This window comes from Gordonia aurantiaca, assembly GCF_039939235.1.
Classification (GTDB): Bacteria; Actinomycetota; Actinomycetes; order Mycobacteriales; family Mycobacteriaceae; genus Gordonia.
Genome location: NZ_JBDUUF010000001.1, coordinates 1 through 115,343 on the forward strand (window position 1 = coordinate 1; position 115,343 = coordinate 115,343).

Annotated in this window: 96 protein-coding genes, 4 pseudogenes and 1 other annotated feature (1 of these 101 running past the window's edge); of the genes and pseudogenes, 59 read left to right on the plus strand and 41 right to left on the minus strand. The window is 69.0% G+C overall.

The window, feature by feature from the left end:
• Window positions 1-121: 121 nt before the first annotated feature.
• Window positions 122-769, minus strand: a complete 648-nt coding sequence (locus tag ABFT43_RS00005; RefSeq protein ID WP_347958362.1) for an IS3 family transposase — start codon at window positions 767-769, stop codon at window positions 122-124.
• Window positions 680-811: a sequence feature (AL1L pseudoknot), on the minus strand. It overlaps the preceding gene by 90 nt.
• Window positions 772-1,089: a transposase gene (locus ABFT43_RS00010; protein ID WP_004022138.1), complete on the minus strand. Its 318-nt coding sequence runs from the start codon at window positions 1,087-1,089 to the stop codon at window positions 772-774. It overlaps the preceding feature by 40 nt.
• Before the next feature lie 144 nt (window positions 1,090-1,233).
• On the opposite strand from ABFT43_RS00010, the gene ABFT43_RS00015 reads away from it, so the two are divergent.
• Window positions 1,234-1,713 carry an SGNH/GDSL hydrolase family protein gene (locus tag ABFT43_RS00015; protein ID WP_347958363.1) on the plus strand — a complete coding sequence of 160 codons (480 nt, stop codon included), beginning with the start codon at window positions 1,234-1,236 and terminating at the stop codon, window positions 1,711-1,713.
• Between the two features lie 170 nt (window positions 1,714-1,883).
• On the opposite strand, the gene ABFT43_RS00020 is transcribed toward ABFT43_RS00015, so the two are convergent.
• Genes ABFT43_RS00020 through ABFT43_RS00035 form a run of 4 tightly spaced genes read right to left on the minus strand, consistent with a single transcriptional unit; the run spans window position 1,884 to window position 3,679 of the window.
• Complete coding sequence (locus ABFT43_RS00020) at window positions 1,884-2,153, minus strand: hypothetical protein (protein WP_347958364.1); 270 nt, start codon at window positions 2,151-2,153, stop codon at window positions 1,884-1,886.
• 11 nt (window positions 2,154-2,164) lie between these two features.
• Window positions 2,165-2,650, minus strand: coding sequence for a hypothetical protein (locus ABFT43_RS00025; protein WP_347958365.1), 486 nt, complete (start codon window positions 2,648-2,650; stop codon window positions 2,165-2,167).
• Window positions 2,647-2,964: a hypothetical protein gene (locus ABFT43_RS00030; RefSeq protein ID WP_222114211.1), complete on the minus strand. Its 318-nt coding sequence runs from the start codon at window positions 2,962-2,964 to the stop codon at window positions 2,647-2,649. The genes ABFT43_RS00025 and ABFT43_RS00030 overlap by 4 nt, the downstream gene beginning before the upstream one ends.
• Before the next feature lie 37 nt (window positions 2,965-3,001).
• On the minus strand, window positions 3,002-3,679 hold the full coding sequence (locus ABFT43_RS00035; protein ID WP_347958366.1) for a DJ-1/PfpI family protein: 678 nt from the start codon (window positions 3,677-3,679) through the stop codon (window positions 3,002-3,004).
• Window positions 3,680-3,841: 162 nt separating this feature from the next.
• On the opposite strand from ABFT43_RS00035, the gene ABFT43_RS00040 reads away from it, so the two are divergent.
• Complete coding sequence (locus tag ABFT43_RS00040; protein WP_347958367.1) at window positions 3,842-4,813, plus strand: GlxA family transcriptional regulator; 972 nt, start codon at window positions 3,842-3,844, stop codon at window positions 4,811-4,813.
• Between the two features lie 34 nt (window positions 4,814-4,847).
• Here ABFT43_RS00040 and ABFT43_RS00045 read toward each other — a convergent pair whose 3' ends face one another.
• Complete coding sequence (locus ABFT43_RS00045) at window positions 4,848-5,144, minus strand: helix-turn-helix transcriptional regulator (RefSeq protein ID WP_006902578.1); 297 nt, start codon at window positions 5,142-5,144, stop codon at window positions 4,848-4,850.
• A 68-nt stretch (window positions 5,145-5,212) separates the two neighbouring features.
• On the opposite strand from ABFT43_RS00045, the gene map reads away from it, so the two are divergent.
• Window positions 5,213-5,989 carry a type I methionyl aminopeptidase gene (gene map, locus ABFT43_RS00050; RefSeq protein ID WP_109239680.1) on the plus strand — a complete coding sequence of 259 codons (777 nt, stop codon included), beginning with the start codon at window positions 5,213-5,215 and terminating at the stop codon, window positions 5,987-5,989.
• Window positions 5,990-6,035: 46 nt separating this feature from the next.
• On the opposite strand, the gene ABFT43_RS00055 is transcribed toward map, so the two are convergent.
• Complete coding sequence (locus tag ABFT43_RS00055; protein WP_347958368.1) at window positions 6,036-6,980, minus strand: NAD(P)/FAD-dependent oxidoreductase; 945 nt, start codon at window positions 6,978-6,980, stop codon at window positions 6,036-6,038.
• A 73-nt stretch (window positions 6,981-7,053) separates the two neighbouring features.
• Between ABFT43_RS00055 and ABFT43_RS00060 the strand changes: the two genes are divergently transcribed.
• Complete coding sequence (locus tag ABFT43_RS00060) at window positions 7,054-7,608, plus strand: helix-turn-helix domain-containing protein (protein ID WP_006902582.1); 555 nt, start codon at window positions 7,054-7,056, stop codon at window positions 7,606-7,608.
• 138 nt (window positions 7,609-7,746) lie between these two features.
• Window positions 7,747-8,328: pseudogene (locus ABFT43_RS00065) on the plus strand (integrase core domain-containing protein); the annotation flags it as partial.
• 40 nt (window positions 8,329-8,368) lie between these two features.
• Here the strand turns inward: ABFT43_RS00065 and ABFT43_RS00070 are convergent.
• The 4 genes and pseudogenes from ABFT43_RS00070 to ABFT43_RS00085 form a co-directional block, all read right to left on the minus strand.
• Window positions 8,369-8,623: pseudogene (locus ABFT43_RS00070) on the minus strand (helix-turn-helix domain-containing protein); the annotation flags it as partial.
• Window positions 8,624-8,823: 200 nt separating this feature from the next.
• Entirely contained in the window at window positions 8,824-9,498 is a 675-nt protein-coding gene (locus ABFT43_RS00075) for a slipin family protein (protein WP_347958369.1), read from the minus strand.
• A gap of 488 nt (window positions 9,499-9,986) precedes the next feature.
• Window positions 9,987-10,844 (minus strand): alpha/beta fold hydrolase, encoded by an 858-nt coding sequence (locus ABFT43_RS00080; protein ID WP_347958370.1) that lies wholly within the window; start codon window positions 10,842-10,844, stop codon window positions 9,987-9,989.
• Between the two features lie 32 nt (window positions 10,845-10,876).
• Complete coding sequence (locus ABFT43_RS00085; protein WP_347958371.1) at window positions 10,877-11,221, minus strand: ArsR/SmtB family transcription factor; 345 nt, start codon at window positions 11,219-11,221, stop codon at window positions 10,877-10,879.
• Between the two features lie 77 nt (window positions 11,222-11,298).
• Between ABFT43_RS00085 and ABFT43_RS00090 the strand changes: the two genes are divergently transcribed.
• From ABFT43_RS00090 to ABFT43_RS00110, 5 genes are read left to right on the plus strand one after another with little or no spacing between them, the layout of a single operon-like run.
• The gene (locus ABFT43_RS00090) at window positions 11,299-12,930 is read left to right on the plus strand and encodes an ABC transporter substrate-binding protein (protein WP_347958372.1); all 1,632 of its coding nucleotides are present in this window, start codon (window positions 11,299-11,301) and stop codon (window positions 12,928-12,930) included.
• Between the two features lies 1 nt (window position 12,931).
• Window positions 12,932-14,002 carry an ABC transporter permease gene (locus tag ABFT43_RS00095; protein WP_347958373.1) on the plus strand — a complete coding sequence of 357 codons (1,071 nt, stop codon included), beginning with the start codon at window positions 12,932-12,934 and terminating at the stop codon, window positions 14,000-14,002.
• Window positions 13,999-14,853 carry an ABC transporter permease gene (locus ABFT43_RS00100; RefSeq protein ID WP_457590079.1) on the plus strand — a complete coding sequence of 285 codons (855 nt, stop codon included), beginning with the start codon at window positions 13,999-14,001 and terminating at the stop codon, window positions 14,851-14,853. Before ABFT43_RS00095 ends, ABFT43_RS00100 begins: the two co-directional genes overlap by 4 nt.
• Window positions 14,850-15,614 (plus strand): ATP-binding cassette domain-containing protein, encoded by a 765-nt coding sequence (locus ABFT43_RS00105; protein WP_347958374.1) that lies wholly within the window; start codon window positions 14,850-14,852, stop codon window positions 15,612-15,614. The genes ABFT43_RS00100 and ABFT43_RS00105 overlap by 4 nt, the downstream gene beginning before the upstream one ends.
• The gene (locus ABFT43_RS00110) at window positions 15,611-16,222 is read left to right on the plus strand and encodes an ATP-binding cassette domain-containing protein (RefSeq protein WP_347958375.1); all 612 of its coding nucleotides are present in this window, start codon (window positions 15,611-15,613) and stop codon (window positions 16,220-16,222) included. Before ABFT43_RS00105 ends, ABFT43_RS00110 begins: the two co-directional genes overlap by 4 nt.
• A 28-nt stretch (window positions 16,223-16,250) precedes the next feature.
• Here ABFT43_RS00110 and ABFT43_RS00115 read toward each other — a convergent pair whose 3' ends face one another.
• Both ABFT43_RS00115 and ABFT43_RS00120 read right to left on the minus strand, forming a co-directional pair.
• A complete protein-coding gene (locus ABFT43_RS00115) occupies window positions 16,251-17,207 on the minus strand; it encodes a R2-like ligand-binding oxidase (RefSeq protein ID WP_347958376.1) in 957 nt (318 codons plus the stop codon).
• 130 nt (window positions 17,208-17,337) lie between these two features.
• The gene (locus ABFT43_RS00120) at window positions 17,338-19,455 is read right to left on the minus strand and encodes an MMPL family transporter (protein WP_347958377.1); all 2,118 of its coding nucleotides are present in this window, start codon (window positions 19,453-19,455) and stop codon (window positions 17,338-17,340) included.
• Between the two features lie 232 nt (window positions 19,456-19,687).
• On the opposite strand from ABFT43_RS00120, the gene ABFT43_RS00125 reads away from it, so the two are divergent.
• A complete protein-coding gene (locus ABFT43_RS00125; protein WP_347958378.1) occupies window positions 19,688-20,815 on the plus strand; it encodes an NDMA-dependent alcohol dehydrogenase in 1,128 nt (375 codons plus the stop codon).
• Window positions 20,816-20,912: 97 nt separating this feature from the next.
• Here the strand turns inward: ABFT43_RS00125 and ABFT43_RS00130 are convergent, their stop codons facing one another.
• Both ABFT43_RS00130 and ABFT43_RS00135 read right to left on the minus strand, forming a co-directional pair.
• Window positions 20,913-21,599 (minus strand): potassium channel family protein, encoded by a 687-nt coding sequence (locus tag ABFT43_RS00130; protein WP_347958379.1) that lies wholly within the window; start codon window positions 21,597-21,599, stop codon window positions 20,913-20,915.
• Window positions 21,596-23,695: a M13 family metallopeptidase gene (locus ABFT43_RS00135; RefSeq protein ID WP_347958380.1), complete on the minus strand. Its 2,100-nt coding sequence runs from the start codon at window positions 23,693-23,695 to the stop codon at window positions 21,596-21,598. The genes ABFT43_RS00130 and ABFT43_RS00135 overlap by 4 nt, the downstream gene beginning before the upstream one ends.
• A 112-nt stretch (window positions 23,696-23,807) precedes the next feature.
• Between ABFT43_RS00135 and ABFT43_RS00140 the strand changes: the two genes are divergently transcribed.
• The 4 genes from ABFT43_RS00140 (at window position 23,808) to ABFT43_RS00155 (ending at window position 28,594) form a co-directional block, all read left to right on the plus strand.
• Window positions 23,808-25,313 (plus strand): dihydrolipoyl dehydrogenase family protein, encoded by a 1,506-nt coding sequence (locus tag ABFT43_RS00140; RefSeq protein ID WP_347958381.1) that lies wholly within the window; start codon window positions 23,808-23,810, stop codon window positions 25,311-25,313.
• Window positions 25,314-25,443: 130 nt separating this feature from the next.
• Window positions 25,444-26,298 (plus strand): FadR/GntR family transcriptional regulator, encoded by an 855-nt coding sequence (locus tag ABFT43_RS00145; RefSeq protein WP_347958382.1) that lies wholly within the window; start codon window positions 25,444-25,446, stop codon window positions 26,296-26,298.
• 5 nt (window positions 26,299-26,303) lie between these two features.
• Window positions 26,304-27,026, plus strand: coding sequence for a sterol desaturase family protein (locus tag ABFT43_RS00150; RefSeq protein ID WP_347958383.1), 723 nt, complete (start codon window positions 26,304-26,306; stop codon window positions 27,024-27,026).
• A 170-nt stretch (window positions 27,027-27,196) separates the two neighbouring features.
• Window positions 27,197-28,594 carry a hypothetical protein gene (locus tag ABFT43_RS00155; RefSeq protein ID WP_347958384.1) on the plus strand — a complete coding sequence of 466 codons (1,398 nt, stop codon included), beginning with the start codon at window positions 27,197-27,199 and terminating at the stop codon, window positions 28,592-28,594.
• Between the two features lie 42 nt (window positions 28,595-28,636).
• Here ABFT43_RS00155 and ABFT43_RS00160 read toward each other — a convergent pair whose 3' ends face one another.
• Window positions 28,637-29,389: a pirin family protein gene (locus ABFT43_RS00160; RefSeq protein WP_347958386.1), complete on the minus strand. Its 753-nt coding sequence runs from the start codon at window positions 29,387-29,389 to the stop codon at window positions 28,637-28,639.
• Window positions 29,390-29,625: 236 nt separating this feature from the next.
• On the opposite strand from ABFT43_RS00160, the gene ABFT43_RS00165 reads away from it, so the two are divergent.
• Window positions 29,626-31,263: an NTF2-like N-terminal transpeptidase domain-containing protein gene (locus ABFT43_RS00165; RefSeq protein ID WP_347958388.1), complete on the plus strand. Its 1,638-nt coding sequence runs from the start codon at window positions 29,626-29,628 to the stop codon at window positions 31,261-31,263.
• A 57-nt stretch (window positions 31,264-31,320) separates the two neighbouring features.
• Here the strand turns inward: ABFT43_RS00165 and ABFT43_RS00170 are convergent, their stop codons facing one another.
• On the minus strand, window positions 31,321-31,767 hold the full coding sequence (locus ABFT43_RS00170; RefSeq protein WP_347958389.1) for a DUF3054 domain-containing protein: 447 nt from the start codon (window positions 31,765-31,767) through the stop codon (window positions 31,321-31,323).
• Between the two features lie 6 nt (window positions 31,768-31,773).
• A complete protein-coding gene (locus tag ABFT43_RS00175) occupies window positions 31,774-32,943 on the minus strand; it encodes a lysylphosphatidylglycerol synthase transmembrane domain-containing protein (RefSeq protein ID WP_347958390.1) in 1,170 nt (389 codons plus the stop codon).
• Window positions 32,944-33,079: 136 nt separating this feature from the next.
• Here ABFT43_RS00175 and ABFT43_RS00180 point away from each other — a divergent pair, with 136 nt between their 5' ends.
• The 3 genes from ABFT43_RS00180 (at window position 33,080) to ABFT43_RS00190 (ending at window position 36,437) form a co-directional block, all read left to right on the plus strand.
• Window positions 33,080-34,435 carry an AI-2E family transporter gene (locus ABFT43_RS00180; RefSeq protein WP_347958391.1) on the plus strand — a complete coding sequence of 452 codons (1,356 nt, stop codon included), beginning with the start codon at window positions 33,080-33,082 and terminating at the stop codon, window positions 34,433-34,435.
• A 122-nt stretch (window positions 34,436-34,557) separates the two neighbouring features.
• The gene (gene macS, locus ABFT43_RS00185) at window positions 34,558-35,778 is read left to right on the plus strand and encodes a MacS family sensor histidine kinase (RefSeq protein WP_347959228.1); all 1,221 of its coding nucleotides are present in this window, start codon (window positions 34,558-34,560) and stop codon (window positions 35,776-35,778) included.
• A complete protein-coding gene (locus ABFT43_RS00190) occupies window positions 35,775-36,437 on the plus strand; it encodes a response regulator transcription factor (protein WP_347958392.1) in 663 nt (220 codons plus the stop codon). The genes macS and ABFT43_RS00190 overlap by 4 nt, the downstream gene beginning before the upstream one ends.
• Here the strand turns inward: ABFT43_RS00190 and ABFT43_RS00195 are convergent.
• The 4 genes from ABFT43_RS00195 to trmB all read right to left on the minus strand — a co-directional run bounded on the left by ABFT43_RS00195 (window position 36,325) and on the right by trmB (window position 42,957).
• Window positions 36,325-37,743, minus strand: coding sequence for an MFS transporter (locus tag ABFT43_RS00195; protein WP_347958393.1), 1,419 nt, complete (start codon window positions 37,741-37,743; stop codon window positions 36,325-36,327). The genes ABFT43_RS00190 and ABFT43_RS00195 overlap by 113 nt on opposite strands.
• Window positions 37,744-37,968: 225 nt before the next feature.
• A complete protein-coding gene (locus ABFT43_RS00200) occupies window positions 37,969-41,268 on the minus strand; it encodes an MMPL family transporter (protein WP_347958394.1) in 3,300 nt (1,099 codons plus the stop codon).
• 235 nt (window positions 41,269-41,503) lie between these two features.
• The gene (locus ABFT43_RS00205; protein WP_347958395.1) at window positions 41,504-42,172 is read right to left on the minus strand and encodes an NYN domain-containing protein; all 669 of its coding nucleotides are present in this window, start codon (window positions 42,170-42,172) and stop codon (window positions 41,504-41,506) included.
• On the minus strand, window positions 42,169-42,957 hold the full coding sequence (trmB, locus tag ABFT43_RS00210; protein ID WP_347958396.1) for a tRNA (guanosine(46)-N7)-methyltransferase TrmB: 789 nt from the start codon (window positions 42,955-42,957) through the stop codon (window positions 42,169-42,171). The genes ABFT43_RS00205 and trmB overlap by 4 nt, the downstream gene beginning before the upstream one ends.
• Window positions 42,958-43,209: 252 nt before the next feature.
• Between trmB and ABFT43_RS00215 the strand changes: the two genes are divergently transcribed.
• From ABFT43_RS00215 to ABFT43_RS00250, 8 genes are all read left to right on the plus strand, one after another.
• Window positions 43,210-44,082, plus strand: a complete 873-nt coding sequence (locus ABFT43_RS00215) for a hypothetical protein (protein WP_347958397.1) — start codon at window positions 43,210-43,212, stop codon at window positions 44,080-44,082.
• Window positions 44,079-45,542, plus strand: coding sequence for a hypothetical protein (locus ABFT43_RS00220; protein WP_347958398.1), 1,464 nt, complete (start codon window positions 44,079-44,081; stop codon window positions 45,540-45,542). Before ABFT43_RS00215 ends, ABFT43_RS00220 begins: the two co-directional genes overlap by 4 nt.
• Window positions 45,543-45,547: 5 nt before the next feature.
• Window positions 45,548-45,955 (plus strand): DUF6802 family protein, encoded by a 408-nt coding sequence (locus ABFT43_RS00225; RefSeq protein ID WP_347958399.1) that lies wholly within the window; start codon window positions 45,548-45,550, stop codon window positions 45,953-45,955.
• A 207-nt stretch (window positions 45,956-46,162) separates the two neighbouring features.
• Window positions 46,163-47,989 (plus strand): phosphoenolpyruvate carboxykinase (GTP), encoded by a 1,827-nt coding sequence (locus ABFT43_RS00230; protein ID WP_347958400.1) that lies wholly within the window; start codon window positions 46,163-46,165, stop codon window positions 47,987-47,989.
• A 61-nt stretch (window positions 47,990-48,050) separates the two neighbouring features.
• Complete coding sequence (locus tag ABFT43_RS00235; RefSeq protein ID WP_347958401.1) at window positions 48,051-49,058, plus strand: esterase-like activity of phytase family protein; 1,008 nt, start codon at window positions 48,051-48,053, stop codon at window positions 49,056-49,058.
• 112 nt (window positions 49,059-49,170) lie between these two features.
• The gene (locus ABFT43_RS00240) at window positions 49,171-50,001 is read left to right on the plus strand and encodes an ABC transporter ATP-binding protein (RefSeq protein ID WP_347958402.1); all 831 of its coding nucleotides are present in this window, start codon (window positions 49,171-49,173) and stop codon (window positions 49,999-50,001) included.
• A gap of 22 nt (window positions 50,002-50,023) precedes the next feature.
• Window positions 50,024-52,570, plus strand: coding sequence for an ABC transporter permease (locus ABFT43_RS00245; protein ID WP_347959229.1), 2,547 nt, complete (start codon window positions 50,024-50,026; stop codon window positions 52,568-52,570).
• Between the two features lie 277 nt (window positions 52,571-52,847).
• Window positions 52,848-53,732 (plus strand): hypothetical protein, encoded by an 885-nt coding sequence (locus tag ABFT43_RS00250; RefSeq protein ID WP_347958403.1) that lies wholly within the window; start codon window positions 52,848-52,850, stop codon window positions 53,730-53,732.
• 93 nt (window positions 53,733-53,825) lie between these two features.
• Here ABFT43_RS00250 and ABFT43_RS00255 read toward each other — a convergent pair whose 3' ends face one another.
• Window positions 53,826-54,587 (minus strand): class I SAM-dependent methyltransferase, encoded by a 762-nt coding sequence (locus ABFT43_RS00255; RefSeq protein WP_347958404.1) that lies wholly within the window; start codon window positions 54,585-54,587, stop codon window positions 53,826-53,828.
• Between the two features lie 225 nt (window positions 54,588-54,812).
• Between ABFT43_RS00255 and ABFT43_RS00260 the strand changes: the two genes are divergently transcribed.
• Window positions 54,813-55,955, plus strand: coding sequence for a glycosyltransferase family 4 protein (locus ABFT43_RS00260; RefSeq protein ID WP_347958405.1), 1,143 nt, complete (start codon window positions 54,813-54,815; stop codon window positions 55,953-55,955).
• Here the strand turns inward: ABFT43_RS00260 and ABFT43_RS00265 are convergent.
• Window positions 55,921-57,639, minus strand: coding sequence for a hypothetical protein (locus ABFT43_RS00265; protein WP_347958406.1), 1,719 nt, complete (start codon window positions 57,637-57,639; stop codon window positions 55,921-55,923). The genes ABFT43_RS00260 and ABFT43_RS00265 overlap by 35 nt on opposite strands.
• A 5-nt stretch (window positions 57,640-57,644) precedes the next feature.
• A complete protein-coding gene (locus ABFT43_RS00270; RefSeq protein ID WP_347958407.1) occupies window positions 57,645-58,580 on the minus strand; it encodes an HpcH/HpaI aldolase/citrate lyase family protein in 936 nt (311 codons plus the stop codon).
• A gap of 118 nt (window positions 58,581-58,698) precedes the next feature.
• On the opposite strand from ABFT43_RS00270, the gene ABFT43_RS00275 reads away from it, so the two are divergent.
• Both ABFT43_RS00275 and ABFT43_RS00280 read left to right on the plus strand, forming a co-directional pair.
• A complete protein-coding gene (locus ABFT43_RS00275) occupies window positions 58,699-59,922 on the plus strand; it encodes an MATE family efflux transporter (RefSeq protein ID WP_347958408.1) in 1,224 nt (407 codons plus the stop codon).
• Window positions 59,923-59,985: 63 nt separating this feature from the next.
• Window positions 59,986-60,456, plus strand: a complete 471-nt coding sequence (locus tag ABFT43_RS00280; protein WP_347958409.1) for an SRPBCC family protein — start codon at window positions 59,986-59,988, stop codon at window positions 60,454-60,456.
• A 3-nt stretch (window positions 60,457-60,459) separates the two neighbouring features.
• Here ABFT43_RS00280 and ABFT43_RS00285 read toward each other — a convergent pair whose 3' ends face one another.
• Window positions 60,460-61,689: a DUF3068 domain-containing protein gene (locus ABFT43_RS00285; RefSeq protein ID WP_347958410.1), complete on the minus strand. Its 1,230-nt coding sequence runs from the start codon at window positions 61,687-61,689 to the stop codon at window positions 60,460-60,462.
• 44 nt (window positions 61,690-61,733) lie between these two features.
• On the opposite strand from ABFT43_RS00285, the gene ABFT43_RS00290 reads away from it, so the two are divergent.
• Window positions 61,734-62,978, plus strand: a complete 1,245-nt coding sequence (locus tag ABFT43_RS00290) for an acyltransferase family protein (RefSeq protein WP_347958412.1) — start codon at window positions 61,734-61,736, stop codon at window positions 62,976-62,978.
• Between the two features lie 112 nt (window positions 62,979-63,090).
• Here the strand turns inward: ABFT43_RS00290 and ABFT43_RS00295 are convergent, their stop codons facing one another.
• From ABFT43_RS00295 to ABFT43_RS00305, 3 genes are all read right to left on the minus strand, one after another.
• Window positions 63,091-67,368: a DUF3367 domain-containing protein gene (locus ABFT43_RS00295; RefSeq protein WP_347958413.1), complete on the minus strand. Its 4,278-nt coding sequence runs from the start codon at window positions 67,366-67,368 to the stop codon at window positions 63,091-63,093.
• A 115-nt stretch (window positions 67,369-67,483) separates the two neighbouring features.
• On the minus strand, window positions 67,484-67,687 hold the full coding sequence (locus ABFT43_RS00300) for a DUF2613 domain-containing protein (RefSeq protein ID WP_347958414.1): 204 nt from the start codon (window positions 67,685-67,687) through the stop codon (window positions 67,484-67,486).
• 203 nt (window positions 67,688-67,890) lie between these two features.
• Window positions 67,891-68,448, minus strand: a complete 558-nt coding sequence (locus tag ABFT43_RS00305; protein ID WP_347958415.1) for a universal stress protein — start codon at window positions 68,446-68,448, stop codon at window positions 67,891-67,893.
• 71 nt (window positions 68,449-68,519) lie between these two features.
• On the opposite strand from ABFT43_RS00305, the gene ABFT43_RS00310 reads away from it, so the two are divergent.
• The 3 genes from ABFT43_RS00310 to ABFT43_RS00325 all read left to right on the plus strand — a co-directional run bounded on the left by ABFT43_RS00310 (window position 68,520) and on the right by ABFT43_RS00325 (window position 72,340).
• On the plus strand, window positions 68,520-69,677 hold the full coding sequence (locus ABFT43_RS00310) for a glycoside hydrolase family 3 N-terminal domain-containing protein (RefSeq protein WP_347958416.1): 1,158 nt from the start codon (window positions 68,520-68,522) through the stop codon (window positions 69,675-69,677).
• A 100-nt stretch (window positions 69,678-69,777) separates the two neighbouring features.
• Window positions 69,778-70,380 carry a TetR/AcrR family transcriptional regulator gene (locus ABFT43_RS00315; protein ID WP_347958417.1) on the plus strand — a complete coding sequence of 201 codons (603 nt, stop codon included), beginning with the start codon at window positions 69,778-69,780 and terminating at the stop codon, window positions 70,378-70,380.
• Window positions 70,381-71,149: 769 nt separating this feature from the next.
• On the plus strand, window positions 71,150-72,340 hold the full coding sequence (locus ABFT43_RS00325) for a TRAFAC clade GTPase domain-containing protein (RefSeq protein ID WP_347958419.1): 1,191 nt from the start codon (window positions 71,150-71,152) through the stop codon (window positions 72,338-72,340).
• Window positions 72,341-72,941: 601 nt separating this feature from the next.
• Here the strand turns inward: ABFT43_RS00325 and ABFT43_RS00330 are convergent.
• Both ABFT43_RS00330 and ABFT43_RS00335 read right to left on the minus strand, forming a co-directional pair.
• Window positions 72,942-73,829, minus strand: coding sequence for a MaoC family dehydratase (locus ABFT43_RS00330; protein ID WP_347958420.1), 888 nt, complete (start codon window positions 73,827-73,829; stop codon window positions 72,942-72,944).
• Complete coding sequence (locus tag ABFT43_RS00335) at window positions 73,829-75,193, minus strand: 3-oxoacyl-ACP reductase (RefSeq protein ID WP_347958421.1); 1,365 nt, start codon at window positions 75,191-75,193, stop codon at window positions 73,829-73,831. Before ABFT43_RS00335 ends, ABFT43_RS00330 begins: the two co-directional genes overlap by 1 nt.
• Window positions 75,194-75,281: 88 nt before the next feature.
• On the opposite strand from ABFT43_RS00335, the gene ABFT43_RS00340 reads away from it, so the two are divergent.
• The 4 genes from ABFT43_RS00340 (at window position 75,282) to ABFT43_RS00355 (ending at window position 80,564) form a co-directional block, all read left to right on the plus strand.
• Window positions 75,282-76,604 (plus strand): acetyl-CoA C-acetyltransferase, encoded by a 1,323-nt coding sequence (locus tag ABFT43_RS00340; protein ID WP_347958422.1) that lies wholly within the window; start codon window positions 75,282-75,284, stop codon window positions 76,602-76,604.
• A gap of 329 nt (window positions 76,605-76,933) precedes the next feature.
• Window positions 76,934-78,631, plus strand: a complete 1,698-nt coding sequence (locus ABFT43_RS00345) for a VanW family protein (protein WP_347958423.1) — start codon at window positions 76,934-76,936, stop codon at window positions 78,629-78,631.
• A gap of 81 nt (window positions 78,632-78,712) precedes the next feature.
• Window positions 78,713-79,492 carry an SDR family NAD(P)-dependent oxidoreductase gene (locus tag ABFT43_RS00350; protein ID WP_347958424.1) on the plus strand — a complete coding sequence of 260 codons (780 nt, stop codon included), beginning with the start codon at window positions 78,713-78,715 and terminating at the stop codon, window positions 79,490-79,492.
• Between the two features lie 502 nt (window positions 79,493-79,994).
• Window positions 79,995-80,564 carry a hypothetical protein gene (locus ABFT43_RS00355; protein WP_347958425.1) on the plus strand — a complete coding sequence of 190 codons (570 nt, stop codon included), beginning with the start codon at window positions 79,995-79,997 and terminating at the stop codon, window positions 80,562-80,564.
• Between the two features lie 140 nt (window positions 80,565-80,704).
• On the opposite strand, the gene ABFT43_RS00360 is transcribed toward ABFT43_RS00355, so the two are convergent.
• From ABFT43_RS00360 to ABFT43_RS00370, 3 genes are all read right to left on the minus strand, one after another.
• Window positions 80,705-82,537 carry an acyl-CoA dehydrogenase gene (locus ABFT43_RS00360; RefSeq protein WP_347958426.1) on the minus strand — a complete coding sequence of 611 codons (1,833 nt, stop codon included), beginning with the start codon at window positions 82,535-82,537 and terminating at the stop codon, window positions 80,705-80,707.
• Between the two features lie 277 nt (window positions 82,538-82,814).
• Complete coding sequence (locus ABFT43_RS00365; protein ID WP_347958427.1) at window positions 82,815-83,585, minus strand: deoxyribonuclease IV; 771 nt, start codon at window positions 83,583-83,585, stop codon at window positions 82,815-82,817.
• 67 nt (window positions 83,586-83,652) lie between these two features.
• The gene (locus ABFT43_RS00370; RefSeq protein ID WP_347958428.1) at window positions 83,653-83,868 is read right to left on the minus strand and encodes a hypothetical protein; all 216 of its coding nucleotides are present in this window, start codon (window positions 83,866-83,868) and stop codon (window positions 83,653-83,655) included.
• A 207-nt stretch (window positions 83,869-84,075) separates the two neighbouring features.
• Here ABFT43_RS00370 and ABFT43_RS00375 point away from each other — a divergent pair, with 207 nt between their 5' ends.
• The 3 genes from ABFT43_RS00375 to ABFT43_RS00385 all read left to right on the plus strand — a co-directional run bounded on the left by ABFT43_RS00375 (window position 84,076) and on the right by ABFT43_RS00385 (window position 86,714).
• Window positions 84,076-85,455, plus strand: coding sequence for a phosphatase PAP2 family protein (locus tag ABFT43_RS00375; protein ID WP_457590080.1), 1,380 nt, complete (start codon window positions 84,076-84,078; stop codon window positions 85,453-85,455).
• Between the two features lie 21 nt (window positions 85,456-85,476).
• Window positions 85,477-85,947, plus strand: a complete 471-nt coding sequence (locus ABFT43_RS00380; protein WP_347958429.1) for a hypothetical protein — start codon at window positions 85,477-85,479, stop codon at window positions 85,945-85,947.
• A gap of 68 nt (window positions 85,948-86,015) precedes the next feature.
• Window positions 86,016-86,714 carry a DUF305 domain-containing protein gene (locus ABFT43_RS00385; RefSeq protein ID WP_347958430.1) on the plus strand — a complete coding sequence of 233 codons (699 nt, stop codon included), beginning with the start codon at window positions 86,016-86,018 and terminating at the stop codon, window positions 86,712-86,714.
• Between the two features lie 169 nt (window positions 86,715-86,883).
• On the opposite strand, the gene ABFT43_RS00390 is transcribed toward ABFT43_RS00385, so the two are convergent.
• Window positions 86,884-87,948 (minus strand): DUF4185 domain-containing protein, encoded by a 1,065-nt coding sequence (locus ABFT43_RS00390; RefSeq protein ID WP_347958431.1) that lies wholly within the window; start codon window positions 87,946-87,948, stop codon window positions 86,884-86,886.
• A 70-nt stretch (window positions 87,949-88,018) separates the two neighbouring features.
• Entirely contained in the window at window positions 88,019-88,885 is an 867-nt protein-coding gene (locus ABFT43_RS00395; protein ID WP_347958432.1) for a thioesterase family protein, read from the minus strand.
• 89 nt (window positions 88,886-88,974) lie between these two features.
• Here ABFT43_RS00395 and ABFT43_RS00400 point away from each other — a divergent pair, with 89 nt between their 5' ends.
• Window positions 88,975-89,556 (plus strand): HdeD family acid-resistance protein, encoded by a 582-nt coding sequence (locus ABFT43_RS00400; protein ID WP_347958433.1) that lies wholly within the window; start codon window positions 88,975-88,977, stop codon window positions 89,554-89,556.
• Between the two features lie 66 nt (window positions 89,557-89,622).
• Here the strand turns inward: ABFT43_RS00400 and ABFT43_RS00405 are convergent, their stop codons facing one another.
• Window positions 89,623-93,489 (minus strand): Pls/PosA family non-ribosomal peptide synthetase, encoded by a 3,867-nt coding sequence (locus ABFT43_RS00405; protein ID WP_457590081.1) that lies wholly within the window; start codon window positions 93,487-93,489, stop codon window positions 89,623-89,625.
• 161 nt (window positions 93,490-93,650) lie between these two features.
• Here ABFT43_RS00405 and ABFT43_RS00410 point away from each other — a divergent pair, with 161 nt between their 5' ends.
• The 3 genes from ABFT43_RS00410 to ABFT43_RS00420 all read left to right on the plus strand — a co-directional run bounded on the left by ABFT43_RS00410 (window position 93,651) and on the right by ABFT43_RS00420 (window position 95,404).
• Window positions 93,651-94,625 carry an alpha/beta hydrolase gene (locus ABFT43_RS00410; RefSeq protein ID WP_347958434.1) on the plus strand — a complete coding sequence of 325 codons (975 nt, stop codon included), beginning with the start codon at window positions 93,651-93,653 and terminating at the stop codon, window positions 94,623-94,625.
• Between the two features lie 79 nt (window positions 94,626-94,704).
• Complete coding sequence (locus ABFT43_RS00415; protein ID WP_347958435.1) at window positions 94,705-95,055, plus strand: YidH family protein; 351 nt, start codon at window positions 94,705-94,707, stop codon at window positions 95,053-95,055.
• A 67-nt stretch (window positions 95,056-95,122) separates the two neighbouring features.
• A complete protein-coding gene (locus tag ABFT43_RS00420; protein WP_347958436.1) occupies window positions 95,123-95,404 on the plus strand; it encodes a hypothetical protein in 282 nt (93 codons plus the stop codon).
• Between the two features lie 3 nt (window positions 95,405-95,407).
• Here ABFT43_RS00420 and ABFT43_RS00425 read toward each other — a convergent pair whose 3' ends face one another.
• The gene (locus ABFT43_RS00425) at window positions 95,408-97,330 is read right to left on the minus strand and encodes an ABC transporter ATP-binding protein (protein WP_347958437.1); all 1,923 of its coding nucleotides are present in this window, start codon (window positions 97,328-97,330) and stop codon (window positions 95,408-95,410) included.
• A gap of 192 nt (window positions 97,331-97,522) precedes the next feature.
• Here ABFT43_RS00425 and fgd point away from each other — a divergent pair, with 192 nt between their 5' ends.
• Complete coding sequence (gene fgd / locus ABFT43_RS00430) at window positions 97,523-98,533, plus strand: glucose-6-phosphate dehydrogenase (coenzyme-F420) (RefSeq protein ID WP_347958438.1); 1,011 nt, start codon at window positions 97,523-97,525, stop codon at window positions 98,531-98,533.
• Between the two features lie 52 nt (window positions 98,534-98,585).
• Here fgd and ABFT43_RS00435 read toward each other — a convergent pair.
• Window positions 98,586-99,482 (minus strand): annotated as a pseudogene (locus tag ABFT43_RS00435) (LysR family transcriptional regulator); the annotation flags it as partial.
• Between the two features lie 82 nt (window positions 99,483-99,564).
• On the opposite strand from ABFT43_RS00435, the gene ABFT43_RS00440 reads away from it, so the two are divergent.
• The 8 genes and pseudogenes from ABFT43_RS00440 (at window position 99,565) to ABFT43_RS00480 (ending at window position 106,899) form a co-directional block, all read left to right on the plus strand.
• Window positions 99,565-100,596: a DMT family transporter gene (locus tag ABFT43_RS00440; RefSeq protein WP_347958439.1), complete on the plus strand. Its 1,032-nt coding sequence runs from the start codon at window positions 99,565-99,567 to the stop codon at window positions 100,594-100,596.
• Between the two features lie 63 nt (window positions 100,597-100,659).
• Window positions 100,660-101,253: a TetR/AcrR family transcriptional regulator gene (locus tag ABFT43_RS00445; RefSeq protein WP_347958440.1), complete on the plus strand. Its 594-nt coding sequence runs from the start codon at window positions 100,660-100,662 to the stop codon at window positions 101,251-101,253.
• Between the two features lie 442 nt (window positions 101,254-101,695).
• Window positions 101,696-102,096: pseudogene (locus ABFT43_RS00455) on the plus strand (flavin reductase family protein).
• Between the two features lie 156 nt (window positions 102,097-102,252).
• Window positions 102,253-103,332, plus strand: a complete 1,080-nt coding sequence (locus ABFT43_RS00460; protein WP_347958443.1) for an LLM class flavin-dependent oxidoreductase — start codon at window positions 102,253-102,255, stop codon at window positions 103,330-103,332.
• 104 nt (window positions 103,333-103,436) lie between these two features.
• Window positions 103,437-103,775: a cupin domain-containing protein gene (locus tag ABFT43_RS00465; protein ID WP_347958444.1), complete on the plus strand. Its 339-nt coding sequence runs from the start codon at window positions 103,437-103,439 to the stop codon at window positions 103,773-103,775.
• 214 nt (window positions 103,776-103,989) lie between these two features.
• Window positions 103,990-104,775, plus strand: a complete 786-nt coding sequence (locus tag ABFT43_RS00470; protein WP_347958445.1) for an SDR family NAD(P)-dependent oxidoreductase — start codon at window positions 103,990-103,992, stop codon at window positions 104,773-104,775.
• A 72-nt stretch (window positions 104,776-104,847) separates the two neighbouring features.
• Window positions 104,848-106,101 carry an ethanolamine utilization protein EutH gene (locus ABFT43_RS00475; RefSeq protein ID WP_347958446.1) on the plus strand — a complete coding sequence of 418 codons (1,254 nt, stop codon included), beginning with the start codon at window positions 104,848-104,850 and terminating at the stop codon, window positions 106,099-106,101.
• A 159-nt stretch (window positions 106,102-106,260) separates the two neighbouring features.
• Entirely contained in the window at window positions 106,261-106,899 is a 639-nt protein-coding gene (locus ABFT43_RS00480) for a 3,4-dihydroxy-2-butanone-4-phosphate synthase (protein WP_347958447.1), read from the plus strand.
• A gap of 105 nt (window positions 106,900-107,004) precedes the next feature.
• Here the strand turns inward: ABFT43_RS00480 and ABFT43_RS00485 are convergent, their stop codons facing one another.
• A complete protein-coding gene (locus ABFT43_RS00485; protein WP_347958448.1) occupies window positions 107,005-108,621 on the minus strand; it encodes a PucR family transcriptional regulator in 1,617 nt (538 codons plus the stop codon).
• 255 nt (window positions 108,622-108,876) lie between these two features.
• On the opposite strand from ABFT43_RS00485, the gene ABFT43_RS00490 reads away from it, so the two are divergent.
• The 5 genes from ABFT43_RS00490 to pta form a co-directional block, all read left to right on the plus strand.
• On the plus strand, window positions 108,877-110,385 hold the full coding sequence (locus ABFT43_RS00490; protein ID WP_347958449.1) for a CoA-acylating methylmalonate-semialdehyde dehydrogenase: 1,509 nt from the start codon (window positions 108,877-108,879) through the stop codon (window positions 110,383-110,385).
• A gap of 29 nt (window positions 110,386-110,414) precedes the next feature.
• Window positions 110,415-111,800: an aspartate aminotransferase family protein gene (locus ABFT43_RS00495; RefSeq protein WP_347958450.1), complete on the plus strand. Its 1,386-nt coding sequence runs from the start codon at window positions 110,415-110,417 to the stop codon at window positions 111,798-111,800.
• A 112-nt stretch (window positions 111,801-111,912) separates the two neighbouring features.
• Window positions 111,913-112,500 carry a TetR/AcrR family transcriptional regulator gene (locus tag ABFT43_RS00500; protein WP_347958451.1) on the plus strand — a complete coding sequence of 196 codons (588 nt, stop codon included), beginning with the start codon at window positions 111,913-111,915 and terminating at the stop codon, window positions 112,498-112,500.
• Entirely contained in the window at window positions 112,484-114,100 is a 1,617-nt protein-coding gene (locus ABFT43_RS00505) for an FAD-binding oxidoreductase (RefSeq protein WP_347958452.1), read from the plus strand. Before ABFT43_RS00500 ends, ABFT43_RS00505 begins: the two co-directional genes overlap by 17 nt.
• Before the next feature lie 45 nt (window positions 114,101-114,145).
• Window positions 114,146-115,343, plus strand: partial view of a phosphate acetyltransferase gene (pta, locus tag ABFT43_RS00510; protein WP_347958453.1) — the 5' portion only. 977 nt of this gene lie beyond the right edge of the window; the window shows 1,198 of its 2,175 coding nt (coding positions 1-1,198); its start codon is at window positions 114,146-114,148; its stop codon lies beyond the right edge, outside the window.

Consider the following 115,343-nt stretch of genomic DNA (forward strand, 5'->3'; position numbering starts at 1 on the left):
CCAGAACGCCGCCTCGACGGGTTTCTGAAACTTCGGATGCCCCGGCGAGCGGAGCTTCGGACGAACCGCCCTGTCCGCGGCCTGCTGACGACGAACCATCGAACACCTCCTGATAGAGGTGTTACGACGACCAGTTGAATTCACCTTGCACTCCGCGGTCGGAGTGGTGGATCAGCCCGGCCACGTCGTGGCCGGCACGCGACCGTGCCCACAATCCCATGTTCAGGGCGTCGAGGGCGAGGTCGGTGTGCATGGTGGTCGAGACCTGCCAGCCGACGACCATCCGCGAGAACACGTCCAGGACGAACGCCGCGTACACCCAGCCCGAGTGGGTGCGGATGTAGGTCAGGTCCGCCACCCACAACGCGTTCGGTGCCGCCGCGGTGAGCTGACGGTTGACCCGGTCAGCCGGCCGGGGTGTTTCAGCTCCCTCGCTGCGCGTGGTCTTGCGTGTCTTGAGTCTCGCTATCCCTTGCAGCCCATCGGCTTTCATCAATCGCTCGACGGTGCAGCGGGCAACACTATGGCCCTGTCTGCGCAATTGGGCATGCACCTTGCGGGCACCGTAGACGCCGAGGTTGTCGGCATGCACCGCGCGGACCTGGGTAAGGAGCTCCCGGTCACGCACCACACGAGGCGCCTCGGTCTTCTGGGGGCTCAGGTGGGCTCGTACCGTGGACGGAGCGATCTGGGCGGACGTATCGCGCAATGCCGCACAGATCGGATCGACTCCGTGTTCATCGCGGTGATGAGCCGCGACGAACTCCACGATCAGCGCTGTGGGCGGTCGATCTCCGCCGCAAAGAAAGCCGAAGCCTGCTTCAAGATCGTGTTCGCTCGCCGCAGTTCACGGTTCTCCCGCTCCAACGCCGCGATGCGGTCAGCGTCCTCACTCGTGGTGCCCGGGCGGACCCCGCCGTCGATCTCGGCCTGACGAACCCAATTGCGCAACGCCTCGGGATGGACTCCGAGCTGATCGGCGATCCGCTTGATCGCACCTCTCGACGAATCGGGATCTCGTCGCGCTTCACATGCCATCCGGGTGGCCCGGTCCTTGAGTTCCTCACTGTACTTGCGTGGTGCTGCCATGCTCTCCATACTTCACAGGTTCGAGAGCCTCCGACAGACCCGGGGCGGTTCAACTCGTCAACACCGACCAGTAACCACACCACAAGGGGGTCAAAATTCAACCGTCGATAAAGGGTCAGTTTTCAGCCGCCGTTGACAATCTCCGTGAAAGTGGGGATCAACATCGTCAACGCGGATCTCATGCGCCGTCGCGCTTTCACCCCGGCACTCCATGGCTTCCTCGACGTGATCCGGGACGGTCACCCCGACACGCCTTTGCTGCTGGTCACCCCGCTGTGGAGCCCGATCTTCGAACACACACCCGGGCCCGGAGCGTTCGACCCTGACGCGCTCTCCCGGGGAGAGACGAGATTCGTCGCTGTCGGCGACCCAGCGGAGGTCCGAAGTGGAAAGCTTGATCTCGCCACGATCCGCGCTGACATCGACCGGGTAGTTCAGGACCGTTCCGCGTCCGACCCGAACCTTTTCCAACTCGACGGAATGGCCCTCTATGGGGCGAGCGATGCACAGTCACATCCACTCCCAGACGACCTCCACCCTGATGCGGCCACCCACCGGCTTCTCGGGGAGAGGTTCGCCGAGGAGGTTTTCGGCGTTGAGGGGGCGATCCCCACCACAAGGTGACAGTGACTGCGTTGATCCAGTCGTTGCGTTGAGCGAGCCAGATCCCTAGCCTTCGTAGAGGATTCGATGAGCTGACTGATGCGTCGCGGCCGTCCGATGCCGCTCGTACGGCGCGCGCCCGTCGTGACCATGCCGTCGACCGGCTGATCCTGCCCCCGGCGCAGGCCGAGCTACACGTCCTCGTCGAGGATGTGCCGATCGAGTTGCTGAGGGGAGGCGGAGCGGGCGGCGAGGAGTCCGCCGATGCCGGGGATGAGGGAGAGCACCCAGACGATGTGTCGGTCACCGCGGACGAGGATCGCGGTGATGACGGTGGCCACGTACGCCAGGCCGTGCAGCGGCCCGAGAATCTGCGAGATCGCGGGGGCATGCACGGTGAGCATGTTGGCGAGCATGAGGATGAGGGTGACCAGTTCGGCCGTCCCTGCGATCTGGAGCATGCGGCGTGGACTCATAGCCCGACTCCCGTGGTCGATCCCGGCCGGTAGATCATGAGGACGACGACGATGGCCCACACCACGTTGAAGATCCCGGTGACCATGCTCAGGCTCCCCGGGATCCGGTCGAGCGAGGGCTGGGCCGGATCGGCTGCGTCGGGGTCGAGAGCGCGGACGAGGCGTGACTGTCTGGGCAGGATGAAGGCGATGAGCAGGACCGCGGCGATCGCGGTGAGGATCATCGACGCGATCAGCCACGCGTCGCCGAGGACGCCGATGCTCGCCGCTGTGGCCAGCCCGAACACGGGCACCAGGACGGCGATCACGCTGTAGACGCGGGTGACGCGGTGCAGGGTGCGTGCCACCGCGGCCTTTCGGGGATCGTACGGGGATGCCAGTGCGAGCCGGGCGAACCGGGGGAACATGCTCGCGGCGATCGCGACGGGCCCGATGGTGAGGATCGCGGCGAGGACGTGAACAGACAGCAGGAAGGCGCTCATCGGGTGACCCTCGCTCCGGTGACGTGGGTTTGCGGCAACCGTCCGGCTCGGGATACCCCGGTGAGGCTGTCGCCGGTGATGGTGACGTCGTAGTCGAGGTTGAGCCGGAGGGGCTTGGTGATCTGCTGTCTCCACGTGGCGTGCTGGCCATCTGGGGTGTCTTCGGTCACAAGGTCGGTCAGGGGGACTGCTTCGCCCGCGCCGTGCGCCGTCCCGGTGACCGAACCGTCATGTTCTTCGAAGTGGTAGTTGGCTTCGATGGTCCCGATGGGAGTTTTCATCCTCAGTCGCCAGTCACCGCAGATGGGGTTCATTCGCTTTGGTGTTCCTTTCGTTCTCAGGTCCGGATGCTCACGGCGTGGGGGCTTCGGGCACCGTGGCAGGGGCCTTGCCGGCGGCGCGCCAGACGGTGCCGCGTCGCTCGTACTCGAAGAGTTCCTCGACAGCGCGGGCGATCCGGGGTCCGAAGTGCCGTTCTAAGAGGTAGAGCGCCAGGTCGAGCCCGGAGGTGACGCCGCCGGCGGTGACGAGGTCGCCGTCGTCGACGACGCGGGCGTTGACCGCTGTCGCGCCGGTCGCCTCCAGCAGTGGCATTCCGAGGGTGTGGGTGACGACGTTGCGGCCCTCGCAGAGTCCGCCCATCGCCAGCGCGAGCGAGCCGCCGCACACTGCCGTGACCAGGACGTCGGGGTCGCGCATCGCGTTGGCGATGAGCGGGATCGCCCCGGTCGCCGCGAACCGTGCCAAAAGGACCGGGATCGTCTCGGCGCCCTCGTCGGGGTCGCCGTCAACCGGCCCGGATGCACCGGGCACGAGCACGATCCCCGGCCGGTGGGGATCGAGCGCCGCCGTCGCGCGGAGCCTGAGGCCCTGCGAGCCGGAGACGACATCGCGCGCCCCTTCGGCGCTGACCAGAGTGATGTCGAGTGCGTTGTCGAGGAAGTACTCGCTGCCTGCGACGAACACCTCGAACGGCGCGATCACATCGAGCGGATCAAACCCGTCGAACAGCACGATCTGCACGGACATCGACACGGGAACTCCCTTGCGTTGGCGGAAACGGCGGCGACGCTCTCGAGTCTCCGGCCTGTTCCGATCGGGCACAATCGGCCCGATGGCCAATAATCGCCGGAATCTGGCCACGCGTTCTGAACGTCAATCTCGCGCTTGAATATCTGTAGGATGCACGGTATGTACACCGTCGTCGCGCTCGCTCTTCCTGATGTGATCGCGTTCGATCTGGCCACCGCAGTGGAGACGTTTGGTCGTGTGACGCTCCCGGACGGGCGCCTGGCGTATCGGGTGATCGTCGCCGGGACGGCGCCCACGGTCGACGCGGGCCCCCTCCAGATCGCCACGAGCGTGGGTCTCGAAGCGCTGGAGCGAGCGGACACGATCATGGTTCCAGGGCGCAACGACGCGGCCGCGCCGCTCCCGGACGGCGTCGCGGACGCGCTCCGTGCGGCAGCGGCGGCGGGGACGCGCATCGCTTCGATCTGCGTGGGGGCGTTCGTGCTCGCAGACGCAGGGCTCCTCGATGGGCAGCGCGCGACGACCCACTGGCTCGCCACCGATCTGCTCGCACGACTGTTCCCGCGGGTGATCGTGGAGCCGGATGTGCTCTACACCGACAATGGGCAGGTGCTCACTTCGGCGGGTGCGGCCGCAGGGCTGGACCTGTGCCTGCACATGATCCGTCGGGACTTCGGTGCAGCGGTCGCCGCCCACGCGTCACGGTTGGCGGTCGCGCCGCTGCACCGCACAGGAGGGCAGGCGCAGTTCATCGTCCGGAATCCGCCCACCTACCGCACCGCCACGCTGGAGGACGTGCTCGTGTGGATAGAGGAGAACGCCCACCGTTCGCTCACGCTCGCCGACATCGCAACAGCAGCCCACACGAGCATCCGTACTCTGACCCGACGTTTTCACCAGGAGACCGGGCAGGCTCCCATGGAATGGGTCACCGGTGTGCGCATCCGGCACGCGCAGGAGCTGCTGGAGACCACCGACCACAGCATCGAGCGCATCGCCCGACAGGTCGGCTTCAGCAGCCCCAGCGCCTTCCGCGACCAGTTCCGCCGCGCCACCCGAGTCTCTCCCAGCGAGTACCGCGCAACATTCTCCGGCCGTCCGCCATACGACAACCACGAGGCGACCCGGTGAACACCGCGGGTGAGCAGGTCCGTGCGCGGTGTCGTTAGCGCGAGGCCAACACCGCCGCTGACGTCAGCGCCTCCGGAGGTGATCCGTGGGGTGTGCTGATCTGGGCCCAGAGGTCGTCGAGGGACAGGCCGAGCACGATGGCGACCGCGGCAACGGTGGGAAACGCTGGTGTGGCGACCCTGCCGGTCTCGATCTTGCGCAACGTCTCGGGGGAGATCCCCGCCTCGATCGCGACGTCAAGGATCGAACGTGGACCGCGCGCGACACGGAGTAGTTCTCCGAGCCGCTGCCCGCGTTTGACGTCCTCGCGAGTGAGCGGCAATCTGACCATTCCACCAATACTAATCACGGTATAGTCGTACCGGTATAAGTATTGGAGACCTGGCGGGAAGGTGCCGGATGATCGAGATCCTCACTCCGAGCGAGCTGGACCGGGCGCGGGTCACCGGCCGCATCGTCGGCGACGTTCTCCAGCGCCTCAAGGCCCGCTGCCGGGTCGGGACGAACCTGCTCCAGGTTGACCAGTGGGCGCGGGAGATGATCGATGCTGCCGGTGCGACCTCATGCTACGTCGACTATGCGCCCTCGTTCGGGCGCGGTCCCTTTGGGCACTACATCTGCACCGCCGTCAACGACGCCGTGCTGCACGGCATGCCACGCGACTACCGCCTCGCGGATGGGGACCTGCTCACCCTCGACCTCGCGGTCATCAAGGACGGGGTCGCGGCGGACGCCGCGATCAGCTTCATCGTCGGCGACACCCGCAACCCGCAGGACGTCGCGATGATCGACGCCACCGAACGGGCGCTGGTGGCCGCGATTCATATTGCCGCGCCGGGGTTGCGGCTGGGGGACCTCTCGCACGCGATCGAGCAGGTGCTGTCGGGCGCCGGCTACCTGATCAATACCGAGTTCGGTGGTCACGGCATCGGATCGACGATGCACCAGGACCCGCACGTGTCCAACAAGGGACGACCCGGCCGAGGATACCGGCTGCGGCCCGGGCTGCTGCTGGCCTTGGAGCCGTGGGTGATGGCCGATACCGACCGGCTCATCACCGACCCGGATGACGGGTGGACGCTGCGCAGTGCAACCGGATGCCGCACCGCCCACACCGAGCACACCATCGCGATCACCGACCATGGCGCCGAGATCCTCACCCTCCCACAGCAATAGGTGCCCCGATAGCGTCACCGGCACCCGCCGCTGCCCGCGTGCGCGGTCAGGACACCCGCGCAGGCGTGGCGAGGGCGGTGTCTGTGTCCTCTTTGGCGAGTCGAGCGTTGACGACGCCACCGGTGATGGCCCCGGCCCCGAGTGACATCGCCACGTTCGCGCCAGGGTCGACGACGTTCCCGGCAGCCCAGATACGTTCGTGGCTGGTCTGACCGGTGCGGTCGACGCTGAGGAACGAGCCGACGGGAGTGTCGACGCGGTCGAGGTCCAGCCCGGCGACGAACTCGTCAAGCGGGTGTAGGGTGCCCGCGGTGAAGATCGCATCGACGGAGGCGGTGCGGCCGTCCGCAAGCGCGACCTGTGAGATCGCGGGGGCGGGCCCGTGAATCTCGGTGACAGGCGCCGGTTCGATCCGGATGCCGCGCGCGGCCAGGCGCTTCTCGTCGTCGGCGGAGAGGTCGCCTGCGCCTGCGGAGAAGAAGGTGACCTGGTCGCTGAGCTGTCGCACGAGCTCCACCTGGTGCAGGGCGAGCGGTGAGGTGGCAAGCACGCCCAGGTGCTGGTTGCGAACCTCCCACCCATGACAGTACGGGCAGTGCAGCACCGTCTTGCCCCACCGCTCGGCCAGCCCGCCGATCGCGGGCAGGTCGTCCCGCAGCCCGGTGGCGATGACTAGCGTACGCGCCTGGTGGGCGGAACCATCATCCGCGGTCACGCGCACCCCGGCGGGTACGTTGGTGACCTCCCGCACGGTCCCGTCATGGAAGACCACTCCGTAGCCCTGGGCTTCGGCGCGCCCGAGCCGGCGCAACTCGGACGGGGGGAGCCCGTCATGGCCGAGCACGCCGTGCATGTGCGCGGCGAAACGATTGCGCGGACTGCCCGCATCGATCACGAGCACACGACGGCGAGAGCGCCCGAGCATCACCGCCGCGGTCAACCCCGCCGGACCTGCGCCGACTATCACTGCATCCCAAAGTTCTTCTGCCATACCGGCATCCTCCGGCCAGGTCTGGCAGAATAGCAAGGAAACTTGCAGTAATGGCAAAGAAGGGAAAGCGGACATGGAGAGCGCACGGATCGGGTCGAGGCTGCGCGCGATCCGCCGATCACAGGGTCTGACCCTGGAGGAGCTAGCAGCCGCCGCAGGCATGTCGGTAAGCACGCTTTCGCGTTTGGAATCGGGTAAACGTCAGGCGAATCTCGAACTGCTTGTGCCGTTGACGCGACGGCTCGGTATCCGAGTTGACGACCTGGTCGCTGACGAACGTCCCGACCCGCGGGTGCGCAGGCCGCCGATCCGCCGCGACGGTCTGGTTATCGTCCCCCTGGCCCCCGAACATGCACCGGTCATGACCTACCGCATCACATACCCACCACGGCCGCAGGCGCCCGAACCGCGGGTGCACGACGGTTATGAGTGGATCTATGTGCTGAGCGGTCGGCTCCGGCTTATCCTCGGGGACCAGGATCTCGTTCTCGAGCCGGGCGAAGCCGCGGAGTTCGACACCCGCACCCCCCACAGCATGAGCGCCGCAGGATCAGACAGCGCCGAAGCGATCAGCATCTTCAATCGCGACGGCGCCAGAATCCACACCCACACCACCCCACAGGATTAGGCCCTCGGGTGCCAGACCGCCTGAACCTGACTGCCACCCTCCGGGTCACCACGCCTCTTGCAGATCGAGGGCGCTGCGCGTTCGGTCGTGTCGCATCTGATGCGACAGGCATCGTCTCGCTCACCTCCCGAGTGAGCGGGGCTGCGAGTTCCCCAGCGCCGCAGGAAGAAACGGCTCACCGGAATCGGGACCGCGGTTGGGGCGATGTGCCCAATCCGGCCGAACGTGATCTGGGCGATGGACTTCCAATTCGACACCACCGCCGACGGCCGAACCATCAAAATACTCAACGTGATCGACGAGTTCACCCGCGAAGCCCTGGCGATCCACGTCGCCCGCGTCATCAACGCCGATGGCGTGGTTGATGTTCTCGACCGCCTGGCCCTGATACATGGTCCACCGTGCTACGTGCGGTTCGACAACGGACCGGAATTCGTCGCTCACGCCGTCAACGACTGGTGCCGATTCAACGGCACCGGATCACTATTCATCGACCCCGGCTCCCCGTGGCAGAACGCCTGGATCGAATCGTTCAACGGCCGCCTGCGCGACGAGCTGCTCAACTCCTGGCCCTTTGACTCCCTGCGCGAAGCCCGGGTCATCATCGAAGACTGGAGGATCGACTACAACGCCAACCGACCCCATTCGGCCCACCACGGACTCACCCCCGCCGAGTTCGCCCTACAGTGGACCACGACCCACCAACCCCAAGCCGCATAGCGACTGGACCATCGAATGGGTCCCCCTCAGCGTCGTCAACACCGAGTTCTTCGAGTTCGTCGCACAGCGTGCGCGCCCACAGATGCGGATCCTCGGCCAGGCGTGCGGTCACGTAGGGCGCGAACGGTTCGAACGGATCCTCATCCGGCTTCTTGCGTTGGCCCGGTGAGCGCACCCCGTTCAGATACGCCCGGATGGTCTTGCGGTCATGCCCGGTATGGCGGGCGATCGCCGAGATCGACCACCCCCGTTTGCGTAGTGCGTGTACTTCCACATCATCCTCCCATGTCAACATGAGAAAGCGGGCCTCCCTGGAGCTGGTGCGTGGTCAGAGACCATCAGCATCTCGGGAGGCCCGCCTTCGCTGGCGGAGCCACACGGGTGGGCAACTTAGGTGAGCATCACTGGGGAATTTCGATGAGCGCCGTCAGAGGGGCTGTCCTGTCCTTCCACCATCCGTTTCGAAGGTGGAAGGACAGGGTCGTGAGCGCGCGCTCAGTCGGCCGGCGACACCTCGGCGCCGCCGACGCTGAGCACGACGCGTGCGCCGTGCGGGACCGACTCGACGAGGCGCAGCTGCGCGAGCGCCGGATGGGCATCGAGCAGACGACCTGCGTTGGCGAGTGCGCGCAGGGACGCCGTCTCGGCGCGGGCTGCCTCGAGTTTCGCCAGGCCGCGCGTCTTCGCGGTGACCAGTTCGAGTGCGGCGCTGCGGACCTCGGCCGGCAGGATGACGTCGCGGATCACGACGCCGAGCACGACGAGGCCGAGGCGGGCGCCGACATCGGCGGCCGCCGATTGGATCGCCTCGACGTCGAGCGTGTCGCCGCGGCGGATCAGGTCGTCGGCGGTGACGGACGCGCACGTCTCGCGCAGCGCGAGCTGAGCCGCCAGATAGACCGAGGCGACCGGGTCCTCGGCCCGGTCGACTAATGCGACCGGGTCGGTGACGCGGATGCGCAACGACATCGAGACACGGACCGACATCGCGTCGGCCGTGAGCACCTCCTGAGCCGCGACCGGGACGAGTCGCTCACGCATGTCGATGCTCCGTGCCGAATGCGGGGTGCGGACGAGGTGACGGCCCGGCTCCAGGGTCGTCACCGTGTCACCGCGATAGGCCAGCACGACGTGTCCCGGCAGGACCGTGATCGTGGTGAAGAACAGCATCGCGATCCTCCTTCCCGTTGCGCCGCAATGCCTGTCGTCAGGTGATCCCGGGGCTCATGGCACGGCGGCGCCGCTCGCGGGCGGCCCGGCCGGTGGGGTCGATCGTCGCGGTCACGAGGACCGGGGGCGTCGACCGCAGGACCGACCGCGCCCGGGTGTCCCGGGAGCGGCGCCGGTCAGGACTCGAACCTGGGGGCCGTGGCCCTTACCATGTGTGAACCATTGGGAGACACGAGTTTCCGACGCGCAGGAACGCCGTGCGGTAGCCCGCTCGGGCCTGCTTGTCTCGTGCCGAGCGAGAACTATGCCACCGGAACGACACCGCGGGCAATCGATTATCGGCGGCCGGTCTCCCCGCCCGATGCTCGAGTGCACATCAGGAGACCCCGCAGGGTGGTGGAGCGTGGCGTCCGACCCGGCGTCTCCGCACCCGCCCGCGGGCACCTGCCGTGGGCCGGGCGTCGACACCCGCAGTCGCAGCGCGGAACTCAGCGTGTGAGGAACGAGGTGACCGCCGCCTCGAAGGCGTTCTTGGCCTCGATCATCACCCAGTGCCCGCACTTGGGGAAGATGTGCAACTCGGCGTCGGGGATGAGGCGCATCGGGACCAGCGCCATGTCCGGCGGGCTCACGCGGTCGTCGCGGCCCCAGGTGAGCATCGTCGGGCACGCGACCTTGTGCATGCTCGCCCAGTACGGCGGGGTGTCGGAGGCGGCCATGAACTTCTGTTGCATCTCGAAAGCCGCTGAGCCGTACATCATCTGGGCGGTCTTCTGGGCGTCGGGGTTGATCGCCGCCTGCCATCGCTCCTCGATGAGCTCGTCGGTGATCAGCGACCGGTCGTAGACCATCGAGTTCAGCCACCGGACGAGCTTGTCCTTGTCGGGGGCGTCGGTGAACTCCTGCAGGAGACGCAGGCCCTCACTCGGGCTGGGGCTGAACAGGTTCGGCCCGACGCCGCCGATGGTGACGAGCTTCTCCACACGGTCGGGCTTCTTGATGGCGAGGTTGACGCCGACGACGCCGCCCATCGAGTTTCCGATCATGGCGGCCTTGTCGATGCCGAGGGCGTCCATGAAACGGATGACCGAGCCGCCCGCGGTCAGGACCGGATGCCCTTCCACGGGGTCGCTCACGCCGAAGCCGGGGAACTCGAGGACGTAGCAGTGGTGGGTCTGCGCGAAGTGACCGAGGTTGCCGCGGTAGTTCCGCCAGCCGGTGACGCCCGGGCCCGAACCGTGCAGCAGGATCAGCGGCGGCGCGTCGGCGTCGCCCGCCTCATGGTAGCGCAGGGTTCCCTGGTCGGTCGGCAGTTCCCGTTTGGTCGCTTCGTAGCTCACATCCACGCGAACAGAGTAGAACGTGTTCTAATCCGTTGTCACGGGTGTTCGTGATCGTGTCCCTGACCTCGGGTGATGTGCCCGACGCCGATGATGTCGTGGAGGATGCGGTGCACGATGGCGTCGCCGACGACCTCGTAGTGGACCCGGCGGCCGACCTTCTCCGACCGCACCCAACCCTGGTCGCGAAGGGCGCGGATCGACTGGGACGCCGCGTTCTCGGTGATGCCGATGGCCGAGGCCAGCTCGGCCACCGTCGATCCCGGGTGCGCATGCATCTCGGCCACGATCCTCAGTCGGGTCGGGTCGCTGAGCAGGGTGAAACGCGCAGCCCACGAGTCCGCGTCGAAGTCGGCCGCGGCGTGCCTCTCTGCGTGTCCCACCCTCTCGATATACACCAGCGGGCGGTCGCATCGGTGGTGGAGTGGCGGCGGACGTGTGTCTGCGCGAACATGTGTCTGTGACGACACGTATTGGCCGCCGGTCCGACCGCCGCGGACGGCGGGTGCTCGTCGCCGCGCTCGCCGCCGCCGTCGCCCTCGGCGGTCTCGCCGCCTGTTCGGGAGACGCCGGCCCCGGCCGCGGGCCAACGGATCGGATTGTCCTCGCCGAGGCGCAGGCGCCGGGCGAGTTCAATCCGCTGCTCGGCTACGGCCGACTGGGGGTGTCGCCGATCTACGAGGGTCTCCTGGCACCCGGCGCCGACTCCGACGAGCGCTTGCCCGACCTCGTGCCGGCACTGGCGGCGTCGAGGCCGGAACGCATCGCACCCCGGGTGTGGCGGGTCCCGCTCAAGACCGGAGTGACCTTCTCCGACGGCACGCCGTTCGACTCCGCCGACGTGGTCGCCACCTATCGTGCGGCCGTCGACCCGGCGGTCGCGTCGGCGGTCTCCACCTATCTCGCCCCGATCGTCGAGATGAAAGCCGATGGGCCGCAATCGGTCACGGTGACCATGGCCACCGATGCCGACCCGTCTCCGTATCTGCTCCTGGGTATCGTCCCCGCCGAGCGCGTGGAGCGGATCCCCGCCGCACAGTGGGCGCTCAACACCGACCCGGTCGGAACCGGGCCGTACCGCCTGGACTCGCTCGATCCCGACCAGGCGATCCTCGTCGCTCGCGAAGACCATCGCGACGGGACGCCGGCGATGCGACGCGTCGTGTACACGCATGTGCCCGACGACAACAGCCGGGCGCAGCTCCTGCAGACCGGGGAGGTCGACGGGGCGAGCCTGCCGCCGCGCCTCGCCGCCGGCTTCGAGGGACGCGACGACCTGGACGTCGTGGACGTGGCCTCTGCCGACTGGCGAGGCGTCTCGCTGCCGGCCCGCAACGACTTCACCGCCGATCCGGCGGCACGCCGCGCGATGAACCTGGGGATCGACCGAAAGGCGTTGGTGGAAGACGTGCTCGACGGCGACGGGGAACCGGCGAGCACACCGATCTCCCGCGCATACGGGGACGCCTACGACGAATCGGCGCAGTTCCCGTACGACCGGGATGCCGCACAGCGCGTCCTGGACGCGGCCGGCTGGCGGCCCGGTGAGGACGGAATCCGGGTCCGCAACGGGGTCCGCGCCTCGTTTCCGTTGCTGTACAACGCCGGCGACACGCTCCGCCGCGACCTCGCGGTGGCCTTCGCCGCGGCGATGAAGAAGATCGGCGTCGAGGTGCTGACCCGCGGCACCAGCTGGGACGAGATCGAGACGAAGCTGGCAACCGCCGGTGCCCTGCTCGGCGGCGGCGAGACGCCGTACAGCATCGACTCACAGGTCTACGACGCCCTCCACACCCGGGTGCCCGGCTCCTCGCCGTACTCCAACCCCGGTGACTTCACCGCCCCCGGACTCGACGAGATGCTCGACGCCGCACGGGAATCCGCTCCCGGACCGGGAAACGACGAACGCTATCGCCGCATCCAGCAGATCTACTCCGCAGAGCCGTCCCAGGTCTTCCTCGCCTTCGTCCATCACACCTACGTCGCCCGCAGTGCCGGCTGGACGCATGACGCGCCGATCCTCGAGCCCCACTCGCACGGGGTGATCTGGGGGCCGTGGTGGAACCTCCCGTCCTGGTCGCCGGAGGCCTGACGTGACCACGCAGCTGGCCCCGAACACGCAATCGCCTGGCGAAGAGGTTGCAGCGCAGCGTTGTTCGTCGGATTCCGGGAGCGTCCCCCGCCGCACGCGGGGGCGTCGCGTCGTCGGACTCCTGGGGCGTCGGCTGCTGATGATGATCCCGACCGTCGTGCTGGTCTCCCTCGGGGTGTTCGCGGTCGCGGCCGCGTCGCCGTTGGATCCGTTGACCGAGCACCTCGGCGACGACTACCAGTCGGCGACGGCGTCGCAGCGTGAGGCGGTGACGCAGGCCCACGGTCTCGACGGTCACTGGTTCGGCGCGTGGTGGCGGTGGTGGGGCGACGTCTTCTCCGGCGACGCCGGATGGTCATCCACGCAGAGCCGACCGGTGACGGACGTGATCGTCGACCGTCTGCCGTTCACACTGGGGATGTCGTTGCTCGCGCTGCTGTTCGCCACGGTGATCGCGATCGTTCTCGGCGCTCTCACCGGCATGCGACGTGGCGGCCTGCTCGACCGGGTGTGCACGGGTGCGGCCGCGATGCTCGCCGCCACACCGCCGTTCGTCGTCTCGCTGGTGCTCGTGAGCGTCTTCGCGGTGGGGCTCGGATGGCTCCCCGCAGCGGGCGCCCGGCGCCCGGGCGACGCGTACACCGTGGCGGGGCTGTTCACCCACGGGGTGCTGCCCTGTCTGGCGCTGACCATCTCGATGATCCCGTGGCTGTTGCTGACGATGCGGGCCGCCGTCGTCGATGCCGCGGCCTCCGAGGCCGTGCGGGGCGCCCGCGCCCGCGGGATCGGCGGTTGGGCGCTGCTGCGGGGGCACGTGGTCCCGGTCTCGGTGCTGCCCACCCTGGCCCTCCTGGGAACACGGCTGCCCGAACTCGTCGCCGGTGCGGCGATCGTGGAGAGCGTGTTCGGCTGGCCCGGTCTCGCCGAGGCGCTCGTGGATTCGGCGGTGGCGCTGGACTTCTCGCTGCTCGCACCGCTGGCGGTCGGCTCGGCGGTCCTGGTCCTGATCGGGTCGGCGGTCTCGGACGCCGCGGCGGTGTGGATCGACCCGCGGATCGGACTGCGCGCGTGACCGCGACGATCGGCGCGGCCGGCGGCACCGGGGCGGCCTTCGGGCGGGCCGGACGGTTGCTGCCGTGGGCGGTGCTGGTGGTCGTGGCGGCCGTCGCGCTCGGCTGGCCGATGCTCGCGGGCGAGCAGGCCGCCGACTTCGGCCGGGCACTGCGGGCTCCCGGCGCGGGCACCCTGCTGGGAACCGACCACTCCGGCTACGACCTGGGGGTCCGCACGGCGGAGGGCCTGCGGATCTCCCTGCTGATCGCCCTCGCATGCGCGGTCCTGGCGACCGTTCTCGGCGTGGTCGTCGGCGTCGCATCGGTGACGGCCGGCGGATGGGTGGACGCCGTCGTGATGCGCGTCGTGGACGGGGTCAACGCCCTGCCGCATCTCGTCGTCGGGGTGGTCATCGCCGCGATGTGGCGCGGCGAGCCGGTCGCGATCATCGCGTCGATCGCGCTCACGCACTGGCCCGCCGTCGCCCGGGTGGTGCGGGCGGAACTGCTCGAGGCGCGCACCGCCGGCTGGGTGGAAGCGGCGCGCCTGGCCGGGGCGTCGCGCACCTTCATCGCGACCCGCCACCTGGGGCCGGCCGTCGGCGGGCAGGTCCTGGTGGCCATGACCGTGCTGCTGCCGCACGCGGTGTGGCACGAGACGACGCTGTCCTTCCTCGGCGTCGGCCTGTCCCCGGACGAGGCGAGCCTGGGGACGCTGCTCGGACAGGCGCGCGGCGATGTGCTCACCGGCGCGTGGTGGACCCTGGTCGTGCCGGGTGCGGCGCTGATGGTCACGGCGCTCGCATGCGCGGCCGCCGCCTCCTCGCTGCGCCGGGCGTCGACCCCGCCGGCCGGGGAGGTGTGGCGGTGAGCGCCCGGCTGGACGGGGTGAGCGTCGACATCGCGACCGGACGGGGCCGGCGTGCTCCGCGGGCGCGTGTCCTCGACGACGTGACGCTCGACGTGCCCGCCGGCGCGGTGTCGGTGCTGATCGGGGAATCGGGGTGCGGGAAATCGATGGTCGCGGCCGCGTTGTGCGGGTTGCTACCCGCCGGGGCGGCGGTGACCGGCCGGCTGTGGCTGGACGGCGAGCAGCTGGATGGCGAGCAGATCGCCGGGCGGGACCCGCGGTGGCGGGGACTGCGCGGGAAGCGCGTCGGGCTGGTGCCGCAGTCGGCGGCCACGTCGTTCACCCCCGTCCGGACGATCGGAGCGCAGCTTGAGGAGGTGATCGGCGTGCTCGGCGGAACACGCGACGCGGTGGAGCTGTGCCGGACCGTGCACCTGGACCCGGCCGCGCTGCAGCTGTATCCGCACGAGCTGTCCGGTGGGATGGCCCAGCGGGCCGCGATCGCCGCAGCGCTGGCCGGCGACCCGCTCGTACTGGTGGCCGACGAACCGACCTCGGCTCTCGATCCCGAGCTCGGCTCGTCGATCTGGGCTCTGCTCGCCGACACCGCGAGTCGCGGTGTGGCCGTCCTCGTGATCACCCACGACATCGACGCGCTGACCGGTGGTTGTGACTCGATCGCCGTCATGCGGGCCGGACGGGTCGTCGACCGGGGGCCGGTCGCCGCGCTCAGGGATTCCGGCGACGAGTACGTCGGCGCCTTCTTCGAGCCGGTCGCATGAGGGTCGCGCTCGCCGGACGGGGGCTCGCCGCACGCCACGGGGACACGGAGGTGTTCTCCGGCGTGGACATCCGCGTCGACGCCGGGACCGTCGTCGGCGTGGTCGGCCGGTCCGGGAGCGGCAAGACCACGCTGCTGCGCATCCTCGCCGGACTCGCCGCACCGGCGGCGGGCAGGGTCGAGCATGTGGGTTTCGGGTATGGGCCCGGTGACATCGGCCTGCTGTCCCAGCACCCCCGGCTGGTGACCAACCCGCGGTGGGCGCTGCGGCGCATCGTCGGTGAACCCGCGGCGATCGCCGGCGCCGGCTGCGACGTCGAGGCGATCGCCGATCGCGTCGGCCTCGATCCCGCGCTGCTCGACCGTCGGCCGTCGCAGGTGTCCGACGGTCAGGTGCAGCGCGCCTGCCTGGGACGACTGATGGTGCAGAAGCCGCGATTCGTCCTCGCCGACGAGCCGACCGCGATGCTCGACCCGATCTCGACGCGTGCGGTGATCGCGCTGCTGCAGCAACTCGTCGACGACGGCGCCGGGATGGTGCTGGTCAGCCACCAGCGCCGGATCGTCGAAGCGCGCAGTGGCCGGGTGGTGGAGCTGGACGGGCGGTGACCGATCCGACCTGCCGGAGGTCTCGCTCCTACGTCTGCAGCCGGACGGCGTCGTCCTCGCCCATGGCGTCCTCGAGGACCTCTGGCGAGTAGTCGACGTCGATCTCGGCGACCGAGCGGCCGCGCGCGGACTCGATCGCCGAGACGCGACGCTGGGCCCGGTCGGCGGCGTACTCCAGGAACTCGTTGTTGTCGAGCCCGAACGGCTGCTCGTCGAACTGCTCGTTGACCCAGTCGATCATGCCCAGGGCCAGCGGCAGCAGCTCGTTCATCCGCTCGCCCACGGTCTCCCACAGGGAGTCGTCGGCGGCGACGTGGCGACGGCACGTGAAGGTGCCCCACGCCATGTGCCGCCGCTCGTCGTCGCTGATGAAGCGGATCAGAGTCTGCATCCCCGGGAAGATGCCGAAGCGGGAGCAGACCTTCTGCCAGGCGTGGTAGCCGGTGAGGGCGAGGCTGCCCTCGATCACGTGGTTGTAGGTGACGCTCGCACGGATCTGGTTGCGCGGCGACGGGTCGTGGTCGAGGGCGTGGAGCGACTCGGGCAGCTCCTCGTAGAAGAGGCGTCGGTAGTTGGGGTTGTCGGCGACGAAGGACTGCAGGTCCCCGGTGAGCCCGACGGTGTCCATCCACATGCGGAACACCTGCGTGTGCTTGGCCTCTTCGAAACAGAACTGCGACAGGTACATCTCGTCGCCGAAGCGTCCCTCGGCCGCCATCGCCTTCATGAAGGGTTGGATGTCCTGGGTCACGGCCTCCTCGCCGGCGATGAACTGGCTGACGAGATACGTTGCGCTGCGGCGCTGCTCGTCGTTGAGTTCCTCCCAGTCCTGGGCGTCGCGCGAGAAGTCGATCGCGATCGGATCCCAGAAGCGAGAGTTGCCTTTGATGAAGAGACGCAACGGAAATGAGTCCCAGTTGAGACCTCCCCGCCGCAACGACGAGAAGTCCTCGCGGTGAGACTCCGTGTGCTCGATCAGGGTCATTGGATCACCAGCCAGCCGACGAAGAGATGGGAATACCCGACGCTAACGCTTTCCCGCCGCGCGGGCATCAACTTCGCTGAATTATCTTGGCGGAACTGAACTTATGGCACGGGATCGAGGGCCGGGCCGATCAGGCCGCCGACGAATCGGCGGTGGCGTCTTCCTTCTTCGCGAGCGCACTCGGCCACCAGATCCTGGGTCCGATGTCGAGGGTGAGGGCGGGGACCAGCAACGTGCGCACGATGAGCGTGTCGATGAGGACGCCGAAGGCGACGAGGAAGGCCACCTGCACCAGGAACATCAGCGGGATCACGGCCAGGGCCGCGAACGTCGCCGCCAGCACGACGCCGGCGGAGGTGATGACGCCGCCGGTCGCGGTGAGACCGCGGATCATGCCGATCCGCGTGCCGCTGCGCAGCGCCTCCTCCCGCACGCGCGTCATGAGGAAGATGTTGTAGTCGATGCCCAGCGCGACGAGGAACACGAATGCGAACAGCGGGACCACCGGGTCGGCGCCCGGGAAGCCGAACGGGCCGTTGAACAGGAGCGCCGCCACGCCCAGGGTCGTGGCGAAGGACAGCACCGTCGACGCCAGCAGGATCAGGGGCGCGACGATGCTGCGCAGCAGGGCCACCAGCACTACGAACACGACGATCAGGACGATCGGGATGATCAGGTTCCGGTCGTGGATCGCGGTCTCGCGGGTGTCGAGGTCGATGGCGCTCGTGCCGCCGACCAGTGCGTCCGCGTCCGGGATGTCGTGGACCGCGGAGCGGATGTCGGCGACGGTGTCTTGGGCGGCCAGCGACTCGGCGTTGTCGGTCAGGGTCGCCGAGATCGCGACCTTGCCGTCGCGCACCATCGGCGCCCCGTTCTCCTCCATGAACTGCGCCGACGCCACGCCGTCGGTGGCGCGGACGGCGTCGAGAACGGCGGTGCCGGCGCCCTGGTCGGCGATGACGTAGGTCGGGGTGCCGCTGCCGGCGTCGAAGTGCCTCGCCTGGATCTCCGCACCCTCGACCGACTCCACGGTGCCCATGAAGAAGTCGCTCGACGCGATGCCGTCGGCCTTGAACGCCGGGGCGAACGCGGCGCCGATGAGCAACACCACGAGGGTGCCGACCCAGATGACGCGCGGCTTGGACGCGACCACGTCGGCGATCCGCTTCCACAGGCGATGGGCGGTGCCGGTGTCCGGATCGGTGTCGGGCGCGTACGCGGGACGCAGCGGCCAGAACGCGGTGCGGCCGAGCAGGGTGAGCGCCGCCGGCAGGAAGGTCATCGACGCCAGGAAGGAGGCGACGATGCCGATGGCCGCGATCGGACCGAGGCTCTTGTTGGAGTTCAGGTCACTGAGCAGCAGACACAGGACACCGGCGATCACGGTGCCGGCCGACGCCGCGATCGGCTCGATCGTCGCGCGCCAGGCCTGCCGGATCGCCGCGTACTTGTCCTCGGTGGTGATCAGCTCCTCCCGGAAGCGGGAGACCAGCAGCAACGCGTAGTCGGTGGCGGCGCCGAAGACGAGGATGAACAGGATGCCCTGGCTCTGGCCGTTGAGGTCGAGGACGCCCTGCTTGGTGAGGAAGTAGACCAGGCCCGACGCGAGACCGAGCGCGAACACCGCGGAGATGATGACGACGAACGGCAGGATCGGGCTGCGGTAGACGACGATCAGGATGAGGATGACCACCGCGCCCGCGACGAGTAGCAGCAGGCCGTCGATGCCGGCGAAGGCCTCGCCCAGGTCGGCCACCTGCCCGGCCGGACCGGTGACCTTGACGGTCAGGCCGTCCGGGGCGTTCGCGAGCTTGTCCCGCAGGGTCTCCACGGTCTCGGCCGGGTCGTCGGAGGAGGACACCGGGACGAAGACCTCGGCGGCCTGACGGTCGGCCGACGGGATCGGGGGCGAGACCGCGTCCCCGAATCCGGGGGTCCCGGCCAGCCCGGAGGTCGTGGACTGTAGGAACTGCAGGTCGCCGGGCGTGATCCCGCTCGGCCGCTCGGCGATCACGATGGCGGGGATCTCGTCGGTGTCCTGGAAGTCGGCGAGCAGCTTCTGCACCTGCGTCGACTCCGCCGACGCGGGGAGGAACGTGCTGTTGTCGTTGCTCGAGACGCCCGCGAGCTTGCCGGCGAACGGGCCGGTGACGCCGCCGATGATCAGCCACCCCAGCAGCAGGAGTGCCGGGATCAGCCAGCGCAGCTTCGGGGTGGGGCGGGGACGCGAAACGGTCTTGTCCGGCATGGGGTCATCGTTCCACGTCGTCGCACCGGAATCCGTGGAAGGGCTCGAGGACGGTCGCATGCACCGGATTCGGCGCCCGTGGCGGGGCGGATGGGATCGGGTCGATCACGTGACACGGATCGCGTGAATCGCCTGCGAACGACATCGTCGGTGGTCCAGCATGTGACGTACGTCGCATAAGCAGTCGGCGATATCTGACGCACGTTCCAGGGCGCACGAGCAAGGAGCACATGTGAAGACCAAGGGTGCAATTCTCCGGAATCCGGGTGAGGAATGGAAGATCGAGGAGTTCGAACTCGGCGATCCGGTACCCGGCGAGGTCCAGGTGAGGCTGGTCAGTTCGGGTCTGTGCCACAGCGACCATCACCTTCGCACCGGCGACAGCCCCGCACCCATGCCGGTGCTCGGCGGTCACGAGGGTGCGGGCGTCGTGACCAAGGTCGGTCCGGGCGTCACCCGCCTGAAGGAGGGTGACCACGTCGTCACCGCGTTCATCCCGGCCTGCGGCACCTGCGAACCCTGCTCGCGGGGCCAGCAGAACATCTGCGACGAGGGTGCCAGACTCCTCACCGGACTCTCGATCGCCGACGACACCCACCGGGCGCACACCCACGACGGTCTGCCCCTCGTGCAGATGTGCATGCTCGGGACGTTCGCTCCGTACATCACCGTCAACCAGGCCTCGCTGGTGAAGATCGAGGACGACATCCCGCTGCAGACCGCGGCGCTGCTCGGCTGCGGCGTCGCGACCGGCTGGGGCTCGGCGGTCGAGATCGGCGGGACGCATGCCGGCGACACCGTGGTCGTGGTCGGCATCGGCGGCGTCGGCATCAACGCGGTCCAGGGTGCCGCGGCGGCCGGTGCCCGCCACGTCATCGCCGTCGATCCAGTGCCCTTCAAGCTGCAGATGGCCGAGGAGATGGGCGCGACGCACACCTTCTCCTCGATGGAGGAGGCGCTCGAGGCGCTCGGCGACATCACGTGGGGGCGGATGGCCAACACGACGATCCTCACCGTCGGCGAGATCGACGGGTCGATGATCGCCCCGGCGCTCGCCCTCACCGGCAAGGGCGGCCAGGTCGTCGTCGTGGGCATGGGCAACTTCGCGGCGATGGACGCGCAGATGAACCTCTTCGACCTGACTCTCATGCAGAAGCGGGTCCAGGGCGCGATCTTCGGCGGCGCGAGCCCGCGCACGCAGGTGCCCGCGCTGCTCAACGAATACCGCGCGGGCAAGCTGAACCTCGACGATCTGGTCACCAAGACCTACCGGCTCGACCAGATCAACGAGGCATACGACGACATGCTGGCGGGCAACAACATCCGCGGCATGGTCGTCTACGGGGACGACGACTACTGATGAGATGCCGATGAGCGACGGACCATGACCACCGGGGTCCGGCCGGGTGCAACACCCGGAGCAGGGCCGGACCCTGTGGTCTCTCGGCGACGCCAGGTCACCCGCGGGTGACCTGGCGTCGCTGGTTGATCAGCAGGTTGAGGAACCTCAGCCCCAGCCCGACCAGCACCAGCGTGCTCCCCATCTGCAGCGACACGGCGACCCGCGCGCCCTGCGAGACAGCGGCGATGTCGCCGAAACCGGTCGTGGTGAAGACCGTGAGACAGAAGTAGAGTGCGTCGACCCGGGTGAGCCGCTCGTTGAAGCTGCCCGGGGCGTACTCGGAGAACAGGAAGTACGTCGTCGCGAAGGCGACGATGTAGAACGACGCCAGGGCCACCAGCATCTCCATCGCGGCCGCGACGGGATGCACGGAGCGGGTGAACTTGCGCACCTCCCACACGCAGAACGACCCCAGCAGGATCGCGCCGAGGACGAGCCCGACCGTGTTGAGGCTGCTCGCCTTGTCGATCGGCAGCAGGAAGTAGCAGGCGAGCAACACGATCGCGATGCCGATCGGGCGCAGCAGCGCGACGGTCAGGTCCCGGCGGCCGACCGCCGCCGGCGGGGTGCGCGGATCCCGCTGCCGCTCGGGACCCGGCCGTGGTGCCGGGGTCCGCGTTGCGGGGGTCTGTGATGTGGGGGTCTGTGTTATGGGGGTCTTCTGGGCCGTGGGGGCCTGGGCCGGAGACTCCGGCGCCGGGGCGTCGTCTGCCGACCCGCCGGCGCCGGTCGTCCCGTTCACCAGATCCGGACCCGCTGGTCCTCGTCGAGGTACAGCGCGTCGCCCGGCTTGACGTCGAACGCCTCGTAGAAGGCGTCGATGTTGCGGACGACGCCGTTGCAGCGGAACTCCGGCGGCGAGTGCGGATCGATCGACAGGCGCCGGATCGCCTCGGCGTCACGGGTCTTGGTCCGCCAGATCTGCGCCCAGCTGAAGAACACCCGCTGCACGCCCGTGAGCCCGTCGATCACCGGCGGCTCCGTTCCGTCGGCATCGGGCCCGCTCGCTGCGCTCCCGGCGCCGGTGTCATGGGGCCCGCTCGCTGCGCTCCCGGCGCCCTCGGCATGGGGCCCGCTCGCTGCGCTCCCGGCGCCCTCGGTGGCGATCTGGTAGGCCTTCAGCGCGATCGACAGGCCGCCCAGGTCGCCGATGTTCTCGCCGATGGTGAACTCGCCGTTGACCTTGTGCTCGGGGTCGAGCCCGGTCGGGGTGAACTCGTTGTACTGCTCGATGAGTTTGCGTGTGCGCTTGGAGAACTCGGTCCGGTCGTCGTCGGTCCACCAGTTCACGAGGTTGCCGTCGCCGTCGTACTTGGAGCCCTGGTCGTCGAAACCGTGGCCGATCTCGTGGCCGATGACCGCGCCGATGCCGCCGTAGTTGGCCGCGTCGTCGGCCTCCGGGTCGAAGAACGGCGGCTGCAGGATGGCGGCCGGGAACACGATCTCGTTCATGCCCGGGTTGTAGTAGGCGTTGACCGTCTGCGGGGTCATGAACCACTCGTCGCGGTCGACGGGCATGCCGATCTTGCCGAACTCGCGGTCCTGCTCGAACGACGAGGCGCGGGCGACGTTCCCGATGAGGTCGCCCCGGTCGACGGTCAGCGCGCTGTAATCGCGCCAGTGGGCCGGGTAGCCGATCTTCGGGTTGAACTTGTCGAGCTTGGCCAGTGCCTTCTCCCGGGTCTCGGGGGTCATCCACGGCAGCTCGGAGATGTTGCGGCGGTAGGCCTCGACGAGGTTGGCGATCAGCTCGTCCATCCGGGCCTTGGCCTCCGGCGGGAAGTGCTTGGCCACGTACAGCTTGCCGACGGCGAAGCCCATCGCGTCCTCGACGAACGCCACGCCACGCTTCCAGCGGTCGCGGATGGTCTCCGCGCCCGTCAGCGTGCGGCCGTAGAAGTCGAAGTTCTCGTCGACGAAGGCCGACGACAGGTACGGGGCGGCCGACCGCAGCAGACGCCACGTCAACCAGGTCTTCCACTCCTCCAGCGGACGCGAGGCGATCAGCGACGCCGCGCCGGACACGAAGGACGGCTGCGCGACGACGACCTCGGCGAAGGTGGGCTCGCCGGTGGTGCCCAGCCCGCCCAGCCACTCGCCGATCGGGAAACCATCTGCGGTGGAGGAGAACTCGTCGAGGGACATCAGGTTGTAGGTGAGCTCGGCGTCGCGCCGGCGCACGACGTCCCAGTGCTGGGCGGCGATCGCGGTCTCGAGGTCGAGGATCACCGCGGCGCGCGCGGCGGCGTCGTCGAACCCGGCGAGGGCGAACATGCGCTCCACGTGCGCGACATAGGCGTCACGCGTGGCGGCGTGCTTGTCCTCCCGGTAGTACGACTCGTCGGGCAGGCCGAGCCCGGACTGGGTGACGTGCACCAGGTAGCGGTCGGACCGCCTGGCGTCGGTGTCGACGTAGTAGCCGAAGAGGCCGCCGGCGCCGTGGCGCTGCAGGCGTCCGATGCGGCGCGCGAGTGCGTCGACCGAGTCGATGGCGGCAATCTTCTCCAGCTCGCCGGTGATCGGCCCGATGCCGAGCGCCTCGATGTGGTCGGTGTCCATGAAGGAGGCGTAGAGGTCGCCGATCTTCTGTTCGTCCGTCCCGCTCTCCGGGTTCGACGCGGCGCACTCGGTGATGATGTCGCGGACGTTCTCCTCGGAGTTGTCGCGCAGCACGTGGAAGGCGCCGTCGACCGACCGGTCGTCGGGGATCACGTGCGATTCGAGCCACTTGCCGTTGACGTGTGCGAACAGGTCGTCCTGGACGCGGACGGACTCGTCGACCCACTCGAGGTCGAGGCCGGACTTGAGGTCGGTGTGCGAAACAGTCACGCGTTCCATCCTGTCACCGCGGTCGCGATCCGTCAGCCGCGTTCGGTCACGGCGTAACCGCCGGATGGCCGTATGGCGCGAAACCGAGCGGATGCGCGGGGCGGGTCCCTACCGTGGATTCATGGCGGGACAAGACGTGTATGACGTCGTCGTGATCGGCGGCGGACCGGTCGGCGAGAACGTCGCCGACTACGCGATCAGGGGAAGCGATCGCACCGCCGCGATCGTCGAACACGAACTGATGGGCGGGGAGTGCTCGTACTGGGCCTGCATGCCCAGCAAGGCACTCCTCGGGCCCGGCAACGCCCTCGATGCCGCCCGCGCACTCTCCGGCGCCCGCGAACGGCTCGCCGCGTCCGGGCCCGATCCCGGGGCGGTCCTCTCCTGGCGGGACACGGTAACCGGACGCGTGGACTCCGCCCGGGTCACTCACGCCCGGGGCACTCAATACGGGGGCACTCACGACGGGGTCACTCACGATGATGCCGGACAGGTGCGGTGGGCCGAGGGCGCGGGCATCGAGGTGATCCGCGGGCACGGGCGCATCGTCGGGGAGAGGCGGGTGGACGTCGGCGGCCGGGTGCTCACCGCGCGCGAGGCGGTCGTCGTCGCGACCGGCAGCACCGCGTCCATACCGCCGATCCCCGGACTGCGGGAGGCCCTGCCGTGGACGTCGCGGGACGCCACCAACCTCGTCGACATCCCCGATCGGATGCTGGTGCTCGGCGGTGGGGTGGTGGCATGCGAGGCCGCGACCTGGCTGTTGGATCTCGGGGTGCGCGAGCTCGTGATGGCGATCCGGGGTGATCGGCTGTTGCCGCGGATGGAACCGTTCGCGGGTGAGTGCGTCGCCGATGCCCTGCGCGACCGGGGCGCGGACATCCGGTTCGGCACGACGATCGAGTCCGTCGACCGGCCCGACGCCGCGGCCACCGGCTACGGCCGCCGCCACGGAGGTTCGGCGTCGGTGCGGCTCGGTGGGGACGGGGCCGGTGAGATCGTCGTCGACGAGATCCTGGTCGCCGCCGGAAGGGCTCCCGCCACAACGGATGTGGGGCTCGACGCGATCGGCGTGGAACCCGGCGGGCCACTGCGCGTGGACGACCATATGACCGTGTCCGGCCATCCGTGGTTGTATGCGGTCGGAGATGTCAACGGCCGCAACGCATTGACGCACATGGGCAAGTATCAGGCCCGTGTCGCCGGCGACGTGATCGCGGCACGCGCCGAGGAGCGGTCGCTCGACGACCCGCGTCACACCGCGAGTTCCGATCACGGCGCGGTCGGGCAGGTCGTGTTCACCCGGCCGGAGATCGCCTCGGTCGGGCTGACCCGCGCGGGTGCCGCGAAGGCGGGTCTCGACGTGCGTGCCGTCGAGGGCGATATCGCGGTCGCCGGGTCGTACCTGGTGGACCCCGACCACTCGGGGCATGCCTGCCTCGTCGTCGACGCGGCCCGGGATGTCCTCGTCGGCGCGACCTTCGTCGGGGCGCAGACCGCCGAACTGGTGCACTCGGCGACCGTCGCGATCGTCGGCGAGGTGTCGCTGTCGAGGCTCTGGCACGCCGTCCCGTCGTACCCGACCGTGAGCGAGGTGTGGCTGCGTCTGCTGGACCAGTTGCGCTGACCGGAGGAATCGCGAGTTCGCCCGACAATCACGCCCTGGAGGTCGCGGTTGTCGGGCAAGCCTGCGATCCTGCCGACGGTACTGGTCTGACCACTTGACCACTAGGCCACCTGTGATTAGTGTCACGGTCATGCCGTTCGAGCCCATTGCCCAGCAGAGCGCACCGGAAGCCGTCTTCGACCAGATCGTCGAAGGGGTGCTGTCGGGCGACCTTCCCGCTGGTCAGGCGCTGCCGAGCGAGCGGGAGCTGGCGCGGATGCTCGGCGTCTCCCGGCCGACGGTGCGTGAGGCGCTGACCCGCGTCGCGGCCGCGGGCCTGGTGACGATCCGCCAGGGTGACGGTGCCCGGGTGCGCGACATCGCGACCTCCGGCGGGCTCGACCTGCTGCCCCGGCTGCTGATCCGCAACGGCTCGCTCGTGCCGGGTGTCGCGCGATCCGTCGTCGAGGCCCGCGCCGCCGTCGGGCCGAAGGTCGCCGGCATGGCCGCACAGCGCATCTCCGACGACGGTCTCGCGCGTTTGACCGTGATCGTCGACGACCTCGCCGCCGAACCCGATCCGATCGGCCAGCAGTTCGTGGCCCTCGAGTTCTGGAGCGCGGTCATCGACGCGGCCGACTCGATCGCCTTCCGCCTCATGTTCAACTCGTTGCGCGCGGCCTACGAACCGGCCCTGCCGGCGCTGGGGGCCGTGCTCGAGCCCGAGGTCGGGAACATCGACGGCTACCGCGCCCTCGTGGACGCCCTGCGCGCCGGCGATCCGCACGGCGCCGAGACGGCCGCCCAGGCGCTCCTCGAGCCCGCGACGACCGCGCTGCTCGACCTGTGTCGCGCACTCGACGACGCCGCGGCCGCGGGCGGCGATGCCACCGCCGGTGCCGACAGCGACCGATACGACAGCGACCGATACGACAGCGACCGAAACGACAGCGACCGAAACGACAGCGACCAAAACGGCTCTGCCGCAACAACCACCGGAGGGTGACAGCGATGTCCGCCGACGAGATCGACAGCAAGGCCCGCCGCCGGGTGGCGGCCGACGAACGACGTATGCGGCTGCGGAGGTCGATGTCGTTGCGCGACGCCTTCGCCGAGTTCCTCCGGCACCCGTCACCGTGGATCATGGCCGTGTTCCTGGCCGGCGCGCTGGTGGCCCGCGTGTGGGTCGGCGGCTGGGGTCTCGCCGACGCCATCGTGCCGGTGGTGATGATCGCGAGCTTTCCGCTGGTCGAGTGGCTCGTCCACGTGTTCGTCCTGCACTGGAAGCCCAAGCGCCTCGGTCCGGTGACGATCGACCCGCTCGTCTCCCGCAAGCACCGCGAACACCACCGGGACCCGCGCAACGTCCCGCTGATCTTCATCCCCTGGCAGGTGCTGCTGATGGTGATCGCGGCCGCGCTGGTCGTCGGGTTGCTGGTCTTCACCAGCGTCGAGCGCGGCCTGACGTTCCTCGTCGTGCTGCCGGCGATCGGCCTGGTCTATGAGTGGACGCACTACCTGATCCACTCCGACCACCGGCCGCGGCACGCGTTCTACCGCGCTCTGTGGCGAAACCACCGGTTCCACCACTACCGCAACGAGCACTACTGGTTCGCCGTCACCACCGCGGGCACCGTCGACCGTCTGCTGGGGACCTATCCCGACCCGGACGCCGTCGAGAAGTCGCCGACCGCCAAGGACCTGCACGCGCTGTCGGCGCAGCGGCGCGGGTGACGCAGGACGCGGGCCTCGGCCGAGGGTGTCGGCGCCGAGGGCCCTGGACCGCGCCGACGCTGAGCGGTGTTGACTGGCGCCGAGCGGTGCCGACTGGCGCTGAGCGGTGCCAACAGCTGAGCAGTGCTAACAGCTGAGCAGTGCTAACAAAAGTGTGAAACCATCGAACAGTGACCGATGGACCTATTGACAACGCCGTCGACGACACCCCTCGGATCGAGATCCCGTCCTCGCAACGGCTACCTGACCTGGCCAGACTCGCCCCCGGCGACGCGCCGTGGTGGCTGATCCACCGGGCGACCGGCTGGTCGATTGTCCAACAAATGGTCTGGGTGTTCCCCGACGAGGTCGACGCCGAGGCTCTGCAGCGGTTCAACGACGCCCTCTGCCGTGGCCGGTTGCACCGGCAGGTCGTCGACGCCCGGCTACCCGGCGCCCGTCCGTATTGGGTGCGGGCCGCCGAGCCGGTGCCGTTGGCCCTCGACACCGAGACGGTCGACGACGACCGGGTCGCCGACTGGGCGCTCGACGAGCTGCGCGGGGTCGGGCTCGATCCCGAGGCCGGCCGCTGCTGGCGGTTGCGGGCGGCGAGCACCACCGCCGGACGCACGGTGGCCTCGCTGTGTGCCCTGCACCTGGTTGCCGACGGACGGGCGCGGACCGCCGCGATCGTCGACGCCCTCACCGAGGCCGCCCGGGACCAGCCGGGCGCTTCGCGGCGGTCGACATCGGTGGTGGGCGACCTGCTCGACGTGGGACGCCAGACCGTCGCCGTGGGTCGTGCGGTCGCCCGGCTGCTCGCGCAGAGACTCGGCGGCGGGGAGACCGCGACCCCGCCCGACCCGCGACCGGTACGGTCGCCCCTGGCCGAGCGCGCCCCGGCCGCGATCCCGCGCTGGGCGACGGCGTCGGTGCCGGTCGAGGAGTGGGACGCCGTCGCGGGCCGGCACGGTGGCACCGCGAACACGCTGTTCATCGCGGTGCTCTCGGGGGTGCTGGGCGCCGCCGGGTATACCGCGGCCGATGCCCCGCTGAAGGTGGGCATCCCGGTGTCCAAGCGCGAACCCGGCGATCTGTCCGCCAACGCGATGGCCGGGGTGTCGGTGTACCTGCCGGGACCGACCACCCCCGGCAGCGACCTCGGCGGAATCCGCGACGAATGCCGGCAGGCCTACCGCGCCCTGGACCGCGGACGCCGATCCGCCGCCGGGCAACTCTCCGCGCTCGGTTGGTTCCTGCCACCGGCGCTCCTGGCGTCACACGCCGTCTCCGACGCCGGCTATCCCGATGCGGTCGCATCGAACGTCGGCGAGATGCCGGAGCAGGCCCTGATCATCGGCGGGGTGCGCGCCACCGACGTCACGGTCCGCGGCTTCGCGCAGGGCGTGGATCCGGCGGGGCGTCACCGCTACGGCGAGGGCGTGCAGTCCTGGATGGTCCGCACCGACACCCACGTGAGCTTCACCGTGTGTGGGTTCGACGAGACCGTCTTCCCCGACGACGCCGCGCTGCAGAAGCTCGTCGGCGAGGTGCTCGCCGACTGGGGGCTGACGCACCGCATCTGGTGACGAGGGCCGCCGCGGGCGGTCGGCCTCCGAGGGGCGGCGGCCTCAGCGGCCGCCGAGTCCGGTCGCCATCGACCACACGAGGATCTCGGCGCCCGACGCCGTCGACACCTCGAGCGTCTTGGCCTCGGTGGCCCGGATCGCATCACCGGGACCCAGCGGAAGGGTCTCGCCGTCGATCGTCACCTCGGCCTCCCCGTCGACGACGAAGACGTGCGTGAACCTCGCCGCGGGGATGCTGACCCGCGATCCGGCGGTCGGCCGCGCGGCGTAGAGCGTCGCGCCCGCGTTCGCGACGGAGATCGCGGCCCCGCGACCGGAATCGCCGGAGGCGACGGGCACGAGCTCGCCGCTCGCCAGGCGTTCGGTCACATCGGCCTGGTCGTAGCTCGGGGCCAGACCGTGGCGGTCGGGCATCAGCACCATCTGGACGTAGCGGACCGGCTCGGTGCCCGAGCCCGGCAGGTCGGGCCACGCGTCGTTGCGCTCGGAGTGGTCGACGCCGGTGCCCGCGCTCATGCGCTGCACTAGGCCGGGATGCAGGACGCCCGAATGGCCCGCGGAGTCGCGGTGGACCAACGTCCCGGAGACCACCCATGTCACGATCTCGCTCTCCTGGTGGTGGTGAAGGTCGAATCCTTCACCGGGGGAAACGATCTCGTCGTTGATCGCCAGCAGCGAGCCGAAGTGGGTGTTGTCCGGGTCGTAGTGGTCGCCGAACGAGAAGCTGTGCCGCGAGGTCAGCCAGTCGGTCGTCGTCACGAACCGCTCCTCGTCCCGCACCACGATGAAGGCCATGCCCCCATGATCGCAGGCGACGCGTAGCCGACTGCCGCCCGGTTTGCCTATATTCGGTGTGGCGAGTCGCGGCTTTCGAGTCGGCGGTCCGGCCCACCCGAAATGGGTGTGCTCCGCCACAGGCTTGCCGGTTGTGGCTCGAGATCACATGTCGAGATGAGTTCGTGACCGCCTTGATTCCCGAATGGAAGCTGGCGGCATCGATTTCGAGTGTTACAACAGTGAAAATTGGGTTCATGAAGATCTGGGTCAAGCGAGCAACGTCCGCCGCTTGTGCCGCGGTCACCTGTGCCGTCGTCGTGAGCTCCTGCGCGCTCACCGATTCGTCGAACACCGGTGCCGCCGCCGCCATCGATGCATTCGCCACCGCCCTGAGTCGTCAGGATGCCGGTGGTGCGGCCGACTTCACCACTGCCCCGGGGCAGGCCGGTGAGGCCCTCGCGACCACGCTGCAGGGGATGTCTGCGCAACAGATCGACGTCGACGTGGACAATCCGGTCGAATACAGCGACGGCACAGCGACATTCGCCGTGACGACGAAGTGGAAGTGGGGCGAGGACCGTGCCTTCGAGGCGAGCAGCGAGGGCACGGCCCGCAAGCTGTCGTCGGGGTGGAAGGTCACCTGGGATCCGTCGATCCTGCACCCCGGCCTCGTCGCCGGCGGGCATCTGCGCGAGATCCGGACCGACGCGAAGCCCGCCCCGTCGGTGCGCAGTCGCTCCGGCAAGGTCTTCATGCACCTCGAACCGATCCACGAGATCGTCATCGATCCTGCACAGACCCGCGACCTGTCCGCCACCGTGCGGGCCGTCGCAGGTGTCATCGCGCCGATCGCGCCGCTCATCACCCCGGAGGTCATCAACGCCGAGCTCGCCGAGAACCCCGGCAAGCCGATCGTCGCGGTGGCGCTGCGCGAGCCCGATCTGCAGGTTCTCGCGGGTGATCCCACCAAGGTCCCCGGGGTGAGCATGAAGCGCGCCGACCGGCTCGTCATGGCCGACCGACGGTTGTCGTCGCCGCTCGAGGACGGGCTGACGAACTACTGGCAGGCCATCCGTGACGCCACCGCGGGCTGGCAGGTGCAGCTGGTCAACCCCGGCCAGCGTCCGCGCAAGCTGGTCGGCGAGCAGGGCCCGCCCGGACCGGACGTGCTGTCGACCATCGACCAGAACGTGCAGCTGACGCTCGGCGACGCCGCGGTCGAGGTCGGCCAGCCGGCCACGATCCTCGCGCTCGACGCGCAGACCGGCGCGATCCTCGGCATGGCACAGAACGACCACGCCGCCGAACGCGAGATCGACATCGACACCCCCTACCCGGTCGGCCGAACCCTCGATCCCGTCTTCGACGCGATCGGAAGGATCGCCGAGTCGAATCCGGACCGCGCCGAGACCCTGCTCGACAAGCTCGGCCTGGGCGTCCAGTTCACGGTGCCCGGCGCGACCGTCCCGACCGCGGGCCAGCCCGGCATCACGACCATCGGCTACCGGCCGGGCCAGTCGAACATGTCGATGGCCAACATGGGCGCCCTCGGGGTGGCGCTGGCGCGTGCCGCGGTCGGCCGTCCGTCGTCGGTGCCGCCGTACGTGCTCAAGAACGTGCCCACCAAGGTGACCGGCGGCGAGCTCGGCGGCCTCGAACCCGCCCTCTTCGAGCCGATCCTGAAGGCGATGACCGCCACCGCCGCGACCGGCGACGCCAGTGATCTGACGCGCGCCCCGGGCCTGAAGGCGCTGGTCGGAACCAACGGACCGCAGGGCCCGGGATGGTTCGTCGGCGTCCAGGGCGGACAGGTCATCGTCATCTACACCGAGGGCGAGAGGTCGGGTACCGCGGCGCTGCAGGTGGCCCAGAAGTATTTCACCCTCAAGTAGCCCCGCGGTCGGCTCCACCCCGCGGCGTCCGGACACGGGCCCCGGCGGAGCGGAGGTCTACCTCGCGGCGCGCCTGCCCAGGTACGCGAAGACCGCGCGCCATCCGAGCAGGAACAGGCCCAGGGCCACGGTCGCGACGATCACGAAGCCGGTGGCCACGCCTTGGCTGAGGATGAAGCGCAGGACCATCCCGACGGCCACCGTGCAGACCCAGATGACGATGCCGACCGGCACCATGCGGTCGGGGCGGAAGTCATGGCCGAAGAAGTCTGCGGAACGCACATGCGCGTACACGTAGGTGATCGACCAGCCCGCGGCGCATCCGACGAGGAACGGCCACAGTGTGTGCAGGAAGGCGATCGGTGCGTAGCCCTCCTCGTGGCTGGCCCGTCCGATCACCACGAAGACGAAGATGGCGACCGCGTCGAACAGGGCGGCCACCGGCCAGGTTGCGATCCCCCGCGCCGGTGAGGTGCCCTCTTCGGTCGGGTTGGAGCTCGGCATGGTCGTCTACCGTACCGGGTCGGGCGGCGGATCAGGGTCGGACCCTCGGCCGTGCTCGGTGGGCGCCGGGCCCTGCCGACCGGTCTCCTCCTCCTCCTCCTCGAGGTCGTGTTCGATCTCGTCGATGAAGCTGTCGTCGCGCCGGATGCGGTTGCGGAACATCACCGCGATGACGACCCAGCCCACGGCCGCGACGAACACGTAACTGATGATGCGGTAGATCAGCACGGCCGTGATGGCGTCGGCCGCGGGCATCCCGGCACTGGTCAGGGCGGGAACCAGCACGGCGTCGACCACGCCGATGCCGCCGGGGAGCAGCGGCACCGCGGTGCCCACCGCCTTGCCCGCCGCGTAGGCCACCATCAGGCCGGAGATGCTCGGGTGCGCGTCGACGGCCCAGCAGGCGAACATCAGGCAGGCCACGTCGGCGACCCAGTTGAACAGGCTCCAGCCGAAGGCGATCGAGGTGTCGCGCTTGGTCAGCTGCACCGCGCGCAGTTGTTCGAGGGTCTCGAAGAGCCTGGCCCGGCCGTGGTGGTCGGGCTTGTTGCGGATCTGGTTGATCCAGCCGAGGACCCGGATGCCGGTGCTCTTGAGCGAATCCGGATGGCTGGCCAGGTATTGCAGCACCACCGCGACGGCGATGAAGCTCGTCACCGAGAAGACGACCGAGAACGGGCTGGTCTTGGCGCCTGCGAGCATCGCGCCGCCGAATCCGAGGACCGCGAGGCCGACGCCCGCGAGCAGGCCGGACATCACGACCTGCCACGAGGCGACGACCGGCGTCGCACCCCACTTGCGGGTCTCGCGGTAGGTGAAGGCCGGGGCCAGCACCTGGCCGCCCGGCATCGTCTGGCTCAGGGAGTTCGCCGCCAGGATGACCGAAAGGGACTTCCACTGCGTGACCGGCACCCCGGCCGAGCGCAACAGGGCACGCTGGACCTGGGCGAAGCTGTCCATCGAGAGCATGGCGGCCACGGTGCAGGCGAGCACCCAGTGCCATTTGATGTCGCCGATACGCAGCCACGCCTTCTTCAGCTCGGGCCAGATCAGGACGACCTCGACCCCGAGGATGATCAGCACGACGGCCAGGAGGATCCAGCGGACCCACCAGAAGCGGGGACGCGTGGCCGGGCGCGACGCCGCGTCCTCCGGCAAACCAACATCCTCCGACATACGTGCCACCCTAGGCCAGCCGACGGCGTCGACCGGCCACCCCCACCGGGCAAACACCCGGTCACATCCGTGCAGGCACGTAAACGCGCCGTCGCGCTGCTGTGGTTGACCGCCGGCACTGTTTACTGTGGCTCTCGTGAGCGAAGCCGAACCGGCCGGTCGGCCGCATGACATCCGTGACCTCGCGTCGATCGACCGTGCCAAGGTCCACCCGACGGTGCGGGCCGCGGCCGAATGGTCGTGGCGCATCCTCCTGCTGCTCGCCACGGCCTACGTCGCGGGCAAGCTGTTCCGGGAGTTCGAGGAGGTCCTCGTCCCGGTGGCCCTCGCGGTCCTGATCTCCGCGATGCTGGTGCCCGCGGTCGACGCCCTCGACCGGCGCCGGGTGCCGCGCTCGCTCGCGGTGCTGCTGAACATCCTCGTCGCGTTCGGGGTCATCGCCGGGGTGCTGACGTTCGTGGTGCGCGAATTCGTCCGCGGCGTCCCCCAGCTCGTCGACCAGGTCGAGACGACGATCCAGGAGACCAAGAAGTGGCTCATCGACGGGCCGCTCGGACTGGACCCGGAGTCGGTGCAGAACTTCGGCACCGACATCCTCGACTTCCTCGAACACAACCAGGACCGGGTCACCAGCGGCGCGCTCGCGACGGCGTCCACCGCCACCGAGATCATCACCGGCGCGCTGCTGACGCTGTTCCTGGTCATCTTCTTTCTCTATGGCGGCGACCAGATCTGGCGGTTCTCGGTCGGAGTGGTCCCGGCCGGGAGCCGGGACCGCGTGTGGCGGGCCGGGATCGCGGGCTTCGGCACGCTGGTCGGCTATGTGCGGGCGACCGTGGCGGTGGCCTTCGTCGACGCCTGCGGCATCGGTGTGGGTCTGGCGATCCTGCAGGTGCCGCTGGCGCTTCCGCTCGCCTCGCTGGTGTTCCTCGGCGCGTTCATCCCGATCGTCGGCGCGCTCGTGAGCGGTTCGCTGGCGGTGCTCGTCGCCCTGATCACCCAGGGCTGGCTCGCGGCGGTCGTCGCGCTGGCCATCGTCGTCGGCGTCATGCAGCTGGAAAGCCATGTGCTGCAGCCGTTCCTGCTGGGCCGGTCGGTGCGGCTGCATCCGGTGGCGGTGGTCTTGGGCATCGCGGCCGGAATCGTGTCCGCCGGGATCATCGGCGGTCTGCTCGCCGTGCCGCTCATCGCGTTCCTCAACACGGCCATCCGCTACCTCAACGGGACCGCGAACCGCACCGCGGCCGGCGAGGAGCTCACCGGGACGGTCGACGGCGTCGGGTTGGTGGAACCGGCCCCGCCCATCTGGGACGCCCCCGATCCGGACGCCGCGGCACAGGCCGTTGCGACAGGCGGTGCGGGGGTCGGGCGGACCGCAGCCCGAGGCGGTGAACGGTCTCCGGGCCACGCGCCCGCGTCCGACGACGGAGACGGAGATCGAGACGGTGACGGTGACGGTGACGCCGGGACGAACGGACGCGGCGTGCCATGACCCTGCCCACGCGGTGGTCGCATCTGCGCGACGCGGGGAACGGTTGGGTCGCGCAGATGCGTGACGCGGGGAACGGATGGGTCGCCCAGGTGCGCGACACGGAGAACGGATGGGTCGCGCAGATGCGCGACACGGAGAACGGGTGGGTCGCCCAGGTGCGCGACACGGAGGCGGGACGGCTCGCCCGCGCCGTCGACGTCGATCCGGTCGGGCCGATGTGGCGCGGCGCCCAGATCTTCCGGGTGCTGTCCTACCTCTACGCGCTCGGTTTCCAGATCGCGGTCAACCCCGACCTCGAGCACCGCGCGGTCGCGTGGACGCTGTTCGGTGTGCTCACCGCGTGGACGCTGGTCAGCGGGATCGGCTACTTCGTCGGCTTCGCCCGCAACCGGTACTGGGTGGTCGCCGAGGTGATCCTGGTCTGCGCCCTGATGCTGTCGACGTCGTATGTCGCCGACGACGAGTGGGCGTGGAACAACCAGAGCTGGCCGACGACGCTGTGGGCGACCAACGCGGTCATCTCCGTCGCGATCCTCTCCGGCCCGGTCGGCGGCATCGTCGCGGGCCTGATCGTCGGCGGTACGAGCACGTTCGTGAAGGGCACGCTGAACCTCGACTTCGGGCGCAACGCCACGGTCATCGTGATCATCGCGGCCGGCATGGCGGTGGGGCTCGCCGCGACCAACGCGCGCCGATTCCACGAGAAGCTCTCGGCCGCGGCGCGAATCGCCGCCCGTGCCGAGGAACGGGAGCGACTTTCGCGAGAGGTCCACGACGGGGTGCTGCAGGTGCTGGCGCTCATCGCCCGGCGCGGGCGCGAGATCGGCGGCCCCACGGGCGAACTCGCGACACTCGCCGCCGAGCAGGAACGCGAGCTCCGGCAACTGATCTCCGACACCGGGGAGGTCGCGGGCGACCCCGGCGGTGCGGATGCCGACGAGGCGGATCTGGCCGCCGCCCTGCGGTCGCTGGCCGGTGACCGGGTGTCGGTCAGCGCCCCCGCCGACCCGGTGACGGTGCCCGCGCACGTGGCCGCCGAGATCCGCGCCGCGGTCGTCAACGCGCTCGACAACACCCGCCACCACGCCGGGCCCGACGCCCGCGCCTTCGTGCTGGTGGAGGATCTCGCCGACGACGTCGTGGTGAGCGTCCGCGACGACGGGGTCGGCATCCCGGAGGGTCGGCTCGCGGAGGCCGTGGCCCAGGGGCGCCTCGGCGTCGCGAAATCAATCGTCGGCAGGATCGAATCGCTGGGCGGGACCGCCGTTCTCGACACCGAACCCGGTGGCGGGACGGAATGGGAGTTCACGGTGCCGCGGCGGGGGAGGGGAAACAGACGATGAGCACGGACGGTTCCGGCCTGCGGGTGATGGTCGTCGACGATCATCCGATCTGGCGAGACGCGGTCGCACGGGATCTCGAGGGCGAGGGCTTTCAGGTCGTCGCCACCGCAGACGGCGTCGGGAGCGCCGCCCGGCGTGCCGGTGTGGTCACCCCCGACGTCGTGCTCATGGACATGCAGTTGCCGGATGGGTCCGGCGCCGAGGCCACCGCCGCGGTGCTCGAGGTCTCGCCGGACACCCGCATCCTCGTACTGTCCGCGTCAGATGAACGCGACGACGTGCTCGAGGCGGTGAAGGCCGGGGCGAGTGGTTACCTCGTGAAGTCGGCGTCGCGCGAGGAACTCGTCTCCGCGGTCCGCGCCACCGCCGACGGCCAGGCGGTGTTCACCCCGGGACTCGCGGGCCTCGTCCTCGGCGAGTATCGGCGGATGTCGCAACAGCCCGAGACCGCGCCCGCCGCACCGAAACTCACCGACCGGGAGACCGAGGTGCTGCGGTTGGTCGCGAAAGGGTTGAGCGCCAAGCAGATCGCCAGGAGGCTGGACATCAGTCACCGGACGGTCGAGAACCATGTGCAGGCGACACTGCGGAAGCTGCAGCTGGGTAATCGGGTCGAGCTGACGCGGTACGCGATCGAGCACGGGCTCGACGAGGACTGACGCCCGGCTGCGTCGACGCCGGTACGAGCAGTGTGGCCGCCGCGCCCACGAGGGCGATCCCCGCGAACAGGTAGAACGCCGATTGCGAGGAGATCCCGGCACCGATCAGGAGCCCGCCGACGACCGGGCCGACGATCCCGCCGAGGCGACCGAAGCCGGCACACCAGGCGACGCCCGCGGCGCGTGCCGAGGTGGGGTAGAAGTTCGACACGAATCCGTAGATCAGGACCTGGGTCCCGATGGTGCCGGTGCCCGCAACCGCGACCGCGGCGAGCAGGATCGGCAGGGGCAGGCCGAGTGTCAGGCAGACGAGGGCGAAGGTCGCCAGGCAGAACGACGTCGCGACGACCTGCTGCGGGCCGCGTCGGTCGGCGAGGCGGGCGGCGATCAGGCCGCCGACGATCGCGCCGCCGTTGAGCACGAGCAGGAACGACAGGGAGCCCCTCGCGTCGAACCCGTTGGCCTCCATGATCTGCGGCAGCCAGGTGTTGAGTCCGTAGGTGAGCAACAGGCCCACGAAGCTCATCGAGCCCAAGAGCATCGTGGGGAGCGCGAATCGTCGCGTCGCCAGGGCGGCGAATCCGAGCCTGGCGGCGGCCGGCTCGGGCAGGTCGCCGTGATGGCGGCTGCTCAGATCTACCGGAATGCCGGTGTGCACGCTGATCTCCCGGGCCTCTTCGTACCGGCCTCGCGTCGCCAGCCACTGCGGTGATTCCGGCATCCTCAGCAGTGTGAGCGGGAGCAGGGTGACCAGGGGCAGCGCGCCGATCCAGAACAGGCCGCGCCAGCCGATGTGGTCGGCGAGGAGCATCGCGAGTACGGAGGCGAGCACGCCGCCGGCCGGAACGCCGCTGTAGACGATCGCGTTGAAGAGGTTCCGCTTGGACGGTGGGGCGAACTCGGCGACCATCGCGCCCGCGGTGGCGACGAGGCCGCCGATCCCGATCCCGGTGAGGCAGCGCAGGATTCCGAACGAGAGCAGGTCGGTGGCCAGCGCGGTGGCGGCCATGCCCACCGAGAACCACACGATGTTGAACAACATCATCCGGCGTCGGCCGACGCGGTCGCCGAGGGCGCCGGTGAGCAGGGCGCCGATCATCACGCCGACGAGCGCGTACGAACCGAGTGCGCCGGCGGTCGCGGGCGTGAGGGTGCCCAACTGTCCCGGGTCGGCGAGCAGGGTGGGGAGCACCGTGCCGTAGACGACGAGGTCGTATCCGTCGAAAACGATCGCCACGGCGGCGAGACCGACGATCCAGAGCACACTTCTGCGATGCTGTGGGGATTCCCAGGATGATGAGGTCATGCGCGGAGTCCTTCCGACGATGTGTGGTGGAAGACATCCTGCGCGGGATGTGCGGGCCATCACATCAGGGGAATGCCCAGTGCCGACCCATCCCGAATTCATCGTGGCGTCGGTGGGATTGATCGATTCGGTGAAGGGGAGCGCCGAAGCGGTTGCCCGACAAAGCGATCGGCCGGTGGAGGCGAACCTCCACCGGCCGGGGACGACCGCTGACCGCTTACCGGGTCACTGCTCGGAACGGCTGCGCTTCAACAGCTCCTGGACACTGATCTGCGAGTCGTCGGAGTCGTCCGAGCGGGCGTGGCGGTCCGTCGACCGCGGCCTCCGGCGCGAAGTGCCGCTGTCGGTTCCGCGCGAAGTGCCGCTGTCGGTTCCGCGCGAAGTGCCGCTGTCGGTTCCGCGCGAAGTGCCGCTGTCTCCGGCGACCGGGCCGTTGGGAGCCGCCGGCGCTTTCGGGCGGGGCGCGGCCACCGGGGTGGCGTCAGGGCTCAGCCCGCGGTCCAACGGCGACGGTCCGGCGGTGCGCCGCCCGCGCGTCGTCGGTGTCGTGTTCTCCGGTGTCACCGACGCGGCCAGCGGGCGCAGCCGCGAATCGTCGAGCGCGGGGCGCCTTCCCAGCGGGGAACCGGCCTGATCGGCAGGCGGAGCCGGCTGCCGCGGTGCAGCGAGCGCGGGCGCCGACGGTGCCGAGGGCGGGGCCGGTGGGGGAGTGGTGCCGGTCGGGCGCTCGCCGTTCGTGGCCGGCGCGGCGGGGTCGCCCAGACGGATGCCACCCTCGCCGAGCACCCAACCCCCGGTGTCGGGCCGGTCGCTCTTCGGGCGGCCGGGACGCCGGTACGGACCCGGCGTCCGCGGGCGCACGATGTCGCCGAGGCCGGCGGACGCCGACGCGGTCGGCGGGGCCGACGGGCCGACACGCGCCGGGGCCGGTCCCGCTGGCCGCTGCGGAGCCTCGGCCGGGCGGCGGATGTTCGTCTGCGGCGCGCTCGTCATCGGGCCGTTCGTGTTGGGCAGGCCCGTCGGCGGCACGCCGGCTCTCGGTGCCGGTCCGGCAGGACGTCCGTCGCCACCGGGGCCACGACGCGGCGGGACGGCGCCTGCGGGCACGGTGCGCGGCCGAGCGGCCTTCATCACCGACGTGGGGGCCTCTGCGACGAGCGTGCCCGCGCTCATCTGACGCGGTGCGCGGGCGTCGCGCTGCTCGTCCGGCTCGTCGTCGAGCACGGTCTCGCCGAGGCCGATCTTGCGCTGCACGACCTGCATCCAGCGCGGCGCCCACCAGCAGTCATCGCCGAGCAGCTTCATCACCGACGGCACGAGCAGCATGCGGATCACGGTGGCGTCGAGGATGAGTGCCGCGATCATGCCGTACGCGATGTACTTCATCATCACGATCTCGGACAGGCCGAACGCACCGGTCACCACCACGAGGATGGCCGCGGCCGCGGTGATGATGCCGCCGGTGTGGGCGGTGCCGCTGCGGATCGCCTCGGTGGTGGACGCACCCTTCTGCCTGGCCTCGACCATGCGGGAGAGCAGGAACACCTCGTAGTCGGTGGACAGGCCGAACACGATGGCGATGATCAGGACCAGGATCGGGGCGAACAGCGGTCCCGGGGTGAAGTTCGCGATTCCGGCCCCGTGGCCGTCGACGAAGATCCAGGTCAGGATGCCCAGTGTGGAGCCGAGGCCCAGCGCCGACATCAGCGACGCCTTGATGGGCAGCACCAACGAACCGAACTGCAGGAACATCAGCAGGCCCGAGACGAGCACCAGCAACACCGCCATGATGGGCAGGCGTTTCATCAGCGAATCGATCGAGTCCTGCGTCAGGGTCGGGGTGCCGGTCACGTACATCGTGAGGCCCTCGGTGTCGATCTCGCGCAACTGCTTGATCGCGTCGGCGGCGGTCTTGCGGTCCTGCAGGCCCGCCGACACCTGGTAGACGCCGACGTTCGGGAACCTCTCCTCGTCGTACGAGCCGAACCTCGCCTTGTCCGGGTCACTGAACTTGTTGGCGAACCCGGGTACCTCGTCGGCGCGTTGTGCGATCGCCTCGAGTTTGTCCTGGTCCACCCGACTGTTCTGGTCGTAGACGATGACCAGCTTGATCGCCTCGGTGCGCTCGGTCGGGAAATACTCGTCGAACTTCTCCTGGGCGGCGCGGTTCGGGTTGTCCGGTGGCAGGAACTTCTCGCTGAGGCCGCCGAACTGGATGCTCCCGAACGGGATGATCAGTGCGAGCAGCAGCAGGACGGTGGGGACGGCGGTCTTGACCGGGTGCTTCATCACCCAGGAGGCCAGGCGACCCCAGAAGCCGTTCTCGATCTCCTGCTTGGACTTCATGCGGCCGCTGAATCGGTCGGCGATCTTGTCGGCGCGCTCGTCACCGGCGAAGCGGCGGGCCAGCGGGACGACGGTCCACTTCATGAACGTGGCCAGCGACAGCATGTTCACGCGTGGGCCCAGGATTCCGAGGATCGCGGGCAGGACCGTGATCGACAGGATCGCGGCCAGCGACACCGAGCTGATGGCGCCGTAGGAGACGGACTTGAGGAAGCCCTGCGGCATGATCAGCAGGCACGCGAGCGCGGCGACGATGATCGTCGCGGAGAACACGACCGTCTGCCCCGCGGTCATTACGGTCCTGCGGACCGCGGCCTGCGTCGAATATCCCTCCGCGAGTTCCTCCCGGAATCGCGACACGATGAACAGGCCGTAGTCGATGGCGATGCCCAGGCCGATCAGCGTCACCACCGACTGGGCGAAGACGTTGACCTCGGTGGTCGTGGCCAGGAACTTCATGATGCCCAGCGACCCGGCGATCGTCAGGCCGCCGATGAGCACCGGGAGACACGCGGCGATGACACCGCCGAACACGAAGAACAGCATGAGCGCCACCACCGGCAGGGCGATCACCTCGGCGCGGTGGATGTCGTTGTCCATGACGTCGGCCATCGACCCCGACACCGGCTGCAGACCGGCCAGCTCGAACGTGGTGCCCGGGAGGTCGAAGCGTTCGGGGATGTCGTCGAAGAACGGTTCGATCGTCTTGTAGTTCTCGAGCACCGTCGTGTCGTCGTCGCCGGCGACGCCGATACTGATGAACGCGTGGCGCTTGTCCTCGGTGAACAGGCGCTCCTGCACGGCCTGCGCGACCTCGGGACGCTCCATGTAGAAGGGGTCGTAGATGCCCGGATCGGAGCGGCCGACGATGTCGGGGTGGGTCGCGATCAGGTCCTCGACGAACGCCTCGACCTTCTTGCCGAACCCCGGGTCGTCGACGGTGGTGCCCTCGGGCGGGGTGACCAGGAGGATGACATCGGACGTGTGGTCGCGGCCGAGGGCCTTGTCGGCGTACCGGGCGCCGAGATCGGATTCCGACGTGGGGTCGAACCAACCGCTCTGACTCAGATGCTTGCTGAGATCGAGGCCGTATAGTCCGAGTCCCGCCATCAGGGCGATCATCACCGCGATGACGAGAAAGCGCATTCGGTACACGAATGTGCCGATGACTCGGAACACGCTGATGTCCTTTCGTGTGCGACGTGTCGGGCCTGAGCGGGGGATCGGGGGTCAGGCCGTCCTTGCGCTCGGGCGGCACCGTGTCGGGGTGGCCGACGGCGCCGGTCGCGATTCTCTCAGTTCTCGCAGAGATCTTGACAGCGTTGCCTGAGTGATCGCTGAGGTGAGGGGGTCCTCGCGGCCCTCAGGCGCTGCGGATGTGACCAGACGCACGCCCACGACGCCGCTCGAGCAGTCAACGCAGGAGCGCGCTGAGCGGGCGGAACGGCGGGAGCCAGGCGCCGTCGTCGGGCAGCGAGTCCAGCCCGATGCGCGGCAGCGGTTCCCGGAACACGCCCGCGATGTCCTCGAGATCGATGAACTCCAGTTCCTCGGTGGTGAGGGCCCAACTGGCGTGTTCGCGGAACCCGATGACGGTGACCGGCACCCCGTCGGCGGCCACCTCGAGGAGCGGCTCGCGGAATGCCTGGCCGTCCGCGGACGCCACGATGACGCCCGCCAGTCCCACAGTGTGCCTGCGGAGCTCGATGTGGTCGAGCATGTCCGAGTCGACATCGCTGTCCTCGGTCAGCTTCGGCTTCGCGAACACCGCGAAGCCGACGTTGCGGAGGGCGTCGACCCATGGCCGCACGACATCGGCGCTACCAGGGGCGATGTTGGTGAAGACGGTGGCCTCGGGCTCGATCTGGCCTTGGTCCGGAGCGGCGGCCGAGGCGTCTGCCGTGCGGTGCAGCAGCCACCGGCCCAGAGCGTCGAAGCGAGGGCGATGCGCCGCGGTCGGCCGCCCGCCGAGCAGCGCGCCGAGGCCCATGTCCATGTTCGGTGCATCCCACACCAGCAACATGCGGCGCGCGCCGGTCTGTCCGGAGATCGAGTCGGCGAAGGAGGTGGGTTGGTCGGTCATGCCGGGCTCCCGTCGGGGGTGTCGCCGGACGGGGTGGCCGGCGGTATCGGTCGGGTGTAGACGAACTCGTTGACGCGCCGGCCCTCCTGCTCCGCGCGACCCTCGAACTTCGTCGTCGGACGTTCGAGCAGGATCGGGGACTCCCGGGTCAGCTGCACGACGTGGGGTCGGTCGGGGTTCTGGGTCGCGAGCTTCTCGGCGATCCACTCCGCGTAACCGGCATGGTCGGTCGCGATGTGGAGCACCCCGCCCGGGATCAGGCGGTCGGCCATCAACTCGAGTGTGCCCGTCTGGACGAATCGGCGCTTGTGATGGCGCTTCTTCGGCCACGGATCCGGGAAGAACAACCGGATGCCGGTGAGGCTCGAGGAGGGGATGAGCTCCTTCAGCACGATCGTCGCGTCGCCGCGGATCAGCCGGACATTGGTCAGGCCGTTGCGGTCGATGAGGCCGAGGAGCTGTGCCAGCCCGGGCTTGTAGACCTCGACCGCGAGCACGTCGACGTCGGGTTCCTCGGCGGCCATCGCGGCGGTGGAGACGCCGGTCCCGGAACCGATCTCGAGGACCTTCGGCGCCTTGCGGCCGAAGTGGGCGTCGAGGTCGAGCCGGGGCTCGGGGATGCGGTCGGCGCCGATCTGGAGGTCCCGGCCGAGCACCGGCCAGAGGTTGTCCCAGTTGCGTTGCTGTCCGGCGGTCAGGGTGCCCCGGCGGAAACGGAAACTTGTCACGCGGGGGTACAGCCGTGACCTGTCAGCGCTGTTGTTCACAGCTCCATCGTTGCGCATGGTCGCCGTCACACGTAGTCGCGGGTGATCGTGTCCGTGAAGTTCTGGTTGCGAACTCTGCAGTTCGGGAGGGATGTGGAGGCCGACGGGCCGGTGGGCGCAAACGCGGTTAATCTCGGGCCAGCCGCGGGAACACCGCAGGCGAGGAGCAGCGGAAACGGCCGGGCGGCGGAGCCCGGGAAGGGCACGAGTGTGGGGGCGAACGTGGTGAGGCCGGCCGATCCGTCACCAGAGGGGTGGCCGGCGGCTCCGGTGCTGTCGGCGGACGCATTGTCGCGCGCCGCGGAACGCGGCGAGCTCGCCGATCTCGTCGACCCGTCCTCGCCCCTGGCCCCGATCCTGCACGCCGCCGGCCGGCGGTTCCTCCGGCCGCTCCACGTGCACGTCGTGGGCCGTCCCGGCACCGGGCGCGACACGATGGTCCGCGCGTTGCGCGAACGTCTCCGGCTGACCGTGACCGGGCCCGCAGAGGAGTCTGCTGCGGGCGGGTCGGACACCGGCCGGTCGGGGGTCGTCGCCGAGGCCGACCTGTGGCTGCTCCTGCTGGCCGGACCCGTGCGCCGGGCCGATCACGACCTGTGGCGCTCGCTCCCCCGGGAGCGGACGCTGGTCGTCCTCGGCAAGGCCGACACACATGAGGACTGGGACACGGCGATCGAGGTGGCGGGGCAGTGCTCGACGCGGCTCGGTGCCCCGGTCCACGTCGTCTCCCAGCTGCTCGCCTGCGCCGACCTCGACGACCGGCTGTTCGCCGCCCTCACCGCGCTCGCCGGCGCGGGCGCCGACATGCCCTCGATGGCCGGACGCTTCCTCATGGGCCGGCCCGGGTCGGAGGAACGCGAGGTCCGCGAGGCGTTGCTGCGCCGGATCGACGCGTTCGGGATCGACACCGCCCTCTCGCTGCTCGCGCAGGGGTCGGCATCCGCCGCCGACGCCGCAACGCTCAACCGGACCCTGCATGCGCTGAGCGGGCTCGCCGAGCTCGCCGGGCCGATCGGCGAGCGCGTGGAACCGGTCCGGCGCCGCCGGACGGCGGACATCCGTGTCGAGCTCGAACGGGCCGCGGCCCGCGGCTGGGACCGGGACGCCGCCGAACGCCTGCTCGCCTCGGGAGGTGTCGCGTGAGCTCCCGGCTCCTCGACGCGGCGCGCGAGCTCACCGGCTTCGACGCCCAGCGGGTGCGCGCGGGCCACACCGTCTCGGCGCTCGGCACCGAGGGCGTCGGGGTCCGCACGCTGGTCGAGGCGTGCCGCGTCCTCGCCCCCGACCTCGACATCCGCGCCCGTGAGACCCTCGACGCCCCGGTCGACGACCGGCCGGGACCCGGAATCGCGCTGATCGTCGTCGACCCCTCGTCGTCGGTGGGCGAGGAGGAGAAGGCCCTCCTGGACGCCGCGCGGGCACGCGTCGGGACGGTCGCGCTGGTCTGCAGCCGGATCGACGCGTTCTGGGAGTGGCCGCGCACCGTGCGTGAGCACCGCAGGCTCCTCGACCCGTTCGGCACGGTGCCGCTCTTCGGGGTCTCGGCGGCCGCGGCGCTCGGCGGTGCCGTCGACGAATCCGGCGTCGACGAGCTCATCGCCTGGATCAGGCAGGCCCTCGACGCGCCCGCGGCGATCCGCGACGAGCGCGCGCGGCTGGCCGCCGGGGCCGGTGCGGTCGAACGCCTGCTGGGGTCACAGACCGGTGGAAGGCCCGCCGACCTCGACGAACTCCTGGCCCGTAGACGCGAACTGCTGAACTCCCGTGACCGGGGGCGGCTCGACCGTATCGCCGCATTGCGCGCCGGGCTCGCACGCGCGCGGTCGATGTCGTCGGCCGAACTCGCCGCCGGGGTGCGCGAACTGTCCGCCCTCGCTGCCGGCGCCGCGCCCGACACCGATCCCGAGCACGGGGAGTGGCTGCGACAGCGGTGGTCCGAACTCGCCGACCGCGTCCGGCGCGCGACCGACGAGCGGATCGACGAGGTCGCCTCGACGACCCTGGTGGGTCTCGACCCCGAGCCCGTCGCGGCCGAACCCTGGGCCGACGCGCCGCTGCCCCCGGACACCCCGTCGAACCGGCGTCGCCGCACCGCAGGCGAGGACGCGCTGCTGGTCATCATCGGCGCGTCCACGGGACTGGGCGTGGGCCGGCTCGTCGTCGCGCCGATGGCGTCGGTGCAGACCCTGCAGTGGGTCAGCATGCCGCTCACGCTGCTGCTGGGCGTCGCGCTGGCGGCCTGGATCATCCGTGTGCGCCGCGCCGCGCTCGACCGCTCCGACCGGGCGGCCCGCGGGGTCGAGCAACTCACCTCCGCCCGCGCCGCGTTCGACCACCGGCTCGGGCTGCGGATCGCGGCCGCCGAGACGCGGATCGCCGGCCAGATCGGCCGGGCCTGTGAACGGCGCTCGCGGCACATCGACGACGAGGTGGCGCGGCTCGACGATGCCCTGTGGCGGTTGCGCAACGGCGCGGAGGCCCGCCGGGAACGACGGCGGTCCGAACGCGCCCGGGCCGTCCACCGCGAACTGACCACACTGGCCGACCGGTTGTGGTCCGACACGGTCGGCGACGCGACCGTCGAGAACGATGGGAACAGGTGAACACGATGGACTCGATCTTCGACGGCTTCGACCCCGGAGACGGACCACTCGGGCCCGGTGACCGCGGCCTTCCCGAGGCGGAGGTCCCCGGGATCGACCCCGGCGCGCACTTCGAGACCGTCGCCGCGATCCGCACCGGACCTCCGGCCGACGACCTCGACGCCCATCTGTGGATGCACGAGGACGGGCGGATCTGGGACCTGGGCCCGGCGGAGGTGGACACCGACAACGACGGCGTCAACGACTCGCTGACCAGGAACGGGCCGGACGGCTTCACCGTCTACACCGACAGCGATCACGACGGACAGGTCGACAAGATCACCGAGATCGGTTCAGATGGGGAGTACAGCTCGGCGGTCCTCGATCCCGAAACCGGGGAGTGGATCCCGGGCGACTCCGGACGCATCGGCTGACACCCGGGCCGATGCGTCGACCGGTCCTGCCCTGACCCCGACGCGGAACCGCCCTAGGGACTTTGGTCCCTGATCTGGCGATTGTGGGAAAAATTGCAGTCCCGGGGCCGATGACCTAGCGGCCGCTCGGTGCACGTATCCTGAACAACTAGACGACTGACAGGTGACCATTCCAGCTGGTCACACGTTCGCCAGGAGGCCCCAACGATGACCGCAGCCACCATTCCCGGATTGGACCCGAGCAACGCTCCGACCAGACACCAGGGGCTGCTGGCCTGGGTTACCGAAGTCGCCGAACTGACCCAGCCCGACCGTGTCGTGTGGTCGGACGGCAGCGACGAGGAGTGGGATCGTCTCACCACCCAGCTCGTCGAGGCGGGCACCCTGATCAAGCTGAACGAGGAGAAGAAGCCCAACTCGTTCCTCGCCAGCTCCGACCCGGCCGATGTCGCGCGCGTCGAGTCCCGCACCTTCATCTGTTCGGAGAAGGAAGAAGACGCCGGCCCGACCAACAACTGGGTCGCCCCGGCCGAGATGCGCGCCACCATGACCGAGCTGTACCGCGGCTCGATGCGCGGCCGCACCATGTACGTCATCCCGTTCTGCATGGGCCCGCTCGACTCCGACGACCCGAAGCTCGGCGTGGAGATCACCGACTCCGAGTACGTCGTGCTGTCGATGCGGATCATGACCCGCGTCGGCCCGCGCGTCCTGGAGATCCTCGGCGACGACGGCTTCTTCGTGAAGGCGCTGCACTCGGTCGGCGCCCCGCTCGAGCCCGGCCAGAAGGACGTCCCCTGGCCGTGCAACACCGAGAAGTACATCACCCACTTCCCGGAGACCCGCGAGATCTGGTCGTTCGGTTCGGGTTACGGCGGCAACGCCCTCCTCGGCAAGAAGTGCTACGCGCTCCGCATCGCATCGGTCATCGCCCGTGACGAGGGCTGGATGGCCGAGCACATGCTGATCCTGAAGCTGACCAGCCCGGAGAACAAGGTCTACTACGTCGCCGCGGCGTTCCCGAGCGCCTGTGGCAAGACCAATCTCGCGATGCTGCAGCCCACCATCCCCGGCTGGAAGGCCGAGACCGTCGGCGACGACATCGCCTGGATGCGCTTCGGCGAGGACGGCCGCCTGTACGCGATCAACCCGGAGTTCGGCTTCTTCGGTGTCGCGCCGGGCACGAGCTACGACTCCAACCCGAACGCGATGAAGACCATCGAGGTCGGAAACACCCTGTACACCAACGTCGCCCTGACCGACGATGGTGACGTCTGGTGGGAGGGCATCGGCGGCGAGACCCCGGCCCACCTGACCGACTGGCAGGGCAACGACTGGACTCCGGAATCGGACCGTCCTGCCGCGCACCCGAACTCGCGCTACTGCACCCCGATCGCGCAGTGCCCGTCGCTGGCTCCCGAGTGGGACGACCCGAAGGGTGTGCCGATCTCGGCGATCCTGTTCGGCGGCCGTCGCAAGACCACCGTCCCGCTGGTGACCGAGGCCCGCGACTGGCAGACCGGCGTCTTCATGGGCGCCACGGTCGGTTCGGAGCAGACCGCTGCCGCCGAGGGCAAGGTCGGCGTCGTGCGCCGCGACCCGATGGCGATGCTGCCGTTCATGGGCTACCACGTCGGTGACTACCTGCAGCACTGGATCAACGTGGGCAAGAACGCCGACGAGTCCAAGCTCCCGAAGGTGTTCTACGTCAACTGGTTCCGTCGCGGCGACGACGGCCGCTTCCTGTGGCCGGGCTTCGGCGAGAACAGCCGCGTCCTGAAGTGGATCATCGGCCGCATCGAGGGCGAGGCCGAGGGCGTCGAGACCCCGATCGGCATCGTCGCGAAGCCGGAGTCGCTCGACGTGAGCGGCCTGGACGTCGCCCCGGAGGACGTCGCCGAGGCGCTGGCGTTCAACCCGGACGAATGGCGTCAGGAGATCCCGTCGATCGAGGAGCTCTTCGAGTTCATCGGTCCCAAGCTGCCCACCTCGCTGCGTGACGAGCTCGAGGGCCTCAAGCAGCGCCTGGGCTGATCCGGGACCGGTCGGCTTCTCGCGCTGAGACTGAAGTGACGTGTGAGGTATCGTGCCCCCCATGAAGCTACGTTTGTGGGGGGCCACGATCGCCGGAGTCTGTGCGCTGGGTCTGTCCTCGACACTCGGAGTCCAACCCGCCACTGCGACACCGGCTTCCGGTGCCGGGGTCAGTGCGTTCTACACCGACACGGCCTCGCTCTCCACGTTCGTCCCGACGGTCAACCAGATCACCGGGCTGGACCGGACCGGTAATGGTCAGTACGTCCTCATCGCCGAGGACGCACTGCCACCGCGCTTCTTCAACGCACGCATCCGATACTCCTCGGAGACAGCGTCGTTCGTCGGTCGGCCCGCCCTCAACGGTGCGGGAACCGTCCTCGGTCCCTGGTTCATCCCGCAGCTGCCCGGTACCGCGCAGTTCGAGGGCATCCGCAAGACCAACGGCGGCTACACGGTCGTCAGCGGTGGCGGAAACCAGTTCATCCGGCAGATCGGGCCGTTCGGGCAGTTCGTCCGCGACATCCCGCTCCCTGCGGCGTGGCGACCGGCGGCCAAGTCCGGCGTCGCGGGTCAGCGCGGGCTGACCGGCCTCGCCGTCGGACCCAAGGGCCAGCTGTCGGTGATCACCGCGGGCGGTCTCAAGCAGGACGGGCGGACGTCCGCGCGCCTGCTGACCTTCGGCAAGACCAACCGCGAGTTCGTCTACCGCACCGATGCCAACAAACGTGCGGCCGACGTGCTGGCGATCAGCGACACCGACTTCCTCGTCCTCGAACGCGGGGCCGGTCGTCTCGCGAACATCTTCTGGACCACCACTCGCGGGGCCACCCCGGTCGCCGGCAAGAAGAAGCTCACCGGCAAGGAGAAGGCGATGACCAAGCGTCGCATCTTCTCCACGGTCGCGACGCCGCGTCTGATCGCCGGTGACATGTCCGGGCTGGCCTGGGGCAACTGGCACCCCGACACCCCCTTCGCCAAGACGAGGTCCCGGACCGTGCTCGTGGTCTCGCAGACCGCCGGGTCGCCGACGCGCATCCATTCGTTCGAGCTGAACCTGCCGAAGTAGCCCGTCGACTCGCCCATGGCGGCTCTCCGGGCGGCCCGGAATCTGTGGATCAGGGTCATGTCAGGGACATACCTGATAGCCTTTCGGCCCCGGATTTGGCACCGTTGAGGGCATGACGACGACTGATGCGGATGCGCGCGACACCGGAGCGCCGAACAATCGAGTGGCTGCGGGCGCTGAGAGCCTGGTGAAACGGTACGGATCCGGCGAAACGGCCGTCGAGGCCCTGAAGGGTGTGTCGATCTCCTTCCGCGAGGGCGAGTTCACCGCGATCATGGGTCCGTCCGGTTCAGGCAAGTCGACGCTGATGCACTGCCTCGCCGGACTCGACGTCGCGACGTCGGGCCGGGTGTTCATCGGGGACACCGACCTGACGGAGTTGAGCGACAAGGCGATGACCATGCTGCGCCGGGACCGCATCGGCTTCGTGTTCCAGGCGTTCAACCTCGTGCCGACCCTCACCGCCAGGGAGAACATCACCCTCCCGGTCGACATCGCCGGCCGATCAGTGGACACCGAGTGGTTCGACGCGGTCGTCGACCGTCTCGGGATCACCGACCGTCTCGGTCATCTCCCCAGCGAGCTGTCGGGTGGTCAGCAGCAGCGCGTGGCGTGTGCCCGCGCCCTGATCGGCAAGCCCGCCATCATCTTCGGCGACGAGCCGACCGGCAACCTCGACTCCCGGTCGTCGGGTGAGGTGCTGTCGATCCTGCGCGCGGCCACTGACGAGTTCGGCCAGACCGTCGTGATCGTGACGCACGATCCGCGTGCGGCATCGTATGCCGATCGCGTGGTGTTCCTCGCCGACGGTCAGATCGTGCAGGAGCTCTCGCGCCCGAGCGCCGACGACGTCTTCGAGGTCATGAAGAACCTCGACGGCGCGCATCACACAACCGCCACATCCGAGCCGGCTGCCGCCGCCGAGTCCGCCGGCACCCGCTGAAGCCGTGGCGTCATCATCGGTGATGCGCCGGGTTTCGCTCCGAAACCTGCGGGCGCACAAGCTCCGTCTGTTCCTCACGCTCTTCTCGATCGTTCTCGGCACGTCGTTCGTCGTCGGGTCGATCGTGTTCACGAGCTCGGTCTCCAAGGCGTTCAACGACATCTTCGACAACGCGGCGCAGGGCGTCGCGGTCGAGGTGACCCCTGCCGACCAGCAGTCGCCGGGCGTGCCGATCGAGGTCGTCGACCAGTTGCGCGACCAGCGCGCACAGCTCGGCATCGACAAGATCGTCGTCAACAACACCGGTCTCGTCACGGTCGCCGACTCGGCCGGCAAGGCGATCCAGACCGGCGGTGCGCCGAGCATCGGCTCCACCTGGATTCCGCCGCAGGACGCGCTCGCCCCCGACGAGTCGAAGATCATGCCCGGTGGCCGTGGCCCCGAGAACGCCGGTGAGATCGCGCTGAACTCGTCGGCCGCGGAGAACGCGGGACTGAAGGTCGGGTCGAAGACCAAGGTCGTCGTCGGCCAGGGCAACTCGACTCCGCTCGACGTCACCGTGGTCGGCCTCGTGGACCTTCCCTCCTCCACCGGCGGGTACGTGAACGCACAGTTCGATGCCGCGACCGCGTCGCGTCTGTTCACCGACGGCCGGCACGTCGGGACCGTGGACATGTCCGCGGTCGAGGGGGTCACCCCGGAGCAGTTGAAGGAGCGGGTCATCGCCGCGCTCGGCCCGGCGGCCGGGCTGTACGACGTCCGTACCGGTGACGAGGTCCGCGCGGATCAGAAGGAACAGGTCAACGAGTTCCTGCAGATCTTCCAGTACATCCTGCTTGCATTCGCCGCGATCGGCCTCGTGGTGGGCACGTTCATCATCTACAACACCTTCTCGATGATCGTCGCGCAGCGCAACCGCGAGTTCGCGTTGCTGCGGGCCGTCGGCGCGAGCCGGCAGCAGGTGTCGCGGTCGGTGCTGTTCGAGGCCCTCGTCGTCGGCATCATCGGAGGCATCCTCGGTCTGGCCATCGGCATCGGCCTCGCGGCCGCGCTGAAGGCATTCACCGCCGCGACATCGGGTCTGCCGCAGGGTGCTCTGACCATCGGGGTCGGTGCGATCCTCGCGGGCATCCTGGTCGGCGTGGTGGTGACGATGGTCTCCGCGTGGGTGCCGGCGGTCCGCGCGGCGCGGGTGCCTCCGGTGGAGGCGATGCGCGCGTCGGCGGCCGAGGGATCGGCCTCGCTGCGCAACCGCACGATCCTCGGCGCGGTCATCGGGATCGCATCGATCGTCGCGATCGTCATCGGCGCCCGGGGCGAGGGCTCCGGCCCGGCGCTGACCGTCGGTGCGGGTGCGGCCGGCCTGGTGCTGGCGACCGTCCTGGTGGGACCCGCGGTGTCCCGTCCGTTCGTGGGCGTGCTCGGCCGGGTCATCGGCGCACCGTTCGGCGCCATGGGGCGCCTGTCGCGCACGAATGCCGTTCGCAATCCCCGACGTTCGGCTGCGACGGCGTTCGCCCTCACCCTGGGCCTGATGCTGGTCGCGATCATCGGCACGCTCGGCCAGTCGTTCAAGGGCACCGTCGACGAGGCGATCGATTCGGGTATCACCGCCGACTACATCCTCGTGGGCACGAATCAGCAACCCATCCCACCCACCGTGGGCGCAGCGGTGAAGGACGTGGCGGGCGTCGGCGAGGTCGTGTCGTTCGGCGTGGTGCAGGCCAAGGTGAACGATCGGTCGGAGCAGGGCTTCTCGGCGATCGGTGGCCGGCTCAGCGACGTCACCGTCATGGACATGCAGGACGGCGCGTCGTCGAACCTCCCCGCCGACGGCATGCTCATCAGCCACCGGACCGCGACGACGAAGGGTTGGGAGCGCGGCCAGGTCCTCGACTTCACCTCCGCGACCGGCGAACAGGTGCAGGTTCCGGTGGCCGGCGTCTACGCCGACAACGAGGCGTTGCAGCCGTGGGTCATCGGCCCGGCGGTGTATGAGCGACTCGTGCCGCCCGCGGCCCGCTTCGACATCTCGGTGTTCGTGAAGGCGAAGCCCGGCACCGACCTCGACGAACTCCGGAGGGGACTCGAGGACGCCACCGCGGGCTTCCTGACCGTGCAGGTGCAGGACCGGGAGGAGTTCAAGGGGCAGATCTCGTCGCAGATCGACCAGATGCTCGGCACCCTCTACGCGATGCTGGGGCTGGCGTTGCTGATCGCGGTGCTCGGCATCATCAACACCCTGGCGCTGTCTGTGGTGGAGCGGAAGCGCGAGATCGGCATGTTGCGCGCGATCGGTATGGTCCGCGGACAGGTCCGGCGCTCGATCTACCTGGAGTCGGTGCTCATCTCGATCTTCGGCGCCGTGGTGGGCGTGGTGCTCGGTACCGGGATCGGTGTGGCCCTGGTCCGCACCCTGGCGGCCTGGGGGCTCGGCGCGCCGGTGATCCCGTGGTCGCTGATCGTGATCACGCTGGTCGCGTCGGCGATCGTGGGCGTGCTCGCGGCGTTGTGGCCGGCGGTCCGGGCCGCCCGCACCGGGCCCCTGGAGGCGATAGCCGACTTGTGATGCCGTGGCGATAGCCGACTTGTGATGCCGTGGCGATAGCCGACTTGTGATGCCGTGGCGATAGCCGACTTGTGATGCCGTGGTGATGGCCGACTTGTGATGCCGTGGTGATGGCCGACTTGTGATGCCGTGGCGATGGCCGACTTGTGATGCCGTGGCGATGGCCCACTGGTGATCGCCTTCGACGGAGAGGCGGGTCTGTGACGTGTGCCGGGTGTTGTGCCCGGGTCGCGCGCTCACAGGCCCGCTTCAGGTTTCTGATGACAGAATCGACCGCATGACCCGACCTCCCCAGGGCGATCCGAACGATCCGCGCGACGAGCCGCCGGCCACCCGGCAGTTCGATCCGGACTACGACCCGTCGGCGCCGCCGTCACAGGCCTACGCCCAGAACGACCCCCATGTCTCGTACGGCGACCCGCAGCCCACCGCGCCCTACGAGGGCGGGTATCCCGATCCCCGGTACCCGACCTCCCAGTACGGAGAAGGACAGTACGGAGAAGGCCAGTACGGAGAAGGCCAGTACGGTGATCCCCGGTACGCCGATCCGCATTACGGCGGTCAATACGGCGGCGATTCGCAGTACGGCGATCCCCGGTACACGGGCGCCGCTCCCTACGCTCAGGGACCGTACGCCGGGCCGGCCGGGGGTGAACCGCCGCAGAACTCGTCGTCGAAGCGCACGATCGGCCTCGTCCTCGTGACGCTCGCAGCGGTGGTGATCCTCGCCCTCGTCGTCGTGTTGATCGGCCGCGCGAGCGGCGGTGACGATTCCCCGACCGCGGCCGGCGATTCGTCGACCACGACCGCGACCAGCGCGGAGACCACGCCGAGCACGACGTCGACCACCACGACCACCGAGGAGACCACCTCCAGCCCGACCACCACGCAGCGGTCGGGGACGGTGACCTACCAGCTCACCGGCAATGGCGACGTCGTCGCGCTGACCTTCTCCAAGGGCGAGGGCGCGCCGACCGTCATCGCCGCGACCGGCTCGCCCTGGTCGCAGCGGGTGAAGCTGTCGGGAACCAAGGCCAGCCTGCGTGCGATCGTCGTGCGCGGCCCGGTGACCTGCAGCATCCTGGCCGATGGTGAGCAGCTGTCGACGGCCACCAGCAATGGCGGCACGCTCTCCTGCAGCGCGGACCTGTCGGCGGAATAGGGCCGCTCACTCGCAAACCCACCACTTTTCGCCGGGATCCACCACCGTTCGGGCACCCGGGTTTGTCGAAAATGGGTGGGTTTGCGCTGGGGGCTATCGCTTCCGCAGCACCATCACGAGGTTGGTGCCCAGGACCTCCCGCATACCGGGGACACGCATGACCCACCACATCCATCGCGGGATGTAGCGGGGGAAGGCGGCGACGAGTTCGGCGCGGTCGGTCGCCGACCGCGCCCAGCGCAGGCCGTCGGTGGCGTGGACCGCGAACAGCGACGTCCCGTACAGGTTCTTCGGCGGGTGGCCGTGGCGCTTGGTGTAGAGGCGTGCGGCGCGGTGACCGCCGAGGTAGTGGGTGAGCCCCATCTCGTGGCCGCCGAACGGACCCCACCACAGCGTGTAGCTGATGATCACGACACCGCCCGGGCGGGTCACCCGCAGCATGTCGTCGGCCATCTCCCACGGTTTCGACGTGTGCTCGACGACGTTCGACGACAGCGCGACGTCCATGCAGCCGTCGGCGAAGGGGAGTTCCTGGCCGGAGCCGCGGACCGAGCCACGATGTTCGAGGCCACCGGCGTGTATCTCGGTCGGGTCCGGTTCCACCGAGATGTACTGCGCGCCGCGGGCCCGGAACGCGTCCGCGAAGTAGCCCGGTCCGCCGCCGACGTCGAGGATGACCTTGCCGTCGAGATCGGGCACGAACGCCTCGACCATGTTCGCGGTGTCGGTGGCCAGCGCGCCGTAGAAGCGGGCGGGGTCGGACTGCTCGAAGCGGAAGTCGTTCAGCAGCCCGGCCGCGCGTCGCAGGGTCGCGAGCCGGGCCATACGGTTGCGGCCGGAAGTCGTGGTCGTCATCGTCGGGCAACTCTAGTCGCGGTGTCGGGATCGCAGGGATGCGCGCTCGTCGGGTGGGTCTGGTGGAGGTCCGGGGGACGGGAGACTCGGACGTGGCTCACGACATCCTCGTGCCTCCGCGATGCCGCAGCGGCGTTCTGTGACCGGGAACACCGGACGGCCTGCACGGCCGGAACCGTCGGTGCGCCCGCGTCGGGTGGCTACCAGTCGGTAGGCTGTCGTGCGATGCGCGTACCTTCCGACGTCCTGCTCCTGTGCTGGCGGGACACGCGCCACCCCCAGGGCGGTGGCAGCGAGACCTATCTGGAACGCGTCGGCGCCGAATTGGCCCGACGCGGCGCCCGAGTCACCTTTCTGACCTCGGCGTATCCCGGTGCCCCGGCCGAGGAGATGCGCGACGGCATGCGGTTCGTCCGCGGCGGGGGACGCATCACCGTGTACCCGCGGATGCTGGCGACGATCCTCGCCGGGCGGCTCGGGCTCGGCCCGCTCAAGGGGGTCCGCCCCGAGGTCGTCGTCGACACCCAGAACGGCGTCCCGTTCTTCGCGACGCTGGTCGCCGGCGCACCGACCGTCGTTCTCGTCCATCATTGCCACCGCGAGCAGTGGCCGGTCGCCGGTCGCCTACTCGGGCACGTCGGCTGGTTCATCGAGTCGCGTCTCTCGCCGCGGGTGCACCGGCGCAACCGGTACGTCACGGTGTCCACGCCGTCGAAGAACGAGCTCGTCGCGCTCGGCGTCGACGACGAGCGCATCGCCGTCGTGCGCAACGGTGTCGATCCGGTCCCCGACGATGCGGTCCTCGCCCCGAACGCATCCGACGACGGCCCCGTGCGGCTGTGCGTGCTGTCCCGTCTGGTGCCCCACAAGCAGGTCGAGGATGCCCTCACCGTGTGCGCACAACTGCGCCGCTCCGGCCTCGACGTCCGCCTCGACGTCATCGGAGGCGGTTGGTGGGCCGACGAACTTCGCTCGGCGGCAACCGGATTCGGAGTCACCGACGCCGTCGTCTTCCACGGCCACGTCAGTGAGCGGCGTAAGCACGAACTGCTCTCGCGGGCTCGGGTACACCTCATGCCGTCCCGCAAGGAGGGGTGGGGGCTCGCTGTCATCGAGGCCGCCCAGCACGGCGTCCCGACCATCGGCTACCGCGGCTCGGTCGGCCTCCTCGACTCGATCGACGACGGGATCACCGGCCTGCTCGTCGACGGTGTCGACGAACTCGTCAGCGCCACAAGGAAACTCGTCGACAATCCGGACGAGGCGCAGCGGCTGGGTCGCAATGCCCGCGTGAAGGCGGGGCGTTACTCCTGGCAGGCCACCTGCGACGGTTTCATCGAGACCTTCGACGCGGTACTCGGCCGATAGCGGCGGCCGGCCCGGCCACCAGGCCTGCCATGAGCAGCGCCGCCCAGGCGAGGTGCGCGGCGATCGCGACCATCCGGTCGAAGTCACCCGCCGATCGATCCGTGGCGCCGGCGACACGGTACAGCCGGAGATCGTCCCCGTCGTGGACGAGCCGAGCGCGGTCGGCCAGCAGAGGCGGTGTCGAATGATTCTCGACCAGAACCCATCCGACGCCGAGCGTGGCCAGCTCGGCGGGTGACCCGCCCGACTCCAACACCGATGCCACCTCGGCGGCATGTGTGCTCGGCGCGTCGATCACCTCGCCGTCGACGGTCAGTTCGCCGGACTCGACGACCGGTGCCCGAAGCATTCGTGCGGCGGGATCGAGCGAGACGTCCTCGCTGAACGCGTAATGCCGCACGGTGTCCGTGGGCCACAACGCCACCGACCCTTGACCGGCGGGCACGATCTCCGCCACCGCGGCCCAGTCCGACGGGTAACCCACCGCGCGCACGGAACCGCCCACGCCCCACGCGAGATCGGGGAGAGGCGCGACGACGAGCAGGACGACACCGGCCAGGGCGAAGCCCGACGGCACCCGCCGCCGGGCCGCCGCCACCGCACCGGCGACCGTCACCGCGACCCCGGGAACCAGGAGAGCCGAGAACTTCTGTGTGTCCCGGAACAGGCCCGCGCCGGGGACGAGCTCGACGGTGATCTCCAGCAGCCGCCGGCCCGGTCCGAAGACGCTGAGCACCAGCAGGATCGCGACCACCACGGTCAGGATCCCGATGGCCCTCACCAGCGGGTCGAGCGACGAACGGTGCCGCCACAGGTGGACGGCCCCGACCGCCACGACGACGAGCAGGCACAGCGTCGCGACCGCCGCCCACCAGATGGTCCGGCTCGCCGGCACCGCGTCGGCGTTCCAGATTCCGCCCAGCGACAGCACCGTGCCGACCGGCCCCAGCCATGGCTCCGAACGCAACCCGAACGCCTCGACCCCCGCCGGGCCGGTCGTCGTCGTGGCGCCGCTGATCAGCGCGGTCACGACCCACGGCAGCGTGCTCGCCACCCACAGCAGCGCGGCGATGACCGTCGCGCGCACACCGATCGGACGCCCGATCAGCGCCACCGCCAACACGGCCCCGGCCAACACCGAACCCGTGGGCGTCAGCCCGGCCGCGGCCAGCAATCCGCCGAGCCGGAGCAGCCGCGGCACCTCGGCTTGCTTCCGAAGGTCGTGCGCCGCAACGAGAATCCAACCCAGCGCGGCGTATCCGGCGAACAGGCTCCAATGTCCTTGCAGAAGGCGTTCGGCCACATAGGGATTCCAGACCGCCACCAGTGCTGCCGCACTCGCGCCACTGCGCCCGGCTCCCGGTACCAGTCGCGCCGCCAGCCGGCCGTAACCGACGCCGGCGAACACCAGCGCGGCGAACAGCACTGCGACGACGACGATCCCGCCGTCGAGAATCGACGACGCCATCGCCACGAACCAGTCCTGCGGGACCGCACGGGGCGGTAGGTCACCGATGCCGAGGGTGGTGTCGGTGACGTGCGCGCGCGGCGTCGACACCGCGTCCCGGTACAACAGGTATCCCGGCCCGGCGCCGACCAGTGTCGGCAACAGCGGGGCCAGGATGGCCACGGCCGCACCGACACCCACCGAGTAGAGTGTCGGGAGAAGCCGCGCGGGGGTCACCGTGCTCAGTAGTGGTGGGTGTCCGACGGGGCGGGGGCATGGACCGGGTCGTCGTCGAACTCCGACTCGGCGATGCCGTACGCGCGGGCGAGGTCGAGGATCTTGGTCGCGCGGGCGATGCGCGGCAGGTCGGAGCCGTTGCGGATCTCGCCGCCGTCGCGCTCGAATTCGGCGAAGAACTCCTTTGCCCAGGTGATCTCGTCCTGCGATGGGGACAGGCCCTCGTTGACCGGCGCGCACTGCGCCGGCGTCAGGCAGATCTTTCCGGTCATGCCGAACTGCGCGCTCACCGCGGTGGCCTCGCTCAGCTTGAGGGCGCTCGACCCCACCGTCGGTCCGTCGATGGCGCTCGGCAGATGGGCCGCCTTGGCGGCGATGGTGAATCGCGACCGGGCATACGCCAGCGTCAGCGGGTCGTCGCCGAACCCGGTGTCGCGGCGGAAGTCGCCGATGCCGAACGCGAGCCGGAACGTGCCCTTGGCCGAAGCGATCTCGCTGATCCGCTCGAGTCCGCGCGCGGTCTCCACCAGCGCGACGATGGGCAGGCCGGGCAGACGGTTGGCGGTCTCGGTGACGTGGTCGACGGACTCGACCATCGCCAGCATCACGCCGCCGACGGCGGTCTGGGCCAGGGCGGCGAGGTCGTCGGCCCACCACGGGGTGCCGAAGCCGTTCACGCGGACCCAGTCGCCGGCGCCGGGGCCGGAGCCGTCCTTCGGGCCGAGCCAGCGCACGACGTTCTCCCGCGCGGTGACCTTGTCCTTGGGAGCGACGGCATCCTCGATGTCGAGGACCACGATGTCGGCGCGCGAGCGCGAGGCGGGCTCGAACTTCGCGTAGTGCGCTCCGTTCACCAGGAGCCAGCTGCGGGCCAGCACCGGATCGATACGCGAACCGACATCGGTCGGTTCGGCGTCATAGGCGGTCTTCTCGTCGTACATCGGTATCTCTCGTCGGCAAGGTCTGAACTTCTCCGGCCACCCATCGTTGCCTATGCAGGGCGAACGGCGCAAAGCACCCTGCGCGAGGGTCGCGCGCCCCACTCGGCACACTTGTGGCATGCAGCAGACCCGGCCGGCCCGACGACGCGTCTCGGGAACCGTCGGCGCGGTGGGCTCGGTGGCCGTCGGGTCGATGGTCGCCAACGTCTGCATGTACCTCGTGCACCTGGTGGCGAGCGCCCGGTACCTCGACGTCAGCGAGTACGGCGAGTTCGCGGTCCTGCTGTCGGCGATGCTGGTGCTCGGGGTGCCCGCGTTGGCATTGCAGAACGTCGTCGCCCGCGAGGTGGTTCTCGGCCGGGACGAGCGGCGGCTGCGCCGGGTCGGGGTGCAGACGACGCTGTGTGTGGTGGTGCTGGTCGCCGTCGCCACCCCGCTGGTGGCGCTGTTGTTGCGGACCGGCGTCGCCACGACGGTTGCCGCACTGGCCGCGGCCCCGCTGCTCGCGCTGATCGCCGCAGGTCAGGGCATCCTCCAGGGGCGTGGCGAGTTCCGTGTCCTGTCCTGGGTGCTCGCCGCGGTCGGGATGCTGCGGTCGATGCCGATGATCGGCGCGTTCGCCGCCGGCGCCGGACCGGCCGGGGGGCTGCTCGCGGGCACGCTCGGCGCCGCGGTGTCGGTGGTCGTGGTGTGGGCCGTCGTCGGGAAGGTGGGCCCGGCCACCCGGGAACCGGGTTCTCCGCAACCGATGTCCATGGAGGAGGCGGGGACATCCCCGGCCGGGGTCCTCGGCGTCGTCCGGGCCTCCCAGGTCCAGCTGATCCTCATCGTCGCGTCGTCGGTCGACCTGCTGCTCTCCCCACAGGCGCTCGACGCCGATTCGGTCGGCGTCTACGCGCTCGGCGCCATCGCCACGAAGGTCGCGTTCTGGCTGCCGCAGGCCATCGGCGTCGTCTTCTATCCGCGTCTCGCCGACCCCGCACGGTCACGGGTGTCACTCCGGCAGGCGGTGGCCGTCGTCGCCGGGGTCGGGGTGGTGCTCACCGTGCTCGCGGGCCTCGCCGGGCCGATCGTGCCCGTCGTCTTCGGCGACGGTTACGACGAGCTCGTCCCCCTCCTGTGGCTGTTCGCCTACATCGGTGCGACGCTCGCCGTCCTGCAGGTGGTGCTGCTGTCGGCGATCGCGCGCGACCGCACCCGGGTCGCGTTCGTCACCTGGGTGGCCGTCGCCGCCGAGATCGTCGTCATCCTCACCCTCGCCGGATCGGTGGTCGCGGTGGCGGCGACCGCGGCCGTCGCGGTCACCGTCGCGGCCGTCGGGACGTGGGCACTCACCCGCTGAGCGTTTCCACCCGCTCGGCGCAGGCACGTTGCCGAACCGCCCGACGTTCGGCAGTGTTGTGTGATGAGCGACAACGAAGTCACCCAGGTCACCGTCGAACGCGTCATCGAGGCTCCCGTCGATGCGGTGTTCGACATCCTCTCCAATCCCGATCGGCATCAGTCCATCGACGGCTCCGGTTTCATCCGCGGTGTGGATCACGCCGACCGTATCCAGAAGGTCGGGCAGGTGTTCACCATGAACATGGCCGGCGATCACATGGGTGGCGACTACCAGACCGACAACCACGTCACCGGATACGCCAGGGACAAGTTGCTGGCGTGGAAGACCACGCCTGCCGGCACCGAACCGCCCGGTTGGGAATGGGTGTGGGAACTCCAATCCCGGGGCCCGGGCGAAACCCTCGTGCGGCACACCTACGACTGGTCGAAGGTCACCGACAAGAAGCTCCTCGAACAGGTGGGGTTCCCGCTCGTGAGCCGAGAGCAGTTGGAGGACACCCTCGGTCGGCTCGCGGCCGAAGCCGCGTCCTGACGCTCACACCTCTCGCGTGTTGCGGTCTTTCGCGTTGCGCCGGAACCCATCCGGCAGCCACGCCGGATTGATCAGCGCGCCGCCGGCGATCAGCGCCAGCACGCCCAGGACACCCGTGGCGATCGGGACGAGGCGGCCCCAGATGGTGATCGGAGTCGCGAGATCCGAAGCGAGACGCGACATCTGCGACTGCGTCTGCTCGTCGTAGGTGAACGTCGCCTGCAGGTGCGGCAATCGGAAATCCGCCGGAACGCCGGGCGTGCCGTCGGGGAAGGCGTAGAACTCGTCGACGGTGATCGTCGCGTCGACGATGGTGCCGGTCTTCGCGTCGACCGCCAGGTCCCACGAACCCCGGTGGCGCAGTGAGGCGGTCAGGTTCCGGGGCGGACCATCGACGCCGAACCACGACGCCGGCCGGGTGATGACGACGTCGGTGCCGACCGGCCGCCCGAGTGCCGCCCGGGCGAGGTCGGTCTCGGGGATCTCGGCGCGGAAGCGGGCCACGTCCCTGCCGACGACCTCGGCGTTCCCGTCGTAGACGAGCGGGACGGTGGTCCGCGTGACGGGGTCGAAGAACTCGTGGTCGGTCAGCGCGGTGTCGAACGGCAGCAGGTAGGTGAAGCCGCGACGGTCGGGCACCAGTACCGGCGCCTGGTCGCTGTCGTACTGGATCTCCGACGCCCCGCGCGCCGACAGCTGTGGCCGGGCGGTCTCGCGGTCGAGCGTGACGCGGTCCTTGATCGCGTCGATCGTCGCCTCGTTGCACGGTTCCGACGCGTCGGCCCCGCTGCCCGGGCGCGGGTCCTCGGGGTCGACGTCCCGGTCCCCGATCCGCAGGGTCTCCGCCTGCACCGAGGTGCCGGCCTGCAGCGTCACGCGATGCTCGTCGGACGGCTGTACCGCGACGACGCGCTGTTGTCGGACGAGATCGGCGCCGACGGTCTGTGCCCGCGGCGTGCCGAGCGAGCAGCGGTCGAGGATCGTGGCGTCCTCGGCGGTCGCGACCGTGGTGAAGTCGGTGCTCAACGGGATGACCCGGAAGTTGCCGACCAGCAGAGTGGGCAACGCGATCGTCACGGCGAGCAGGAAGCTGCCGACGAAGATGAGCGTCGGCCCGGCCAGGTCCGCGGTCGACCAGCGCCGAGGCTGATCCGGCCGCACCGGCGACGCGGGGTCCGGGGGCGGCACCTCGACCGGCCCGTCGGCGGGCCCCTCGGGCGGCACAGAAGACATGGTGGCGAGGGTAATCGATGCCGCCGGGCTACCCTGTCAGCAGCATGACCAGCACCGACTCCGCCCGCGACGCCGGCACCGCCGCGGCCTGCGACGCCCACCCGGCGGCGCAGCGACCCGACCTTGCCGGACCGTCGACGACCGGGCGGCGCTTCTATCCGCAGCTCGAGGGCATGCGCGCGATCGCGGCGATCGGGGTGCTCACCACCCACGTGGCCTTCCAGACGCGCGCCGTCGAGATCCCGGTGCTCGGCCCCGTCCTGGGCCGTCTCGACCTCGCGGTCGCACTGTTCTTCGGCCTCTCCGGCTTCCTGCTCTGGCGGGGATGGGTCGACGCGGCGCACCGCGGCGAGGGGCACCCGTCGATCCCGCGTTACCTGCGCCACCGCGTCGTGCGCATCTGGCCGGCGTACGTCGTGGTCGTCGTCCTGGTGCTGCTGTTGCTGCCGGAGGCGCAGGGCGCCGACCTCGAGGTCTGGCTCGCGAATCTGACGCTTACGCAGGTCTTCGTGCCGCTCACCCTCACCGCGGGCCTGACCCAGATGTGGAGTCTGTCGGTCGAGATCACCTTCTACGCGCTGCTGCCGCTCCTCGGCCTGGCGCTGCTGCGCCTGCGCGGGCGTCGCGTGTCGGTGCGCATCCCGGTCCTTCTCGCGGTCGCGGTCGTCAGCCTCGGGTGGGCATGGGTGGGCACGTCGCTGCCGGTTGCCGACGGCGTCGAGACCAAGAACTGGGTGTTCGGACATCTGCCCTGGTTCATCGCCGGTCTGATCCTCGCCGAGATCGCGGGCGTCCTCGAGCAACCCGTCGCGACGCGCGGCCGCTGGACGACCCTCGCCATCCGACTCAGCGCCAACCGCCGGCTGATGTTCGGGCTCCTCGCCGTCGCCTACGGCCTGGCGTGCACCCGCCTCGCCGGACCCACCGGACTCGGTGACGTGACCAACGTGGAGTTCGCCACCAAGATGGTCCTCGGCGCGCTGTGCGGGTACGCGCTTCTCGCGCCGCTCGTCTGCAGCGAGGGTCCGTTCCGCTTGCTCACCTCGCGGGTGATGCTCGCGCTCGGCCGGTGGTCCTACGGCATCTTCATCTGGCACGTCGCGATCCTCGCGGTGGTGTTCCCGCTGTTCGGGATCGTGCCGTTCAGTGGCGACACCATCCTGGTGTGGGTCCTCACCCTGGGCCTCACGATCGGGATCTCCGCGGCGTCCTACGCCTTCATCGAGGAACCTGCGCGCAACTGGTTGCGCACCCGGGAGGCCCGACGGCGCGCGGCTGCCTCGGCGTGACCTCGGCTCGCCGTGTGCTGTGGAGTGTTCCCCCGGTGTGCGGTTCGGCGAGAGGTATCGCTGAGCGAGACCTAACGCTGGTCGGGGACCCCACCGAGGCGACGCCGACGGGTCACGGCGTCTTCGAGGCCCGTCGCGCACGCCCGTCGCGTGTCCGGCGGAGGAGCGCACGCACCTCGGGGAGCAGCGGACTGACCAGCCAGCACGTCATCAGCACCGCCACCAGCGCCGGCAACTGAACCCACCACGCCCAGCCGTGATAGCCGCCCTCGGCATGCCACGGACCGGCGGCCAGACCGACGGTGGCGGCCATCATCGCCACGAAGGTCGTCGTCACGCCGATCCGGTGGGGCATCACGGCCGTGGCGGCTCCGACGACGGCCCCGATCACCAGTCCCCACCATCCGGACAACAGCCACGACGTGGCGACGATGCCGACCGCTGCGGCCACCCGGGTCACACGACCCGCAACCGGGACCGACCGCACGGGCACGGTCACACGACGATGCGAGGGCCACCACGCAGCGACCAGCAGCGCCGCCATCATCGCCAGCCCGACCACGATCGACCAGCGGTACAGCGAATCGAACCGGAAGGCGAGCTCCACCGATCCCGATGCCCCGGCGGGCACGATCCAGCCCTGCTGCCAGCCGTTCACCACCACCGGCGACAGCTCCGCACCGTCGAGGCGTGCGACCCAGCCCGGGTTGGTGGATTCCGGAACCACCAGAAGACGTTCCGGCCCGGCATCGACCTCGACCGCCCGATGCGTCGCCGACCATCCGGTCACCCGAGGCGTCGATGTGGGCGCGGGGGTCAGCTGTTCGTGCACCAGTGACACCGCGTCGACCGTGAACGCCTGTCCAGGAGTGACCGACACCTCCTGGCGTCCTGCCGGGAGGTGCAGTTCTCCTGGTGCACAGGGCTTTCCGACGACCGGCTGCCCGGATCGCAGGGCCGCGGCGGTCGTGCGCACCGACACCCCGACGACCTGCCCGGCCGCGGTCACGCCGATCCCGTCGTCGCATCCGATCTCGATGACGCGGTCCGGGCCGGCGGCCGACGGCGGCACCGGGAACACCTCGACCTCGGCGATGCCGGGCGGTGCCGGTGTCGCGAATCCCAGGCTGTTGACATCGATCAGGTCGCGCTGCTCGCGGATCGTGATCTCGATCCGGTCGGTGACGGCCGGATCGAGGCGCAACACGCCGTCCCTGCCGACCTCCCGGATCTGCTCGCCGGTCCCGAGGTCCACCGACACCTCGGTCGGCGCGGCCGGATAATCCTTCGGCGCAACCAGTCTGACCGACTCCACGCGCTGTCTCGCGGGGAGTCGGACGATCAGCGTCGGCTCGTTGTCGTCGGACTTCTCGGCGGCGGCGTCGGAGCTCGCATCGGAGGTGTCCTCGTCGCTGTCGTCGGCGGGCCGCTCCTTCTGCGGTATCTCCGGCGCCGTCCAGACGGTTCCGGGATCGCCGTCGACGGCGGCGCTCGGGTTGCCGCGCGGATCGCCGACCGGGCGCGGACCGGTCGCCGTCACGGCGCCGGGTGTCGCGAGCAGCCGGTCGAGGGCGTCACCGGGGCGGGGACGGAGGATGACGGTCGGGGTGACCGTGGAGTCCTGCGGCACCGACAGCGCCCGGGTGAACACCGAGCCGGTCTCCGGGGACAGGCCGAGACCCGGTGCGCAGCGCACCATCTCGCGGGCCGGGTCGTCGACGCACCAGGCGCGGCCGTTGAGCTCCGAGTAGAGCAGCCACTGTGCGACGGGGGTGCCCGCCTCGAGGTCGGGGAGCGTCACGCGGTGCCGGATCTGCAGCGGCGCGGAGGTGCGCAGGTTCGACAGCTGCACCTCGCCCAGTGCGAACTGGTTGCCGGCGCTGCCGTCCTCGGTGCTCAGCGCCCGGATCTGCACCCAGCGCGTCGGGCCGCTCGGCGCGGTCACCGTCGTCGGCTCCCCGGGCTGGAGGTCCGACGCGACGGTGCTGCCCGCCTCGGTGGCGATCAGGACGCTGGTCACGTCCGGGCCGAGGGCCTTCGCGGTGGTGAGGGTGAGTGCGAGATCGGATTGTGGCGTGGTGAACCCGATCCGCATCCACCTGCCGACCGCACCTTCGAGACCGCCGCTGACCCAGGCGGTCTGCGGGTTGCCGTCGAATGCCGCGGCAGGAGAGTTGGCCGGCGAGGTCTGGCCGGGTTGCACCGCGTCCGACGCCGAACCCGATGTCGTCACCTCGACCTCGCCACTGGCGTTGTCCAGCAACCACTCTCCATGGGTGAGGGGCTGTCCGTCGACGGGGTAGTCCGGCGCTGCGTTCTGTGTCCGCCGCGGGTCGCCGACGGCGCGGATCGCGGAGCTGTGGTCGTCGACCCGGCCGAAGTCGGTCTCCCGGTCGGCCGGGGTGTCGGTGACGACCAGCGGTCCGGAGGTGAGGCCGGCGCGCCGGGCGTCGGCGTCGAGCAGCACCGGCCCGAGTTGTGGAAGCCCCTCGCGCGCACGGACTTCGGCCAGTTCGGCCACTGCCTCCGGACCGCCCACCACCCGGGGCACCGCGTCGCGGTCGACGAGCAGCGGCCCGGTGCCGTCGAACGACGGGGTCGCGAATCCGGGCGCGTCGACCGCATAGATCTGGATCGCCGGCATCTTCGGGCGTAACCCGTTGTCGCGCACGACTCCTCGCACGCTCGGCGGACCGACCTCCGGGCCGAACGTCGCGACCCGGGTCAGTCCGGGGGAGGTGTCGAGGGCCTGCTGCGCCAGGAGCGGGCGGGTGGAACGAGAGGTCTCGGGGTCGAGGTCGGCGCGCAACAGCACGAATCCGACACCCTGGTCGGCGAGGGTCGCGGCCAGGCCGGGGGAGCCGCGACCCGCGGCGATCTCGCGTTGTACCGCGTCGAGTGCCCGGATCGCACCCGGCGGCGTCAACGGGATGGCGTCGCGGACCGCCCACGGGGCGTCGGCGAGCGGTTGCAGCGGTTCGTCGCGGGTCAGACCCCACAGCTGATCGGCGAACGGGGCGCCGGGAACCACCAGGCTGCGGGCCGGCGGAGCGTCGTCGGGTCGGGCGCTGTGTTCGGACAGCCAGTCGGCGGCCTGTTTCCAGTAGGCGGGGATCGCCGTGTAGGTGCCGGCCGGTGCGAGCTGACCGGTCCAGATCAGCGAGCCCCCGCCGATCACCGCGACCAGCAACACGATGGCCGCCGCGACCGGCCGCGACCGCTGCGGATGCGCGAACGCCGACAACGTCTCCCGCGCGCTCGCGGTCCCGGGCCAGGGAACCCGGGCGAGAAGATGCGCGACGCCGAGCACCAGCGGCAGCCGGATGAACGGTTCGAACTTGTGGATGTTGCGCAGCGGAGCGCCCGGACCGTCGAGGAACACCCGGACCTGCTCGGCGATCGGGGAGTCGAGGCCACCGACGTAGCCGACGCACATCACCAGCAACCCGACGACGAGGACCGTCACCAGGCGGCCGCGGAAAGGCATGCGGCGCATGCACAGCCCGGCGAGGCCGGCGGCGGCGATGGTCCCCGTCGCGAGCACCGCGGCGGGCTGTGTCACGAGGACCGCTCCGGCGACGCGCTCCGGCGAGACGAACGGAGTCCACGACCCGGCGCCGCGCAGCACCTCGGTCAACGAGGCCCATTCGGTGGTGACTCGTGAGGACTCGATGTAGTCCAGGAACGGTGGGCTGACCCGCGACAGGAGCAGCAACGGCACCATCCACCAGGCACACGCGAACACCAGACCCAGCGCCGCCCAGGCGCCGAAGCGCAACCAGCGGCCGTCGCGCGGACGGTGGAGCAACCACCACACCGCGGCGACCCCGAGTGCCGCGCCCGTCGCGACCGCGTTCACCGCGCCCATCAGCGCCACCGCCGCCGCCGATCGTGCCGCCTCCCGCCACAGCGGGCGTGCCGTGCCCCCGGACGCGAGATCCGGGTCGTCGAGCGCGCGGATCACCGGAAGGAGCACCCAGGGCGCCAGCATCATCGGCAGCGTCTCCGACGAGATCGACCCGAGGGTGGTGAGAACCCGGGGACTCAACACGAAGACGACGCCGGCGAGGACCCGTGAGGCCGGTGAGCCGATTCGCAGGGCCTCCGCGACGCGCACGACGCCGACGAAGCCGATCACGAGCAGCAGGGCCCACCACAGCCGTTGCACGATCCACGGCGGCACATGCAGCAGGTCGCCGGCCGCGAAGAACGCGCCGTGCGGGAAGAAATAGCCGTAGGCCTGGTTCTGCACCTGCCCCATCGGCGCGTTCGGGGTCCACAGATGGGCCGCACGGGCGAGGAATCCGAGGGGATTGGCGGTGAGGTCGAGTTTGGTGTCGGCCGCGATCCGGCCGGGGGACTGGAGCAGGCAGACGACGAGGGCGATCACCGAGGCCGCGCCTATCCCACGGGCCGTCAGGACACTCGTGGAGGCGGTGGCCGATGTACTACTCAGTTGCTGCTGCCGTCAGGTCGTCACGACGCGCAGTGGCGTCGTGGAGGCGTCAGTTGTTCTCGCCGCCCGCGCCCTCGCGCGAGCCGTAGTCGACCGAACCCTGGACGAACCCGTTGTTCGGATTGATGTTGTTCAGGTCCGTCGACGGGCTGTTCTCCGAAGCCAGGAACCCGCCGAGAAACACCGCGCCGAGTCCCACCAGGATGCCGGCGACTCCGGCGACGGCGCCGGCCACAAGGCGGTTGTTGGTCATGGCGAAGAAACTACCATCGAGTCAGGTCCCGACCGGGGTTCACCCGCCTGTGTTCCGACCCCGGGCCCCGCTGAATCGGGGGTTCGGCACAGATTCGCCACCTGGAAGTCGCGACGCTGCGTTCGAAGTCGCGAGTGTTCGAAGTCGCGAGTGTTCGAAGTCGCGAGTGTTCGAAGTCGCGATTCCTCACCGTTTCGACGACCCTACGGCGTCACCTGCGGCTGTTTCTCGCACTTCGCCGGGACGATGAACACCGGCCGATGACAGTGCTTCAGCACGCGCTCGGCGACGCTGGACTTCAGCAGGGCGCGCAGACCCGACGCCCCGCGGGTTCCGGTGACGAGCAGGTCGACGTCGAGCGCGTCCGCGGCGGCGACGAGGGCTCCCCACACCGTGGACTCGACCTCGACGAGCATGCCGCGCGCGGACAGTCCGCATTCACGCGCCAGGTCGACGCCGCGTTGGTTGAGGGTGGCCGCCTCGTGTTCGAGGGCGCGGTCGACGCCGGCGTCGAGTTGGGTGTCGACGAAGGGCTGCATCCCGCCGGCGAGGGTGGAGAGGCGGGCGGGCGTCATGCCGCCGGGCTGCCAGGCGGTGACGACGACGGCGTGGTCCGCGCGGAGGAACTGGCCTGCATATCGGATGGCTCGATCGGCGTTCTCGGAGCCGTCGTAGGCGATCATCAGGGTCTGTCCGGCGCGTCCGTCCTCGCGACCCCCGGGGGAGGTCGCGGTCTCGGCCGGGATGGACCCTGCGTCCATTGGCTCAGGTTACATGCCAGACTCGACGCATGTACCCAACTCGCCGACCTCGGTGGACTCGGAAAGCGCTGATGACCGGGACGGTTGCGACGCTGACCGTCGGGCTGATCGCCTGTGGATCGTCCAATCCGGTCTCCCCGTCGTCGACGCCGTCCGCGAACGCGTCGCCGTCGGCGTCGCAGTCGTCGGTTCTGCCCAGTTCGACACCCGTCGCAAAGCCGTGCGGCGCAGAACAACTCGCAAAGCTGACCCGGCGCGAGAAGCTGGCGCAACTGATCGTCGTGGGCGTGACGGGCGCCGCCGACGCCCAGCAGGTCGTCGCGAGCGAGAGGATCGGCGGGATCTTCGTCGGCAGCTGGACCGACAAGTCGATCCTCACCAGCGGTGCGGCATCGCGGATCTCCCGGAACTCCGACATCCCGCTCATGGTCACCGTCGACCAGGAGGGCGGTCGGGTCTCGCGGTTGTCGGGGCTGGGCATCGACCACGCCTCACCGCGTGAACTGGCGCGTACCAAGACGCCCGAGCAGGTCCGGCAGATCGCCGCCGGTGTGGGCCGGCAGTTGAAGAAGCTGGGCGTGACGGTCGACTTCGCGCCGGTCGCCGACGTCAGCGACCAATCGGACAACGAGGTCATCGGCGACCGTTCCTTCGGCAACGACCCGGCCGTCGTCACGAAGTACGCCGGCGCCTACGCCGCCGGTCTCGCCGATGCCGGGATCATGCCGGTGTACAAGCACTTTCCCGGGCATGGCCATGGGTCGGGCGACTCGCACCTCGGCGTCGTGACGGTTCCCTCGCTCGCGCAGTTGCAGAACAGCGACCTGGTGCCGTTCCGGAACCTGCTCCGCGATCCCGGTCCGGCGGGGGCCATGGTCGGCCACCTCATCGTGCCCGGATTGACCAACGGCCTCCCGGCGTCGATCAGCCGCCCGGCCATCCAGATGTTGCGCACCGGCGTGGGCTACGACGGGCCGCGGTTCGATGGCGTCATCTTCTCCGACGATCTGTCGGGCATGGCCGCGATCAGCGAGCGCTATCCGATCGAGCAGGCCGTCGAGAAGTTCGTCCTCGCCGGCGGCGACGTCGCGCTCTGGTTGTCCACCGCGCGCGTCCCCTCGGTGCTGAACACCCTGGAGAAGGCGGTCGAGAGCGGTCGCCTGGCCCCCGCACGCCTCGATGCGAAGGTGCTGCGCATCCTCCGCGCGAAGGGCGTCGTGAGCTGCTGACCATTCCATACATGGACGGCCCGAGCGACCGTTAAACTTACCCACTGGTAAGTTTATGGGTATCGTCGATCGAGAACCGATCGCGAGAACGGAGGTCGTGATGTCGGGCGGAACCAAGCGTCTGCCGCGTGCCGTGCGTGAGCAGCAGATGCTCGATGCCGCCGTGAAGGTGTTCTCGCAGAACGGCTTTCGCGACACCTCGATGGACGCGATCGCAGCCGAGGCGCAGATCTCCAAGCCGATGCTCTACCTGTACTACGGCTCCAAGGAGGAGCTGTTCAGCGCGTGCATCGCCCGTGAGTCCGGCCTGTTCATCGAGGCCATGAGTGTTGGCTTCGACCCGTCGCTGTCCCAGCGCGAGCAGGCCCACACCGTCATCCGCGAGTTCCTCCGGTTCGTCCACGAGAACCGTGAGTCGTGGCGTGTGCTCTACCGCGTCGCCATCGGAACGGCCAGCTTCTCGGGGATCGTCGCCGACAGCCGCCGCCGCGTCGTCGAGATGGTCTCCGAACTCATCAAGGCCGGTACCACGGTCGAGACCGCGAGCGACATCGACTTCGAGCTCACCGCCGTCGCCATCGTGGGCGCCGCCGAGGCCGTGGCCGACCGCATCACCGAGGGTGACGTCGACCTCGAGAAGGCCACCAACATGCTCGTCGGCATCACCTGGCGCGGCCTGAAGGGCGTGGGTACCGACATCTGAGGTCGGCCACTCTCTGAGTGGCAGGCGAGTCGCCTGCCCAGGGTCCAGGGGCGGTGTCTCTCCCGCTCATGTCGCCCGTACGGGCGACTCCGTTCCTCGTTTCTGCCGTAGACCTCCGCCATACAGTTCTGTCGAGTTGGTTCGTCGACGACTGCATGAGTGCAGCCGGTGATCACCGGAGAGCATTGGCGCAAGGTCGACGCGGTCTGAGGCGCGTTCTCGTCGGGCGGCATCGCCAACCCGTTGCAGGTGCTGGAACAGATCACCTACTTGTTGTGCATCCGTCGCCTCGACGACGAGCAGACACGGGCGCGCAACCGGGCGAATTAGACGAGAAGGCCCATCCAGAGCAATCCCTTCCCCGCCGACCGCGAGGAACTTCGGTGGTCGGCCTTCAAGAACTGTTCAGGGTCTTCAAGAACTGTTCAGGGTCTTCAAGAACTGCTCAGGGTCTTCAAGAACTGTTCAGGGAGTGCTCCGGTGCCCCGTGGTCGGGCCGGATCTCGATGAATCGGCGACCATTCAAGGTATCGGTATTGGTTCCTGACGGTGGGCCTCGGTGGGAGCGCTGCTGCAATCAGGGAGACGCTGCTGAGCGTTCCGCGGACCGCTTCATGTCATTCGTCGAGATGATCGATCGCGGCAATGATCCGAGTTGCCGGGTCTGTCACAGCGCTCATCTCGACGGTTCGGCAATCGGAGATCGATCTGCCCGGGCCGGACACTGTTTCACTGCAGCGCTGACAGAGGCGTGTTGTACCGTCCTGGCATGGCCAGGTACCCAAGAGTTCGAGAGCAGCACATAGCCGTCTTCGGTGAGAGCGGGTCGGGCAAGACGGTTCTGGTTTCGTCGTTCTTCGGCCCGACTCAGGAGGGGTCGTACAAGAACGATCTTTGGGATCTCGTAGCTGACGACACCGGCCAGGGGAGTCGGCTGTACCAGAACTACCTCGGTATGCGGGACCGAGCGACGGCGCCGATCGCCACTCGCTTCGAATCCACGACCTACTATTTCTCCGTCAAGCTGAAAGGCGGAGACAATGACGCGGCCAAGAAAAGGCCCTTCGACGTTCTTCGGCTCGCGTGGCACGACTACCCGGGCGAATGGTTCGAGACCGAACCCAGTAGTGCAGAGGAAAACAACAGGCGAATCGACAGTTTTCGCTCTCTGCTTCGGTCGGACGTAGCGATTCTGCTGGTAGACGGACAGAAGTTGCTCGAGTACCGCGGCGAGGAAGAGCGGTACCTCAAGTCACTGATGTTCAACTTCCGTCACGGCCTCCTGCATCTCAAGGACGACCTGCTCAAGGACGGGCCCATTGTCGAGTTCCCGCGAGTGTGGATCCTGGCTCTGTCGAAAGCCGACCTGTTCCCGGACTGGAACGTCGATACGTTCCGCGATCTGGTCATCCTCACGGCGGGAGAGGACATCGAGCGCCTTCGATCGACCGTCGCCGAACTCATCCAGACTCCCAAGGCGCTTTCCATAGGCGAGGACTTCATGCTGCTCTCCTCCGCCAAGTTCGAACTCAAGTCCGACGGTCCGGAGACACTCGACATCGACCTGACCCAGCGTGTTGGTCTCGATCTCATACTTCCTGTGGCGTCAATTCTTCCGCTGGAGCGTCGAGTGCAATGGCAAGGGAGGTTTGACATTCCACTCAGGGTGCTCGACTCGCTCGCCGATGGTGCCGACATGCTTGCGGCCGGCATAGCCGGCGGGAGACTTGCGCCGGTCGATAGGCTTCTGGCCAGAATGGCCAAGGTGGACCGGGGAGGCAAAGTCGCCCATATAGTGCTGCCGGTCCTGGCAAGAGCCGTCCAATTGGCAGGATCAGAACTGAAGAAGATGAACGAGCAGGCCCGGGCGCAGCACGACTATTTGAGAGCAACGCTGACACAGTTCAAATTGGACCTCGAGCAGGGCGTCATCGACAAAGTGATCAAGATTGCAAAGTGAACACCCCGAGCTACGACAGTATGATTTGGGCCACTCGGGGTCGGACCTGGGGCTTTCGGTTTCTTGTGGATGCCGGACTCGGCGACCCGCTCCAGGACTACGAACGCGCTTTCGTGGACCTTCGAGACGAACCTGCGGCGTGGAGCCGACACGACGGGCTAGTCGCGTTGCGCTTCCCGGATCCGCTCCGGCGTCAAGACTCAGCGGGCCGTGTGATCCCGCACGAGTTCGTGCTCTTCGGTGACCTCGCCGCAGCCGTCGACTCCGTCGAGGACGGTCTGCGCGAAGTGTGGCCCTTGGTTTCTGAGTTCTACGCGAGTGTCTGGGACGCCCCCCACCCGCCGGATCTGCGTGGTCCGAGCTCCGAGGATGGGGGACATCCGCGGAATACCAGTTGATCATCCAGCGCGACATGTCGCCGTCAGCGTCGCCGACTGCTCCCCGGGGTGCCCGGTGGGGACCTCCACGGGTGGAGCGACGTCGTACTCGAAGCCGAGCGCTGTGTGCCGTCGAGAATGCTCCCGCCTTCCCTGTTTCCTTCCCGCCTGCCGAAATCAACAAGCGGGAAGGAAACAGGTTGAGCGGGAACGGAATCCGCCCCTCAGCCCTTCCTCGTCGTCGCGGTGAGGTGCGGGAACCCCTTCTTGCGGTCGCGGATCGAGATGTCGAAGGCACCCTCTCCGTCGATCCGCCGGGTGTAGAGATTCACCTTGGCGGGCAACAGGATCGGCTTGCCGAACTTGACGTCGTAGGTCACCGCGTCGGGCAGCTGCGCCTCGATGTTGGCGATCGCCGCCGCCGCGCTCCACATGCCGTGTGCGATGGCCCGGGGGAACCCGAACGCCTTCGCCGTCAGATTCGCCATGTGGATCGGGTTGCGGTCACCCGACGCCGCGGCGTACTCGCGGATGCGCTTGAGGTCCACCGACAGGATCGCGTCCGGCGGCGGCGGGGTCTTTGCCTTCGGCTCCGGCCCGCGCGGCTGATCGGACAGGCTCGTGCGCTGCTGCTTGAGGAACGTCGCGGTCTGCCGCGCCACCAGTTCGGGGCCGACGCTGATCTCGCTGATGACGTCGACGAGGATGCCCTTGCGGTGCTCGCGCAGGTTCTCGGCGTGCGTGACGATCGACAGCGGTTCGGATACCCCGATCGGGCGGGTGCGCTCGATGGTGTTGTTCATGTGCACCGAACCGATTGCGCCGAATGGGAACTCGTCCGACGTCAGCAGCTTCATGACCACCGGGAACTGCAGCACGAACGGGTAGGTCAGCGGCAGGGTGGCGCCGAACCGCTGCCCGGTCGCATGGCAGTACGCCTGTAGCGCAGCCGGATCCACTCGCACGTCGTCGAGCCGGTAATGCGTGTCGGGAAGCGGTGCGTCGGCCGGGACACGAACCGGCTTGCCGATGCCCGGCAGCATCCCGGAGACGGCCTTGCCGTACAGCTCTGCGGTCCCGGGCGCGCCCGGGAGCGTGATCGTCCTACCCATCACGCACCCAGGAAGCCCTGGCCGCAGACGCGGACCACGTTGCCGGTGATGGCGCTGCTCGCCGGGTTGGCGAAGTAGGCCACGGTCTCCGCGACGTCGACGGTCTGACCGCCCTGCTGCAGCGAACTCATCAGGCGGCCGGCCTCGCGGGTGGCCAGCGGGATGGCGGCGGTCATCTTGGTCTCGATGAAGCCCGGGGCCACCGCGTTGATGGTGATGCCCTTCTCGGCGAGGATCGGTGCGTAGGCGTCGACCAGTCCGATGACGCCGGCCTTGGAGGTGCCGTAGTTGGTCTGGCCGCGGTTACCTGCGATACCGGCGATCGACGAGACGTCGATGACCGATCCGCCCGAACGCAGGGCGCCCTTCTCCAGCAGCGCGTCGACGAGGGCCTGCGGGGCGATCAGGTTGACCGCGATGACCGCGTCCCAGCGGGCGGCGTCCATGTTGGCCAGCAGCTTGTCGCGGGTGATGCCGGCGTTGTTGACGATGATGTCCACACCGCCGTGGCGCTCGAGCGCGTGCTCGGCGAGCTTCGCACCGGCCTCCGGGTCGGTGACGTCGATCGGGAACGACGTGCCGCCGACCCTGTTGGCGGTCTCCGACAGCGCGTCCCCGGCCTGCGGGACGTCGCACGCGATCACATGGGCACCGTCACGCGAGAGCACCTCGGCGATGGTGGCGCCGATACCGCGGGCGGCGCCGGTGACGACGGCGACCTTGCCCTCGAGCGGACGGTCCCAGTCCTTCGGGGCCTCGGCGTCGTCGGCGCCGACGCGGATCACCTGGGCGTCGACGAAAGCCGACTTCGCCGACAGCACGAAGCGTACGGTCGATTCCAGGCCGGTCAGACCGGTCTTGGCGTCGGGCGAGACGTAGACGAGCTGCACGGTCGCACCCTTGAGGAGTTCCTTGCCGAGCGAGCGGGTGAAGCCCTCCAGGGCGCGCTGCGCGACCCGCTCGTCGGGATCGGTGACCAGCTCCGGCGTGGTGCCGAGCACCAGGAAGCGGGCGCACGGCGCGTAGGAACGCATGACCGGCTGGAAGAACTCGAACAGCTGGCGCAGCTCGGCAGGGGAGGTGATGCCGGTGGCGTCGAAGACCAGCCCGCCGTACTTGTCGGCGCTGCGGCCGGTCAGGGCGTTCTGGATGAGGTCGTAGTCCTCGGCACCCGCCAGCATCTCGCGCAACGGCTCGACGAGGCGGCCCTGACCGCCGAGCAGGACCGGACCCGGCAGCGGCGGCTCGGAGGGCTTGTAACGCCGCAGCGGCGGCGGGACGGGGAGGCCGGCCTGCTTGGCGATGAAGGCGCCCGGCGCGGAATGGACGAAGCTCGAGTACAGGCCTGTTGCGTTGGCGGCCACGTTGATCTCCTCTGACTGTCGTTCGACAACGAACTTACTGTTGAGTAAGAATACGCTATAGATACCGCACACGACCCTGGAGATCGACGTGGCAGAAAACAGTTCCACCCCGTACAAGGCCAACGCCCCCAAGCCCCGGACCGAGCGTCCGGTGGCGATCGTCGGCGGTAACCGCATTCCGTTCGCCCGCCAGGACCGGGCATATGCCAAGGTCAGCAACCAGGAGATGTTCACCGCCGCCCTCGACGGCCTGGTGAGCCGGTTCAACCTGCAGGGCGAGCAGCTCGGCATGGTCGCCGGCGGCGCCGTGCTCAAGCACGCCCGTGACTTCAATCTCATCCGCGAGTCGGTGCTGGGTTCGGCACTGTCGCCCTACACGCCGGCGATGGACGTGCAGCAGGCTTGCGGTACCGGTCTGCAGGCGATCACGATCGTCGCCGACGGCATCGCCCGCGGTCGCTACGACGTCGCCGTCGGCGGTGGCGTCGACACCACCTCCGACGCCCCGATCGCCGTCAGCGACGAGCTGCGCCGCCAGTTGCTCGAGGTGAACCGCTCCCGCAGCACCAAGGACCAGATCCTCAACGCGGCCAAGCTGATCACCAAGCTCGGCATCGAGATCCCGCGCAACGGAGAGCCGCGCACGGGCATGTCGATGGGCGAGCACGCGGCCATCACCGCCAAGGAGTTCGGCATCAAGCGCGCCGACCAGGACGAACTGGCCGTGGCCAGCCACAAGAACATGGCCGCTGCGTACGACGCCGGGTTCTTCGACGACCTGATCACCCCGTTCATGGGTCTCACCCGCGACGAGAACCTGCGCCCCGACTCGTCGGTGGAGAAGCTGGCCAAGCTCAAGCCGGTCTTCGGTGTCTCCCTCGGCGACGCCACCATGACCGCCGGCAACTCGACCCCGCTCACCGACGGCGCGTCGACGGTGCTGCTCGCCAGCGAGGAGTGGGCCGAGGAGCGTGGCCTGCCGGTGCTCGCCTACTTCGTCGACAGCGAGACCGCCTCGGTCGACTACGTCAACGGCCCCGACGGACTGCTGATGGCGCCGACCTACGCGGTGCCGCGCCTGCTCGAGCGCAACGGCCTCACCCTGCAGGACTTCGACTTCTACGAGATCCACGAGGCCTTCGCCTCGGTCGTCCTCGCGACGCTGCAGGCCTGGGAGTCGGAGGAGTACTGCAAGGAGCGTCTGGGTCTCGACGCCGCGCTCGGCCCGATCGACCGCTCGAAGCTCAACGTGAACGGCTCCTCGCTCGCCGCGGGCCACCCGTTCGCCGCGACCGGCGGCCGCATCGTCGCCCAGGCGGCCAAGCAGATCAAGGAGAACGGCGGCGGACGCGCGCTGATCTCGATCTGCGCCGCCGGCGGTCAGGGCGTCACCGCGATCATCGAGGGCTGACCCCGGGCCGGGCGTCGGTGCGACACCGCCGACGGCCGGGCCCCGACAAACGAATACGCAAAAACGGGACGGATCGAGCGACCAACTTCGCTCGGTCCGTCCCGTTTATCCAGGTCGCAGTGGGGTACTTGGTCCCGTGTTCGGATGAAACACCGCATCGGAGATGTGAAACCCCGAGAAATGGCGTAGACATGAATACAGCTCCGGCAGAGCTGTCAGACCCCCGACCCGACAGCTCGGCCGGAGCACCTGCTTTTTCGGCCCCGGGTACTCTCCCCGTGAACCCCCTTCGGCCGGAAGACCCCCGACTGGCCCAGCAGTCAGCCGCGATGGATGGAGTAGTGACCACAAGAACCCGCCGAGCACGCAACGCCCTACGTGCCGTGCTCGCCGTCGTGACGGTCGCAACCCTCGTGCTCGCCGTCGATCTGATCCTCACCCGTGACCACTCCGCGCGCGGCGCCGTGGTCGGTGGTATCTCCGCGGGCAACCGCGATGCCGCCGCTCTCGACCCGGTCCTCGACGAACTCACCGCGCGGTCGAAGCAGCCGGTGATCCTGCGATCCCCCGAGGGGTCGGCCGAGATCGCACCCGACGCGCTCGGCCTGTCGTTCGACGCGGAGGCGACGCGGCAGCGCCTGCTGGAGCAGCCGCGCAACCCGCTCACCCGTGCCGCCGGGCTGCTCGGCCGTGACCGCGATGTCTCGCCGGTCGTGACCCTGGACCGCAAGGCCATGGACACCGCGCTCGACGAGCACCGCACCGAACTCGAGAAGGCCGCGGTCGAGGGCGGCGTGCACTACGACGGCACGGCCCCCGTCGGTGACCAGCCGGCGCCCGGCGAGCGGGTCGCCCGCGACGCCGCGGCCGCGATCCTCGTCGACCGCTGGCTCGACGGCGCGCCCATCGACGTGCCGATGGAGCCCTTCTCGCCCACGGTCAGCGCGCAGGTGGTCGACGCCACGGTCGCCGGTCCCGCCACCCGCGCGACGTCGGGGCCGGTGCATCTGGTGGATCGTCGTAAACGCAAGGTCGAGGTGCCCTCCGGCGACATCGCGTCGTTCCTCACGTTCGGGCCCGACGGGCGCGGCGGACTCGTCCCGATCGCCGACGAGAAGCGCGCCCGGCGGATCCTCGCCCCCGACCTCGATCCATCGCAGCGCCCGGCGGTCAGTGCGAGATTCAGCCTGGCGACCGGGAAGCCGACGGTCGTGCCGGCGGTCAGCGGCGCGAAGATCAACTGGCCCAAGACGCTCGACGCGCTCACCGCCACCGCCACCGCATCCGGCGGCACGCGCACGGTCGACGTCGTCTACGACGAGGTGCCGCCGCGGCTGACCACCGACGCCGCCCGCAAACTCGGTGTGCGCGAACTGATCAGCGAGTACACCACCGGTGGGTTCTCGTCCGCGTCGGGGGAGAACATCCGCCTCGTCGCCGCCGAGGTCGACGGTGCGCTGGTGTTGCCCGGAAAAGTGTTCTCGCTCAACGGCCATACCGGTCCGCGGGGTGCGGCGCAGGGTTACGTCGAATCCACGATCATCAACCACGGCCGGGCGGGCACGGCCGTCGGCGGCGGCATCTCCCAGTTCGCCACGACCCTTTACAACGCCGCATACTTCGCCGGGCTCGAGGACGTCGACCACACCGAGCACGCGTACTACATCTCGCGCTACCCCGAAGCGCGCGAGGCGACCGTCTTCGAGGGCGCCATCGATCTGAAGTTCCGCAACAACACCCGCCACGGTGTCCTCATCGAGACCAGCTGGTCGCCGTCGGCGGTCACCGTGCGGTTGTGGGGAACCAAGACCTACGAGGTCGAGTCGATCACCGGCGAGCGCTACGACCACACCGACCCGGAGAAGATCAGCCTGCCCAAGGGCGGCGATTGCATCGCCAGCGGTGGCAGCAGGGGATTCACCACGTCGGACACGCGCATCGTACGGGACATCCGCACCGGGCGGGAGATCACGCGGCACACCCGGACCGTCCGCTATGCGCCCGAGCCGATTGTGAAGTGCATCTGACCGGGGACCCGATGCGGTCCGAGATGAGACAGGAACTCACATGTGTTCCGCATCTCACGAACGTTCGATATATTGCGACCCGTGGATATCAACGGAGCTAGTGCAATCGTCACAGGTGGTGCGTCGGGTATCGGCGCGGCGTCGGCCCGCCAGCTGGCGGCCAAGGGTGCGAAGGTCGTCGTCGCCGACCTGAACGCCGACAAGGGGGAAGCTCTCGCCAAGGAGATCGGCGGCGTCTTCGCCAGCGTCGACGTCACCTCGACCGAGCAGATCGAGGCCGCCGTCAACCAGGCCACCGAACTGGGCCCGCTGCGCGCGCTGGTCAACTCGGCCGGTATCGGCTGGGCGCAGCGCACCATCGGCAAGGACGGTGAGTTCGCGTCCGCGCACAACCTGGACGCCTACAAGAAGGTCATCGCGATCAACCTGATCGGCACCTTCGACTTCATCCGGCTCGCCGCCACCGCCATGAGCCGCACCGAGCCGCTCGACGCCTACGGCGAGCGCGGCGCGATCGTCAACATGGCCAGCGTCGCCGCGTTCGACGGCCAGATCGGCCAGGCGTCGTACTCCTCGTCCAAGGGCGGCGTCGTCGGCATGACCCTGCCGGTCGCCCGTGACCTGGCCGCGGTCGGCATCCGCGTCAACACCATCGCCCCCGGCCTGATCGACACCCCGATCTACGGTGAGGGTGAGGCCGCGGAGGCGTTCAAGGCCAAGCTCGGCGAGTCGGTTCTGTTCCCGCACCGCCTGGGCCAGCCCGACGAGCTCGCCTCGATGGTCGTCGAGCTGATCACCAACAGCTACATGAACGCCGAGGTGATCCGCGTCGACGGCGGCATCCGGATGCCTCCGAAGTGATCCAGTAGGTACTTGCGATCGAGGCCTGGGGGACCACTGGTCCCCGAGGCCTCTGTGCTGATCCGGCGAACCCGCCTGCTGTGGATCAATCGAATCGCGAGTCGCTCTTCGCGGGTTGGGCTCGCCGAGGGGCCGAATGTCCGCACGATCCTGGCCGGGATCGTGGCCGTCGCCCATTCGCGCGCGTGACGACGCCACCGACAGGAACCGGGACCCGGGCGCGGGAGCGCGTTAGGCTCCCCGGATGACCATGTCGCCACCAGGACCCGGCAACCCGGGCGACGGGTACCCGCGCAACCCGAATCAGGGTCCTTCGCATCCCGGATATCCGAATCAGGGCCGGCCCCGCTCGGGTGGCCCGTATCAGGGTCCGCCCGGCCCGCCGGCCGGACCGTACCCGCAGCCCGGCACGTACCCGCAGTACCCGGGCGTCCCGCAGCCGGGAACACCGTATGGGGCTCCTCCGCCGTATCCCGGGCCCGGATATCCGCCCGGTGCTCCGGTGCCGCCCCCGAGAAAGAAGAAGAACACCGCGCTGTGGCTCGTGTTCGGTGGCATCGCGCTGTTCGTCGTCGCGGTGGTGGTCGCGGGGATCGTGCTGGTGGTCGTCGCGGGCGGCAACAGCACCCGCGTCAACAGCGTCGACGACGTCGAGGCCGGGGAATGTCTCACGGTCAAGGCGACGAGCGAACTCGTCGTCGACAAGGTGTCGTGCGACAGCACGGACTTCCACTACGTGGTGGCGTTCAAGGCATTCGATGCGGGTCTCTGTGTAGCGGCGGACTATTCGCGGCTCTGGTTCGAGGACGAGAATTCCCGCACCAAGAGGGCGCTCTGCCTCGCTCAGGTCTTTCAGCCGGGACGCTGCTACCACCTGCCCGCGTCGAGCGAGGGCAATGCGCTTGCCGAGGTCCGCGAGATCGACTGCACGGCACCGCCGTCGGTCGCGGGGGCGACGAACTTCAAGGTCGAGTCCAAGGTGTCCGGGGAACCGGATTGCGCAGAAGGGCAGGCGACGTACTTCGCGAAGCAGCCCGAGCCGACCGGCTACTGCCTGACCCTGCTCGAGTAGGACGCCGCAACCCCTCCCGTCGTGGACAGGATCTCGCCCCGCGGGAGATCTGTCAGTGGATCTGTCCGGGGGGGTGGTTCGGCCGGGAATGACAACTGCCCCTGCGGATCAGGTCCGCAGGGGCAGTTGGTCATCTCGGATCAGAAGGCGGCTTCGTCGAGCTCCATGATCTCGTTGTCGACGTTCTCGACGGTGGTGCGAACCGCGGTCAGCAGCGGCAGCATGTTCTTCGCGAAGAAGGTGGCCACCGCGATCTTGCCCTCGTAGAAGGCCTTGTCGGCGTCCGATGCGCCGTTGTCGAGCGCGGCGAGGGCGACCTCGGCCTGGCGCAGCAGCAGCCAGCCGATGAGCAGGTCGCCGACCGACATCAGGAAGCGAACCGAACCGGTGCCGATCTTGTACAGCTCGGCGGGGTTCTCCTGGGCGGCCATCAGGTGGTTGGTCAGCGAGGCTGCCATGGCCTGGACGTCCTCGAGGGCGGTCTTCAGCAGAGCGCGCTCGGTCTTCAGGCGACCGTTGCCCGCCTCGGAGTCGATGAACTTCTGGATCTCGCCGGCGACGTGGGCCAGCGCCTGGCCCTTGTCGCGGATGATCTTGCGGAAGAAGAAGTCCTGCGCCTGGATGGCAGTGGTGCCCTCGTACAGCGAGTCGATCTTCGAGTCACGGATGTACTGCTCGATCGGGTAGTCCTGGAGGAAGCCGGAGCCACCCAGGGTCTGCAGCGACTCGGTGAGCTTCTCGTAGGCGCGCTCGGAGCCGACACCCTTGACGATCGGGAGCAGCAGGTCGTTGACGCGGTGGGCCATCTCGGCGTCGGCGCCGGAGACGATCTGCGCGGCAACCGGATCCTGGTGCGACGCGGTGTACAGGTAGACCGCACGCAGACCCTCGGCATAGGCCTTCTGGGTCATCAGCGAACGACGCACGTCCGGGTGATGGGTGATGGTCACGCGCGGAGCGGTCTTGTCGGTCATCTGGGTCATGTCGGCGCCCTGGACACGCTCCTTGGCGAACTCGAGAGCGTTCAGGTAACCGGTCGAGAGGGTGGCGATGGCCTTGGTGCCCACCATCATTCGAGCGTGCTCGATGACCTCGAACATCTGCGCGATGCCCTTGTGGACCTCGCCGACGAGCCAGCCCTTGGCCGGGATGCCGTGCTGGCCGAAGGTGACCTCACAGGTGGCCGAGGCCTTGATGCCCATCTTGTGCTCGACGTTGGTGACGAAGACGCCGTTGCGCTCGCCGAGCTCGCCGGTCTCGAAGTCGAAGTGGTACTTCGGAACGAAGAACAGCGACAGACCCTTGGTGCCCGGGCCGGCGCCCTCGGGGCGGGCGAGCACGAGGTGGAAGATGTTCTCGGTCATGTCCTGGTCGGCCGAGGTGATGAAGCGCTTCACACCGTCGATGTGCCAGGAACCGTCCTCCTGCTGAACGGCCTTGGTGCGGCCGGCGCCCACGTCCGAGCCGGCGTCGGGCTCGGTGAGCACCATGGTGGCGCCCCAGCCGCGCTCGGCGCAGATGGCCGCCCACTTCTTCTGCTCGTCGGTGCCGTTGTTGTAGAAGATGTTGGAGAAGCCGGCGCCGGCGGCGTACATGAACACCGGCGGGTTGGCGCCGAGGATCATCTCGCCGATCGCCCAGTACAGCGAACGCGGGGCGGGCAGGCCGCCGAGCTCCTCGGCGATGCCGATCTTGTCCCAGCCGCCCTCGATGAAGGCGTTGTAGGACTTCTTGAAGCTCTCCGGGATGGTGACGCTGTGGGTCTCTGGATCGAAGACCGGCGGGTTGCGGTCGGCGTCGGCGAAGGATTCCGCGATCGGGCCCTCGGCGAGTGCCTTGACCTCACGGAGCATGTCGACGGCGGTCTCGTGGTCGAGGTCGCCGAACTCGCCGGACTCCAGAACCTTGTCGAGCTGAAGCAGTTCGAAGAGGTTGAACTGCAGGTCGCGCAGGTTGCTCTTGTAGTGGCCCATGGTGGATTCCTTCTCTGGTGTGGCCCTTCGGTGTGGCCGTTGTCGTTTGACGGCCGCGTCCCGGTCCGATCCCATCCGGATGATCGGGTACCGGCCGGGCGCGGTGGAGCTGTGTCGGTCCGAGCTAAGTTACTCGCCGGTAACAGCAGGATAGCGCCATACCCGCAGCGGATCAATCAGGGATTTTTGTGATCTGCGTCCGTCGATCAGGGGAAATGCACGCGACGTCACCGCGCCCACGGAATCGTGAGGGGGCGGTGAGAAGGGGCCGGCGGTTCTAGAGGGCGGAGCGCAGGTACTCGAGGTCGGCCGGAATGCCCTCGGCCGGGGTCTCCAGGATGATCGGGCAGTCGGCGGCCTTGGCCACGGCGACGAGCACCTCCGGGTCGATCTGGCCCGACGCCAGGTTGGCGTGCCGGTCGCGGCCGGAGTCGAACTCGTCGCGCGAATTGTTCAGGTGCACGAGGTCGATACGCCCGGTGATCTCCTTGACGCGTTCGACGAGGCCGACGAGGTCTTCGCCGCCGGCCCAGGCGTGGCAGGTGTCGAGGCAGAAGCCGGCCTGCTCGAAATCGCCGACGGCCTCCCACAGTCGGTCGATCGACTCGAGGGTGCGGGCCATCGCGTGGTCGCCGCCCGCGGTGTTCTCGATGAGGATCGGCACGCCGAACCCGCCCTTGTCGATCTGGCGGTCGAACAGCTTTCGCCAGTTGGCGAATCCCTCGGCGGAGTCCTCGCCGTCGCGCAGGTGTCCGCCGTGCACGACGAGGCCGAACGCGCCGAGTTCCGCGGCCGCGGCGGCCTGTTGCTCGACGGCCTTGCGGGACGGCATGCGCAGCCGGTTGTTCAGGCTGGCGACATTGATCTGGTAGCTGGAGTGCACGACGACGTCGACGTCGGACTCGCGAATCGCCTGCGCGTGCGGATTCGGCTGCGGCTTCTTCCAGCTCTGCGGATCGGTGACGAACATCTGGAAGACGTCGATCCCCAGCTCTTCGGCTGTGGCCAGGGGATCGGTGTCTTCGCGAAGGTGGGCTCCGATGCGCATGTGTCAACGATAGTGCCCTCGCCTCCGCGTGCGGCGGGGCACCGGACGGTCGTGGGTGGGGTGGGGATCAGTCCCCGGGGCCCGGTTCGGTCTCGATCGTGATCGGCACCCCCGGCGCGATCAGCAGCCGGCATGGTGCGTCGCTGTCGTGATACAGGTTCAGCCACTGGTGACCGTGCGTCCCGTCGGCGTAGACCGCGTCGAGGGTGCGATTGAGCCGTGCTTCGGCTTCCTTGGTGATGATGTACCGCTGGTCGCCGTAGCGCAGATAGCGATTGGGCACCGACGCCTCCTTCGTGATCTGTTCTGTGAACGCGGCATTCAGATACCCAGTGTGATCCAGAACACTCGACGGCCGGGTCTGTTCGGCGGAAACGTCGCCTGGTGGCGGGCGACGGGTGAGCCGGGAGTTGCCGGCGACGGTTCCCACTACACTGTCGGGAAGTTGTGAGCGGGTGCCCTGCGGGGTGTGACGGGCGGACTGTATCGGGTGAGTGTTGACGAGTCGGTGGGCTTCCCACGGCCGGGCAAGTCCTCGGGAACCGGTGGCGAATCGACCCCAGGCGAGACGACCTCGGATAACCCTCCGTCGACCAACCCGTCCTACGGCAAGCGCTCGGAGGGCGATCCGCCGGAGATGGAATCGGTCCTCGACGACCTCGCCGCGGCCGCCGAGATGGAGGCCGAGCCCGAGAACCGTCGCGACCTCACCCTGGTCCGGCGCATCGCGATCGCCGCGTGGGCGCTGCTGATCGTCCTGCATTTCGTCTTCTACGGCCTCGCCTGGGACCGCACCCGACTGATCATCCTGCTGTGTCTGGGTCTGGCCGCGGCGAGCATCGGCCGACGCCGGTTCATCACGATCATCCTGGACTGGTTGCCGTTCGCGCTGATCCTCATGCTCTACGACTGGACGCGCGACATCGCGCGGATCGTCGGCATGCCCACCCACTGGCACCTCGCGATCGACTTCGATGCGTGGCTGTTCGGCGGCCGCACCCCGACCGCGATCCTCCAGGAGCAGCTCAAACAGGCGGCGCCGCCCTGGTGGGAGGTCATCGTCAGCGTCGTCTACATGTCGTACTTCATCATCCCGTACGCGGTGGCGGCCTGGCTGTGGCTGAAGGACCGTGCGGCATGGCGGCGATACGCCGCCTGCTTCGTCGCGACGACCTTCCTGGCGCTCGTCGGGTACACCCTGGTCCCCGGCGCCCCGCCGTGGGCTGCCGCGCGCTGCACCGCGGTCGAGGTGCAGGACTACCCGCGCGACCCGATCTGCATGTACTCGCCCGAGGCCGCCGAGCCGGGCGGGCTGCTCGGGCCGCTGGACAATGAGCACCCCGGTGCCAATCCGTACGTCGAGCGGATCTCGGCCCGCGGCTGGAACTACCTGAACATCCACATGGCGTCGCAGATCGTGACGATCGGCCAGACCAAGTCCAACCTGGTCGCGGCCATTCCGTCGCTACACGCCGGTCTCACCATGCTGTTGGCGCTGTTCATGTGGCCGCGGGTGAAGGCGCTCGGCAAGACGCTGTACATGGGATACGCCTTCGCGATGGCGTTCGCCCTGATCTACACGGCCGAGCACTACGTCTTCGACATCGTGCTCGGGTGGGCGCTCGCCGCCGCGGTGATCGCCGCCTACCGGCTCATCGACTGGAAGTGGCTCATCCCGAGACAGCGACGACGCGCCGCGGCGTCCGGTGCCGAGGCCGGAGATGCAGAAAACGGGCATGCACGCGTGGGTGTCACGAAGTCGGCAGCGACATCATCCGACAAGTCGGCAGCGACATCATCCGACAAGTCGGCAGCGGCAGCGTCCGACGACGAGGACCCCGACGCCGAGAAGGTGTCGACGTCGGTCTAGCCACGTCGCTAGCCTGAAACGGTGAGTCCGTCCCGGGGCCGCGGCGGCATCCGACGCCCGGCGGCACTCGTCTTTCTTCTGGCGCTCGCGGTGATGCTGATGCACACCGTGATCGCGGGACCGGCGGGCACCTCCTCGGACGGCGCGGTCCATCACGTGCCGGTACACGACGAGGAACCTGCCGCGCCCTCCGGTACGGGCGGGACGCCGCAGGTGTCGCACGCGCTCTCGGCCACCGCCGCACCGCCGGTTATGACGGCCGACGCGCCGGTGATGACCGGCGACGACGACTGCGGCGACCACATCCACGGATGCGTCTTCATCCGCGTCGCCGAGACCGACCGGCCGGCGGCGGTCCTGGTCCTGCTCGTCTGGGTGTTCCCGTCGGTGCCGCTGGTGCCAAGGCGCACCCATCACGTCGTCGTGCGTCTCGGGCGGCCGCCGCCCTGGGCCGTCCACACCCATCTACAGCTGCAGGTGATCCGCTGCTGAGGAGACGTCTGCGGACCTCTCGGTCCCGCGTCGTCAGCATTCCGAAGATCTCAGCAAAGGAAGAACCCATGTCCATCCAGAACACCGCACGAAGCCGCCGTCGCGCCGCCCGTCTCGGAATCGGGGCGGCCGCGTTCGGCCTCGCCGTCACCGTCGTCGCATGCTCGCCCGACCAGGAACCGTCGGACCAATCCGGCGACGGCAGTCCCGCGGCAGGCGGCGCCTCGACGACCACGGCCGCGTCGTCGGCCTTGACACCCACCTCGGTGACGTCGCCCGACACACCGGCAGCCCACAACGAGGCCGACATCGCGTTCAACAGCATGATGATCGTCCACCATCAGCAAGCGGTGGAAATGGCCGACCTGGTCGAGGACCGGACGACCAACGCCGAACTGATCGCCCTGGCGGACCGGATCGAGGACGCCCAGGAGGCGGAGATCGACCAGATGACCGACCGGCTGCGGTCGTGGGGTGTCGCCGTGCCCGACGACGACCACAACGGTCACATGCAGCACGGACCGCACTCCGGTGCGATGGGCGGGATGATGTCCGCCCAGGAGATGACGACGCTGCAGAACGCGCGGGGAGCCGAATTCGACCGGTTGTGGCTCGAGGGCATGATCCGCCACCACGAGGGCGCCATCGAGATGGCCGACGAGGAACTCGCCGACGGCGTGAACCCGGCGTCGAAGGAGCTGGCGACGCAGGTCAGGCAGACCCAGCGGTCCGAGATCGACCAGATGAGGAAGATGCTCGGCCGGTGATCGTGCGACGTCCACCGCATCCCGGATGGCCGGGGCCTGCGGCGGGCTCCTGGAGGACTCCGAAGAAACACTTGCACACGGGATGTGGGGCGCACCCGTCATGGGGTCCGCCCCACTTCCGTCTTGCCTGTCTTGTCCGGTATTCCGGGATTCGGATGCGCCGACGGTGTCAGCGCTTCAGCGGCAACCGCATCAGATAGACCTGGTAGCCGAGCGAGATCGAGTAGGTGAAGTACAGGGTGCTGCCCTTCGACCACGGGTGGATGTAGGGCGCGTACCCGGTGTACGGGTCATGCGACGGTGCCACGATCTCACCGGACGACCAAGGGCCCCAGGGCTTGTCGGCGGTGCGGAGAACCGCGCCGGCATCCTGGCTGGACAGCGACACGTACTTCCCGAGGTAGTCGTTCCACGCCACCGACAGCTCGCCCGTCGGCGCGCCCATCACCGGGGTCGCGGCCGACGGGTTGTTCGGGACCCAGCGTCCGTAGGAGAAGTACTCCCACTTGGAGAGGTTCTCGATGTCCTTCTCCTCGACGCGGGCGAGATAGACCGCGCCCCAACGCCCATCGGGAGTGCCGTAGTAGTAGATGGTCTTGCCGACCTTGAGGAAGGCACCCATCTGGAACTTCTTGTTACCGCCGCCGTTGGGGCGGAAGGCGTTCACCGCGCGCCAGTTCTCGCCGTTGTCGTCCGAGACCACCAGGCCCGACCAGTTGGTGGTCCAGATGCCCGGCTGGTCCCACCGCTTGACGGACATGACGGTCATGTACTGCTTGCCGTTCGCGGCGACGCCGGCGGTCGGGATGATGGTGACCTCGCGCCGCACATTTGGCTTCAGCAGGCGCTTGGCGTGACCGGGACGCCCCGCGTGGGAGGTGAACGTCATGCCGTCGGCCAGGTAGCGGTCGGTGCTGCGGAGCAGGACGTTGGACCGCCAGTAGAACAGCTCGCCGTACAGCAGCGACCAGCCGTTGATCGACTGTGTGTCACCGAATGCGGTGAGGATCTCGCCGCGCCCGTTGTCCCACATGATGCCGAGGTCGGTGCCGAAGATGTTGTAGCGGCCGATGGTGTCGTTCATGGCGAACGGCCCGGTGAGCCGCGCGACCATCGTGGCCGGTCCGGCCGCATGACCCGCGTGTGCCGGTGCGGCCGACACCGTGGTCGTCAGGGCGACAGCGAGCACCGAGATGATCAGACCAGGGATGAGCCGATGAAGGCGCCGTGTCATGGGCGTGACGATATCAAGACCTGGCAAGCTCCGGGGAGGTATTTACGCTGGCTAATGAGCTTGGGCCGGTTCAGCCCTCACGATAGCGCTTCATGGTGTCCACCTTGGTGAAGTCGATCTGTGCGGCGGCGTTGTTCACCGCGGTCACCAGGGCGGTTCCGAACATCCCGTCGCGGTCGTACAGACCGGTGTTGCTCACCGAGACGCCGTCGTCCTCCACGTGGAAGTCCGCCTCGACGCCGATGCGCTCGCCATGTGGCAGGCGGCTGATGGCCACGGTCAGATCGCAGTTGATCAAACCGATGCCGGTGGTTCCCCAGTTCGAGATGAGGCTCGCGGACTCGGCGCCGATGACAGTCCGCTGGAACGGCGTCGGCTCCTTGCCGGGCACGATCGGGACGGCCCGGGTCCACAGCCGTTTGCGGGTGCCGGTCTGGTGATTGCCCATCGTCGGGTCCCAGTCGCCGACGACGCCGTCGGGGGAGTCCGAGGAGAAGAGGGGTGCGTAGCCGTCGGGGTCGCGTTCCGGCGGTGTGAAGGTCACACACTCGGCCGGGCGGTGCCAGCGTTCGCCGGGCGGGTTGGTCGAGGTCTTGAGGAACACCGTCGTCCCGCGCGCGACGACGAACTCTTCGCCGTCGTCGGGGTGCTGCACGATCTCGGTGTCGACGACGCGGATGCGCCCGCCGGAGCGGATCATCCGGTTGCGGGTGGAGGTCGGCAGGCGACGTGCCGACTTGAACATGTCGATGGTGCACCGGGCGGGCAGGAACTCGTCCGATCCGAACTCCTCCTCGACCGCCCACGCCACCAGGCCGCACACCGCGGGGCCGGTGATCGCGTCCGGAGACCACGCGCTGCGGGAGAACGGCGTCGGGAGGTGGCGGGTCCCGTCCGACGGGTCGTCGACGGTCTCGAAGAACGCGATCGTGCTCACCCGTTACTTACTACCGGTCCAGGAGTCAGTTTGTGCCACGGACCCGTCGGGTCGGCGTGTTCGCGCTGGTTGCGGGATACCCTTCGACCATGACCTTTGCGACGGCGTACAACAAGTTTTTCCCCGACGAACTGATCGGCGCCCTCCGGACCGCCCTCATCGTCACCTCGATCGTGGGCATCGTGCTCGGTGTGATCGCGATCGTCTGGCCCGGTCCGACGATCCTCGTCGTGGCGATCCTGTTCGCCATCTCGCTGATCGTCACCGGCATCTTCCGCGTCTACCAAGCGTTCGCGGCGTCCTTCCTCGGAACCGGCACGCGCGTACTGCTCGGCGTCATCGGCGTGATCATCCTGGTCGCGGGTGTCATAGCGCTGTTCAGCCCGGGTGACGCGCTGTGGCTGCTCGCGGTGTTCATCGGCATCGGCTGGATCTTCCAGGGCGTCGCCGACCTCTACGCGGCGATCACCAAGTCCGGTCACAGCCCGACCTGGTTCCTGATCCTCTCGGGCATCGTCTCGGTCATCGCCGGCATCGTGATGATCGTGCTGCCGGTCTTCTCGCTGCAGGTGCTGACCTGGGTCGGCGGCATCATGCTGATCGCCCTGTCGATCGCGACGCTGCTCACGCTGCCCAAGAAGGTCGACGAGCCCGCGGCACCGGCCGCCTGACCGGCGCGTCGAGCGCAGCTCGGCCGGCGAGATCGAGCTGCGCTCGGACGATTTCCCGCGCCGGGCTCACTCGGCCCACGGCGCGATCGGATTGCCCTGCCACCGTGTGTGGCCGGGCACCACGTCGCCGCGCATGACCAGTGACGCCGGCCCGACGGTTGCGGATTCACCCAGCCCCGATGCGGGCAGTGCGACGCAGTGCGGGCCGAGCGTCGCCCCGGCCTCCAGCCGCACCCGGTCGATCGCCATGACGCGGTCGTGGAAAAGGTGCGTCTGCACCACGCAGCCACGGGCAACGGTCGCGCCGTCGCCGAGTTCGACGAGGTCGGCCTCGGGCAGCCAATAGGTTTCGCACCACACGCCGCGCCCGATCCTCGCGCCCAGCATCCGCAACCACAGATTGAGGATCGGGGTGCCGGTCGCGGCGTTGGCGAACCAGGGCGCGGCGACCGTCTCCACGAACGCATCCGACAGCTCGTTGCGCCAGACGAACGACGACCACAGCGGATGCTCGCCGACCCTGATCCGGCCGACGACGAGCCATTTCGCGGCCGCCGCCACACAGCACGCGACGGCGCCGGCCGCCAGCAACACCACGCCGCTCGAGAGCGCAGCGACCGCGGCGTGCACGTGGACGGCGAGGAGTTGCAGCACGAGCAGGGTCCCGACGCCGATCGCGAACGAGACCATCACCGGGATCAGGCGCATCGTCTCGATCACCGCGCGTGCGACCCTCAGCCGGGCCGGCGGGTCGAAGGTGCGGGCGGTGTCGACCTCGGCGGCGGTGCGGCGCAGGCGAACCGGCGGGCTGCCCAGCCAGCTCGATCCCGACTTCGCCCGCGACGGCGTCGCGGACAGCACCGCGACCAGACCGTTCTTCGGTACCTTCCGCCCGGGCCCGGTCATCCCAGAGTTCCCCAGGAACGACCGCTTGCCGATCTTCGCCTCGTCGACGTGCATCCAGCCGCCGCCCAGCTCGTACGACGCGACCATGGTGTCGTCGGCGAGGAATGCGCCGTCGCCGATGGTGGTGAATCGGGGCAGCACGAGAGCCGTCGAGATCTCGGTTCCCGCACCCACCTTCGCGCCCAGCACGCGAAACCAGACCGGCGTCAGCAGGCTCGCGTACAGCGGGAACAGGTACGTCCGGGCGGTGTCGAGCAGGCGTTCGGTCAACCACACCTGCCAACCGACGCGGGACCGGACCGGGTGATAACCGGTGGTCAGGCCCAGCGACGCCAGGCGCACCAGGGCCACGGTGATCGCGGCGAACACCGCGAGGCCGGTCAGCGTCGCCGCCGGCAGCAACACGAGTGCGCGACCGGCCGCCGTCCCCAGGTCGTCCGCGGACAGCGACCATGCGCCGATCACCGCGAGCCCCGCGCCGAGTGACACCAGCGGGATGGCGGCGAGGACCAACGACGACACCCCGTAGACCGGCACCCAGCGGCGTGCCCGGGGCGGGCGGTGCCCGGGCCACCCTCGCGCGGCCTTGCCCACCTTCACCGCAGGCGAACCGGCCCAGTGCTGCCGCGCCTTGACCCGGCCGAACACCGCGGACCCGGCCGCCACCACGGCGTCCCGGCCGACGACGGCGCCCGGCATCAACGTCGACCTCGCCCCGACCGAGGCGCCGCGCCTCACGGCGATCTCGCCGATGTGCACGACGTCGCCGTCGATCCACCACCCCGCGAGGTCGACCTCGGGCTCGATCGATGCCCCGGCGCCGACCGTGAGCATCCCCGTGACCGGCGGGATCGAGTGGAGGTCCACGCCGCTGCCGATCCGCGCGCCGAGGGCGCGGGCGAGGTAGATCATCCAGGGAGCACCGGAGAGGTTGGCGGCGCCACTCGCGTCGAGGAGCCGTTCGGCCACCCACAGGCGGACGTGCACGCCGCCGCCGCGTGGATACTCGCCCGGAGCCAGGCCCCGCAGCAACAGCCGGGACCCCAGCGCCGCCACGCACATCCGGCCCGGCGGGGTGACGAAGACCAGGAAGGCCGCGAGGAGAACCCACCAGTTCACCGCGACCAGCCACGGCACCTCCCGGTGGAATCGTTCGGCGACGGCGATCGCGACGTTGTTCACGACACCGAGCCAGGTCGCCCACTGCAACCCGGTGAGCGTCGTCAGCGGCACCGACAGCGCGATCTGGGCGAGGCCGGTGCCGCGAGGTGTCGGGACCACTTCCCGCGCGACGACGTTCGTCATGGGAGTGCGGGCGTCGAGCATCTCGGCCATGGAGCCGAGGCGTGGGTGGTCGTAGAGGTCGGCCACGGAGACATCGGCGTGCCGGGACCGGATCGCGGTCACCAACTGGGCTGCGGCCAGCGATCCCCCGCCCTCGGCGAAGAAGTCGGCATCGGGATGCGCGACGCGTACGCCGAGCACGTCTGTCCACAGTCCCGCCAGCCACAGCTCGGTCTCACCGAGTTCCACATCGTCATCGACTGTTCTGCTGCTGCCCGGCAGCGGCCAGGGCAGCGCATCACGATCCACCTTTCCCGAAGTGCGCGTGGGCAATTCGTCGATCAGGGCGAGGGTCGGAACCATCGCGGCGGGCAGTTGTCGGGTGAGCTCGGCATGGGCGGCCGAGACGTCGAAGTCGGGATCGGCGGAGACGAGGTAGCCGACGAGCAGGATGTTGCCGGCCGTGGACCTGCGGACCGCGGCGGTCGCACCGCTGACCCCGGGCAGATTCTGCAGGGCGTTGTCGATCTCGCCGAGTTCGATGCGCCGTCCGCCGACCTTCACCTGGTCGTCGGCGCGCCCCACGAACACGAGTCCCGCGCGGTCGAGCCGCACGAGATCGCCACTACGGTAGGCGCGGTCCCAGCCGAGCGTCGGCATGGGTGCGTACTTCTCGGCGTCCTTGGCGGAATCGAGGTACCGGGCGAGGCCGACGCCGCCGATCACCAGCTCGCCGACCTCGCCTTCGGCGACCGGGTTTCCGTCGGTGTCGACGACGGCGAGATCCCAACCGCGCAACGGCAGTCCGATTCGTACCGGGCCGTCTCCGCCGAGCGGTGCGGCGCAGGCGACGACCGTCGCCTCGGTGGGGCCGTAGGTGTTCCACACCTCGCGGCCGGGCACCACAAGCCGGTCGGCGAGTTCCGGCGGGCATGCCTCGCCGCCGAAGATCAACAGGCGCACCGCATCCAGTGCCTCCGACGGCCACAGAGAGGCGAGCGTCGGGACCGTCGAGACGACGGTGATGTCGCGTGCGACGAGCCACGGACCGAGGTCGATGCCACTGCGCACCAGTGAGCGGGGCGCGGGGACCAGGCAGGCGCCGTTGCGCCACGCCAGCCACATCTCCTCGCACGACGCGTCGAACGCGACCGACAGGCCGGCGAGCACGCGATCGCCCGGACCGATCGGCTGCTCGCGCAGGAACAGGTGCGCCTCGGCGTCGACGAAGGCGGCCGCGTTGCGGTGCGTGACGGCCACGCCCTTCGGCGTCCCGGTGGAACCGGAGGTGAAGATGATCCACGCGTCGTCTGACGGGGTGGGCCGAGCCGGCTCGCCCGGGGGCACCGGGCCGGGATTCACCGCGCGCGGCCCGTCCGCGTCGACGATCGCGTCGACCCGCGCCTCGCCGAAGACCAGTTCGGCGCGCTCGTCCGGATCGTCGGCGTCGACCGGCACGTAGGCGGCGCCGGCGAACAGCGTCGCCAGGATCGAGACGTACAGATCGCGCGAACCGGACGGCATCCGGATTCCGACGCGGCTGCCGTGGCCGACGCCGACCTCGGCGAGGCGCGACGTCGTGCGCCGGATCAGCGCCAGCAGTTGGCTGTAGGTGAGGACCACGTCACCGTCGTCGACGGCCGCGGCGTCGGGATGCGCACGGGCGGTCGCGGTGAGAACATCGCACAGGGTCCGCGGCTCGTCTGCCTGCGCGGACAGCAGGAACTGAGGGAGGATCTGCACGCGTGTCACACCCACCGTCTCATCACGGGATCGAGAATATAGCGGGCTCCGGGATCGGCCGAGCACACTTCGCGTCGAACGGTCGGATGTTTTGCAATCCGTTCACGGGTTATTCAACGGCGCCGGGGTGTAGCTTCGGCTGAGACCAGGAGGAACCCCGAATGCCCATCGTCCACCACCGGCGGCCGAGCCTCCTGTCGTATCCGTTGTGGTTCGGCGCCCGTGTCTTCCTGAAGCCGGTCTTCTCCGTCTGGCCGATCAACAAGCCGGGCCTGTCCGCCCTGTTCCTCATCGACCGGATCGTCGCGGTCGGTCCCAAGCCCCGCGGCGTGATGCGTGAGCAGCTCACGCTCGGCGGGTGCTCGGCGGAACTGATCCTCCCGGTCGGGCCGTCGCGTCGCGACAGCGACACCGCGATGCTCTACCTCCACGGCGGCGCCTTCATCATGTGCGGTCTCGGCACGCACCGCTCGGTCGCCGCGCGGCTGTCCCGGGCCTGCGAGATCCCGGTGTTCTCCCTCGAATACCGCCAGTTGCCCGACGTGGGCGTGGGAACGTCGGTGGCCGACGCCGTCGCCGCCTATGCCGAGCTGATCAACGAACGCGGCTTCCGCCGGGTCGTCGTCGCCGGCGACTCGGCGGGCGGCTATCTCGCGGCGAAGGTCGTCGAGGCCGTCGCCGACCGCGGGCTGCCCGCGCCCGCCGCGCTCATCGGATTCTCACCGCTGCTCGACGTCGACCTCGGCACCAACCCTGACCGGACCAGCGAGCACGACGCATACCTCCCCAAATCCAAGATGGCCACACTCGCGCCCCGGTTCGACAAGGGGCCGGTGCCACTGTCGGGGGTCCGCCGCATCGCCGACCTCGACCCCGAGATCTTCCCGCCGACGGCGATGGTGACCGCCGAGGACGAGATGCTCGAACCCGACGTCATCGAGCTCGTCGAGCGGCTCGACGATGCGGGCGTCGAGGCCGTCGCGCACAGTTACGCTTGGCAGGTACACGCGTTTCCGGTGCTGAACTCCCATCACCCGGAGACGATGCACGCGATCGAGGCGACCGCCGACTTCGCGAGGCGGGCGATACGAGAGGGCAAGGACGCTGACGACCGAGAGGGAAAGCGGGCCGTCTGAGGGCGTGCGGTCGGACGCCGCGACGACTGCGTCCCGACCGTCCTCCACAGGGCCCGTGCCGGCTCCCGGAAACCCACAGGTGCCCGCACCTGCCGTGCCGCCCGGCGCCGTCGACGCCCGGTTCACCCTTGCCGCCGAACGCACCCTGCTCGCGTGGATCCGCACCGCGCTCGGGTTCATGGCGGCGGGCATGGCGATCGTCTACCTCGCGCCCGACCTCGAGCACCCGGTCCTCGAGGTCATCCTGGGCCTGGTACTCGTCGGGCTGGGTTGCAGCTTCGCGCTCGTCGGCGCCTGGCGGTGGCGGCGCACCATGCGCGTCCTCCTGAGCGGTGGCCGGATGCCGGGCCCGGCCCCGATTCTCTACGTCGTGACTGCGATAGTGGTGGTGGCAATCCTGATCGCGGTCGTGGTCGTCCTCCAGACCTGACCGGGTACGGACCCGCCCGGGCCCGGATGTAGATCGCCAGCCACTATCGTCCACACCAGGAGTTCTCGTGAGTACCGGCCCCGACTTCGCACGCGGCGCGCAGACAGTGTCGACGACGATGACCACCATCGGCGCGGCCATCCTCATCGTCTGCCTCGGTTGGCTGACCGTCGACTGGTGGCGTGACGGCCGCTGGTTCTGGGTTGCCGTCGGGATCGCCATCATCGTCGTCAACATCGTGCTGATCGTCATGCAATTCCGGCGGCGCCGCATGCAGCGCGCCGACGAGACCAAGCGGCCCCGCCGCGGCCTGATCGACAACTTCGACGATCTGGAAGACGAGCAGTAGGCCTTACGCGCTGAGGGTGTCCTCCTCGCCGGCGCACTCTTCCCCGACCGCGAACTGCGTCCGGTAGAGCTCGGCGTAGCGGCCGCCTCGTGCGAGCAGGGTCGGGTGATCGCCGCGTTCGACGACCCGACCGCCTTCGAGTACGACGATCTCGTCGGCCGCACGGATCGTGGACAACCGGTGGGCGATGACGATCGACGTCCGGCCCTCCAGCGCTTCGGCGAGGGCCTCCTGCACCGCCGCCTCCGACGTGGAGTCCAGGTGTGCGGTCGCCTCGTCGAGGATGACCACCGACGGCTGGGCGAGCAGCAATCGCGCGATCGTCATACGCTGGCGTTCGCCTCCGGACAGCCGGTATCCGCGTTCGCCGACGATGGTGTCGAGTCCGTCGGGCAGCGATGCGACGAGTTCGTCGAGGCGGGCGCGCCGCAACGCGTCCCAGATCTCCTCGTCGGACACATCAGGCCGGGCCAGAACGAGATTCGCGCGCACGGTGTCGTGGAAGAGGTGACCGTCCTGGGTCACCAGGCCGACGGTCCGGTGCACAGAGGAGATCTGCAGATCACGGATGTCGACGCCGGCGAGCTGTACCGAGCCGGAGTCGACGTCGTACAGCCGGGTGGCGAGGTTCGCGATGGTCGACTTGCCCGCTCCCGAACTGCCCACCAGCGCGACCATCTTGCCGGCGGGAACGTCGATGGTCACGTTGTGCAAGACGGTGGTGCCGGCGCGGTTGTCCAGTTGCGCAACCTCTTCCAGGGAGGCGAGGGAAACCTTGTCGGCGGACGGGTAGGCGAAGGAGACATCATCGAACCGCACCGAGATCGGCACCGGCCTCCCGGACTCGGTGCCCGGCACCGGGCGGGCGTCGGGGGCGTCGGTGATGAGCGGCGGCAGATCGAGCACCTCGAAGACGCGCTCGAAACTGACCAGCGCACTCATGATCTCGACGCGCGCATTGGCCAGCGCGGTGAGCGGGGCATACATTCGGGTCAGCAGCAGGGCGAGGGAGACCACGGCGCCGGCGGACAGGTGCTCGTCGACCGCCAGCCAACCGCCGAGGCCGTAGACCAGCGCCAGCGCGAGCGCCGACACCAGCGTGAGCGCGGTGAAGAAGTACGCCTGCAGCATCGCGCGGCGAACCCCGATGTCGCGCACGCGATCTGCGCGTTCGGCGAATTCGCGCGACTCGAGGTCGGGGCGGCCGAACAGTTTCACCAGCGTCGCTCCCGGAGCGGAGAACCGCTCGGTCATCTGCGTCGACATCCGTGCGTTGTGTTCGGCGGCCTCCCGCGACAGCGCCGCCATGCGGCGACCCATCCGGCGCGCCGGGATCACGAAGACCGGCAACAGGATCAGCGCGAGCAGGGTGATCTGCCAGCTGATCGCGATCATCACGCCCAAGGTGAGCGTGAGGGTCACGAAGTTGGAGACCACGCCCGACAGCGTGTCGCTGAAAGCGCGCTGCGCGCCGATCACATCGTTGTTCAGTCGGCTCACCAGCGCGCCGGTGCGCGTACGGGTGAAGAAGGCGACCGGCATCTTCTGAACGTGGTCGAAGACCGCGCGTCGCAGGTCGAAGATCAGGCCTTCGCCGATGTTCGACGACAACCAGCGGGTTGCGACGCCGGAGGCCGCCTCGGCGACCGCGATGAGTGCGATCGCCACCGCGATCCCGATGATCACCGCCTCCGAGCCGCCGCCGGTGATGAGGTTGACCACGCGTCCCGCCAGCAGCGGGGTGATCACGGTCAACACCGCCGTGAACACCGAGAGGAGCAGGAAGAACGCGATGCGCCGGCGATGTGGGCGTGCGAAGTCGCCGATCCGCCGCAGCGTCGTGCGGCGATCACCCCGCAGTCTCTTGCTGTCCGGCGAGGTGGAGGACTTGTACATCATGTCCCAGGCGACCGATTCCATGCTCATGCGAGCAGCGTAGAACTTAAAGCTCACTTGAGGTCTAGTCGAGCGCTCGGGGTGCCGGAATTGTCCGAGCGGTCCGCGAACGATTGCACCGATGCTCTAGGTTTGGTGGAAGAGGTCTCAGACGGCGACCACGTCCAGTGGATCGGCCACGGTAGTGAGGTCGGCACGGCCGACGGTTAGGGGCGATGGCTCATGGCAGAACTGAAGCTCGGTTTCAAGGCATCGGCGGAGCAGTTCGATCCGCGCGAGTTGGTGGAGATCGCGGTCGCGGCCGAGGAACACGGCCTGGACTCGGTCGCGGTGAGCGACCACTTCCAGCCCTGGCGGCACAACGGCGGACACGCCCCGTTCTCCCTCGCATGGATGGCCGCCGTCGGCGAGCGCACCAAGCGCGTCCAGATCGGCACGTCGGTCATGACCCCGACCTTCCGTTACAACCCCGCCGTGATCGCCCAGGCGTTCGCGACGATGGGCTGCCTGTACCCGGGTCGCATCATGCTCGGTGTCGGCACCGGCGAGGCCCTCAACGAGTACGCCACCGGGTTCCAGGGAGACTGGCCGGAATTCAAGGAGCGCTTCGCGCGCCTGCGCGAGGCCATCCGGCTCATGCGTGAGCTGTGGACCGGCGAAGAGGTCAACTTCGACGGCGAGTACTACCACACGCAGGGCGCCTACATGTACGACGTTCCGGAGCAGCCGATCCCGGTGTACGTCGCCGCCGGCGGTCCGGTCGTCGCCCGCTACGCGGGCCGGGCCGGTGACGGTTTCATCTGCACCTCCGGCAAGGGCGCCGAGCTCTACACCGAGAAGCTGATCCCCGCGGTCAAGGAGGGCGCGGAGAAGGCCGAGCGCGATTTCGACGCCATCGACAAGATGATCGAGATCAAGATCTCCTACGACCCGGATCCCGAACTGGCCCTGGAGAACACGCGCTTCTGGGCGCCGTTGTCGCTGACCCCGGAGCAGAAGCACAGCGTCAACAGCTCGGTCGAGATGGAGCGGCTCGCCGATGAATTGCCCATCGAGCAGGTCGCCAAGCGCTGGATCGTCTCCTCCGATCCGGACGAGGCCGTCGAGAAGATCAAGTTCTACCTCGACGCCGGTCTCAACCATCTCGTCTTCCACGCGCCCGGCCACGACCAGCGTCGCTTCCTGCAGAACTTCGAGCGCGATCTCGCCCCGCGCCTGCGCAAGCTGGCCTGACCCCGGGCAGGGTCCATCGCCCGCAGGTCGCGTCGCCGCGACCGGCGGGCGATGACTTCTGTTGTGCCGCAGCCATGTCGAGGAGTTCGAGCACTCGCATCACCGGTGGCAGGTCGGCTGCGGACCGGCGCACCCGAACCCGGATGGCGCGCGAGGGGGTCGGGTCGACGATGGGGACGGCCACAACTCCGTGGGGTAGATCGGCGAGCGCGAGCTCGGGCACGACGGTGAGTCCGATTCCTGCGGCGACGAACCGGATCGCGGTGGGGTAGTCCTGCGTCTCGACGCTGAAGTCGGGGCGGAAACCGACTGCGGTACAGGCGTTCAGGAGCGCCTGTCGGCAGGGGCCCCGGGCGACGTCGTTGTCGACCCACGGCACCCGGGAGAGCTCGTGCAGGGTGACCGACTCGTGGTCCGCCCATTCCGAGTCCTGTGGCACCACGGCGTGATACGGGTCGTCGGTCAGTGGCCTGCTGACGAAGCCCGGGGCGTCGGTGGCCCGTCGCTCGTCGGCCTCCACATAGATCTCGACGTCGGGCGACGGCGCCGCCGGGTCGAGCAGTTCGATGAGCCGCAGATCCAGTCGGAGACCGGGGAATTCACGCGAGATCGTCGCCACGATCGGCGGTATCCACACCGCGCCGGCGGAGGCGAAGTAGTTGATGCGGAGCTGTCCGAGACGCCCGTCGCGGAGTTCGGAGATGAGGCCGTCGACGCGGGCCAGCTGTTCGAAGACCGCCTCGGACTCGGTTGCGAGGATGACGCCGGCCTCGGTGGGCACGATGCCGCGGCCGTCGCGTTCGACGAGCGTCAGGCCGGTCTCGCGCTGGAGCGCGGCGATGTGCTGGCTCACCGCCGACGGCGTGTAGCCGAGCGCGGCAGCGGCGCCGCCGATCGAGCGTTCCCCGATCACGGAGCGCAGGACGCGGAGACGGTGGATGTCGACCATGCGACCGACTCTACAGTCACGCTCAATATTGAAGAAGGAAATTTCACTTGTCCTGAATGGACTGGTGGGCGACCCTATATGCATGGCCTCGAATTCCTCGACCGGGGGTGCCGGTACCCGCGTCGTGTCACCACCCGCGCTGGCTGCAGTCGTCACGGTCGTGCTGTGGGCCTCGGCGTTCGTGGGCATCCGCGGACTGGGGGAGCAGTTCTCGCCGGGATCGATGGCCTTCTGGCGGTTGCTGTCGGCCGTCGTACCACTGACGGCACTCATGCTGATCATCCGGCGGCGTGAGCGCGCCCGGACCGACGCCGGGGCCCGGCCCTGGTTCCCCCGCAGACGCGCGCTGGGATCGGTGATCGCCTATGGCGTGGCCTGGTTCGCCGGGTACACGGTCGTGCTGAACTGGGCCGAACAGCACCTCGATGCCGGGACCGCGGCGCTGCTGGTCAACCTGGCCCCGATTCTGGTCGCGGTGGCGGCGGGACTTTTTCTGGGAGAAGGCTTTCCGCGGCATCTCATCGTCGGGGTGGTGATCGCCTTCGCCGGTGTCGTGCTGATCGCGACCGGTGGATCGGCGGGTGCCGGCGCCCACGCCGACCGGTTGGGCGTCGTCCTGGGGATCACCGCGGCGGTGCTCTATGCGGGCGGGGTCCTGATCCAGAAGTCGGCGCTGCGCAGCGTCGACGTCCTCACCGCGACCTGGCTGGGTGCCCTGGCCGGGCTCGTCGCGACCCTGCCGTTTGCACCGGTGGCGCTCTCCGAGATGATCGACGCCACCCCTGGCGCCATCGCCGCGGTGATCTACCTCGGTGTCGGCCCCACCGCCGTGGCCTTCTCGACCTGGGCGTACGCGCTGGCCCGGACCGACGCCGGCGCGATGGCCGCGACGACGCTGATCGTCCCGGCGCTCGTCATCGTCATGTCGTGGGCACTCCTCGGCGAGCTGCCGACCGGCTTGGGCATCGTGGGGGGACTCCTGTGCATCTCCGGGGTCGCGATCGCGCGGCAGGTCCTGCCGCGTCCACGACGTGCGTCCGTCGCCGTGAAGGCTCCGCGTGACGGGCTCGACGAGCCGGGGTCGGCGTCGCTGAGCGGCCCGAGGGTGACATAATTGCTGATCGGAGCCACCGGTGAGAGTCCGGTGGCTTCTCGGCAACACCCATCGGAAGGGCACATGAAGGCGAAGAACGCGCGGTCGGAAGCGACCCGTGTGGCGCTGATGGAAGCGGCCCTGCAGGTCATCACCGAGAGCGGGGTCAAGAGCGTCACGCACCGCAAGGTGTGCAGCGCGGCGAACCTGGCGCTGGGCACGGTGAACTACCACTACGCCGACCTCGATGAACTGTTGCTCGACGCGTTCGCCTACTACGTGGACCGGATCTCGGAGAAATACGAGAGCGCGTTCTCCTATGTCCGAAGCGACGAGGACCTCGCCGACGCCGTCGTCGCGATGACCCGGAAACTCGGGGAGGACACGAACTCGGTCGTGCTGATGTGGGAGATGTACGCCCAGGGTGTCCGGGAGCGCGCGTACCGCCAGCTGATCCGGAAGTGGTCGAAGCGTGCCAAGTCCGGCGTCGAGATGTACTGCTCGCCCCGCACCGCGACCATCCTCGAGGCGATCTGGGACGGTTCGGCGGTCCAGCAGAACGTCGGTGACGACTCGCTGTCCGACGACGAGCTCCGTGAGGTCGTGCTCGGGATCATCCGGTCCGATGAGGCGCGCGAGTATCCGCAGGTGAAGGGCCGGTCCCGCAGGTCGTCCTGAGCCCATCCGGGCGCTGAGTTGTCGTCGTTCGAACCTGTCGGGCGCGTGCGGTCCGTGACGTTCGATCGCGTTCGCACGCGGCACGGAGCTGCATACAGATTCCAACGAATGTTCAGCTACAGCTGTGACAAGCGTTGATTTGGTCTCGAAACCGACCACTGGCGGGTGTGTTCCGACGGTTAGAATTCCGCGCTATTTGCACGCTTGTTACTGGCGAGTTCTGTTGTTACAGCGAAGAAAACTTACGAACTCGCCGTTGACAGGTGTGTTGCGCCACCTTTAGGTTTACGACCAACAAACTTTCAACAAATGTTCAGAACTCCGAAGGGGGCCACTGTTGCCAACCCAAGCGTTCGACCATGACGCCTTCAAGAAGGCGGTCGGTCAGTTCCCCAGCGGGCTCACCATCGTCACCGGCGTCAACGGTGGCCGACCTGCGGGTATGACCATTCAGTCGTTCATGTCGCTGTCGCTCGACCCCGCGCTGATCGCGATTGCACCGGCGCGGACGTCGACGACGTGGCCCTCATCGCCGAGACCGGTTCGTTCGCGGTGAACGTGCTCGCCGAGCAACACTCCGAACTCGCCCGGAGGTTCGCCGTCAGCGGCGCGGACAAGTTCGAAGATCTCGAATACGCAACCACTTCGGCCGGGAATCCGATCGTCGACAAGGCGGTTACCTGGTTCGACTGCAAGGTTGCCGACGTCCTCGACGGGGGCGACCACGTCATCGTCCTCGGCGAGGTCGTCGAGCTCGGGGCGCCGGAGGAGGCGACGTCCTCTGAGCCGATCATCTTCCATCGCAGCGGTTTCCGTCGCCTCGCCGAGTTGACGCCGGCATAGCCGAAGGACCTCGAACACCCACTGACGCGACGCATCAGGCGTCGCAGCACGAATCATCAGATCCCACAACGAATTCACCGCCGGCGAGACGCGCCGGGCGGCGATCCCCGCATACCCGCCGGCCCGTCGCCGGCCACAAGAAAGTAGGGAATCCCCATGAAATTCGGTATTTTCAGCGCGCCGTACTCGGTCGACTACGCCTTCGGCCGCCGCACCGCCAAGCAGGTCATCGAATGGGACCTCCAGATGGTCAAGTGGGCAGAGGAATACGGGTGGGACGAGGCGTTTTTTGCTGAGCACTACACGCTGGGCGCCGAGCCCTCGCCCGCCCCTGACGCGATGATCGCCGCAGCCTCGCAGATCACCGAGCGCCTCACGCTGGGTGCCGCGGCGCACCTGCTGCCGTACCACAACCCGATCTCGCTCGCCCACCGCATGCTGTGGCTCGACAACATGACCGGCGGCCGCTATGTCGCCGGCGTCGCTCCGGGGGCCTACCCCTCGGATGCGCAACTGTTCTGCACCGGCGACGCGAACCAGAAGATGATGGTCGAAGCCCTCGACATCGTCCAGGCGATCATCAAGCGCGAGGGCGCATTCAAGATCGAGGGCGAGTACTTCAAGGTCGACATGCCCGCCTACGACGAGTCGATCGCCGGCCCGCATCTCAAGCCGTACGGCAAGGAGCTGCCGATCATGATCACCGGCATGTCGGAGAACTCCTCCACCATCAAGTTCGCGGGTGCGCGTGGGGCCTACCTGCTCAGCCAGCAGGTGCACGAGAAGACCTGGATCAACCACTGGGAGACCTACTCCACGGCGGCCAAGGAAGCCGGTTACGACCCGCAGAAGTCCGACTGGCGTGTCTGCCGAGACATCATCGTCGCCGACACCGACGAAGAGGCCAAGGAGATCGCGCGCAACGGTGCGCTCGGCCTGCTCTGGCGCGAGTACAACATCCCGAACTTCATCCGGCTCGGCCTCGGTCCGCTGCTGACCGGCGGTGAGATCCCGTTGGAGGAACTCACGATCGACTGGATGATCGACAACTTCTTCATCCTCGGATCGCCGGATACCGTCGCCGCGCGCATCGAGGAGCTCTACAACGCTGTCAGCGGCTTCGGCACGCTCGTGAGCTTCGTCTACGAGTACGCCGACACCCCCGAGGCATACCGCCGCAGCTTCGAGCTGCTCGGCCAGAAGGTCGCCCCGCAGCTCGCGCACCTCAACGGCTGATCCGCGCGACACCGCTCCCCATCTCACCTCCACCAGTTGAATCGGCCCGCCGGACAACGGCGTCCGGCGGGCCGATCATCCCCATCCCGAAAGGACGAACTCTCTTGGGCAACATCGTCGACTCTCGCCACCTCGCCATCAGCGAGGCGGAACTCACCGAGCGGGAGCGCACCGATCCGGAGACCGGGACCATCAGCGCAAGGGCGTTGTGGACCGACGGCGGTCAGACGCACGGTATCTGGCAGATGACCCCGGGTGTCCTCCGCGATGTCCAGGGACCCGAGTCGGTTGCCATCGTCGCCGGCCGGGCCAGGGTGACCGTCCATCCTTCCGAAGAGGTCTACGAGATCGGGGCCGGCGACACCTTCATCCTCGACGCCGGGGAGACCGCCACCTGGCAGGTCCTCGAGACCGTTCGCAAGTTCTACGTCATCAACCGTTAGACGCCACTCCGCGATCGCAGAGGTCAACCCAACCCCTCCCAGGCGAACGCCGACGCGTCCGCCCCTCCTGCGAGAGCAGACGAGGATTCCCTGGTCGATACGGGGATGGCGCCCTTCACTCGTGAGCTCCCAGTGCCGTGAGATTCACGTTCTCCCGCCGATGCCTCGCGGCACCGGACCCATAAGATTCACGAACGCCTGAAAGGTATTCATCATGAGCAGCACCGCACCGGCAATCACCCGCCTGCAGGGCCGCTTCGCCCTCGTCACGGGCGGCGCCGCAGGTCAGGGACTCGAGCACACTCGCCGCCTCGCGCAGGAAGGTGCGATCGTCCACTTCGCCGACATCAACGCCGAGGTCGGCGCCGAGACCGAACGCACGCTCAAGGCGGAGGGACTGCAGGTCGTCTTCCACAAGCTGGACGTGAGCCGCATCGAAGAGTGGCAGGATCTGGCCGCGGAGCTGGAGTCCACCGTCGGCCACCTCGACATCCTGGTCAACAACGCCGGGATTCTCGCCGACATCCACCCGGCGGAGCTCTCCACCGAGGCCGCGTGGGAGAAGACCACCAACGTCAACCAGAAGTCGATCTTCCTGTCGTTCCACACGATGATCCCGCTGCTCAAGAAGAGCAAGCACGCCTCGGTCATCAACACCTCGAGCATCTTCGGCCTCGTCGGCGCCGACGGTTACATCTCCTACGTCGCGTCGAAGGGCGCCGTGACCCTGATGACCAAGTCCGCGGCCGTGAGCTACGGCAAGTTCGGCATCCGCGTCAACAGCATCCACCCCGGTTACATCGACACCCAGATGCTGCGCGACGAGTTCGCCCAGCTCGGGGAGGGCGCCGAAGAGGCCACCCTGGCCACCATCCCGATGGGTCGTCTGGCCGGGCCGGAGGAGATCGCTCCCGCCGTGGCGTTCCTGGCCTCCGACGACGCCTCGTACATCACCGGCGCGGAGATCCTCATCGACGGCGGCCTGCTCGCGGGTCGCTGAGGCCGCACGACGAGGAAAGGCCGCGAACCACATGAGCGCGCAGCGTAAACCACACGAAGGGGGGTCGGCCTGATGGAGTTGTTCGGCCAGATCATCATCTACATCATGATGGCGTTCATGCTCCTCGGCGCCGGCGCCTACATCGTCAAGCCGGGATCGCCGCTGGCGGAGGAGTTCCGCGAGGGAATCATGTCGATCGGCGCGATCTTCCTCCCCGTCGGCGGCATGATGGGCATCATCCCGTTCCTCGCGGACGGCATCGAGAAGTGGATCGCACCGGTGTACCGGTGGATGCATTCCGACCCGTCGATCGCGGTGAGTTCGTTCATCCCCGCCGACCAGGGTGCCTACCAGCTCTCCCATGAGGTGGCCGGCAGCCACAACGCGTGGATCCTCGCCTTCGCGGTCGGGATGACCGCGGGCGCGACCATCGCCTTCAGCGTTCCCGTGGGCTTGGCGATGCTGCCGAAGAAGGACCACAAGTACATGGCCCTCGGCGTGATGACGGGCCTGCTCGGCATCCCGTTCACCGCCTTCTTCATGACGCTGATCCTGGCGCAGACGGGAGTGCTGTTGCGGGAGGACGTCTCGATGGAGGCGGAGGCCAGCAAGCCCTTCGACCTGCCCGTCGCGGACATCATCCTCAACCTCATCCCGCTGGTTGCGCTGATGATCGTGCTGGCGGTGCTGCTGAAGTTCTTCCCGCGCCAGTCCATCTCGGGATTCATGGCCTTCGGCCAGCTGATCCGCGCGGTCACCACGGCGTCGCTGGCGCTGGGCGTGCTCGAGTACTTCACCGGGTTCTGCTCCTGGCTGTTCGGCTCGTGGGGGCTCGCCCCCTTCATCGCCGACGAAGAGGACCAGTTCCGGGCGCTCGAGGTAGCCGGTTACATCGGTGTCATGCTGGCCGGCGCGTTCCCGATGGTGTATGCCATCCGGACCTGGCTGGAGAAGCCGTTGGCCCTGCTGGGCAAGCGGGTGGGAGTCTCCGAGGCGGGCATGGCGGGCTTCTTCGCCGGGGCCGCCAACGTCCTCGCATTGTTCCGCGTCGTCCCGCTGATGCCGGCCCGCGACAAGGTGCTGACCATCTCGTTCGCGGTGTGTGCCGCGTTCGCGATCGGCGACTACATCGCCTTCACCGCGAACTTCCAGCCAAACATGATCGCCGCGATGCTGATCGGCAAACTGCTCGGCGGCGCGGTCGCGGTCGGCCTGGCCCTGTGGCTCGCCGTCCCGCAGGCCGAGCGCCTCGCCCTCGAGGACAAGGCCGCAGAGGCCTCTGCCGACGAGGAAGGCTCGGCACCCGAACGGGCCGGTGCGCAGTAGGTCCGGCCGGCACCCGGCAGTTCGCCGGGGATCGTCCGGAGTCCGGTCCTGCGGACACGGACGCGCCTGACAGACCCGGCCGCCGACCGATCGTGATGGGTCCGACCGGTCGGCGGCCGCCCCACCTCCAGACCCCACTCTCGCCGGAGAGGATTCACGATGACCGTGACTCTCGAACATGCCAATTCTCAACAGGATTCGGTGACCACCACCCCGGATCCGGTGCGCGGCGATCTGCGCGCCGGACGCCCCGTGGTCGTCATCGATCCCGAGACCGGCCGCGTCGTCCTCGCCCTGGCCGGTGAGACCGCCACGACCGAGGCCATGGCCTTTGTCGTCCGGTTCGGGTCCGGCCTGGTCACGGCAACCGTGCCGGTCGACCGGTGCCGGGTGCTCGGGCTGCCGCCGATGCTTCCCGTGAGCGCCGTGACGCCGGGTGCACCCACCGATCTCGCGGTGTCGGTCGATGCGATCGACGGTGTGGGAACCGGGATCTCGGCGCGCGATCGGGCGCGTACCATGCGCGCGCTGGCCGATGAGTCGCTGGGGCACGGTGACTTCACCAGACCCGGCCACGTTCTGGTCGTCGGTGTGGGCGAGGACCCCGCGCATTCTTACGGGCCCGCCCGCAAGCTCTGCGAACTGTCGCGCAGTGCCGGGCTCTCCGGCATCATGGCGTTCGCCGATCTGGTCTCGCGGCGTGACGAGACCACGATGGCCGGCGTCGACGAGGCCCATGATTTCGCCGCCGAGTTCGAGTTGCAGCTCGTGTGGGTCCAGTACCTGCGTGCGCAGTGACGCCCCGCTCTCTCGCAGGACTGCGGGTTCGCGGCAGAATCGCGAGCTGCACATAGCGATTCTGCAGTGCGCTCGCGACTCGTCGGGCCGTGGTGGTGCTGTGTCTCAGCTCTTCTGAGTGGCCGGTTCGAGCCGGCTGTCCAGGATCAGCAGTGCCGCGTGTAGGGATGTCCTCGATTCCGCGTCGTCGAGCGGGAGGCCGAGGATGCGTTCGATGCGGGCCAGTCGCGCGTACACCGTTGGGCGCGCCAGGTCCATGGCCTTGGCGAGCTCGGCCTTGTTGCCACCCACCTCGATGAACCTCCGCAAGGTCTCGAGCAGATCATCGTCGTGCCGCGCATGGTGTTCGAGCAACCCGCGTAGTTCGGTCTCGGCGAACGCCTGCACTCGCGGGTCCGATCGGATCACCGCGATCAGGCCGCGCAGCCGGACGTCGGTGGTTCGATGAAACGCCTTGTCGCCGGCGGGAAGTGACAATGCCGCTTCGGCAACATGGGAGGATTCGGCGAGCCCGCGCGCCGCGTCGACGAGGCGCGTCGAATCCGACGCGACGCCGATGGTCACACCGGTGATGCCGTCGACACGCCGTAGCGAGGAGCGGATTGCCGTGCAGACCTCGGTCAGCACCTGTTCGGTGTTCCGGGCCGGCGGCAGCGACAGGACCAGGTCCACCTGCCCGTTAGGCCTGAGCGCAGTCAGCGCGGTGCGCCGGGTCGCCCGGACCGAGTGCCGCACCGCGTCGAGGGCGCGGGTCAGGCGCCCCTGTGCCAGCACCTGGTCCGGACTCGTCGACTCGATGATGCGAATCGTCAACGGCGCGTACGTCAGTCCCGGCTGGAGGCCGAGCGCGTGAGCACGAGCCGTGGCCTCCGCCTCGTCGGGGATCCGCCCCAGACGAAGATCGTCGACCAGTCCGTTCTGCGCGCGCATCTCCAGTTCGGTGCGGTTCTGTTCGATCATCTGGTTCAGCGCCAGGGCCTGCGCGGCGCGTTCCAGTGGCATCCGTGCCCGTTCGTCCAGGTCACCGGCTTCGGGAACGATCAGTCGGCCCCACTCCTGACGATGTGCGCCCACCGGGGCGGTGAGCCACCCTTCCGGGCCCGTCACCGTGGTCTCGTGTGCGACCGGGGTCAGCCGGGATCGCCGTTCCCAGTCGCGGAGAAGGTCCTTCGCCGACGCCCCGAGCCCGTCGAAGGCCAGCACCTGGCGGGTGAGGTCTTCCAGCACCACTGCCGAACCGATGAGTTCCGCTGCGGCCCCGACGATCTCTTGTACCCCGGCGCGGCGCAAACCCAGTCCGGTGAACACCTCGTGGACGTGACGGGAGAACACGACCTCCTCGTACTGGTCCGCGACGATCGCTCGATGCACTTCCTCGGTCACCTCGACGAACCGGATCGCCCGGCGCAGCACGACCACCGGAAGATCGAGTCGATCCGCGGTCGCCGCAACGGATTCCGGCACTTCGTTGTCGAGGAGTTCGGCGATCACAGCGACCGCGCCGGCGGCGTCGAGGCCCTCGAGATACCCGACGGGATCGGCGAGGAGCGCAGTGCCGGTCGTGAGCACCACCTCGCCGCCCTGCAGTAGATCGGTCAGGTCGGCCAGGTCGCTGACATGGACCCAGCGCACGTCGCGGTCGAGATCGCTGCCGCCGGCCAATCGTGGCTGCCCGTCCTGCACGATCGGAAGGGCGAGAACGTCCGCAACGGTCGGCTTCATGTTACGGAGTGTAAAGGAGTCGGCGCACCGTCTTACACTCTGTCGGCCTCCTGAGGGTCCCGGAGGAGTCATGCTGTAAGCAGCGCAGCCAAGCCAGGCGTCGGCAGACGCGGCGAAGCATCCAGGACACCGCCGAGCGCACTCGAGGCTCGTCCGCCGTCAGGGCCGGCCGACCAATCGACCCACGCGCATCGGCGTCTCCCGCGCGGATCACCATCTCCTCTCCCGCCCCACCCAGCAAAAGGACGTGACATCATGACCACGACCGTCGCCACCCGGACCATCTCGCACTGGCTCGACAATCAGGAATTCGCCGGCACCGGTGAGCGTTTCGCCCCGGTCACCAATCCGGCCACCGGCCAGGTCACCGGCCAGGTCGCCCTCGCCGACACCGCCGACGCCCAGCGCGTCATCGCGGCCGCGAAGGCCGCCTTCCCGGCGTGGCGCGACACCTCGATCGCCAAGCGCACCCAGATCCTGTTCGCGTTCCGCGAGCTGCTGAACGCCCGCAAGGCGGAGCTCGCCGAGATCATCACCTCCGAGCACGGCAAGATGCTCTCCGACGCGCTCGGGGAGATCTCGCGTGGGCAGGAGGTCGTCGAATTCGCCTGCGGCATCGCCCATCTGTTGAAGGGCGGGATGACCGAGAACGCCTCGACGAAGGTCGACGTCGCCTCGATCCGTCAGCCGCTCGGCCCGGTCGGCATCATCGCCCCGTTCAACTTCCCGGCCATGGTCCCGATGTGGTTCTTCCCGATCGCCATCGCGGCCGGCAACACCGTCGTCCTCAAGCCGTCGGAGAAGGTCCCCACCGCCGCCATCTGGCTGGCCGAGCTGTGGGCCGAGGCCGGTCTTCCCGCCGGTGTGTTCAACGTCCTCCAGGGTGACAAGACCGCCGTAGACGAGTTGCTGACCAACAAGGCCATCAAGTCGATCTCGTTCGTGGGCTCCACCCCGATCGCCGAGTACGTGTACGCGACCGGCACCGCCCACGGTAAGCGCGTGCAGGCGCTCGGCGGCGCGAAGAACCACGCCATCGTCCTGCCCGACGCCGACCTGGACCTGGCCGCCGACGCCATGGTGAACGCGGGCTTCGGTTCGGCCGGCGAGCGCTGCATGGCCATCTCCGCGCTGGTCGCGGTCGGCGACATCGCCGACGAGTTGGTCGCGAAGATCAAGGAGCGCACGGTCGGTCTGGTCACCGGCGACGGCACCCGCAACGCCGACATGGGGCCGCTGGTCACCAAGGCCCACCGCGATCGCGTCAAGTCCTACGTCGACGCGGGCGAGGCCGCCGGCGCCACCGTGGTCGTCGACGGACGCGGCGTCCGGGCCGACGGTGAGGCGGACGGCTTCTGGCTCGGCCCGACGCTGCTCGACAACGTCACCACCGACATGAGCGTCTACACCGACGAGATCTTCGGCCCGGTGCTGTCGGTCGTGCGCGTCGACACCTACGACGAGGCGCTCGACCTGATCAACTCCAACCCGTACGGCAACGGCACCGCGATCTTCACCAACGACGGTGGCGCGGCACGTCGCTTCCAGAACGAGGTCGAGGTCGGCATGGTCGGCATCAACGTCCCGATCCCGGTGCCCACCGCCTACTACAGCTTCGGCGGTTGGAAGAACTCGCTGTTCGGCGATACCCACGCACACGGTGTCGAGGGTGTGCACTTCTTCACCCGCGGCAAGGTCGTCACCACCCGTTGGCAGGACCCGAGCCAGCGCGGCATCAACCTCGGCTTCCCGCAGAACAACTGACGCCCCACCTGAGCAGAAAGGCACCCGACATGACCACGACAGAGCGTGTCGCCCTGCCGACCGGGGAAGACCTCGACGACGCCAGGGCCCGTGGAGAGCGCGCCTACGAACTCGACCGCGCGCATGTGTTCCACTCCTGGTCCGCCCAGTCGCTCATCAACCCGATGACGGTCCTCGCCGCCGAGGGCTCCTACGTCTGGGACGGTGAGGGAAACCGCCTGCTGGACTTCTCGTCCCAGCTGGTCAACACCAACATCGGCCACCAGCACCCGACTGTCGTCAAGGCGATCCAGGAGCAGGCCGCCAAGCTGTGCACCATCGCCCCGCAGCATGTCAACGATGCGCGGTCCGAGGCGGCCCGCCTCATCGCCGAACGCACCCCCGGGCGCCTGAACCGCGTGTTCTTCACCAACGGCGGCGCGGACGCCAACGAGCACGCGATTCGCATGGCGCGCCTGCACACCGGCCGCTACAAGGTGCTGTCGCGGTACCGCTCGTACCACGGTGGCACCGACACCGCGATCAACCTGACCGGCGACCCGCGGCGCTGGCCGAACGACTACGGCAACAGCGGTGTCGTGCACTTCCACGGTCCGTTCCTGTATCGCTCGCAGTTCCACGCCGAAACACAGGAGCAGGAAACCGAACGGGCGCTGGCATACCTCGACCAGCTGATCCGTTTCGAGGGCCCGGACTCGATCGCCGCGATCGTGCTCGAGTCGGTGCCCGGCACCGCCGGCATCATGGTTCCGCCGCCCGGGTACATGGCGGGCGTCCGCGAGATCTGCGACCGCTACGGCATCGTGTTCATCGCCGACGAGGTGATGGCCGGATTCGGCCGTACCGGTGAGTGGTTCGCCATCGATCACTTCGACGTGGTGCCGGACCTGCTGACCTTCGCGAAGGGCGTGAACTCCGGATATGTGCCCCTCGGCGGTGTGGCGATCAGCGACGAGATCGCCGCCACCTTCGCCGAGCGCCCCTACCCGGGCGGCCTGACCTACTCGGGTCATCCGCTGGCCACCGCCGCCGCGGTCGCCACGATCCAGGCGATGACCGACGAGAGGATCGTCGAGAACGCCGCCCGCATCGGCAACGAGGTGCTCGGACCGGGACTGCGTGCTCTCGCCGAGCGGCACCCGTCGGTGGGTGACGTCCGCGGTCTCGGTGTCTTCTGGGCCATCGAACTGGTCGCGGACCGCGCGACCAGGGAGCCGCTGGCGCCGTACGGCGGCAGCAGCCCGGCGATGAACGAGGTGATCGCCGCGTGCAAGTCGAACGGACTGCTCCCGTTCGCCAACTTCAACCGCATCCACGCGGTGCCACCGTGCACCGTCTCCGACGACGAGGTGCGTGAGGGTCTGGCGATCCTCGACCGTGTCCTCGACATCGCGGACACGCACGTGAACTCCTGATTCCCCCTCAGGAATCGTAGAAGGGGTCGCTCCCTCTCCCGGTTCGTGGTGACGTCGAGAAACGTTGACCACGGCGGTTCGAACCGCCTGATGGTTCGATACCGTTTCTCCCATGGATCGTGACCGCATGGTGGATGTCGGAGTGGGACTGATCTCGCGCTTCGGCGCCAAGGCGCTGAGTCTGACCTCGGTGGCACGGCATGCCGGCGTGGCCCGGGCGACCGCCTACCGCATGTTCGGCGGCCGCACCGCGCTGGTCGCGGCGATCGTCGAGCGGGAGGTCTCCCTGCTGCGTGTGAAGCTGCGGGAGTGGTCGGACTCGGCTCCCGACGCGGCGGGCAAGGTGCGCGCGCAGGTCGTCAACGTGCTCCCGTACATCCGTGAGCACGAGGCGCTGCAGTACGTGCTGCGCAAGGAGCCGGAGGAGATCATCCGCGCCCTCGTCGCCACCGACGACGCCACCGGTGCGACGCTCATCCACCAGATCGTCGAGCAGACCCTCCCCGATCTCGCGCCGGAGATCGGGGACCAGTTGGTCCCGGAACCGCGCGCCGCGGCCGAGTTCCTGGTGCGGACGATCTACTCGCTGATGCTGATCCCGGACAGTTCGCTGACCGACGAGCAGATCGCCGACCTCGTCGTGCGGGCGATTGTCAAGCGACCCGACGAGCAGGGAGACGATGATGGCGAAACCCGATGAACCCGGCACCGGCGGTGACGAGACCCTGATCCCCGTCGTGGAGATGCGGCGACCCCGCTGGGGCGATCCGCAGCGGACCACCGAACTCCCGGGTGCGGCGGCCGCACTCGCCGGCGACGTGCCGAAGAACCCGGGTGTCGACCCGTCGACGATCACCCCGCCCACCCCGGCCGTGCCGGACGGGGTGCGCGCCGACCTCGAAAACGTCGTGGGCGCCGAGCATCTCGCCGACTCCGACGACGCGCGGGTCCAGCACACGCGTGGCTATTCCACCCCCGATCTGCTGCGGCTGCGGTCCGGTGACGCCACGGACGCGCCGGATCTCGTCGTCTTCCCGGGCGGTCACGAGGAGGTCGTCGAGATCCTCCGCATCTGTTCGGCGGCGCGGGTCGCGGTGGTGCCGTTCACCGGCGGGACGTCGGTCGTCGGCGGATTGGCCCCCGACCGAACGGGATTCGCCGCCGTGGTCAGTCTCGACCTGCGACGGCTCGACCGGCTCGTCGACGTCGACGAGATCTCCCGCGTGGCCACCCTGCAGGCGGGACTGCGGGGCAGTGCCGCCGAAGCGCTGCTGCGCGAACGCGGTTGGACGCTCGGCCACTTCCCGCAGTCCTACGAGGGCGCCGGAATCGGCGGCTACGCGGCCACCCGGTCGGCCGGGCAGTCCTCGGCGGGCTACGGCCGGTTCGACGAACTGGTGGAGGGACTCGTCCTGGCCACGCCGCGCGGGACGATCGAAGTCGGCACCGCACCCCGGTCCGCCGCCGGACCCGATCTGCGTCAGCTCGTCCTCGGATCGGAAGGCGTTTTCGGCGTCATCACCGGCGTGCGGGTGCGCGTGCGGCCCGCACCCGAGGCCCGTGAGTTCGACGGCTGGCGGTTCGCGTCCTTCGCCGACGGCGCAACCGCGTTGCGCCGACTTGCGCAGGACGGCCCGCTGCCGACGGTGCTGCGTCTGTCCGACGAGGTCGAGACGGCCATCAATCTCACCGACCCCGGCCGGCTCGGCGCCGACGCGTCGGGCTGCCTGGTCGTCACCGGTTACGAGGGTCGCCTCGACGAGGTCGCACGGCGGCGCGACGCGGCGTCGGAGGTCCTCGCCGCGAGCGGCGGCACCCGGCTCGGCGACGCACCCGGCGAGGCCTGGCGCACGGGACGTTTCGCCGGTCCCTATCTGCGCGACCCGTTGCTCGACTCCGGTGTGCTGGTGGAGACCCTGGAGACCGTGACCTACTGGTCGAAGCTGCACGACCTGCGGGCAGCGGTCACGGACGCGATCACGAACACGCTGACCGCGTCGGGTACGCCGCCGCTCGTCATGTGCCACGTCAGCCATGTCTACCCGGCCGGGGCGTCGTTGTACTTCACCGTGGTGGCGCCGTTCGGCGACGATCCGCTTGCCGAGTGGGCGGCGGCCAAGGCCGCCGCGAACGACGCGATCCGCGCCACGGGTGCCAGCATCACCCACCATCACGCGATCGGTCGCGATCACCGCGCCGCCTATCACGACGAGATCGGCGCACTCGCGCTCGACGCGTTGCGGGCGGTCAAGGCGACGCTGGACCCCGCGGGCATCTGCAATCCCGGCATCCTGCTCTGAGCATCACACCTGAACAGCGCGCGCCGCGCCGTTAAGCTGTGGCGCATGGCCACCGACGCTGCCGCTCCGAGTCCCGTTGCCGACGATCAGGGTCACGGCGATCAGGGCGGGAACTCGACGACCAGCATCTATCTGGCGTCCGCAGAGGGGGAGTCCGGTAAATCAGCGGTGGCGCTGGGACTCCTGGCGCTGCTGGCCGCTACCGGAGGACGGGTCGGGGTGTTCCGCCCGATCACCCGGTCCGGCGCCGAGGGCCGCGACCCGCTGCTGGACCTGCTCATCGACCACGACTCCGTCGACGTCCCCTACGAGGAATGTCTCGGCGTCACCCACGAGCAGGTCCATGCCGACCCCGAGGGCGCTCTCGCCGACATAGTGACGCGCTATCACGCGCTGGACGCCCGGTGCGACCGCGTGGTCATCGTCGGTTCCGACCACAGCGAGGTCGGCACACCGTCGGAGCTGACCTTCAACGCGCGGATCGCGGCCAACCTCTCCGCCCCGATGGTGTTGATGCTCAAGGCTGCCGACCGCACCCCCGAGGAGATCGCCGAACTCGCCGAGGGACTCATCGCCGAGGCCCTCGCGGCGCATGCGACCCCGGTCGCGCTGGTCGCCAATCGCTGCGACCCGGCCGGACTCGACGACATCCGGGCGGCGCTGCGCCGCACCGGGTTACCGGCCCTGTGCCTGCCCGAGGAGCCGATCCTGTTCGCGCCCACGATGGCGGAATTGAAGGACGCACTCGGCGCGACGATGTTCAGCGGTGACCCCGATCTGCTCGACAACGAGGCCATGCGGGTGATCGTCGGCAGCATGACCGTCGAACACGTGCTCGAGCGCCTCACCGACGGAACGGTCGTCATCACCCCGGCGGACCGGTCCGACGTGCTGCTCGCCCTGGTGAATGCGCATACCGCACAGGGATTCCCACGTCTGACGGGCATCATCCTCAATGGCGGGCTCAAACCGCACCCGATGATCGAGGCGCTGGTCCGCGGGCTGAAACCCACGCTCCCGATCATCAGCTGCCACCAAGGCGCCTACGACACCGCGCGGACCGCCGCGCACACCCGCGGGCGGCTCCACGCCGGGTCGGTGCGCAAGGTCGAGGCGGCCTTGTCGCTCATGGAGTCCCATGTCGACGCCGAACAGGTCATGCGCACGCTCAACGTCGCGACGCCGACCGTGGTGACCCCGCAGATGTTCGAGTACCGGCTCATCACCCGGGCGCGGTCACAAC

Coding starts and splice junctions, on each gene's coding strand:
- ABFT43_RS00010 (WP_004022138.1), bottom strand. CDS start 1,089: ATGGCAGCACCACGCAAGTACAGTGAGGAACTCAAGGACCGGGCCACC.
- ABFT43_RS00020 (WP_347958364.1), bottom strand. CDS start 2,153: ATGCTCCAGATCGCAGGGACGGCCGAACTGGTCACCCTCATCCTCATG.
- ABFT43_RS00025 (WP_347958365.1), bottom strand. CDS start 2,650: ATGAGCGCCTTCCTGCTGTCTGTTCACGTCCTCGCCGCGATCCTCACC.
- ABFT43_RS00030 (WP_222114211.1), bottom strand. CDS start 2,964: ATGAACCCCATCTGCGGTGACTGGCGACTGAGGATGAAAACTCCCATC.
- ABFT43_RS00035 (WP_347958366.1), bottom strand. CDS start 3,679: ATGTCCGTGCAGATCGTGCTGTTCGACGGGTTTGATCCGCTCGATGTG.
- ABFT43_RS00040 (WP_347958367.1), top strand. CDS start 3,842: ATGTACACCGTCGTCGCGCTCGCTCTTCCTGATGTGATCGCGTTCGAT.
- ABFT43_RS00045 (WP_006902578.1), bottom strand. CDS start 5,144: ATGGTCAGATTGCCGCTCACTCGCGAGGACGTCAAACGCGGGCAGCGG.
- map (WP_109239680.1), top strand. CDS start 5,213: ATGATCGAGATCCTCACTCCGAGCGAGCTGGACCGGGCGCGGGTCACC.
- ABFT43_RS00055 (WP_347958368.1), bottom strand. CDS start 6,980: ATGGCAGAAGAACTTTGGGATGCAGTGATAGTCGGCGCAGGTCCGGCG.
- ABFT43_RS00060 (WP_006902582.1), top strand. CDS start 7,054: ATGGAGAGCGCACGGATCGGGTCGAGGCTGCGCGCGATCCGCCGATCA.
- ABFT43_RS00075 (WP_347958369.1), bottom strand. CDS start 9,498: ATGCTGTTCTTCACCACGATCACGGTCCTGCCGGGACACGTCGTGCTG.
- ABFT43_RS00110 (WP_347958375.1), top strand. CDS start 15,611: ATGAGGGTCGCGCTCGCCGGACGGGGGCTCGCCGCACGCCACGGGGAC.
- ABFT43_RS00115 (WP_347958376.1), bottom strand. CDS start 17,207: ATGACCCTGATCGAGCACACGGAGTCTCACCGCGAGGACTTCTCGTCG.
- ABFT43_RS00120 (WP_347958377.1), bottom strand. CDS start 19,455: ATGCCGGACAAGACCGTTTCGCGTCCCCGCCCCACCCCGAAGCTGCGC.
- ABFT43_RS00135 (WP_347958380.1), bottom strand. CDS start 23,695: ATGGAACGCGTGACTGTTTCGCACACCGACCTCAAGTCCGGCCTCGAC.
- ABFT43_RS00140 (WP_347958381.1), top strand. CDS start 23,808: ATGGCGGGACAAGACGTGTATGACGTCGTCGTGATCGGCGGCGGACCG.
- ABFT43_RS00145 (WP_347958382.1), top strand. CDS start 25,444: ATGCCGTTCGAGCCCATTGCCCAGCAGAGCGCACCGGAAGCCGTCTTC.
- ABFT43_RS00150 (WP_347958383.1), top strand. CDS start 26,304: ATGTCCGCCGACGAGATCGACAGCAAGGCCCGCCGCCGGGTGGCGGCC.
- ABFT43_RS00160 (WP_347958386.1), bottom strand. CDS start 29,389: ATGGCCTTCATCGTGGTGCGGGACGAGGAGCGGTTCGTGACGACGACC.
- ABFT43_RS00165 (WP_347958388.1), top strand. CDS start 29,626: ATGAAGATCTGGGTCAAGCGAGCAACGTCCGCCGCTTGTGCCGCGGTC.
- ABFT43_RS00170 (WP_347958389.1), bottom strand. CDS start 31,767: ATGCCGAGCTCCAACCCGACCGAAGAGGGCACCTCACCGGCGCGGGGG.
- ABFT43_RS00175 (WP_347958390.1), bottom strand. CDS start 32,943: ATGTCGGAGGATGTTGGTTTGCCGGAGGACGCGGCGTCGCGCCCGGCC.
- macS (WP_347959228.1), top strand. CDS start 34,558: ATGCGCGACACGGAGAACGGGTGGGTCGCCCAGGTGCGCGACACGGAG.
- ABFT43_RS00190 (WP_347958392.1), top strand. CDS start 35,775: ATGAGCACGGACGGTTCCGGCCTGCGGGTGATGGTCGTCGACGATCAT.
- ABFT43_RS00195 (WP_347958393.1), bottom strand. CDS start 37,743: ATGACCTCATCATCCTGGGAATCCCCACAGCATCGCAGAAGTGTGCTC.
- ABFT43_RS00205 (WP_347958395.1), bottom strand. CDS start 42,172: ATGACCGACCAACCCACCTCCTTCGCCGACTCGATCTCCGGACAGACC.
- trmB (WP_347958396.1), bottom strand. CDS start 42,957: ATGCGCAACGATGGAGCTGTGAACAACAGCGCTGACAGGTCACGGCTG.
- ABFT43_RS00225 (WP_347958399.1), top strand. CDS start 45,548: ATGGACTCGATCTTCGACGGCTTCGACCCCGGAGACGGACCACTCGGG.
- ABFT43_RS00230 (WP_347958400.1), top strand. CDS start 46,163: ATGACCGCAGCCACCATTCCCGGATTGGACCCGAGCAACGCTCCGACC.
- ABFT43_RS00235 (WP_347958401.1), top strand. CDS start 48,051: ATGAAGCTACGTTTGTGGGGGGCCACGATCGCCGGAGTCTGTGCGCTG.
- ABFT43_RS00240 (WP_347958402.1), top strand. CDS start 49,171: ATGACGACGACTGATGCGGATGCGCGCGACACCGGAGCGCCGAACAAT.
- ABFT43_RS00245 (WP_347959229.1), top strand. CDS start 50,024: ATGCGCCGGGTTTCGCTCCGAAACCTGCGGGCGCACAAGCTCCGTCTG.
- ABFT43_RS00250 (WP_347958403.1), top strand. CDS start 52,848: ATGACCCGACCTCCCCAGGGCGATCCGAACGATCCGCGCGACGAGCCG.
- ABFT43_RS00255 (WP_347958404.1), bottom strand. CDS start 54,587: ATGACGACCACGACTTCCGGCCGCAACCGTATGGCCCGGCTCGCGACC.
- ABFT43_RS00260 (WP_347958405.1), top strand. CDS start 54,813: ATGCGCGTACCTTCCGACGTCCTGCTCCTGTGCTGGCGGGACACGCGC.
- ABFT43_RS00270 (WP_347958407.1), bottom strand. CDS start 58,580: ATGTACGACGAGAAGACCGCCTATGACGCCGAACCGACCGATGTCGGT.
- ABFT43_RS00275 (WP_347958408.1), top strand. CDS start 58,699: ATGCAGCAGACCCGGCCGGCCCGACGACGCGTCTCGGGAACCGTCGGC.
- ABFT43_RS00280 (WP_347958409.1), top strand. CDS start 59,986: ATGAGCGACAACGAAGTCACCCAGGTCACCGTCGAACGCGTCATCGAG.
- ABFT43_RS00285 (WP_347958410.1), bottom strand. CDS start 61,689: ATGTCTTCTGTGCCGCCCGAGGGGCCCGCCGACGGGCCGGTCGAGGTG.
- ABFT43_RS00290 (WP_347958412.1), top strand. CDS start 61,734: ATGACCAGCACCGACTCCGCCCGCGACGCCGGCACCGCCGCGGCCTGC.
- ABFT43_RS00300 (WP_347958414.1), bottom strand. CDS start 67,687: ATGACCAACAACCGCCTTGTGGCCGGCGCCGTCGCCGGAGTCGCCGGC.
- ABFT43_RS00305 (WP_347958415.1), bottom strand. CDS start 68,448: ATGGACGCAGGGTCCATCCCGGCCGAGACCGCGACCTCCCCCGGGGGT.
- ABFT43_RS00310 (WP_347958416.1), top strand. CDS start 68,520: ATGACCGGGACGGTTGCGACGCTGACCGTCGGGCTGATCGCCTGTGGA.
- ABFT43_RS00315 (WP_347958417.1), top strand. CDS start 69,778: ATGTCGGGCGGAACCAAGCGTCTGCCGCGTGCCGTGCGTGAGCAGCAG.
- ABFT43_RS00325 (WP_347958419.1), top strand. CDS start 71,150: ATGGCCAGGTACCCAAGAGTTCGAGAGCAGCACATAGCCGTCTTCGGT.
- ABFT43_RS00330 (WP_347958420.1), bottom strand. CDS start 73,829: ATGGGTAGGACGATCACGCTCCCGGGCGCGCCCGGGACCGCAGAGCTG.
- ABFT43_RS00345 (WP_347958423.1), top strand. CDS start 76,934: ATGGATGGAGTAGTGACCACAAGAACCCGCCGAGCACGCAACGCCCTA.
- ABFT43_RS00360 (WP_347958426.1), bottom strand. CDS start 82,537: ATGGGCCACTACAAGAGCAACCTGCGCGACCTGCAGTTCAACCTCTTC.
- ABFT43_RS00365 (WP_347958427.1), bottom strand. CDS start 83,585: ATGCGCATCGGAGCCCACCTTCGCGAAGACACCGATCCCCTGGCCACA.
- ABFT43_RS00385 (WP_347958430.1), top strand. CDS start 86,016: ATGTCCATCCAGAACACCGCACGAAGCCGCCGTCGCGCCGCCCGTCTC.
- ABFT43_RS00390 (WP_347958431.1), bottom strand. CDS start 87,948: ATGACACGGCGCCTTCATCGGCTCATCCCTGGTCTGATCATCTCGGTG.
- ABFT43_RS00400 (WP_347958433.1), top strand. CDS start 88,975: ATGACCTTTGCGACGGCGTACAACAAGTTTTTCCCCGACGAACTGATC.
- ABFT43_RS00410 (WP_347958434.1), top strand. CDS start 93,651: ATGCCCATCGTCCACCACCGGCGGCCGAGCCTCCTGTCGTATCCGTTG.
- ABFT43_RS00425 (WP_347958437.1), bottom strand. CDS start 97,330: ATGAGCATGGAATCGGTCGCCTGGGACATGATGTACAAGTCCTCCACC.
- fgd (WP_347958438.1), top strand. CDS start 97,523: ATGGCAGAACTGAAGCTCGGTTTCAAGGCATCGGCGGAGCAGTTCGAT.
- ABFT43_RS00440 (WP_347958439.1), top strand. CDS start 99,565: ATGGCCTCGAATTCCTCGACCGGGGGTGCCGGTACCCGCGTCGTGTCA.
- ABFT43_RS00445 (WP_347958440.1), top strand. CDS start 100,660: ATGAAGGCGAAGAACGCGCGGTCGGAAGCGACCCGTGTGGCGCTGATG.
- ABFT43_RS00460 (WP_347958443.1), top strand. CDS start 102,253: ATGAAATTCGGTATTTTCAGCGCGCCGTACTCGGTCGACTACGCCTTC.
- ABFT43_RS00470 (WP_347958445.1), top strand. CDS start 103,990: ATGAGCAGCACCGCACCGGCAATCACCCGCCTGCAGGGCCGCTTCGCC.
- ABFT43_RS00475 (WP_347958446.1), top strand. CDS start 104,848: ATGGAGTTGTTCGGCCAGATCATCATCTACATCATGATGGCGTTCATG.
- ABFT43_RS00480 (WP_347958447.1), top strand. CDS start 106,261: ATGACCGTGACTCTCGAACATGCCAATTCTCAACAGGATTCGGTGACC.
- ABFT43_RS00485 (WP_347958448.1), bottom strand. CDS start 108,621: ATGAAGCCGACCGTTGCGGACGTTCTCGCCCTTCCGATCGTGCAGGAC.
- ABFT43_RS00490 (WP_347958449.1), top strand. CDS start 108,877: ATGACCACGACCGTCGCCACCCGGACCATCTCGCACTGGCTCGACAAT.
- ABFT43_RS00495 (WP_347958450.1), top strand. CDS start 110,415: ATGACCACGACAGAGCGTGTCGCCCTGCCGACCGGGGAAGACCTCGAC.
- ABFT43_RS00500 (WP_347958451.1), top strand. CDS start 111,913: ATGGATCGTGACCGCATGGTGGATGTCGGAGTGGGACTGATCTCGCGC.
- ABFT43_RS00505 (WP_347958452.1), top strand. CDS start 112,484: ATGGCGAAACCCGATGAACCCGGCACCGGCGGTGACGAGACCCTGATC.